Source organism: Pseudoalteromonas sp. QJM3NY_22, assembly GCF_056173065.1.
Genome location: NZ_CM149655.1, coordinates 2,764,784 through 2,880,126, shown reverse-complemented (window position 1 = coordinate 2,880,126; position 115,343 = coordinate 2,764,784). Strand labels below are relative to the sequence as shown.

94 protein-coding genes, 2 tRNA genes and 8 pseudogenes (2 of these 104 running past the window's edge) are annotated in these 115,343 nt (G+C 38.9%); 62 read left to right on the top strand and 42 right to left on the bottom strand.

Annotated features, from left to right (window positions below):
- On the bottom strand, positions 1-474 hold the 5' portion of the coding sequence (gene bcp / locus AC0VZ4_RS13000) for a thioredoxin-dependent thiol peroxidase (protein ID WP_033031315.1). Its footprint begins 6 nt before the window's first position; the window shows 474 of its 480 coding nt (coding positions 1-474); the start codon lies at positions 472-474; its stop codon lies beyond the left edge, outside the window.
- 11 nt (positions 475-485) lie between these two features.
- Entirely contained in the window at positions 486-1,019 is a 534-nt protein-coding gene (locus tag AC0VZ4_RS12995) for a glycine cleavage system transcriptional repressor (protein ID WP_007375924.1), read from the bottom strand.
- A 360-nt stretch (positions 1,020-1,379) separates the two neighbouring features.
- Here AC0VZ4_RS12995 and bamC point away from each other — a divergent pair, with 360 nt between their 5' ends.
- Together bamC and AC0VZ4_RS12985 are read left to right on the top strand one after the other, a co-directional pair.
- Entirely contained in the window at positions 1,380-2,438 is a 1,059-nt protein-coding gene (bamC, locus tag AC0VZ4_RS12990) for an outer membrane protein assembly factor BamC (protein WP_475439869.1), read from the top strand.
- Between the two features lie 66 nt (positions 2,439-2,504).
- Complete coding sequence (locus AC0VZ4_RS12985) at positions 2,505-3,875, top strand: YjiH family protein (RefSeq protein WP_475439868.1); 1,371 nt, start codon at positions 2,505-2,507, stop codon at positions 3,873-3,875.
- A 36-nt stretch (positions 3,876-3,911) separates the two neighbouring features.
- Here the strand turns inward: AC0VZ4_RS12985 and AC0VZ4_RS12980 are convergent, their stop codons facing one another.
- The gene (locus AC0VZ4_RS12980) at positions 3,912-4,058 is read right to left on the bottom strand and encodes a DUF2897 family protein (protein WP_475439867.1); all 147 of its coding nucleotides are present in this window, start codon (positions 4,056-4,058) and stop codon (positions 3,912-3,914) included.
- A gap of 94 nt (positions 4,059-4,152) precedes the next feature.
- Positions 4,153-4,669 (bottom strand): annotated as a pseudogene (locus AC0VZ4_RS12975) (acyloxyacyl hydrolase).
- Between the two features lie 243 nt (positions 4,670-4,912).
- Here AC0VZ4_RS12975 and AC0VZ4_RS12970 point away from each other — a divergent pair.
- Together AC0VZ4_RS12970 and AC0VZ4_RS12965 are read left to right on the top strand one after the other, a co-directional pair.
- A complete protein-coding gene (locus AC0VZ4_RS12970; RefSeq protein WP_007375919.1) occupies positions 4,913-5,506 on the top strand; it encodes an MlaC/ttg2D family ABC transporter substrate-binding protein in 594 nt (197 codons plus the stop codon).
- Positions 5,507-5,724: 218 nt separating this feature from the next.
- Positions 5,725-7,062 (top strand): ankyrin repeat domain-containing protein, encoded by a 1,338-nt coding sequence (locus tag AC0VZ4_RS12965; RefSeq protein ID WP_007375918.1) that lies wholly within the window; start codon positions 5,725-5,727, stop codon positions 7,060-7,062.
- A gap of 138 nt (positions 7,063-7,200) precedes the next feature.
- Here AC0VZ4_RS12965 and AC0VZ4_RS12960 read toward each other — a convergent pair whose 3' ends face one another.
- Genes AC0VZ4_RS12960 through AC0VZ4_RS12940 form a run of 5 tightly spaced genes read right to left on the bottom strand, consistent with a single transcriptional unit; the run spans position 7,201 to position 10,720 of the window.
- Complete coding sequence (locus AC0VZ4_RS12960; protein WP_007375917.1) at positions 7,201-7,644, bottom strand: DUF2069 domain-containing protein; 444 nt, start codon at positions 7,642-7,644, stop codon at positions 7,201-7,203.
- Positions 7,641-8,195, bottom strand: a complete 555-nt coding sequence (wrbA, locus tag AC0VZ4_RS12955; protein ID WP_033031320.1) for an NAD(P)H:quinone oxidoreductase — start codon at positions 8,193-8,195, stop codon at positions 7,641-7,643. Before wrbA ends, AC0VZ4_RS12960 begins: the two co-directional genes overlap by 4 nt.
- Positions 8,195-8,542, bottom strand: coding sequence for an arsenate reductase (glutaredoxin) (arsC, locus tag AC0VZ4_RS12950; RefSeq protein WP_475439866.1), 348 nt, complete (start codon positions 8,540-8,542; stop codon positions 8,195-8,197). Before arsC ends, wrbA begins: the two co-directional genes overlap by 1 nt.
- A gap of 53 nt (positions 8,543-8,595) precedes the next feature.
- Positions 8,596-10,053, bottom strand: coding sequence for a beta-barrel assembly-enhancing protease (gene bepA / locus AC0VZ4_RS12945; protein ID WP_475439865.1), 1,458 nt, complete (start codon positions 10,051-10,053; stop codon positions 8,596-8,598).
- A 1-nt stretch (position 10,054) separates the two neighbouring features.
- Positions 10,055-10,720 (bottom strand): hypothetical protein, encoded by a 666-nt coding sequence (locus AC0VZ4_RS12940; protein ID WP_033031327.1) that lies wholly within the window; start codon positions 10,718-10,720, stop codon positions 10,055-10,057.
- Between the two features lie 147 nt (positions 10,721-10,867).
- Here AC0VZ4_RS12940 and AC0VZ4_RS12935 point away from each other — a divergent pair, with 147 nt between their 5' ends.
- From AC0VZ4_RS12935 to AC0VZ4_RS12885, 11 genes are all read left to right on the top strand, one after another.
- Positions 10,868-11,086 (top strand): hypothetical protein, encoded by a 219-nt coding sequence (locus AC0VZ4_RS12935; RefSeq protein ID WP_007375912.1) that lies wholly within the window; start codon positions 10,868-10,870, stop codon positions 11,084-11,086.
- Entirely contained in the window at positions 11,079-12,149 is a 1,071-nt protein-coding gene (locus AC0VZ4_RS12930) for an AI-2E family transporter (RefSeq protein WP_007375911.1), read from the top strand. The genes AC0VZ4_RS12935 and AC0VZ4_RS12930 overlap by 8 nt, the downstream gene beginning before the upstream one ends.
- 137 nt (positions 12,150-12,286) lie before the next feature.
- On the top strand, positions 12,287-14,542 hold the full coding sequence (locus AC0VZ4_RS12925; protein WP_475439864.1) for an aminotransferase class V-fold PLP-dependent enzyme: 2,256 nt from the start codon (positions 12,287-12,289) through the stop codon (positions 14,540-14,542).
- A gap of 400 nt (positions 14,543-14,942) precedes the next feature.
- Complete coding sequence (gene pgi / locus AC0VZ4_RS12920; RefSeq protein WP_475439863.1) at positions 14,943-16,589, top strand: glucose-6-phosphate isomerase; 1,647 nt, start codon at positions 14,943-14,945, stop codon at positions 16,587-16,589.
- 272 nt (positions 16,590-16,861) lie between these two features.
- Positions 16,862-18,334, top strand: a complete 1,473-nt coding sequence (gene zwf / locus AC0VZ4_RS12915; protein ID WP_475439862.1) for a glucose-6-phosphate dehydrogenase — start codon at positions 16,862-16,864, stop codon at positions 18,332-18,334.
- Positions 18,335-18,336: 2 nt separating this feature from the next.
- Positions 18,337-19,047, top strand: coding sequence for a 6-phosphogluconolactonase (gene pgl, locus AC0VZ4_RS12910; protein WP_475439861.1), 711 nt, complete (start codon positions 18,337-18,339; stop codon positions 19,045-19,047).
- Between the two features lie 338 nt (positions 19,048-19,385).
- Positions 19,386-20,090 (top strand): SapC family protein, encoded by a 705-nt coding sequence (locus AC0VZ4_RS12905; RefSeq protein WP_007375906.1) that lies wholly within the window; start codon positions 19,386-19,388, stop codon positions 20,088-20,090.
- A 291-nt stretch (positions 20,091-20,381) separates the two neighbouring features.
- Complete coding sequence (locus tag AC0VZ4_RS12900; RefSeq protein WP_475441658.1) at positions 20,382-21,413, top strand: isoaspartyl peptidase/L-asparaginase family protein; 1,032 nt, start codon at positions 20,382-20,384, stop codon at positions 21,411-21,413.
- Positions 21,414-21,607: 194 nt separating this feature from the next.
- Positions 21,608-25,495: an ATP-dependent RNA helicase HrpA gene (gene hrpA / locus AC0VZ4_RS12895; RefSeq protein ID WP_475439860.1), complete on the top strand. Its 3,888-nt coding sequence runs from the start codon at positions 21,608-21,610 to the stop codon at positions 25,493-25,495.
- 75 nt (positions 25,496-25,570) lie between these two features.
- Positions 25,571-25,951, top strand: coding sequence for a response regulator (locus tag AC0VZ4_RS12890; protein ID WP_475439859.1), 381 nt, complete (start codon positions 25,571-25,573; stop codon positions 25,949-25,951).
- Positions 25,952-25,959: 8 nt separating this feature from the next.
- Entirely contained in the window at positions 25,960-26,256 is a 297-nt protein-coding gene (locus AC0VZ4_RS12885) for a PilZ domain-containing protein (protein ID WP_008135574.1), read from the top strand.
- A gap of 20 nt (positions 26,257-26,276) precedes the next feature.
- Here AC0VZ4_RS12885 and AC0VZ4_RS12880 read toward each other — a convergent pair whose 3' ends face one another.
- Positions 26,277-27,467 (bottom strand): class I SAM-dependent methyltransferase, encoded by a 1,191-nt coding sequence (locus tag AC0VZ4_RS12880; protein WP_475439858.1) that lies wholly within the window; start codon positions 27,465-27,467, stop codon positions 26,277-26,279.
- Positions 27,468-27,531: 64 nt separating this feature from the next.
- On the opposite strand from AC0VZ4_RS12880, the gene AC0VZ4_RS12875 reads away from it, so the two are divergent.
- The 3 genes from AC0VZ4_RS12875 (at position 27,532) to AC0VZ4_RS12865 (ending at position 29,945) form a co-directional block, all read left to right on the top strand.
- A complete protein-coding gene (locus AC0VZ4_RS12875) occupies positions 27,532-28,263 on the top strand; it encodes an HD domain-containing protein (RefSeq protein WP_475439857.1) in 732 nt (243 codons plus the stop codon).
- Positions 28,264-28,279: 16 nt separating this feature from the next.
- Positions 28,280-28,705 carry a VOC family protein gene (locus tag AC0VZ4_RS12870; RefSeq protein ID WP_475441657.1) on the top strand — a complete coding sequence of 142 codons (426 nt, stop codon included), beginning with the start codon at positions 28,280-28,282 and terminating at the stop codon, positions 28,703-28,705.
- Between the two features lie 541 nt (positions 28,706-29,246).
- Positions 29,247-29,945 carry a M48 family metallopeptidase gene (locus tag AC0VZ4_RS12865; RefSeq protein ID WP_007375898.1) on the top strand — a complete coding sequence of 233 codons (699 nt, stop codon included), beginning with the start codon at positions 29,247-29,249 and terminating at the stop codon, positions 29,943-29,945.
- A gap of 43 nt (positions 29,946-29,988) precedes the next feature.
- On the opposite strand, the gene AC0VZ4_RS12860 is transcribed toward AC0VZ4_RS12865, so the two are convergent.
- Both AC0VZ4_RS12860 and AC0VZ4_RS12855 read right to left on the bottom strand, forming a co-directional pair.
- Positions 29,989-30,073: transfer RNA gene (locus AC0VZ4_RS12860), tRNA-Tyr, on the bottom strand.
- A 49-nt stretch (positions 30,074-30,122) separates the two neighbouring features.
- A tRNA-Tyr gene (locus AC0VZ4_RS12855) sits at positions 30,123-30,207 on the bottom strand.
- Positions 30,208-30,319: 112 nt separating this feature from the next.
- Here AC0VZ4_RS12855 and AC0VZ4_RS12850 point away from each other — a divergent pair.
- The gene (locus AC0VZ4_RS12850) at positions 30,320-30,847 is read left to right on the top strand and encodes a VC2046/SO_2500 family protein (RefSeq protein WP_475439856.1); all 528 of its coding nucleotides are present in this window, start codon (positions 30,320-30,322) and stop codon (positions 30,845-30,847) included.
- A 258-nt stretch (positions 30,848-31,105) separates the two neighbouring features.
- Positions 31,106-31,408, top strand: coding sequence for a DUF6172 family protein (locus AC0VZ4_RS12845; RefSeq protein ID WP_007375896.1), 303 nt, complete (start codon positions 31,106-31,108; stop codon positions 31,406-31,408).
- Positions 31,409-32,014: 606 nt separating this feature from the next.
- Here the strand turns inward: AC0VZ4_RS12845 and AC0VZ4_RS12840 are convergent.
- From AC0VZ4_RS12840 to AC0VZ4_RS12830, 3 genes are all read right to left on the bottom strand, one after another.
- A complete protein-coding gene (locus AC0VZ4_RS12840) occupies positions 32,015-32,494 on the bottom strand; it encodes a YchJ family protein (protein WP_149605166.1) in 480 nt (159 codons plus the stop codon).
- 37 nt (positions 32,495-32,531) lie between these two features.
- Positions 32,532-32,966, bottom strand: coding sequence for a SulA-like leucine-rich domain-containing protein (locus AC0VZ4_RS12835; RefSeq protein WP_337120149.1), 435 nt, complete (start codon positions 32,964-32,966; stop codon positions 32,532-32,534).
- A gap of 290 nt (positions 32,967-33,256) precedes the next feature.
- Entirely contained in the window at positions 33,257-33,721 is a 465-nt protein-coding gene (locus AC0VZ4_RS12830; protein ID WP_007375893.1) for a tetratricopeptide repeat protein, read from the bottom strand.
- A 117-nt stretch (positions 33,722-33,838) separates the two neighbouring features.
- On the opposite strand from AC0VZ4_RS12830, the pseudogene AC0VZ4_RS12825 reads away from it, so the two are divergent.
- Positions 33,839-35,131 (top strand): annotated as a pseudogene (locus AC0VZ4_RS12825) (NCS2 family permease).
- A gap of 58 nt (positions 35,132-35,189) precedes the next feature.
- On the opposite strand, the gene AC0VZ4_RS12820 reads toward AC0VZ4_RS12825, so the two are convergent.
- From AC0VZ4_RS12820 to pabB, 3 genes are all read right to left on the bottom strand, one after another.
- Positions 35,190-36,566 carry an L-serine ammonia-lyase gene (locus tag AC0VZ4_RS12820; RefSeq protein ID WP_182720091.1) on the bottom strand — a complete coding sequence of 459 codons (1,377 nt, stop codon included), beginning with the start codon at positions 36,564-36,566 and terminating at the stop codon, positions 35,190-35,192.
- Positions 36,567-36,667: 101 nt separating this feature from the next.
- The gene (locus tag AC0VZ4_RS12815; RefSeq protein WP_182696425.1) at positions 36,668-37,243 is read right to left on the bottom strand and encodes an NUDIX hydrolase; all 576 of its coding nucleotides are present in this window, start codon (positions 37,241-37,243) and stop codon (positions 36,668-36,670) included.
- 6 nt (positions 37,244-37,249) lie between these two features.
- Positions 37,250-38,608 (bottom strand): aminodeoxychorismate synthase component I, encoded by a 1,359-nt coding sequence (gene pabB / locus AC0VZ4_RS12810; protein ID WP_475439855.1) that lies wholly within the window; start codon positions 38,606-38,608, stop codon positions 37,250-37,252.
- A 155-nt stretch (positions 38,609-38,763) separates the two neighbouring features.
- On the opposite strand from pabB, the gene AC0VZ4_RS12805 reads away from it, so the two are divergent.
- On the top strand, positions 38,764-40,290 hold the full coding sequence (locus tag AC0VZ4_RS12805) for a fumarate hydratase (RefSeq protein ID WP_007375888.1): 1,527 nt from the start codon (positions 38,764-38,766) through the stop codon (positions 40,288-40,290).
- A gap of 46 nt (positions 40,291-40,336) precedes the next feature.
- Here AC0VZ4_RS12805 and AC0VZ4_RS12800 read toward each other — a convergent pair whose 3' ends face one another.
- The gene (locus AC0VZ4_RS12800) at positions 40,337-41,662 is read right to left on the bottom strand and encodes an IS4 family transposase (protein WP_475439854.1); all 1,326 of its coding nucleotides are present in this window, start codon (positions 41,660-41,662) and stop codon (positions 40,337-40,339) included.
- A 224-nt stretch (positions 41,663-41,886) separates the two neighbouring features.
- On the opposite strand from AC0VZ4_RS12800, the gene AC0VZ4_RS12795 reads away from it, so the two are divergent.
- From AC0VZ4_RS12795 to AC0VZ4_RS12775, 5 genes and pseudogenes are all read left to right on the top strand, one after another.
- The gene (locus tag AC0VZ4_RS12795; protein WP_475439610.1) at positions 41,887-42,648 is read left to right on the top strand and encodes an IS5 family transposase; all 762 of its coding nucleotides are present in this window, start codon (positions 41,887-41,889) and stop codon (positions 42,646-42,648) included.
- Between the two features lie 392 nt (positions 42,649-43,040).
- Entirely contained in the window at positions 43,041-44,081 is a 1,041-nt protein-coding gene (locus AC0VZ4_RS12790) for a Leu/Phe/Val dehydrogenase (RefSeq protein ID WP_337120151.1), read from the top strand.
- 185 nt (positions 44,082-44,266) lie between these two features.
- Positions 44,267-44,905: pseudogene (locus AC0VZ4_RS12785) on the top strand (chloramphenicol acetyltransferase).
- Between the two features lie 177 nt (positions 44,906-45,082).
- A complete protein-coding gene (locus AC0VZ4_RS12780; RefSeq protein ID WP_008138451.1) occupies positions 45,083-45,907 on the top strand; it encodes a M90 family metallopeptidase in 825 nt (274 codons plus the stop codon).
- A gap of 104 nt (positions 45,908-46,011) precedes the next feature.
- A complete protein-coding gene (locus AC0VZ4_RS12775; protein WP_475439853.1) occupies positions 46,012-49,191 on the top strand; it encodes an amidohydrolase family protein in 3,180 nt (1,059 codons plus the stop codon).
- A 40-nt stretch (positions 49,192-49,231) separates the two neighbouring features.
- On the opposite strand, the gene AC0VZ4_RS12770 is transcribed toward AC0VZ4_RS12775, so the two are convergent.
- Positions 49,232-49,804, bottom strand: coding sequence for a TetR/AcrR family transcriptional regulator (locus AC0VZ4_RS12770; RefSeq protein WP_475439852.1), 573 nt, complete (start codon positions 49,802-49,804; stop codon positions 49,232-49,234).
- Between the two features lie 96 nt (positions 49,805-49,900).
- Between AC0VZ4_RS12770 and AC0VZ4_RS12765 the strand changes: the two genes are divergently transcribed.
- Complete coding sequence (locus AC0VZ4_RS12765) at positions 49,901-50,377, top strand: HPP family protein (RefSeq protein WP_007375881.1); 477 nt, start codon at positions 49,901-49,903, stop codon at positions 50,375-50,377.
- Between the two features lie 31 nt (positions 50,378-50,408).
- Here the strand turns inward: AC0VZ4_RS12765 and AC0VZ4_RS12760 are convergent, their stop codons facing one another.
- Positions 50,409-50,765: a hypothetical protein gene (locus AC0VZ4_RS12760; RefSeq protein WP_007375880.1), complete on the bottom strand. Its 357-nt coding sequence runs from the start codon at positions 50,763-50,765 to the stop codon at positions 50,409-50,411.
- Positions 50,766-50,915: 150 nt separating this feature from the next.
- Between AC0VZ4_RS12760 and AC0VZ4_RS12755 the strand changes: the two genes are divergently transcribed.
- Entirely contained in the window at positions 50,916-51,668 is a 753-nt protein-coding gene (locus AC0VZ4_RS12755) for a Nif3-like dinuclear metal center hexameric protein (protein ID WP_475439851.1), read from the top strand.
- A gap of 78 nt (positions 51,669-51,746) precedes the next feature.
- On the opposite strand, the gene AC0VZ4_RS12750 is transcribed toward AC0VZ4_RS12755, so the two are convergent.
- The 3 genes from AC0VZ4_RS12750 to AC0VZ4_RS12740 form a co-directional block, all read right to left on the bottom strand.
- Positions 51,747-52,511: a YdcF family protein gene (locus AC0VZ4_RS12750; RefSeq protein ID WP_475439850.1), complete on the bottom strand. Its 765-nt coding sequence runs from the start codon at positions 52,509-52,511 to the stop codon at positions 51,747-51,749.
- A 54-nt stretch (positions 52,512-52,565) separates the two neighbouring features.
- Complete coding sequence (locus AC0VZ4_RS12745) at positions 52,566-53,453, bottom strand: LysR family transcriptional regulator (protein ID WP_007375877.1); 888 nt, start codon at positions 53,451-53,453, stop codon at positions 52,566-52,568.
- A gap of 422 nt (positions 53,454-53,875) precedes the next feature.
- Complete coding sequence (locus AC0VZ4_RS12740; RefSeq protein ID WP_096792837.1) at positions 53,876-56,245, bottom strand: bifunctional diguanylate cyclase/phosphodiesterase; 2,370 nt, start codon at positions 56,243-56,245, stop codon at positions 53,876-53,878.
- A 127-nt stretch (positions 56,246-56,372) separates the two neighbouring features.
- Between AC0VZ4_RS12740 and AC0VZ4_RS12735 the strand changes: the two genes are divergently transcribed.
- From AC0VZ4_RS12735 to AC0VZ4_RS12725, 3 genes are all read left to right on the top strand, one after another.
- A complete protein-coding gene (locus AC0VZ4_RS12735; RefSeq protein ID WP_475439728.1) occupies positions 56,373-57,992 on the top strand; it encodes an IS1634 family transposase in 1,620 nt (539 codons plus the stop codon).
- A 200-nt stretch (positions 57,993-58,192) separates the two neighbouring features.
- On the top strand, positions 58,193-59,245 hold the full coding sequence (gene pyrC / locus AC0VZ4_RS12730; RefSeq protein ID WP_007375875.1) for a dihydroorotase: 1,053 nt from the start codon (positions 58,193-58,195) through the stop codon (positions 59,243-59,245).
- Positions 59,246-59,668: 423 nt separating this feature from the next.
- Positions 59,669-59,872, top strand: a complete 204-nt coding sequence (locus AC0VZ4_RS12725) for a cold-shock protein (RefSeq protein ID WP_002961702.1) — start codon at positions 59,669-59,671, stop codon at positions 59,870-59,872.
- Positions 59,873-60,374: 502 nt separating this feature from the next.
- On the opposite strand, the gene AC0VZ4_RS12720 is transcribed toward AC0VZ4_RS12725, so the two are convergent.
- Both AC0VZ4_RS12720 and AC0VZ4_RS12715 read right to left on the bottom strand, forming a co-directional pair.
- A complete protein-coding gene (locus AC0VZ4_RS12720) occupies positions 60,375-61,343 on the bottom strand; it encodes an IS30 family transposase (protein WP_475441656.1) in 969 nt (322 codons plus the stop codon).
- Positions 61,344-61,527: 184 nt separating this feature from the next.
- A complete protein-coding gene (locus AC0VZ4_RS12715) occupies positions 61,528-62,787 on the bottom strand; it encodes an IS4 family transposase (protein WP_475439645.1) in 1,260 nt (419 codons plus the stop codon).
- A 1,176-nt stretch (positions 62,788-63,963) separates the two neighbouring features.
- Here AC0VZ4_RS12715 and AC0VZ4_RS12710 point away from each other — a divergent pair.
- The 8 genes from AC0VZ4_RS12710 to AC0VZ4_RS12675 all read left to right on the top strand — a co-directional run bounded on the left by AC0VZ4_RS12710 (position 63,964) and on the right by AC0VZ4_RS12675 (position 71,388).
- Complete coding sequence (locus AC0VZ4_RS12710; protein WP_475439849.1) at positions 63,964-64,734, top strand: DUF3450 domain-containing protein; 771 nt, start codon at positions 63,964-63,966, stop codon at positions 64,732-64,734.
- A gap of 122 nt (positions 64,735-64,856) precedes the next feature.
- Complete coding sequence (locus AC0VZ4_RS12705) at positions 64,857-66,074, top strand: IS4 family transposase (RefSeq protein WP_475439682.1); 1,218 nt, start codon at positions 64,857-64,859, stop codon at positions 66,072-66,074.
- Positions 66,064-67,452, top strand: coding sequence for a MotA/TolQ/ExbB proton channel family protein (locus tag AC0VZ4_RS12700; RefSeq protein WP_475439848.1), 1,389 nt, complete (start codon positions 66,064-66,066; stop codon positions 67,450-67,452). Before AC0VZ4_RS12705 ends, AC0VZ4_RS12700 begins: the two co-directional genes overlap by 11 nt.
- Positions 67,452-67,976, top strand: coding sequence for a MotA/TolQ/ExbB proton channel family protein (locus AC0VZ4_RS12695; protein ID WP_002961709.1), 525 nt, complete (start codon positions 67,452-67,454; stop codon positions 67,974-67,976). The genes AC0VZ4_RS12700 and AC0VZ4_RS12695 overlap by 1 nt, the downstream gene beginning before the upstream one ends.
- Before the next feature lie 14 nt (positions 67,977-67,990).
- Complete coding sequence (locus tag AC0VZ4_RS12690; RefSeq protein WP_475439847.1) at positions 67,991-68,395, top strand: ExbD/TolR family protein; 405 nt, start codon at positions 67,991-67,993, stop codon at positions 68,393-68,395.
- The gene (locus AC0VZ4_RS12685; RefSeq protein ID WP_033016273.1) at positions 68,395-69,012 is read left to right on the top strand and encodes an energy transducer TonB; all 618 of its coding nucleotides are present in this window, start codon (positions 68,395-68,397) and stop codon (positions 69,010-69,012) included. The genes AC0VZ4_RS12690 and AC0VZ4_RS12685 overlap by 1 nt, the downstream gene beginning before the upstream one ends.
- An 11-nt stretch (positions 69,013-69,023) precedes the next feature.
- Positions 69,024-70,283 (top strand): tetratricopeptide repeat protein, encoded by a 1,260-nt coding sequence (locus AC0VZ4_RS12680; protein ID WP_475439846.1) that lies wholly within the window; start codon positions 69,024-69,026, stop codon positions 70,281-70,283.
- Positions 70,284-70,344: 61 nt separating this feature from the next.
- On the top strand, positions 70,345-71,388 hold the full coding sequence (locus tag AC0VZ4_RS12675; RefSeq protein ID WP_475439845.1) for a hypothetical protein: 1,044 nt from the start codon (positions 70,345-70,347) through the stop codon (positions 71,386-71,388).
- A 16-nt stretch (positions 71,389-71,404) separates the two neighbouring features.
- Here AC0VZ4_RS12675 and AC0VZ4_RS12670 read toward each other — a convergent pair whose 3' ends face one another.
- The gene (locus AC0VZ4_RS12670) at positions 71,405-71,731 is read right to left on the bottom strand and encodes a TraR/DksA family transcriptional regulator (RefSeq protein ID WP_007375867.1); all 327 of its coding nucleotides are present in this window, start codon (positions 71,729-71,731) and stop codon (positions 71,405-71,407) included.
- 61 nt (positions 71,732-71,792) lie between these two features.
- On the bottom strand, positions 71,793-72,773 hold the full coding sequence (locus AC0VZ4_RS12665; protein ID WP_475439844.1) for a tRNA-dihydrouridine synthase: 981 nt from the start codon (positions 72,771-72,773) through the stop codon (positions 71,793-71,795).
- A gap of 225 nt (positions 72,774-72,998) precedes the next feature.
- Here AC0VZ4_RS12665 and AC0VZ4_RS12660 point away from each other — a divergent pair.
- From AC0VZ4_RS12660 to adk, 18 genes and pseudogenes are all read left to right on the top strand, one after another.
- Positions 72,999-73,274: pseudogene (locus AC0VZ4_RS12660) on the top strand (HvfA family oxazolone/thioamide-modified RiPP metallophore); the annotation flags it as partial.
- A gap of 73 nt (positions 73,275-73,347) precedes the next feature.
- Entirely contained in the window at positions 73,348-74,205 is an 858-nt protein-coding gene (locus tag AC0VZ4_RS12655) for an HvfB family MNIO-type RiPP peptide maturase (RefSeq protein WP_475439843.1), read from the top strand.
- A 36-nt stretch (positions 74,206-74,241) separates the two neighbouring features.
- Complete coding sequence (locus AC0VZ4_RS12650; RefSeq protein WP_475441655.1) at positions 74,242-74,994, top strand: HvfC family RiPP maturation protein; 753 nt, start codon at positions 74,242-74,244, stop codon at positions 74,992-74,994.
- A gap of 72 nt (positions 74,995-75,066) precedes the next feature.
- Complete coding sequence (locus AC0VZ4_RS12645; protein ID WP_475439842.1) at positions 75,067-75,189, top strand: hypothetical protein; 123 nt, start codon at positions 75,067-75,069, stop codon at positions 75,187-75,189.
- A 159-nt stretch (positions 75,190-75,348) separates the two neighbouring features.
- On the top strand, positions 75,349-75,894 hold the full coding sequence (apt, locus tag AC0VZ4_RS12640; protein ID WP_077537678.1) for an adenine phosphoribosyltransferase: 546 nt from the start codon (positions 75,349-75,351) through the stop codon (positions 75,892-75,894).
- 3 nt (positions 75,895-75,897) lie between these two features.
- Positions 75,898-78,486, top strand: coding sequence for a DNA polymerase III subunit gamma/tau (dnaX, locus tag AC0VZ4_RS12635; protein WP_475439841.1), 2,589 nt, complete (start codon positions 75,898-75,900; stop codon positions 78,484-78,486).
- A gap of 60 nt (positions 78,487-78,546) precedes the next feature.
- Positions 78,547-78,873, top strand: coding sequence for a YbaB/EbfC family nucleoid-associated protein (locus AC0VZ4_RS12630; protein ID WP_002962306.1), 327 nt, complete (start codon positions 78,547-78,549; stop codon positions 78,871-78,873).
- Between the two features lie 7 nt (positions 78,874-78,880).
- Positions 78,881-79,489 (top strand): recombination mediator RecR, encoded by a 609-nt coding sequence (gene recR, locus AC0VZ4_RS12625; RefSeq protein WP_007375859.1) that lies wholly within the window; start codon positions 78,881-78,883, stop codon positions 79,487-79,489.
- 204 nt (positions 79,490-79,693) lie between these two features.
- The gene (locus AC0VZ4_RS12620; protein ID WP_475441595.1) at positions 79,694-80,578 is read left to right on the top strand and encodes an IS982 family transposase; all 885 of its coding nucleotides are present in this window, start codon (positions 79,694-79,696) and stop codon (positions 80,576-80,578) included.
- 198 nt (positions 80,579-80,776) lie between these two features.
- Entirely contained in the window at positions 80,777-82,678 is a 1,902-nt protein-coding gene (locus AC0VZ4_RS12615; protein ID WP_475439840.1) for an MFS transporter, read from the top strand.
- Positions 82,679-82,682: 4 nt separating this feature from the next.
- On the top strand, positions 82,683-83,408 hold the full coding sequence (locus tag AC0VZ4_RS12610; RefSeq protein ID WP_475439839.1) for an RluA family pseudouridine synthase: 726 nt from the start codon (positions 82,683-82,685) through the stop codon (positions 83,406-83,408).
- A 189-nt stretch (positions 83,409-83,597) separates the two neighbouring features.
- Complete coding sequence (locus tag AC0VZ4_RS12605) at positions 83,598-86,660, top strand: type I restriction endonuclease subunit R (RefSeq protein WP_475439838.1); 3,063 nt, start codon at positions 83,598-83,600, stop codon at positions 86,658-86,660.
- Positions 86,653-87,750 (top strand): PDDEXK nuclease domain-containing protein, encoded by a 1,098-nt coding sequence (locus AC0VZ4_RS12600; protein ID WP_475439837.1) that lies wholly within the window; start codon positions 86,653-86,655, stop codon positions 87,748-87,750. Before AC0VZ4_RS12605 ends, AC0VZ4_RS12600 begins: the two co-directional genes overlap by 8 nt.
- Positions 87,743-89,047 (top strand): restriction endonuclease subunit S, encoded by a 1,305-nt coding sequence (locus AC0VZ4_RS12595; protein WP_475439836.1) that lies wholly within the window; start codon positions 87,743-87,745, stop codon positions 89,045-89,047. The genes AC0VZ4_RS12600 and AC0VZ4_RS12595 overlap by 8 nt, the downstream gene beginning before the upstream one ends.
- Positions 89,044-90,177, top strand: a complete 1,134-nt coding sequence (locus AC0VZ4_RS12590) for an AAA family ATPase (protein WP_077537686.1) — start codon at positions 89,044-89,046, stop codon at positions 90,175-90,177. Before AC0VZ4_RS12595 ends, AC0VZ4_RS12590 begins: the two co-directional genes overlap by 4 nt.
- Positions 90,178-90,197: 20 nt before the next feature.
- On the top strand, positions 90,198-91,832 hold the full coding sequence (locus AC0VZ4_RS12585; protein WP_475439835.1) for a type I restriction-modification system subunit M: 1,635 nt from the start codon (positions 90,198-90,200) through the stop codon (positions 91,830-91,832).
- 259 nt (positions 91,833-92,091) lie between these two features.
- Complete coding sequence (gene htpG / locus AC0VZ4_RS12580) at positions 92,092-94,005, top strand: molecular chaperone HtpG (protein WP_475439834.1); 1,914 nt, start codon at positions 92,092-92,094, stop codon at positions 94,003-94,005.
- Positions 94,006-94,196: 191 nt separating this feature from the next.
- On the top strand, positions 94,197-94,841 hold the full coding sequence (gene adk, locus AC0VZ4_RS12575; RefSeq protein ID WP_007584076.1) for an adenylate kinase: 645 nt from the start codon (positions 94,197-94,199) through the stop codon (positions 94,839-94,841).
- Positions 94,842-95,096: 255 nt separating this feature from the next.
- Here the strand turns inward: adk and tpx are convergent, their stop codons facing one another.
- On the bottom strand, positions 95,097-95,678 hold the full coding sequence (gene tpx / locus AC0VZ4_RS12570; protein ID WP_007375854.1) for a thiol peroxidase: 582 nt from the start codon (positions 95,676-95,678) through the stop codon (positions 95,097-95,099).
- A gap of 226 nt (positions 95,679-95,904) precedes the next feature.
- On the opposite strand from tpx, the gene AC0VZ4_RS12565 reads away from it, so the two are divergent.
- Positions 95,905-96,909, top strand: coding sequence for a response regulator (locus AC0VZ4_RS12565; protein WP_007375853.1), 1,005 nt, complete (start codon positions 95,905-95,907; stop codon positions 96,907-96,909).
- A 3-nt stretch (positions 96,910-96,912) separates the two neighbouring features.
- Positions 96,913-97,884, top strand: a complete 972-nt coding sequence (locus tag AC0VZ4_RS12560; RefSeq protein ID WP_007375852.1) for a sensor domain-containing diguanylate cyclase — start codon at positions 96,913-96,915, stop codon at positions 97,882-97,884.
- Between the two features lie 232 nt (positions 97,885-98,116).
- Here AC0VZ4_RS12560 and AC0VZ4_RS12555 read toward each other — a convergent pair whose 3' ends face one another.
- From AC0VZ4_RS12555 to AC0VZ4_RS12535, 5 genes are all read right to left on the bottom strand, one after another.
- Positions 98,117-99,004 (bottom strand): universal stress protein, encoded by an 888-nt coding sequence (locus tag AC0VZ4_RS12555; RefSeq protein ID WP_475439833.1) that lies wholly within the window; start codon positions 99,002-99,004, stop codon positions 98,117-98,119.
- A gap of 5 nt (positions 99,005-99,009) precedes the next feature.
- Complete coding sequence (locus AC0VZ4_RS12550) at positions 99,010-100,524, bottom strand: SpoVR family protein (RefSeq protein WP_008138409.1); 1,515 nt, start codon at positions 100,522-100,524, stop codon at positions 99,010-99,012.
- Between the two features lie 19 nt (positions 100,525-100,543).
- The gene (locus tag AC0VZ4_RS12545) at positions 100,544-101,827 is read right to left on the bottom strand and encodes a YeaH/YhbH family protein (RefSeq protein WP_475439832.1); all 1,284 of its coding nucleotides are present in this window, start codon (positions 101,825-101,827) and stop codon (positions 100,544-100,546) included.
- Between the two features lie 31 nt (positions 101,828-101,858).
- Entirely contained in the window at positions 101,859-103,781 is a 1,923-nt protein-coding gene (locus AC0VZ4_RS12540; RefSeq protein WP_008138405.1) for a PrkA family serine protein kinase, read from the bottom strand.
- A 211-nt stretch (positions 103,782-103,992) separates the two neighbouring features.
- Positions 103,993-104,574 carry a superoxide dismutase gene (locus tag AC0VZ4_RS12535; RefSeq protein ID WP_024611616.1) on the bottom strand — a complete coding sequence of 194 codons (582 nt, stop codon included), beginning with the start codon at positions 104,572-104,574 and terminating at the stop codon, positions 103,993-103,995.
- Positions 104,575-104,839: 265 nt separating this feature from the next.
- On the opposite strand from AC0VZ4_RS12535, the gene AC0VZ4_RS12530 reads away from it, so the two are divergent.
- The gene (locus tag AC0VZ4_RS12530) at positions 104,840-105,178 is read left to right on the top strand and encodes a Grx4 family monothiol glutaredoxin (RefSeq protein ID WP_004335359.1); all 339 of its coding nucleotides are present in this window, start codon (positions 104,840-104,842) and stop codon (positions 105,176-105,178) included.
- An 89-nt stretch (positions 105,179-105,267) separates the two neighbouring features.
- Here AC0VZ4_RS12530 and AC0VZ4_RS12525 read toward each other — a convergent pair.
- From AC0VZ4_RS12525 to AC0VZ4_RS12490, 8 genes and pseudogenes are all read right to left on the bottom strand, one after another.
- Positions 105,268-106,585 (bottom strand): annotated as a pseudogene (locus tag AC0VZ4_RS12525) (sensor histidine kinase).
- Positions 106,585-107,910 carry a sigma-54-dependent transcriptional regulator gene (locus AC0VZ4_RS12520; RefSeq protein WP_475439831.1) on the bottom strand — a complete coding sequence of 442 codons (1,326 nt, stop codon included), beginning with the start codon at positions 107,908-107,910 and terminating at the stop codon, positions 106,585-106,587. Before AC0VZ4_RS12520 ends, AC0VZ4_RS12525 begins: the two are co-directional and overlap by 1 nt.
- Positions 107,911-107,981: 71 nt before the next feature.
- Positions 107,982-109,190, bottom strand: a complete 1,209-nt coding sequence (locus tag AC0VZ4_RS12515) for an ABC transporter permease (RefSeq protein WP_475439830.1) — start codon at positions 109,188-109,190, stop codon at positions 107,982-107,984.
- Positions 109,191-109,201: 11 nt separating this feature from the next.
- Positions 109,202-109,885: pseudogene (locus AC0VZ4_RS12510) on the bottom strand (ABC transporter permease); the annotation flags it as partial.
- 25 nt (positions 109,886-109,910) lie between these two features.
- On the bottom strand, positions 109,911-111,128 hold the full coding sequence (locus tag AC0VZ4_RS12505) for an IS4 family transposase (RefSeq protein ID WP_475439829.1): 1,218 nt from the start codon (positions 111,126-111,128) through the stop codon (positions 109,911-109,913).
- A gap of 95 nt (positions 111,129-111,223) precedes the next feature.
- Positions 111,224-111,862 (bottom strand): annotated as a pseudogene (locus tag AC0VZ4_RS12500) (ABC transporter permease); the annotation flags it as partial.
- 3 nt (positions 111,863-111,865) lie between these two features.
- Complete coding sequence (locus AC0VZ4_RS12495) at positions 111,866-112,576, bottom strand: ABC transporter ATP-binding protein (RefSeq protein WP_475439828.1); 711 nt, start codon at positions 112,574-112,576, stop codon at positions 111,866-111,868.
- A 42-nt stretch (positions 112,577-112,618) separates the two neighbouring features.
- Positions 112,619-113,819: pseudogene (locus tag AC0VZ4_RS12490) on the bottom strand (efflux RND transporter periplasmic adaptor subunit).
- A 697-nt stretch (positions 113,820-114,516) separates the two neighbouring features.
- Between AC0VZ4_RS12490 and gltB the strand changes: the two are divergent.
- Positions 114,517-115,343: the beginning of a glutamate synthase large subunit gene (gene gltB / locus AC0VZ4_RS12485; protein ID WP_475439827.1), read on the top strand. Its footprint extends 3,631 nt past the window's final position; the window shows 827 of its 4,458 coding nt (coding positions 1-827); the start codon lies at positions 114,517-114,519; its stop codon lies off the right edge, out of view.

The window sequence follows — 115,343 nt, the reverse complement described above, 5'->3', positions numbered from 1 at the left end:
TGCTGCAAGATAATCCAACACTACTTGATGGTGATCTTTGGTTTTAAACTTATCAAATAGGTGTTTTATTTTACCGTCTTGGCCTACTAAAAACGTCAGGCGGTGAATACCATCGTACTCTTTACCCATAAATTTTTTGTAGCCCCATACACCAAACGCTTCAGCAATGGCGTGGTCTTCATCGGCTAATAGGTCAAAATTAAGCTCTTTTTTAGTTTCAAAGTTTTTAAGGCGCTTAATTGGATCTGGGCTAATACCTACAACGCGGGTATTAAATTTAGCAAGCTCTGCTTGTTGGTCACGTAAGTTCTCGGCTTGAACCGTACAACCCGGTGTAGAGGCTTTAGGGTAAAAGTACACAAGCACTTGTTGCTCTTTTAACAGCTTGCTTAATGTTACTGTTTCGTCGTTTTGGTTTTGTAGGCTAAAAGCGGGTGCCGTATCGCCAGCTTGTAATGGACTAATTGTGTTCATGTTTAGCATCCTTAACGAATTCGTTTAAAAATATAATCTACGTTTAGCGTGTGAGAAAGGCTCTCAAAACTAATTTTAAATTGATCTATATCTACATCAACCGGTATGTTGAATTCAAGTTCACAACGCATTTTAATGTCGTCCTCTTGAGAGTAGGTATCTGATTTTAGTGAGCAAATGCTAATGTTGCTGTCGGCAAAAAAGCGCGTTACTTTACTTAGTGTCCCCGGTGTGTCGATCCCTGTGTATTCGAGGGTATAACCGGCACAAAATTCACTGGGTGTATGACTGGCGGTGCGCTTCATCATGGTAAGCAGGCCAAGTTCCATGGCTTTAGTAGGGAGTACGTGTTCAATACGGCTAATAGCTGACATGTCGCCATTGAGTAACATTATAAAGGTAAATTCGCAGCCTAAAATAGCGATACGGCTATCTATAATATTACAGTGGCAGTCGCTAACTAATTGTGTAAGTTCGCTCACAATACCCGGCCTATCTTCGCCAATAGCAGTTAACACAATTTGATGATTTGAAAATGCAGTCATGGGTTAAAATACCTAAGTTACTTGGATTATAACAACGCAATGGGCAACGCAACTAAATACACTTGAGAAGTTGCACGGCGGCGAAGTTTAACACAAAACACTCTATAAACTACAATGCGGGCTAATTAAGCGCTTTTAAAGTGCGGTGTTTCTTGTTTTTACTGGCACAGGAAAGTACCATAGCTAAAATTTGCTTATTTGCACTTAGATTTTTTCTAAGTTGAAGTGCTGAACTTTATTGCAATTAGGCAGCCAAATAATAAATGTAAAGTTAATATTGATTTTACACTGAACCAAATCGGCATAACCCACTCATATACTTGTTAAAACAATTAAAGGGTATGCTAAGGAGAAATATCTGTGCAGTATTGGATCCCAAAAGCACTTGCTGTAAGTGTATTGGTAAGTTTATCAGGGTGTAGTGTATTTACTAACGATGCACATAATGAGCGTAATTACCGCACGCATGAGCCAGTTAAAGCGCCAGCGTCTCTATCGCAACCAGCCCAAGATCCCGTTTATAAAATGGATATAGGTCAATACGATAATAACCCTGTGGCTACAAACTATCGTCCACCTGCTCAGGTTCTTACGGTAGCTAAGGGCAGCTGGGTTGAAGAAACAGATAAATTGGCCCGTGTTTATTTTGATAAAAATGATGGCATTGACGATTTAGATGAATTTGTTTGGGATTCAATTAAAGCCGTTTTAGCTGACAATAACGTAAGTGCAACCAAAGAAGATAAACTGTTAGGTGTTATTGAAACTGATTGGTATTCAATTATTAAAACAGAAGAAAGCTGGCTTTGGGGCAGTGACGAGAATGCTGATTTAGAAAAATTCAAGTTTACTATTGAAGAAAAATCACATCAGCGAACTGCGTCTTTGCGTGTTGATTTAATTGATTTTAAAGGTGATAACGCATTAACCGATTTACTTAAGCAGCAATTAGAAGTGCGCGCGCTTAACCAAGTAGTGAGTGAATTTGATTACCGTTACCGTCAGTTAGAAGTCGATTTACGTAAACGCCAAGGTATTATTTCACTTGAAATGGGCTTTGATAATAAAGGCAATGCGGCACTGGTTACTGAGCAATTTTACGATGCAGTATTTGACCGTTTCTCTGGCTTTTTAGAGCGTTTGTCATTCACTATTGTTGAAATTAACCAAGATACAGGTTTAATCACAGCTGATTATAAAAAACCAGAGAGCAGCGTTTGGGATTCTATTTGGGGCGACGAAGTTACTCAATTACCTATTGATGAAGGGCAATACCAAATTTTAGTGAGTAAAACTAAAGAAGGTGGTACAAGCTTAACGTGGATGGATGATAAAGGCGAAACGCTTGAACCAGGTACTATGAACGGTTTACAACAAGCATTAGAAGCGGCACTCATTCAGCGCGGCATTAAAATTTAAATAAGAATAAATTTTTACTACAAAAAGAGCGCTAAGCTCTTTTTGTAGTTTTTATAGGTTAAAAATATGTCTCAATTACCTCATCGTTCGCATTATACGTGGCGCACATGGTTTACTTTTTTAGTACCGTCGTTAGTTGGTGTATTTTTATTTATGACTCCCATAACTAACTCCCAAGGGATGACTATTCCTATTGCTGTTATGGCAAAGGCTGTTCAAACAATGATGCTAGGATCGGCTCAAGCAATTATCACATTAATTATTTGTATTACTGGAGTTATTTCTGTAATCACTAAAGCTTTTAAACCGGCAGCTATACGTAATTCACCTTTGCTAAAGCATTTATTCGATGTGAGCTGGACTTGGCTGGTGGTGCGTTTATTTGGTATGGCGTTTGGTTTAATGACATACTTAAGCCTAGGTAGCGAGATGATTACCTCGGCCAATACTGGCGCGCTGGTATTAAATGACTTATTGCCAGTGTTGTTTTCGGTATTTATTTTAGCGGGCTTATTACTACCGCTATTAATTAACTTTGGTCTACTAGAGCTTGCTGGTACGTTAATGACCAAAGTAATGCGCCCTGTATTTGGCGTACCGGGTAGAAGCGCGGTTGACTGTACTGCATCGTGGTTAGGTGATGGTAGTGTAGGTATTTTGATGACGGCAAAGCAGTTCGATCAAAAACACTATACACAACGCGAAGCGGCTATTATTGGTACTACTTTTTCAGCAGTTTCAATCACCTTTAGTTTAGTGGTGCTTGGGCAAGTTAAACTTGAGTACTTATTTGCACCGTTTTACGCAACGGTATGTTTAGCGGGTATTGTTGCCGCTATTATTGTGCCGCGATTACCGCCACTACGCTTTAAAAAAGATTTACTGATTGATGGCACTAAGCCAGATAGAGACGGTGAAACAATCCCAGGTTATAAAACCTTATTTGGTCATTCGTTAGATGTTGCACTTGCGAAAGCAGACAACTCAACTGGTGTTAAAGGTACAATAAAAGAGGGCGTACATAACGCGCTTGATATGGTGTTTGGTGTATTGCCTGTGATTATGGCTGTGGGTACTTTTGCGTTAATTATTGCTGAATACACGCCAATTTTTCAATATTTGGGGATGCCATTTATTCCGTTTTTAGAATTACTGCAAGTACCAGAGGCTGAAGCAGCTGCACAAACTATTATGGTTGGTTTTGCTGATATGTTTATTCCGTCAATATTGGCAGCCGGTACTATTGAGAGCGATGTAACGCGTTTTATTATTGCCGCTATGAGTGTTACTCAACTTATTTATATGTCTGAAGTAGGTGCGTTGCTGTTAGGCAGCAAAATACCGGTTAATATATTTGAATTGTTTGTGATATTTATTTTGAGAACGTTAATTACTCTACCAATTATTGCTGTTATGGCACATTGGTTAGTTGGTTAAATAGAACGATTTAATGAATTAAAAAGCCCTGATTAATCAGGGCTTTTTTGTGTCTGTTGTATTGTCGGTATTTGTGTCGGGCTTTTTAAACTCCATTTTTGCAGAGTGCCTAACCAGTGCGATATTACCAATAATAATGGCAAAAACAACCACGACAATAGCAACAATATGCCAAGTTTGCATAACTGTACCACTTAACCTTTAATACGTTTAAGTGTGACCGCTTTGTGCAATGACATCAATAAAATAACTAAAAAATACGACCAATAAATTGTTTTTAAAAACGCCTAGCGACCGAAAGCGTTAAAAAATTAAGGCCTGGATTTGGCTCTTTAAATCCTGCGTTTGAATAGTGAATAACTCTAAGTGCCACGTTGGTTTTTCCAAGGTCGGCAACAAGGTCAATACGGTCTTCAAGCTGGTAGTGAGTGCTGATGTTTTTACCCGCAAATTGAGTTTCAGCAATCAATGACACACCAATACCAGCTTCAACGTAAAATGGTGTGTTATTGAAACTAAACGCCGGAAACTGTAATACAGGCGACATGGTTAAAACCGCCGTGCCGATACTCCCACATATTTACACTTGTCTCAAAATAAAATCGCGCATCACCAATGAGGCTTTGCATACTAGGCGCATGGTATTGGTACGCTAGTTTTACGCTATTGACATTACCTTCGCCTTTAAGAAAGTCTACAGCGTAACCGTGATCCGATTGGGCAAAAGCAAGTTTGCCAAAAAACGAAATTATTAATAATAATGAGATAAAAAATATTTTAAGTGACGTTTTCATAGATGCCAATTCTGTTTAATTCAAAGTGATATCCAAATGATAAGGGCGAGCAACTAACAAATTCAATGAGGACAAAATGCCGGTTGTTTATGAGCTGTTAATAGAAAACAGTAACTACTTGAATTATATTTAGTTATTTTATTAGTGCTGTTTGGGCACTAATAAATTTCTTATTTGCTTCTTTTTTGTTGCGTATAGTTCGCGTAAATTACAAACCTCTTAATCACACAGACAAAACTTATTATGAAACTAATTAAACTATTACTGCTAGGCACTGCATTTTTAAGCAGTTCTCTTTTTGCACAAGAACAGCAATCCCCAGATCGACTTTTAGAATCAGTTGCTAATACGTTATTCGCCGATATAGGCAAAGTAAATGCAAAAGGGAATGCAAGTAAAGAAGCAATGTCTGAGATTGTTGAAAAGCGTTTAATGCCACATATTGATGTTAAGTTTGTGTCGTTTAAATTATTAGGTAAGCATATTAAAGGGATTGAGCGCGAGCAAGCAGTTCAATTTATAGATGCAGTAGAGCATTATTTAACTGGTACTTATGCTGGTGCATTAATGAAATACACGGGTCAAAAGGTTGTATTTGAACGTAATAATGCAATAAGCGATTCTGAGTATGCAACGGTTAATACACAAATTATAGAGCCTAATGCACCAACAATAGATTTAAGCTTTAAGCTTCGATTAGGTAAAAACAATGAGTGGAAAGTATACGATATTGTTGCTGAGGGTATTTCGTTATTAAGCGCTAAGCAAAAAGAGATTATTCAACGTATTTCAGATGTAGGTTTAGAGCAAGTTACTAAAGAGTTAAAAAATAAATAACGATTTTGTCTGGCTCTGATTAAGCCCAACTCCAACCTCAAAAACAGCCAAGTACTTATGTACTTGGTTGTTTTTATAATTTCATTTATTCATCGACTTTGCTCTAGCGTGGCGATCAAGGTGTGGTAGAATATCAGTTCTTTGATTAAGCGTGGTGTCAGCTAAAAACTGTTATAACTGACCACTTACCCGAGCTACACTGGAGTTGTGTTGTTTTAATGGAAAATGTACTGATTTGGCCAAAGGAATACCCGTTACTGATTAAAGGACTTGTAGAACAAAACGGTGCCTTTATTTTAGATGCGTTAGAAGCTTGGCCTGCTTGTCGTTCTACTAATGAAGATGATGGTGTTTGCACCACTGTTTTGCCGCCTATCTATTATTTGGCGTGGCTAACTCCACTTGAACCTTTTGAAGAGTGCTTTTTTCAACATATTTCTGAATATGACGAAGATGCGCAAGCGTATATTAGTGCAGTTAAAAGCCACTACTACGATAATGAATATACCCCTGAAAGTTTAGTGCTAATGCTTTGCGAGCGATTAGAGCAGTACGCAAGTATTGCCACGCAAAATGATATTAGTACGCCTCTGTCGTTACTCGGTTTGTTTTTTAGTAAGCGTTATTTTACGTTAATTGAACATGCCTTAAATAATGGCAGTAAACTTTCTGCTGTTGACACGCTATCACTCTGGAAAGAAGTTGATTTTAGAGAACGCTTAAGTGCATTTATTCCAGAGTCTATTGCTGATTTAGATGTGCTTTGTGAACTTGCTAGCGAAAAAGTGGCAACGGGTAAAGACTATTTTACGTTGCTTACGCAGGTATCCCCTGACGTTGATTCTGTTGTTCTTTTAGAGAAAGCTTTATTAACTCACTTGCGTAAAAAAACAGCCAAACAAACCATGGCTATGCGCTTTATTGAACAAGGCGCTACAGGTGTTCTTGCCGATGAAAATAATAAAACAGCATTTATGTGGGCAGCTGAAAAAGGCTTTGTAAATGTTGTGGAAACATTACTTTCAAAGCAAGATAAAAAAGCGGCTGACAATTTAGGGAATACAGCATTACATTATGCTGTACTTGCTAAAAATGAATCATTAATGGTGTTGTTACTTAAAAGTGGCTACGACTTTAGAGCGCGTAACAACGAAGGGTTAAGCTGCTACCGTTTGGCCGTTAATATTAAGGCTAATAACTTAGTTAAATGCTTAGAACGAGACTTTGGAATTAAAGAGTTGTCGCCTGAAGGTCAATTTGATCGTATTAAAAAGGTGCATGCTTTACATGCTATTGTGACGTTGTTTTTACCGTTACAATTGTTTTTCTTTTTTGATGAAACAATTACTATAAAAAGCGAACTAACGCTTACGTTAACCATGATTGCAGTGGTGTGTTTTTTCTTTGCAACCACTCTAAAGCGTTGTGCTTTATATCCTCATATAAAACACCCTTGGGGTTTGTTTATACTTAGGGTATTTTCTTTGGTTAGTTTAGTTGCTCAGCTGGGTTTAGCTGGTATTGTGACCCTCACTGCTTTGAGTGATTTAGTTTAGCTAATGCCAACCTATAAAATATTTGAATAAATTGACCTTATATAAGCAGGTTTTTGTAAGTGTAAAAACAGTCAAATTATTTATAAAAAAACCGTGTTTAATTAACTTTAAACACGGTTTTTTTGCTTATGGTTTACGCTATTTATTGTGCTCGTTTGCCGCTTTTTCTTCTGCAAGTTCTTCTTTAAGTTTACGGATTTTTAAACCAAGTTCTTGACCGCGATGCCGTGCATAATATGTACAACCAATAAACATGGCGGATGCAAATACAAGCTCCAATAATACCCATATCAGTTCAGCTGGCGCTGCCCAGAGCATGGTAAGCCCGTGAATAAAATACAGCATTACAATAAAGTTAGCCCACGCATAGGTGTAAGTGTTGTCTTTAATAATGCCTCTTAGTGGCAGCAGTAACGGAATGATGGGCAAAAATAAAGATACTAAGCTCGCATTACCGTTTAGAGGGGGTACAAAATACATCCACAATGGAATTAGAACAAGCAAACCTACATAGCCAAATAGTGCGGCACGTTGAAATTTTATTGTAATTGGCTTTTTAGCTGGGTTGTCAGCTGTATTCATTTAAGTTTTCTCGCAATGTGAGTAAGGCGTTTACCAACGCTTTGGCATATTTTAATTTCGTCTTTGCTTAGCTGTGCACTGTTAGCGCTGCCAGCGACGTGTGTTGCACCGTATGGTGTTCCACCGGTTTGTGTTGCAAGTAGTTCGGGCACATCGTATGGCACGCCCAGTAGCATCATGCCGTGGTGTAATAATGGCAGAGATAAGTTAAGTAAGGTTGCTTCATTTCCACCATGCATACTACTTGATGACGAAAATACACACGCTGGCTTATCGATTAGTTGGCCTTTTAGCCACAAGTCGCTGGTGGTTTCCCAAAAGCTTTTTGCTTGAGAGGCCATCATGCCAAATCGGGTTGGCGTGCCAAATGCAAGGCCATCGCAATTAATTAAATCATCTTTGGTTATTACGATATCGTGTGTGTTTTTAGCTACAAACGTGCGAAGCAGTGCAGTTGCGCCTTGTTGCTCTACTGACTCCGCTATTTCATGTGCCATAGCTTCAACTGAACCGTGGCTAGAGTGATAAAGTACCACTATGGTTGTGCTCATTATAAAACGCTTAATACGTTTTCGGGTGGACGACCAATAGCAGCTTTACCGTTGTTAACAACAATAGGGCGCTCAATCAGTTTAGGTTTTTTTACCATGGCATCAATAAGTGCATTTTCGCGCGTTTCATCTTTTAGGTTAAGCGCTTTGTAGTCATCTTCTTTGGTACGCATTAGTTCACGTGCCGATGAAAAACCAAGTTGGCTTACAAAGGTTGAAATTTGCTCGTGAGTCAGTGGTGTTTTTAGGTATTCGACAATAGTTGGCTCTACAGATTTACTTTGTAATAAGGCAAGTGTTTCGCGTGATTTAGAACAGCGCGAATTATGGTAAAGAGTAACAGACATAAAATGTATCCAAATATTAAGTTTCGCCTATTTTAGGGCAAGCGCTTGCAGACTTAAAGCCTTGCAAGCTCTTTTTGTAAACGACGATATTGGGTAAGCAAGGCTTTTAATCGTTGCTGCTTTACAAGTTCTGTTGATTCTACGAAGTTAAGTGCTTTTTGGATTTCGTCAGCGGCTTTTAAATAAGCACCATATTGCGATAATACATCGGCATTAGCCTCGTGGTAGGCTGCTAGTTTATCTTGTTTTTTATAAGTGTCGGCAAGTAATTGTTTACCTAGGCTATGATCTGGCTTTTCAAGTAAAAAACTCTTAAGTATGGTCTCTGCTAATTCATATTGTTTAGCTTCCAGTGCCGAATTAGCATAATTAAGGGTAATTACTTGGTTATTAGGGCGGTAATTGTTTAACTCGGCTAAAAATTTAACCGCTTCATCGGCTTTTTCTTGCGCGATGAGTAAGTCGGTCTTTGTATCTATGTAAAATAGGTTTTTAGGATCACTTTGTAACAGTTCATCTAATATAGGTTGTGCTTCATCAAGTTTTTTCTGATCGAGCAAACTTATAGCTAGGCCATATTTTAATGCTGTATTATCGTAATTTTTTTCACGCATTAATTTTCTAAACAGTGCTTCAGCGTTTTCAGGCTTATTGTCGTAGCGAGCTAGTACTCTGCTTTTTGCTAAGTTAAAATTAAGACTCGGTGCTAGGTAACGCACCGGAAATTGCTCAGCACGCAAGCGCACATCAGATACTCGACTTTCAGGTAATGGGTGAGTTAATAAAAATGCAGGTGGCTTATATTTGTAACGAATTTGCGCGGCTAGCTTGGTTAAAAATTCACTTGATGCACGGGCATCAAAGCCTGCATTGTTTAGTGTTTGCATGCCTATACGATCAGCTTCTTGTTCGGCTGAGCGGCTATGGGTTAGCTGGCTAAAAGCTGATTGTGTTTGGCTCGCTGAAATAATAGCAATACCTGCATCAGGTGCAACAACCGTTGCCAATATACCGGCAATCATACCAGCAATGGTCAAGGCACTGTTATCTTGTTGCTGCTGTATTCTACGTGCTAAGTGGCGCTGTGTTACGTGAGCAATTTCGTGCCCGAGTACCGAGGCAAACTGGCTCTCGTTATCGGCTTGAGCAATTAAGCCTGTGTGTACGCCAACGTGTCCGCCATAAAATGCAAACGCATTAATTTCAGGGTTGTTTATCCAAAAAAATGAAAATGGAAAGCGTACGCCATTAGCATTTGCTACAAGTTTGCGGCCAATCGTAGTTAGGTACTCATCAAGTACAGGATCGTTAATTACTGGCGATGAGCCTCTTATTTGCATCATCATTACTTCGCCAATCGCTTGTTCTTTTTCGAGTGGAAGTGCTTGTAATGCTGACGTTCCTAAATCAGGAAGTGTAAAGTTGGTTTGCGCCTTTAAAGGCTCACCTACTAATAGGCCAAATGTAAGTGCGGCACTGCATAAAGTCATAAAGGCTGATTTTAGCTGCATTTTATTCCTTGTTTATTGGTTCACCAATAGCAATTTTGGCAATGTCTATTTCGTCACTACTTGCACGGCTGTCTTTTTCGCACAATTGGTATAGTTCTTTTATTGTGACTCCATCAAGCTTTACAACGTTCAATTCGCGCTGCAAAAAAGTAATAATTTTATGAACTACTTTGTGTGCATGTAATATAAGTGCTTTATCAGCTTTGTCGCCACTTTCAAAATAAAAGCCAACAAATTTATGTAATTGGTTTATTCTGATCAGGCTTTTCATTGAAATAGGATCCCATACTTTAAATTCAACAAAGCGGTTTCCTTTTATATACTGATCTATGACTACGTCTTTTGCATAAGGTTGCGCCCAAAGTTCAAAACCGCGGTCGGTAAACACTTGATGAAGTGCTATTCGAGGCTTATTTTTGGTGTGGATTTCACCTAAGTTATCTTCATAGCCTTCTAATAAGTCTAAATTCCAGTTGCGTTTATTAATAAGCTGTTTAACAGCGTTGTCAAAACCATGCTCTAATATCCCCTCAGATTCGCTGACTGAGGAAGCAACTAAATGATAAAAAGGAGGTAACTCCCCCCAATTTATTTGCTTTTTAAACCAATTAATCTCTTTGAGTGTTGGATTACTTGGTAGTTGCGCTTTATTATGCGTGCCAGACATTAACTTATCCTTACTACTAACTATGGTATACAGGATAAACCATTGCAGGGGTTGTTTTAAGAAAAAGTTACATTTGTTCACGTGTTATAAAAATAAGACCGTGATTATGTGACTTATTATTCATTTTAATAAATTGGTAAAGCGAGTATGTTACAACAAGATTTGCGAATTTATAGGTGTCCTCAACAGTTTATTCAGTTTAAATTGGGCTTGCGTAAAGCATCATCATTACAACAAAGTATCACTTTTAGTTTAAATAACGATGAAAACGTTGATGATATAGAACGATTTTTGAAAAAATATGCTTATAGTTACAATTTAAATAAACAACAAGGGTTGTTATTAGTGGAGCCATTACGTGTTTGAATATGTAAAAACATGGTACGAAAGAAAGTTTTCGGATCCTCATTCGGTTACCTTATTATTTTTATTATTGGCATCGGTTGCCTTACTTTATTTTTTTGGCTCTTTAATAGTGCCAGTACTGGTTGCTCTTGTAATCGCTTATTTACTTGACTGGCCTGTACTTCATTTAGAGCGCTTTGGTTTAAAGCGTTTTACAGCAACGGTTATTGTGATGTTGGTATTTACCGGCATTATGCTGACGCTTATTTTAGTTATAGGTCCGGTACTTTGGCAACAAACAAGTAATTTAGTACAAGAAACCCCACACATGGTAGAGCAGGGGAAGTCTTACTTGTTGGCTTTACCCGAACAATACCCTAGTTTGATTAATACTGAGCAAGTACAAGCAATTGTTGCAACAGTAGAGGCTAAAGTTATTGAGTTTGGCCAAGTGGTGTTGTCGTTTTCGCTTACTTCTTTAAAAGATGTGGTTGCTTGGTTAATTTATTTGGTACTTGTACCGTTACTTGTATTTTTTATGCTTAAAGATAAGTTAGAGCTTACAGGAAGCGTAGCTAAACTCATTCCTCAACAACGACGCTTAATTTTGCAAGTATGGAACGAAATGAATCAGCAAATCATGAATTATATTCGCGGTAAAGTGTTTGAAATTTTGATTGTTGGTGGTGTGTCGTTTATTGCATTTACCGTTTTAGATTTGCGTTATGCGGCGTTACTAGGTGTGTTAGTTGGTTTTTCTGTGTTAATTCCGTTTGTGGGTGCTGCTCTTGTGACTATACCCGTAGCGGCCGTGGCGCTATTTCAATTTGGCCTAGAAACGCAGTTTTGGACTATTTTAATTATTTACGGAATTATTCAGGCGCTTGATGGCAACGTACTTGTGCCACTGTTATTTTCTGAGGCGGTTGATTTGAATCCGGTGTTTATAATTGTCGCAGTATTATTTTTTGGTGGCTTATGGGGATTTTGGGGGGTGTTTTTTGCCATCCCATTGGCTTCATTAGTAAAAGCGCTAATAACAGCCTGGTCGTCAACCCATGAAGAGTTAAGTAACCAGGGTTAAGGTTAGGTAAACAGACTTTTAGTTTAAAAAAGAATAGTAAACGCACCTCTAGTGCTAATTGATTATTACTCATTACCTGTAAAGTTATGTACTATTGGTAATAAGATATATTTTTTAGTAATAAGGTGCGTTTTTTAATGTCTGATTTTTTATTGCACGATGAGCCAGTAAAACAAGTTTACCTTGATGCAAACGCAACCACTCCTGTGTTGCCTTGTATTGCTGATGTTGTTTCTCATACTATGCAAATTTGTTTTGGTAATCCTTCAAGTCCCCATATTACAGGCATTCAAGCCAAGCATTTATTAGAACAAACACGTCAAAAAGCACGCACTGTTATCGGCGCAAGTAATGGCGATATTTTATTTACGTCTGGCGCGACAGAAGGCATTCAAACAGCAGTAGTTTCTACGCTTATTAATGCTAAAAAATACCCAGTTAAAAACCCAGTATTATTATATGGCGCAACTGAGCATAAAGCGGTGCCAAATACACTTAAACATTGGAATAGCGTACTTGACATTAACGCTGAAGTGCTTGCTATTCCAGTGGATAGTAACGGTATTTTAGACTTAGATTTTATTGCAGAGCATATTAATAATGCATTGATGATTTGCACCATGGCCGTTAATAACGAGACCGGTGTATATCAAGATTTACCCGCTATTGAGCAGGTAATTCGTAGCCGCAATAAAAATGTATCGTGGATGGTGGATTGCGTGCAAGCGCTTGGTAAACAGGCACTCGCGCTGAGTGACACAACAATAGATTACGCCCCTTTTTCTGGGCATAAGCTTTATGCGCCCAAGGGTATTGGCTTTTTATATATTCGTAGTGGCAGTGCGTATACACCTTTTATAGCGGGTGGCGGTCAAGAGAGTGGAATGCGTTCAGGCACCGAAAATCTACCCGGTATTGCAGGGCTAAATAAGCTATTTAGTCTGTTGCTCGATAAATCAGACAGCACATTTAAATCAGTTGATGTACTTAATTCCTATCGCAGTCAATTACAAAGTGCAATTGTAGATGCCTTTGGCAATATTACATTTAATCACGACTTTGCTTATAGCGTGCCCACTACACTTAATTTTGCTGTTAACGATTTAACAAGCAAAGAGGTGATTGATTTATTTGATGCGGCGGGCATACGCGTAAGTGGAGGCTCGGCTTGTAGTACGGGGGCATCAACAAGTTTTGTTTTAGATGCAATGGGTGCAAGCAAATGGCAAAGCGAAAACGCAATTAGACTTTCGTTTGGACCTGCGGCAACACAGCAAGATATTGATAATGCTTGTGGTCGTATTCGCGCTCTAAGAACAATATTACAAGCAAACTGTTTAATCGTGTCTGACAGTACGACACCACAGCAAGAAGTGTGCGCACTGGGCCTTACTCAATTTAGGCACCAAGGTGCATGTAGTTGGCTTTATGTGAGCGATGATAAACACGCAGTTATAATAGACCCGATTATTGAGCTTATTCCGCGTTTTGAAAAAATAGCCAATACACAAGATCTAACTATTTCAGCGGTGCTTAATACTCATCTTCATCAAGAGCGAGAGTCAGCGACTAATTTGTTAACCAGCGTTCTTGCATCAAGAGTTGTAAAAGGTGAGGTTGATTCGCTAGGTTGGCCCGTAGGCGCAGCAAATATTAGCTTAGCAAATGACGCACTTGAAAAAGTTGCTACACCTGGGCATAGCAAAGATAGCGTAAGTTATTTATTAAAAAACAGTAGTGGCGAAACGCGTTATTGTTTTTGTGGTGATTTAATTCTGCCTGCAGGACTTGGCAATACTTCCCTTATGGGTGGGGATGCAAAAGCTATGGCTCGCTCTATTTTAGCAATAAGCGAGCAACTAAATAACATTAGTATTATTTGCTCAGGGCACGACTACCAACAATGTTTTGCTATGAACTGGGCCGTTCAGCAAAGCCAAACGCCATTACTCAATGCGTTAGTGAGCGGCAGTATTTCAGTTGATGAATTTGTAATTGAAAAGCAGCAGTACGATGCTTCAAAACAAGTGAATAACACACAACTGTGCGGTTATGTAAATGCGCTACCTGAAGTAGATACACTGCAATTAAATTTTGATGACGCTAAAGCAATGTTAAACACCAGCGATGCATATTTAATTGATACACGCGAGCCATACGAACACGGCGCAAATAATGTTGCTCAGTTATTTAATACACTTGATGAAAAAACATTAAATATACCGCTTAGCAGAATGGCAAATGCGGTATTTGAAGGACAGTTGAACAAAAATAACAAATACATTTTATTATGCCGCAGTGGTAACCGCTCAAAAATTGCTGCGAGTAATTTAATGCAGCTAGGTTATAAAGCTGTTTATAATTTAAATGGTGGGTTAGCGCTTAGCAATTAAACAAAGATTGTAATTTATACTAAATCGGCTTTAGGGCCGATTTTTTGTTTTTAAGGTCGATTTGATCGCAAGGCAAACAAGTACAGTAATTAGTGAATAACTATATAAAGTAATTATTGTGCTTATGAAAATTCATCAATATTTCATTTTAATCAATTAAGCTATGGCAGGTGCCTTTAAAATTACAGGTAAATTAATTTATAAAATCTTTATGATACCGGTGTCAAAAGCTAAAAATTGCGTTATCATCTGCATCTAAAATTATAAAAACAGCACCTTTTTTGCATTTTTAGTTATACTATCGGCGTTTTATTTTAGTGTGAATAAGCAAATTTTATCGTTTTTATTTTATAAAAAACATTTTTAAATCAATTGGTTGAAAAATTTAGAGGGTATTCTCATGTCTAACCGAACGCAACTAGCAAGTTGGCAAGCACTCGAACAAAGTGCAGCTAAGATGAAACAAACACATCTGAAAACGTTATTTGCACAAGATGACACGCGTTTTTCTCAGTTTTCTACTCAAGTACCTGGCGTATTATTCGACTATTCTAAGCAACTTATTGATAACGATGTTTTTGCTAACTTAATGTCGCTTGCTAAAGATTGCGATATTGCATCGTGGCGCGATAAAATGTTCAGTGGTGAAAAAATTAATATCACTGAAAATCGCTCAGTACTGCATACGGCACTTCGCAATCGTGCTCATACACCACTCATTGTTGATGGTGAAAACGTGACACAAGAAGTAGATAACGAATTAGCTAAAATTAAAGTGTTTGTTGAAAAAGTTCGTAGCGGAAAATGGCTAGGCTATACCGGCAAAGCGGTAAAAGATGTTGTAAGTATTGGTGTTGGTGGCTCTAACCTTGGTCCGCAAATGGCAACCGAGGCATTAAAAGCACTGGCAGATGATACATTGAATGTTCATTACGTATCTAATGCTGACGGTGTACAAATTTCGTCTGTTTTAAAAGCCATTGATCCTGAAACAACATTATTTGTTATTTCGTCAAAAACATTTACTACGTCAGAAACCATGACAAACGCTAAAACAGCCGTTGATTGGTTTTTACAAACAGCAAAAGATGAAAGTACAATTGCAAAGCATTTTGTTGCAGTAAGTACAAATTTAGAAAAAACGGCAGCCTTTGGTATCAGCGACGAAAACGTATTCACTATGTGGGATTGGGTTGGCGGTCGCTTTTCACTTTGGAGTGCGATAGGCTTACCCATTGCTTTATATTTAGGCTACGACGCCTTTGAAGCAATTTTAGAAGGTGCGTTTGAAATAGATGAACATTTTAAGTTTGCGCCGTTTGAGCAAAATATACCATTAATTATGGCATTACTTAGTGTATGGAATACCAGCTTTTTGGGCTACACAGCGCAAGCTATATTACCGTACGACCAAGCTCTGCATATGTTGCCAGCTTATTTACAGCAAGGCGAAATGGAAAGTAATGGTAAGCACGTTAACTTTGCGGGCGAAACGGTACCTTACACCACGGTTCCAATTATTTGGGGCATGACGGGTATTAATGGTCAGCATGCCTTTTATCAGTGCTTACACCAAGGTAATGTAATTGTACCTGCAGATTTTATTGCATCAGTTAAACCACAAGTGAATGTTGATAAACATCACGATATTTTATTATCGAACTTCTTTGCACAAACAGAAGCGATGATGAGTGGTGTAGATGCAGCGCAAGTTACAGCTGATTTAACCGCTAAGGGTAAATCGCAAGCAGAGATTGATGAGTTATTAAATCATAAAATTCATCAAGGCAATCGTCCTACAACATCTATGTTATTAGATACTGTAGATGCTAAAACAGTGGGTCGTTTAATTGCACTGTATGAACATAAGATATTTTGCCAAGGCATTATTTTAGAAATATGCTCGTTTGATCAATGGGGTGTAGAGCTAGGTAAAGGGTTAGCATCTAAAATTGAAAGTGAACTCACTGATGAAAGCGTAAAAAACGCCCATGATAGTTCGACAAACGGCTTAATGGCGTACTACAAGCAAAACCGTACGCAGTAAAAAATTCGCTTACGTAAGTAAGTAAACCGAGTACCTTTGAACGGGTAGCGCTGGAGTGCTTAGGGTCTGTATTTTTGTGAGAGGAGATACAGGGCCCCTAAGGCTCATTTAATAAGCGCAAATGATAAAATAAATAATAATAAATCATCAATACAGAACAATTCAGCAGGCTTTTATTTAAATACAGTTATAAAAGCCATCTAATCTAGCAATAAATAGGCATACCCGCGCATTTATAAAATGTACTGGGTATCACAACGTAGAGAGTAACTATGCTTAATCCTTTTGATATTATAATTTTTGGGGGCGGTGGTGATCTTGCGTTACGCAAATTACTACCTGCAATGTACAGAGCATATCAAGAAGGTAATTTACCTGAAGGCTCACGTATCCTACCAACAGTGCGCGAAGAATCTAAACGTGCTGAATACGTAGAAACAGCGCATAAAGCATTACAAGAATTTTTAAGCAAAGGTGAGTTTAACGCTAAAGATTGGAAAGCGTTTTCTACTTTTTTAGTGCCAGTAGTAAGTAATGTTACAGAAGCGGATGATAATTGGGATGTGCTAAAAGGCATTCTAGATGAGCACGAAAGCACTAAATCGCGTGTGTTTTATTTATCTCTTCCGCCAGCTGTATACGGCACTTGCTGTGAAATACTTTCTACGAAAGGTTTAATTACCCCTACCTCACGTGTTGTTGTTGAAAAACCAATTGGCTATTGCGGTGATTCTGCTGAAGCAATTAACGGAAAAATTGCAGAGTTTTTTAATGAAGAGCAAATTTTCCGAATTGATCATTACTTAGGTAAAGAAACAGTACAAAACTTAATGGCGCTGCGTTTTTCAAACTCATTGTTTGAAAATATGTGGGATGCTAAGTCTATTGATAACATTCAAATTAGCTTATCAGAAACGGTTGGCCTTGAAAGCCGCGCTGGTTTTTATGATAAAGCCGGTGCACTTCGTGACATGGTTCAAAACCACTTGTTACAGCTACTGTGTTTAGTTGCAATGGAAGCGCCCAATAAACTTAACGCCAGCAGTATCCGAAATGAAAAGCTAAAGGTATTAGAAGCACTTCGCCCACTGAATGGTAGCGATGTTGATGAAAATATTGTGCGCGGTCAATATGTGCCTGGTGACTTAAATGGTAAAATTGTACCCGGTTATCTTGAAGAACTAAAAGAAGGCTCTAGCAAAACAGAAACCTTTGTTGCGATTCGTGCACACATTGATAACTGGCGTTGGGCTGGTGTTCCGTTTTATCTTCGTACAGGTAAACGTATGGCTAAGCGCTGTGCAGAAATTGTGTTTGAATACAAAAAAGTATCTCATAATATTTACGAAGATAACGTAGGTAATATTGAGCCAAATCGCCTTGTTATTCGCTTGCAGCCAGAGGAAACAATTCAACTAACGCTTATGTCTAAGCGCCTCGATAATTTGGAAATGCAACTTGAACCAGTAACAATGAATATTGAGCTTTCACAAGCTTACAGTAACGGTTTTCACTCAGATGCATACAAGCGTTTAATGCTTGATGCGGCTGCCGATAACCCATCGTTATTTATTCATCGTGATGAAGTACGTCAAGCGTGGAAATGGATTGATCCAATTATTGACAGATGGCAAGAAAAAGGCAAACCGGCACTTTATCGTGCAGGTAGCTGGGGTCCTGATGATGCCGATGAGTTATTGGCAGAGAAGAGCCATGTATGGTTTAACGCGGGCGATAAGGCATAAATATGGCAACATTAGTTGAGAAATTTTTTGATAATAAAGATGCGTTGACGAAAGAGCTTTCAGCAACGCTTGAGCAATCACTGCGTGATGGTATTAAAAATGATGGACGTGCTGTATTGATGGTATCAGGCGGTTCATCACCAGCACCTGCTTATAAGCATTTATCAACCCTTGATCTAGATTGGCAACATGTTGATGTTGCTATGGTTGATGAGCGTTGGGTAGACTCAAGCCATGAAAAAAGTAATGAAGTATTTATTAAAAGTACATTATTACAAAATCATGGTAGTGCTGCTAACTTTATTACTATGAAGAACACTGCTGCAACGGCCCAACAGGGCACACAAAAGTGTGAAACGGCTTATAGCGAACTAAAAATACCATATGATGTGACTATTTTAGGTATGGGCCCTGATGGCCATACAGCGTCGTTATTCCCAAATGCAAACGGTTTAGAGCATGGTTTAACAACCACACAATCAGTGTGTGCTATTAACGCGATTGAAAGTGAAGTAACCGGCAGTATTACTGAGAGAATGACACTAACTTTAAATGCCATTGCGCAATCTAAAGTAGTTAAGCTTTTAATTAGCGGTGAAGAAAAACTCGCTGTTTATAAGCAAGCAAAAGCGGGGGGCGATGTTAATGATATGCCACTTCGCGCTGTACTTAACCACCCAAGCATAAATATTGAAGTGTATTGGGCGCCTTAAATTAAAGTACCAATGTGATTTTTAAAGGCAGCTTATATAAGCTGCCTTTTTTATTTGCTCAAATTTAAGTCTAAACACTATAAATAAACGCACTCTGACTGTTAATCAATGTGAATGAGTATCCGTAACTTGTATTAAAAACAATCATTAAGTGTATTGTTTTTAATCTGATTTTATGTGTTTTGGTTGTGTGTTTTTTAGCAACGCTTGGATTTAGTTAAATTTTATTTTTTGATCACGACTGTCATAAAAGTTTCCCTTCCTTTTTGGTTTCAAAAGCATTAGCCTTAAGGTATTAAAAATGAAACACATAAACTAAAAATAAACGGAGCAGTAACATGGCGGAGCAACAAGTACAGCCTTTACACAACGAAAAACATGCCAACATTAAAATTAAAAATGGCATCAATGTAGAATTCATGAAAACTCAACATTTAGTGCCAGTAGTTGCACATGAGTTTGCACGTGTAGCAAACGAGTTTCCAATGTCATTCGTTAAAAATAACGAAAATGACACTTACCAAGCTGTCGCTATGTTTGGTCTTGAGCCAGGCGAAAACCTTTTTGTAGAAGATGGTAAATGGACAGCAGCATTTGCACCAATGGCATCTACTCGTTACCCACTGGGTCTAGTTAAGCACCCAGAGCAAGATCAATTCGGCATTGTAATTGATGAAGCAAGTGCGCTTGTTGGTGAAGATGAAGGCAACGCATTATTCGAAAATGGCGAAGAGACTGATTACCTAAAACGTCGTAAAGAAGCGCTTGTATCTTTTATTGAGTTTTCTCAAGTAACTGAAGCGTTCACTAAATTCCTTGCTGATAAAGAGCTACTAATTGCGCAAACGCTTACAGTAGACATTAAAGGCGAGAAAAAAGACATAAACGGTATTTACCTTATCGATGAGAAAAAGCTAAACGAGCTAAGCGATGCTGATTTCCTAGAGCTTCGTAAACGTGGTTACTTAGCACCAATTTATTCTTTCTTAACGTCTACTCATCAAGTAGCACGTTTAGCGCGTTTAAAAGCTCAACAAGCTTAATTATACCAATTGCATTAAATTAGTGTTCTATTATAGCGATAAGAAAATAGCTCAATAACAAGGCTAAAATTATGATACATAGTTGTTCTATATAAATAATTTTCAACGTAGTTAGTGAGCTATTTAATACGCTAGAATAATCATGTTTTTAATAAAATTGGTATTACAAACACGTTAAATTTTGAAAAAGCGCCTTAAGGCGCTTTTTTTATGTCATTAAACTCACTTTGGTTGAAATTAAGCCCGCAACCATTCACATTGGTTTATAACTTCCCCATAAAAGAATTCATTATGAAAACACCATTATTAGCATTTTTTGCGAGCAGCTTTTTTGCTTTAAGTAATAGCGTAGTAGCTGCAGAGACTCCTTTTGCCATTGCGATTCATGGTGGGGCAGGGACAATAGAAAAAGCACGATTTACACCCGCTCAAGAAAAAGAGTATCGGGCAAAATTAACGCAAGCAGTAGAGACAGGTTATAAAGTATTACATCAAGGCGGCGAAAGCTTAGATGCGGTGACTGCAGCAATTGCAGTATTAGAGCAATCCCCTTATTTTAATGCAGGGCGTGGAGCGGTATACACTTACGATGGCGGACATGAGCTTGATGCATCAATAATGGATGGTCGAAACCGTGAAGCAGGCGCAGTTGCGGGTGTAAAGCATATTGAGAGCCCAATTAATTTAGCGCGCTTGGTAATGGATAACTCTGTACACGTAATGCTCAGTGGGCAAGGCGCTGAGGAGTTTGCTAAAGAGCAAGGTGTTGAGCTTATCGAAAATAACTTGTTTGATACCGAATCTCGTTACAAAGCACTTTTAAAAGCAAAACAAAAATTAGATAAAGCCAAAGCAACCAGTAAAGAGTACCAAGCCGCGCACAAAGCATTACCTAACTCTTACAAAATGGGCACGGTTGGCGCAGTGGCGCTTGATAAAAATGGTAATTTAGCAGCTGGTACATCAACCGGTGGTATGACGGCAAAACGTTATGGCCGCGTGGGGGATGCGCCGGTAATTGGGGCCGGAACATTTGCTGAAAATGAATCGTGCGCGGTATCAGCAACAGGACACGGTGAATACTTTATTCGCTATAACGTAGCAAGCGATATATGTGCGCGCGTTAAGTACCAAGGTAAAACCATTGCGCAAGCAGGGGATGAAGTTATAAACGGTGTGCTTAAGCCCATTGGTGGCACTGGCGGCGTCATTATTATTGATACTAAGGGTAATATTAGCTTGCCGTTTAATACCTCTGGCATGTATCGAGCTAGTAAATCGAATACGCAAGCGACCTACGTGGGCATTTTTAACGACGAATAAGCCAACGTCATTTAATTTATTCAATGTAGTTAGCGCTGAAAATAACTGCTTAAAATAAATTTATTATTCACCGTTTAGTTCAATAACAGCGTTTATATAACAAACAACCTCGCGTTATGCATTTTGTAGGATTAACCCCAGCCGTTTAATTTGATACAATTACGGCTCTATAACTAATTTTATAAGGTATGCGGGTGGTAAACCTAGGTCAGTTGTTTGGCGAGCTAAAAACGTGCTTAAAAAAAGATCAATTCATTTTCAAAAAACGCTTACATGGCGTAAAAAAAATAACCGATGAAAACAAGCATGCCAACGCGCTTGAAAAAATAGCGGCTGATATAACCCGTAGCCAAGAATTACGCGATAAGCGCCTAGCTGGCCTCCCTAAAGTGACTTACCCTGAGCAATTGCCAGTAAGTCAAAAAAAGGAATTAATTAAAGACGCCATTGCAAATAACCAAGTGGTTATTATTGCCGGTGAGACGGGCTCAGGCAAAACAACGCAAATACCTAAAATGTGTTTAGAGCTTGGTCGTGGTGTTGATGGTTTAATAGGGCATACGCAACCACGCCGATTAGCAGCGCGTACCGTGGCTAATCGTATTGCTGAAGAAATGAAGTGTGAGCTTGGTCAGCAAGTTGGCTTTAAAATACGTTTTAGCGATCAGGTTTCTAATAATACGTATGTAAAACTGATGACTGACGGTATTTTACTGGCAGAAATTCAGCAAGACCGCTTTTTAAATCAATACGACACGATTATTATCGATGAAGCGCATGAGCGTAGTTTAAACATCGACTTTATTCTAGGTTACTTAAAAAATCTACTTCCAAAACGCCCTGATTTAAAAATAATAATTACCTCAGCGACTATTGATCCTGAGCGCTTTTCAAAGCACTTTGATGATGCGCCTATTATAGAAGTATCGGGTCGTACTTTCCCAGTTGATGTGCGCTACAACCCTATTACTGATATTAATAAAGATGATATGGAAGCGGAGGGCGATCAGCTACAAGGTATTTTTGATGCCGTTGATGAGCTGTGCGCTGAAGGCCCTGGCGATATTCTCATATTTTTAAATGGTGAGCGTGAAATACGCGATACCGCTGATGCATTTAGCAAGCGTAATTTAAAACACACCGATGTATTGCCACTTTATTCGCGCTTATCTAACGCAGAGCAAAACCGTATATTTGCGCCGCATTCTCGTCGTCATATTATTTTATCGACTAACGTAGCCGAAACATCGCTCACTGTGCCGGGTATTCGTTATGTAATAGACCCAGGTACTGCGCGTATAAGTCGCTACAACTATCGTACAAAAGTACAGCGCTTGCCAATAGAGCCTATATCACAAGCAAGTGCTAATCAGCGTATGGGACGTTGTGGACGTGTTGAAGCGGGTATTTGTATTCGCTTGTACTCTGAGGATGATTTTTTATCGCGCCCAGAGTTTACCGACCCTGAAATACTGCGTACTAATCTTGCTTCAGTTATTTTACAAATGTTGGCACTCGGGCTTGGTGATATGGCGCAATTTCCGTTTGTGCAAGCGCCAGATAGCCGCAATATTAATGATGGCCTAACATTGCTTGAAGAGCTACAAGCGGTAAAACCAGACAAACGTGATAACAAAACGAGTTTAACCGCTTCAGGTAGAGAGCTTAGCCGATTACCGGTTGACCCTCGTTTAGCTAAAATGGTACTTACGGCCCATAAACTTGGCGCATTGCGTGAAGTGATTATTATTGTGGCAGCATTATCTATTCAAGACCCACGTGAACGCCCACAAGAAAAACGTGCTGCGGCCAATGAAAAGCACGGTCGTTTTGACGACCCAGATTCAGATTTTATTGCTTTTTTAAACTTATGGAATTACCTAGAAGAGCAGCAAAGCGAGCTGACTAACGGGCAATTTAGAAAGCTGTGTCAAAAAGACTTTTTGGCCTATATGCGTCTGCGTGAATGGCAAGATATTGTTTATCAAATAAGTACTGTGTGTAACGAAATGGGCATGAAAGCAACCAGCCAAGCGGCTGATGGCGAGCTTGTGCACAAGGCGTTATTAAGCGGGATGCTAAGCCACATTGGCTTTAAAGATGAAAAACAAATATACAAAGGCGCACGTAATAGTCAGTTTCATATTTTTCCGGGTTCAGGTTTATTTAAAAAGAGCCCTAAATGGATCATGTCAGCAGAGCTGGTAGAAACCAGTAAATTATATGCCCGCACAAATGCAAAAATAGACATTAACTGGGTAGAGCCATTAGCACAACACCTAGTAAAACGTAGTTACACAGAACCTCATTGGGAGAAAAAGCCAGGTGCGGTAATTGCGTTTGAGCAGCAAACTTTGTACGGCCTACTCGTTGTAAACAAACGCCGCTGTGTTTATAGCAATATTGACCCTAAAGTGAGTCGAGAGCTTTTTGTACGCACTGCATTAGTTGAGCAAGAACTGGGCTTAAACGAGCGCTTTTTAGCATTTAACAGTGAGCTAATTGAAGATATTCAAGTTCTGGAAAATAAGTCACGTCGTCGTGATATTTTAGTTGATGAGCAAACGTTATTTGAATTTTACGATAAAAAAATACCCAAAGAAATTAATAACCGCGCTGCATTTTTAAAATGGTATAAAACACAAAAACAACAAAATAAGCATTACTTACACATGACTCGTGAAGAGTTAATGCAGCATGGTGCAAGTAATATAACCGAGTTTGACTACCCTGATACATGGCAGCAAGACAATATTATATTGCCGCTTGCTTATCATTTTGATCCAGGCCAAGCAGTTGATGGCGTTGCGGTACAAATACCAGTAGCGCTGTTGAATCAAGTACAAGAAAGTGGTTTTGACTGGCACATACCAGCATTTAGGCATGAGCTAATAAGTGGACTTATAAAGTCATTGCCTAAATCGCTTCGTCGTAATTTTGTGCCAGCACCAAACTATGCTGATGCAGTGCTGGCAGCTATTGAGCCAATGCAAGGGAGCTTAATTGATGCATTAACGACGCGTTTATTGAGAATGACAGGTGTAAAAGTTGATCCAGAGGCATGGGATTTAACCGCGCTTGCACCGCATTTAAGATTGCAGTTTGAAGTACGTGATGAACACGATAAGTTACTTGCTCGTGGACTTGATTTAGCCAAACTTAAAGCAGAGCTGCAAGGTGAAGTAACCGAAACACTCTCTAAAGTAGCCGATAAAGGCATTGAAAAATCAGACCTAACACAATGGGATTTTGGTGAGCTGCCATCTTCATATGTTAAAAAACAAGGCCAATATGAGATAAAAGCATACCCTGCGCTGGTGGATAAAAAATCAGCCGCTGCAGTGGAGCTGTTTGATAACGAAGCAAAAGCGCAGCAAGCACATCAACAAGGTTTGCGCCGTTTAGTGTTATTAAATGTGCCATCGCCAATTAAGTATTTACAACAAAACTTACCGAATAAAGCAAAGCTGGGTTTGTACTTTAATCCATTTGGTAAAATAGCTGATTTAATTGATGACTGTATAGCCGCAGGTGTCGATAGCTTATTAGTTAAACACGGTGATATACGTGACGAAAAAGCATTTGAAACAGTAAAAGAGCAAATACGCGGTGAGCTCGGTGATGCTGTTGTGTCGATTGCAACGCAGGTTGAGCAAGTATTAAGTATTGCTCACGCGCTGCATAAAAAAATGAAAGGGCGCGTTGATTTAACCATGATAACGGCGCACGGCGATATAAAATCACAGCTTGAGTCACTTATATTTAAAGGTTTTGTGAGCGCGCATGGCGCAGATAAAATAACGGATTTAATCCGTTACCTAAAAGCTATTCAAAAACGCTTAGAAAAATTACCAGTTGATCCAAACAGAGATAGGTTATGCGTACTTGAACTTGATAAAGTGGCAATTGAATATAAGAAATTAACTAATAAAACACCTAAAGGGTTGCCAATTCCCCAAGAAGTAACCGCTATTTTTTGGATGCAGCAAGAACTAAGAGTCTCTTTGTTTGCCCAAACATTAGGAACTCCTTATCCTATTTCATCAAAACGCATTTTAAATGCAATAAAAGAAATAGAATAAAACTTGCATTTTCCATTAAGCTTAGTACCTTAATGGGAGGACTTATTTTTGCTTTGAGAAGGAAACGGCATACCCATGTCCTCATTGATCGAACCTAAAACACGACGGCTGCTAGTCGTCAACGACGAGTATTTTAATTATGAAATTCTTAAAGCAGCACTCACTGCTAAATTTGATGTGAGCTATGCTGATTCAGGTAAAAGTTGTTTAGCATCAGCGGTTGCTAATCCACCTGATATAATTTTACTTGATGTGTGCATGCCAGGACTTGATGGTTACGATACATGTCGTATGCTAAAACATACCCCGGAGACAAAAAATATACCTATTGTTATGGTATCTGGCCTTGAGTCGGAGTTGGAGAAAAAAGCCGGATTTGACGCAGGATGCGACGCTTATGTAGTAAAACCATTTTCAATGAGTGTATTGTTAGAGCAAATTAATACAATAGTGTAGAGGGATTTATGTTCACAGATGACAAACGAAACTTTAGACGTATGCAGGTAAATGCGACTGCAAATTTAACAACAGTGGAGCCAGTAGCTGGCTTGAATTATACGGCAGAGTGTGTTGATTTGAGCGCGACAGGGTTATCATTGCATTTGGATGATTTACTTGAGCCAGATACTATTTTAACAGTTGATATAGCGTCTACTCACCCTAGCATTGCACCGTTAAAAGCAACGGCTAAGGTAATACGTGCCAGCAAAGAAGATGATGGCACAATAACAGCAGGCCTTGAAATCATTCAGTTTAACTAATTAAATTGAATGATTAGATATTAAAAAACCTTACAAATTAAGCCTTTTAAGTAAAAGCCTTCAGGGTAGCTACCCGCAATTGGGTGATCGGCTGCTTGATTTAATCGTTCCATTATAAGTAGATCTTTGCCCGCATCAAGAGCCGCATCAGCAACAACTTTTTGAAATAGGTTTTGCTCCATTAAGCCAGAGCAAGAGAATGTCAGTAATGTTCCACCTGGTTTTAGTATTTGTATGGCAATCATGTTGATGTCTTTATAACCACGACACGCGCCCGTTAGCTGCGCTTTATTATCAGCAAACTTTGGTGGATCCATTACGATGGTATCAAACTGTCTGCCTTCGTCGCGGTATTGACGCAGTAACTTAAAGACATCTTGCTTCACAAAATCAACTTTATTTAAGTCTAAGTTATTATGCTCAACATTACGTTTAGCAGTATCTAACGCTGGTTGCGATACATCAACGTTAGTGACATGCTCACACCCGCCACGCAAAGCGTACAACGAAAATGTACCTGTGTAACTAAAACAGTTAAGTACCGTTTTGTCTTTTGAAAAACGCTCAAGTGCAGCACGGCTATCGCGTTGATCTAAGTAAAATCCGGTTTTATGACCTTCAATTATATCGACTTCAATTTTTAAGCCGTTTTCTTCAATAAGTACAGGTTGTGTTGGCTCATTACCCCAAAGAACACCTTTAATTGGCTCCAAACCTTCTTTTGTACGTACTTCTACGTCTGAGCGCTCGTATATGCTAGAACCTGGAAAAATAGCCATTAACGCGCCAACAATCTCGCCTTTATGACGCTCGGCACCCGCACTTAGTAACTGACAAACTAGTACATTATCAAATTTATCGATTGTAACGCCTGGTAAGTAATCAGACTCAGCTGCACATAATCTAAAGCCTGTTAATCCGCCTTCTTCTATTACTTGGCTCCGTGCTTCTAATGAGCGACGTAAACGGCGTTCAAAAAAGTTTTGATCGATGATTTCTTTTTCGTCAAAGCTCCAAACACGTGCACGAATTTGCGAATGAGGGCTATAAGCAGCAGTTGCTAAAAACTTACCTTCGCTATCGTGAATCGTTACTGTGTCGCCTAATCCAGGTTTACCTTTAATTTTTTTGATGGCTTTTGAAAATAACCAAGGGTGTTTTCTTTTTAATGATTTATCGCGACCAGCTTGTAGGTAAACGGCAGATGACATAAGGCTTCTCAGTAGTAATAAATAAGCGCTGTATTTTAGTCAAGCAGCGGGCAACATACAATGAATGTTTTGCAAGAGGGCTATAAAGCACGGTAAAGTACTAATAATTCACTTATTAATTAGCTTTTGGAACCTGAAAGTGCCTGACGCCGTTTTAAGCCCCGATTTACAAATACTTAATTCACAATGCAGAGAATTTATAACCTCTTTAGTGCATGCCGATGTGGCTCACGATATTACGCATATAGAGCGAGTGGTGCGCGTTGCAATAAAACTATGTAATGCAGAGCAGGCTAATATGTCAGTTGTATTACCTGCAGCGTGGATGCATGACTGTGTGGCGGTGGCTAAAAACCACCCTGATCGTGCAAAAGCCTCTACTAGGGCAGCAGATAAGGCACTGGAATTTTTAAAATCGATTGATTATGACGAGTCACTTTTTGATGATATTCATCATGCTATTGCGGCTCATAGCTTTAGCGCAAATATAGAAATTAAAACAGTTGAGGCGCAAATAGTACAAGATGCTGACAGAATGGATGCACTAGGTGCGATTGGAGTGAGTCGATGTATGAAAGTTGGCGGCTCAATTTCTCGGTTATTGTATAACCCAGAAGACCCTTTTTGTATTGAACGAGAAGCTGATGATAAAAAATATACACTTGATCATTTTTTTATAAAACTATTACATATTGCTGAAAGCATGAATACCCCATCAGCTAAAGCAGAAGCGAATAGGCGTACAGTTTACATGCATGAGTTTTTAGAGCAATTAAAGTCAGAAATTGGTGAGTAACGTGGATAATAAAAATATGCCTAAATTGTCAGGTATTGATCATTGCCATTTGAATGTTGAAAATTTATCGAATGCAGTTAAATGGTATGAGCGCGTTTTAGGTTTTAGTATAGTACCCGAACTTGCTTTTTGGAATGAGGACGAACGAGGACCTTTAACGCTCGAGGATGCTAGTTCAAAGACTCGTTTAGCACTTTTTGAAGGTGAGGGGCGCAGTAAAGGAATTGCATTTTTGGCAACAGGGGAGCAATTTATACAGTGGCTTAGTCATCTTGAAAGTTTAAATATAAAAGCGGTTCTTGCTGATCATGGTGTAACGTTTTCAATGTATTTTAAAGATGACAGTGGTAATAGCCATGAGATCACATCTCATGATTACTCGTATATAAAACTTTACTATCCATCGGTCAACTTAGGTTCGCATTCATCTAAAAAAAGCTAATGCAGTTAATCCTATAATTCCCATTATATGAATTTATGTGTAAGTTTTTATCATATTGCTATCACTTTGAATAATATCTAATTGGGGTTTATTCGCTGCTTTTTTGTTTCAAGTGAAACTGTATTTTTTAGCAATTATTTGTGCTTGTACAGTTAACATAAGTGCCAGACATGCGCTGTTTTTAGGATTCAACCTAAAGGCAATTTACGTTTTGTCGCTGCACAAATATAGGTGAAAATCGTGATCAGGACGCAGAAGCTTTGCTAGGTTTTTACTTGTTTTCACATGGATGTAAGTCAGTAAGGTAACGCATGAAAAGTTACCGACCCCACTAGGTGACACACCTCACGCAGCGATTAAATCGCTCTTAGATAAAATGAACTTTAATATTGTAAGGTCAGCAGGGCTTGGTCTTCTATTATCGTTTGAAGCAGTTAGATATAAAGTTTTCACTTAGTTATAGACCAGTTTTTTATTATTAATTAGATCCCATACTTAAGCCTATTGGTATAAAATATTAGAAATTTCGTGTTGGTTAAATGTGGTAGAACTGTTGTTTGAGTATCAATTAAAGCGAAGTGCCCGACGTAAGACTGTTGCTATTAAAGTGCACCAACGGTCAATAACCGTTTATGCGCCTCATTATGTTCCTAAAAAACAGTTGGATTTATGGTTGGTTGAGAAACGAGATTGGGTAAATAGCCAACTTGATAAACAGATTAATATTGCAGACTCAAAGCAATATCCACTCGAAACACATAAAATTCTAATTTTCTCAAATCTTATAGACATAACGTTTGAACACGCTTTGCATTCTCAAGTTATAGAGCATGAGAATACATTAAGCGTATTGTGTTCTTCTCGAGTGAGCCATAAAAAATTGAAGTATAAAACATTACTTGAGGCGTATTTAACTGAAAAATTAGGATTATATATTGATATGCGTCTTGCCCACTTTTGTAAACTAATGGAGGAACCTTTACCGAATGATTTACGAATACGTATCTATAAACGTAAATGGGGGAGTTGTAATAGTAAACGTGAGCTTACGTTTAACTTACTCTTGATTGGAGCCAAAAAATCAATTATAGACTACGTCATAGTCCACGAGTTGGCGCATTTACGTCACTTAGACCACAGTCGTGTATTTTGGCAACGTGTAGCTAAGTTTTATCCGGATCATAAGATAGCATCAGATTGGTTAAAGAATAATGGACAAAGTTTACAGTGGGAATTTTAAAAAATTATTGAAGTTCAAAATATAAGGTATTTTAGAAGAAAAGTGGTGGAGGGAGCTGGATTCGAACCAGCGAAGGCTGAGCCGTCAGATTTACAGTCTGATCCCTTTGGCCGCTCGGGAACCCCTCCACACTAATTTTGTTACACTTGGCCCCACTTAACTTAGCGGTAAGAAAAGTGGTGGAGGGAGCTGGATTCGAACCAGCGAAGGCTGAGCCGTCAGATTTACAGTCTGATCCCTTTGGCCGCTCGGGAACCCCTCCAGTGCAACGGCGCTGATAATAGCAAAACTTATATTTAAGTAAAGAAAAAAGCTAAAGAAAAATGAAATAAAGCCGATAAATATCTATTACCTACAATAATCGGCTAAAGTCTATGCAAATCGACGATTTGTTAATCACAGAGAGTCAACTAAGTACACGGTTGAATAAAAGTGTACACGAACAACGTCGAGGAGAGTTTTCTCTTTTATTGGCAATGTTATCCCACGATGCGCTTGATTTTAGTCAGTTCCATTTTCCAAAAACAGATATTGAAAACCCTATTGTTGAAGAAGAGACACTTCGTAAGCAATTTGGTTCGGGTCCGAAGCAGCCTTTAGCACCTGATGAATTTAATATGTTGATTGGGCAACACAACGCCGCTTTATTATCAAATGTGGGAGAGCATGCAGGTATGAGCGATATTAAGTTACGACACTGCTTAAACCCTGAACCACTTTCAATAAGAAATGATTTAGCTCATATTCCACTCAATGTGCTTGATAATTGTGAGCTAGCTGTGCGCAGACGTATTAAGAACAAAGAGACTCAGCTATCGCATCCGCAAATGGACGTAGCTTCATTCTATGATGGTCTTAATGATGAATCATTATATCAACCGCTTCACTTAGCTACAGCATAATATTGACCTACAAAATAATTTATCTATCTACGATTTCAAATCAGCTTATGTCAGGCCCAGTAAAACAAGCTTTAAATGGTCATTTTTATAATAATGATGGCTAAAAAGAGAGGCTTTGTAGCTATTTATAATGTTAATTGCCTAAAAATTGATTTAGTTTAAAAAAACCATCCAAAAATTTAATGCAATTGCTATAATGATGTCAAATGGTATGACATGAAATGCCGTTATCATTAAACCAAGGTAATTAGGAACGTAATGAAGAAAACATTCACGCTGAATCACGAGAAAATCAAATACCCTCGTATGGTCGATGCTGCAAAGCACGAAGTGAAAAAATATTTGAAAAGAGAACGTAATAAAACGCTACCTGAAGATGCTGATTACTGGGCATTTGACTGTAAGTTTGGTAATACAGCTGAAGATGCTCAAGTAGTGCACGTTGCAGAGATTAGCAATCATATCAGCGACATCGAAAAGCAAGATTTAAAGTCTTTCTACGTAGAGATTTTAGCAAAGCCGGCACAGCGTCAACAAGCTGATTTAGATGACGACGAGTAACTCTTAAATTTTAAGTACTCGTAAAGTAGAGATGGACCCAAGTGGTCCATTTTTGTTATGTGGGTTTTAATATCAATCTGAATAATACTAACCAACCAATCCGCAATCATGCTTAATCAGTTTGAGGGATTAAATCTGACGCTAACGGCGTTAAAAATTTCTGATATAGGACAATTAAATAACGATTTTTTGTCTTGTTATCGACACGATTCTGTTATCTAAAAATAGATCACTTAATTAAAAGAGTTGGTATAAGTATTTGAACAATATAAATTATCTCATAACCCTATAATACCAACCTGCATAAATCTTTGATCAATTTAACGAATTAAATTGCACTATAACGTAGTTAAAATTTTTTATTTAGAACAACTAGATACAAAAACTTTTGCCTAGTTCTAGCGTAATTTTCTTAACGTTAAATAGACCCCATACATAAGCAGATTGGTATAAAAATTTTATTTAGAGACGCTGAGTTTTTTGGAAATAAATAACTTTTCGTGCGTATGCGCCACATTAAGTTAAATAATATGTACAAAACTAGAGTACATATTATTTAACTAATTAGTGTGTTTCAAAATACCTGATGCCTGGGTAAGTTGAGGTTTATAGGCTGTGGCACTTTTTATACTTTTTAGCACTGCCACATGGGCAATCATCGTTCCTGCCAATTTTTATATCTGCAACAGGTAATATAACGCCGTCAGAATATTTCCACTGATTTTTTTCTTTAATGAATTTTGATTGTTCGTGCAATTCACAGTATAAATTATCATAAAAGTAGTGCGCTTTAAATTCTACAAAACCCTGACTATCATCGTGGCCTGAATCTATAATTGTCAGTTTTATAAAGCGGCAACCATCTGCAAATTCTTTAATTTCTTTAACGGGGTTTTCGGGCTGTTTATCTGTTGTATATGTTTGATAAATATACTTAGCATTTTTGAGTGCATAAGCACTATAACGAGAGCGCATAAGTAGCTCTGGTGTTTGAGGATGCTGTATTGCCAAATGAAAAGGTTCGCAGCAGTCAACATAATTTTGTTGGCTGCCACAAAGACATAATGTTTTATTCAGTGAGGTCATAATTTTGGTGTAAAGCTAAAATGTTAGTTTAACAAGATTATTGAGCTAGTAATATCTCTGTGGTTTGTTTGTTTTTCGTGAAGCAATATAACTTTGTATTTGTTTTACTCATATCCAGAGATAAGCTAGTTAATAGCTGGTTATTAACTATATCAGTCCAAGTAATTACAGCTGCAAAATTACCGTTGTGTAAAGCCGAATTTAATACGTACTCTAGATTCACTAAGTGTTTTTGTCTAATAACGAGTAATTTACTCGTATCGATAGAGCACGAATCAAGTAGCGCTTTACTAGGGACGTGATCGGGTGCGATTAATAATGTCCAAGCATTTAAGCTATTGTATTGATGTAATACTTTTAATAGCTCAAATGTTGCCGAAATTTCATCTTCAATTTCAATTAAATTAACACAATCGCTTTTATTGTCTTGTTGGTAGCTTTTAACTGTTCGTATGGTAATTGGTTGTAACATATCGCTTCACTCACTGGGTTTTTATACAGTATTTACATACAGTAGTTTACACAGTGTTTGTGTGCAAGTGTTTTTTGCTATTTTTTTGTACGATAATTTAAGATTTAGACTTTTTTTAAATTGTCATTTTTTTAAGTTATTAATATTTAATGATTTAAATTTACCTTTATGTTGTTGTTTCCAACTGTGCATTATTGTGTTGAATACTGTATACACCTGTTGAAGGTTGATATGGCAGCTTTAAATAATGATTTCATGTGTAAATTACAGCATAGTTTCGTATGTGTAATTTACTCTTCGTTAGCGTTATTTGGTATTAGGTGAGAAAACTGCAATTGGTGAATTTGTTCATATAAACTTGCAGCGTAGCATTGGGCATCTTTAAAGCGTTTAGTTTCAATGTGTTTACGCAAGTCAGTTAATGCAGTAGTTGCTGGCTCGTGACCTTGACTACTTGATAAGCTTAGCCATGCAACAGCATGAAATACACTTTGCGGAACACCTTGGCCTTTTACAAAAAATAGTCCTAAGTAAAATTGTGCTCGAAGTTCTCCAGACATCGCAGCTAAACGCATCCACTTCGCAGCAAGTGCATTTTGATTGTTTTTTAAATAATACAGTGCTTTGTTCAGTGTATTTTGCTGACTATTTTCGTTAGTTGGCGTTGAGTTAGTGTCGCTAGGTTGCGTGACAAAGGACAGTATATTGTCTAACTGCTGCTCTAAATCTTGGCCTGTCGGTGTTGTTTTTATCATGCTCACTCATTCGTTATGTAACTAAGTCAATAGTTTAGTATATCGCAAGGTAAAATGTCCTGTAAAAGATGATTTTTATGTTAAAATATTGCCACTTTTTACAACCATAAGTCTATTATGCTCGAAGCTTTATTTAAAATTAGTGAGAATGGCTCATCAGTCCGCCGTGAATGCATTGCGGGTATTACTACATTTATCACAATGGTTTAGATTGTATTTGTTAACCCTGCCATGTTAGCAGAGGCTGGAATGGATCAGGGAGCTGCTTTTGTAGCAACTTGTATTGCAGCTGCTATTGGTTGTTTTATTATGGGGTTGTGGGCTAATTATCCTTTAGCATTAGCGCCTGGAATGGGGTTAAATGCATTTTTTACATATGGTGTTGTATTAGGGATGGGTTACACATGGCAGGCGGCATTAGGTGCTGTTTTTATGTCTGGGTGTATATTTTTACTTCTAAGCCTGTTTAAAGTTCGTGAGTGGATTATTAATGCCATTCCTTTGGTTTTAAAGCGGGCCATTGCAACGGGTATTGGCGCATTTTTAGCTTTAATTGCTCTTAAAAATGCGGGGATCATCGTTGCCAGCCCTGCAACGTTAGTACAATTAGGTGATATAACTTCAGCTGGCCCATTATTAGCTATTTTCAGCTTTTTTATTATTGCTGCGCTTTTATATCGTAACTTTAAAAGTGGTGTGTTAATTAGTATTTTATTAGTGACCTGTATCGCACTGGCTTTAGGGCTTGTTGAATACCATGGAATTGTTGCTACGCCTCCTTCTATTTTACCTACTTTTATGCAGCTTGATTTTGGTGCTGCACTTGAATTGTCTATGTTGAGCGTTATTTTCGCATTTTTGTTTGTGGATTTATTTGATACCTCGGGTACTTTAGTTGCAGTTACTCAAAAAGCAGGGCTTGCTGATGAAAAAGGAAATATGCCTCGGTTAGGCAGAGCGCTAAGTGCTGACAGTACAGCAACAATTGCAGGCGCTATGTTAGGTACTTCTACTACAACATCTTATATAGAGTCTGTTGCAGGTGTATCTGTAGGTGGGCGTACTGGTTTAACAGCAGTTGTGGTAGGTATTTGCTTTTTACTTATGATGTTTTTTGCACCACTTGCGCAAATGGTACCAGCTTACGCAACCGCTGGAGCCATTTTATATGTTGCAGTTTTAATGCTACAAAATCTGAAGTTTGTTAATTGGGATGATATGACCGATGCCATTCCCGTTACAGTCGTGTTACTGATGACGCCATTAACGTTTTCAATTGCTCATGGTATAGCACTTGGTTTTATATCTTATACGGTAGTAAAAGTGTTGTGTGGTAAGCAAGACGAAGTCACAATTAGCGTATGGATTTTAACGGCACTGTTTATTATTAAATTTGCATTTTTATCTTAAATTTATACAGCTAGATAAAAAAGGCCATACAAATTTGTATGGCCTTTTTTAGTTATTTTTAACATTCAATAATATTAACAGCCAATCCACCGCGAGCGGTTTCTTTGTATTTGGTTTTCATATCGTTGCCGGTTTCAAGCATGGTTTTAATCACTTTATCAAGTGATACCTTTTGCTCGCCACTGCCACGAATAGCTAAACGTGAGGCATTAATTGCTTTAATCGCGCCCATTGCATTACGTTCAATACACGGTACTTGTACTAAGCCACCAACAGGGTCGCACGTGAGGCCTAAATTATGTTCCATACCAATTTCTGCTGCGTTCTCTACTTGCACAACATTGCCACCAACAATTTCTGTTAATGCGCCTGCAGCCATAGAGCACGCAACGCCGACTTCACCTTGGCAACCTACTTCGGCACCCGATATAGAGGCATTCTTTTTATATAAAATACCAATAGCAGCAGCCGTTAATAAATAACGTGTGGCTATATCGCGGTCTACTTCTTTCACAAATGTGTGATAGTACATAAGCACAGCCGGTAAAATACCCGCAGCACCATTAGTTGGTGCGGTAACTACACGGCCACCTGCCGCATTTTCTTCGTTTACGGCAAGGGCAAATAAATCAACCCAGTCCATTGCACGAAGTGGGTCGTTACTGACCTCTATATTTAGTTTTAAGTATAGGCTTGGCGCACGGCGCTTTACTTTTAAGCCGCCAGGTAGGATACCTTCGGTACGCATACCACGCTCAATACAGGCCATCATTACTTTCCAGATATGAAACAGCGTGTCTTTTATTTCATCTTCAGTGCGCAGTGTTTTTTCGTTCTTCATCATCAAGCTTGAAACACTAAGCCCTGACTCTTTACACATCTCTAGTAGCTCTTTTGCGCTACTGAAAGGAAAAGGAGCTGGGTTTTCTTCTCTAATATCGAGGGCTGCTTGTTTTTCGTTTTCAAACTCTTCATCAGTAACAATAAAGCCGCCGCCAATAGAGTAATATACTTTGCTGTAAACTTTTTCGCCGTTGTTTGAGGCGATAATTTCCATTGCATTAGAGTGCTTAGGCAGCGTTTTGCGACGATGAAAAACAATAGCGCCTTGTTTTGGAAACTTAGCTTTGTGTGTTTTGTTTAGATAAATAACCTGATCTTTTTCGATGGTCGCTAAAATGTCGTCGACTAAATCGGCATCTATAGTTTCAGGGTCATAACCGGCTAAACCAAGAATTACGGCTTTACCCGAACCATGGCCTACACCTGTTTGACCCAAAGAGCCATAAAGCTCTACTTTAATATCGGTAACATTTGCTAATAATTGTTGTTCTTGTAGGTCATTAACAAATAAGCGTGATGCGCGCATTGGGCCAACGGTGTGTGATGACGAAGGGCCAATACCAATGCTAAACATATCAAATGCACTGATCATAATGTGTGTCTCTACTTTGTTTTATCAGCACGAAGCTGCTCTTTGAACGGTCGAGCATGATAACGTGGAATTGTGATTGTGTAACTACTAATAACGAAGATTTAAACTGGTAAGGCGAGTTGTTTTGTAAAGTTTTTTATAATGCTTGCAGTCGCACCCCAAAGTAAACCATGTGGCGTTTTAAAACCTTGCAAAATAACCGTTTTCCCAAATCGTTGAAAAGGTAAGGGTTGCCAGTTAGCTTCGTTATTTAGCTCAGTGACCGAGAGCAAAAAGCTCGCTTGTACTTCATTATAGTCATTTTCCCAGGTGGTGCCTTTATTAAGTAAACCCACATAGGGGCTAATACTAAAACCCGTTAAGGTTGAATACTCAGGTAAGTGACCTAATACATTAACGTTGTTTTGGGCAATATTTAGCTCTTCTTTTAGTTCGCGAAGGGCTGTGGTGCGAAGGGTAATGTCGCTTACTTCAAACTTACCTCCGGGCAAACAAATCTCCCCAGGGTGATGGTGTAAATAAGTAGGGCGTTTACATAGTAAAATATGTGCATGATTATCTATATCAATAATTGGCAGCATAACAGCGCTGGCACGTTTTTTACGCGTGTCTTTTAACTGGTTTGGCGCAGCTGTCGGGCTTAAAAGAAACCGCGCCATAATGTGTTCACTATTCAAAGCGACCTACTGTTTTAATAAAGGGAGGATTTTATTTACTTTATCGTAAGTTTCTTGATATTCCAATTCGACTTTAGAATCAGCTACTATTCCGCCACCTGCCCAGCAGTAAATTTGCGCTTTGTGGCACACCAAGGTGCGAATAGTGATACTCGTATCCATATTTCCACATGCACTTAAATAACCAATTGAACCACAATAAATGCTGCGGCGATGCGGCTCTAGCTCTTCAATTATTTCCATCGCTCTAATTTTGGGCGCACCGGTGATTGAGCCACCCGGAAAAGCCGCTTTTAGCTGATCGACGGCTGTTTTGCCTTCATCAAGTTCTGAGGTTACCGTGCTTACTAAATGATGCACTGCCGGAAAGCTTTCAATAGTAAAAAGGGAAGGGACGTGAACGCTGCCAGGTTTTGCCACTTTGCCTAAGTCGTTACGCAGTAAATCAACAATCATGACATTTTCAGCGCGATCTTTAGCTGATGCTGCGAGTATTTGGGCTTGGCGTTGATCCTCCAGCGCATCCGCTTTTCGCGGCAGTGTGCCTTTAATAGGTTTGGTTTCTACAACGTTATTATTTACAGATATAAAGCGCTCAGGGGAAATTGATAAAATTGCCCCTTGAGGGTGATTTATAAAGCTCGAAAATGGCGCTTTATTTGCCTCACGCAGTTTAATATAAGCTGCCCAAGGGGAGCCTTCAAACTGAGCGTTAAAGCGCTGCGCTAAATTAATTTGGTAACAATCGCCACTTTTTAGATACTCCTCAATTTGGGCAAACTTTGCAGCGTATTCCGTTTCGGTCATATTTGATTGCCAGTCGCTGTTTAGGGCAAAGGACTGCGTATTAACTTGGGAGTTAGCGTGTGTATTTAAGTATTGCTCATAAAGCTCTAATCGATCGGTGTTTGGCTGCGATACATAAAACCAGCTTTGTTGCTGCTTGTCGTAAATAAGGGCATCTAAGTAAAGGCCAATAGCCATTTGGGGAAGATTAATATCTTCAATAGCACGAGTGGGGATGTTTTCAATTGTACGCCCTAAGTCGTAGCCAAAGTAGCCAAGCCAGCCGCCGTTAAAGGGTAAATCGTAATCGGCTTTTGTTTTAGCAAGATGCGAAAGCTCATTATTCATAATTTCAAAGCAGTTATCACTACTTTCTATATTATTTAAAAAGCTTTTATTATTTTTTACTTCAAGGGTACTTTGCGGCTCAATAGCAACAATATCAAAACGACTGTTTATATGATTACTATTTGCAGAATCTAATAGAATTGCATAAGGCAAATGTGAAAAATGCGCAAAAACGTCAATGCAGTTTTGTGTTATGCCTAATTTAATACAATTTTTTTTATTGTTTAGCATTTACTGCCCCTTTAAGAACTGGCTCGAAACGGGCTGGGAGGGTATCATAAGTCAAATTTTTTGGCAGCACTAAGCTGCAAAAAACAGTGCAAACCACCGTCACCGGTTTGATTTAGATTACGCGACAACGCGTAACGGTAACTTAAGGAACCACTATGAGTACAATTTGTCAGCAAGACTTTATTGATAGCATTGAAGATGCATTGCAATATATTTCGTTCTATCACCCACTTGATTTTGTTCAAGCACTCGAAAAAGCGTACAACAAAGAACAAAGTAAAGCGGCTAAAGACGCCATTGCACAAATTTTAATTAACTCACGCATGTCGGCTGAAGGCAAGCGTCCACTTTGCCAAGACACCGGTATTATTACCTGTTTTGTTAAAGTAGGTATGGATGTTAAGTGGGATAAAACAGATTTAACCGTTCAACAAATGGTTGATGAAGGTACTCGTCGTGCATATTTAAATCCAGATAACCCTTTACGTGCATCTATTGTTGCAGACCCTGCTGGCACACGTAAAAACACTAAAGATAATACGCCTTCGGTTGTGCATATTGATTTAGTAGCGGGTGGAAAAGTAGAAGTAATGGTTGCGGCTAAAGGCGGCGGCTCTGAAAACAAAAGTAAAATGGTTATGTTAAACCCGTCAGATGATGTTGCTGCATGGGTAGAAAAAACACTACCAACAATGGGTGCTGGTTGGTGTCCGCCAGGCATGCTAGGTATAGGTATTGGTGGTACGGCTGAAAAAGCAGCAGTAATGGCTAAAGAGTCGTTAATGGATCCGGTTGATATCCATGAACTAATGGAACGCGGCGCAGAGACAACTGAAGAAAAACTGCGTTTAGAAATTTTTGATCGTGCTAATAAATTAGGTATTGGCGCACAAGGCTTAGGCGGTTTAACAACGGTTGTTGATGTTAAAATTAAAACAGCACCAACGCATGCAGCTTCAAAACCTGTAGTAATGATCCCAAATTGTGCGGCAACTCGCCATGTACATTTTACGCTTGACGGTTCTGGCCCTGCTAATTTAAAAGCACCTAAACTAGAAGATTGGCCACAAGTAACATTTGAAGTAGGCGAAGGCACACGTCGTGTTGATTTAAATACACTGACTAAAAAAGATGTTCAAGAATGGAAAATGGGTGAAACAGTTTTACTTTCGGGCACTATTTTAACAGGTCGTGATGCAGCGCATAAACGTTTGCAAGATATGATCAACTCAGGTGAAGGTTTACCTGAGGGCGTAGACTTTGATAATAAATTTATTTATTACGTAGGCCCTGTGGATGCGGTACGCGATGAAGCAGTAGGTCCTGCTGGCCCTACAACAGCTACTCGCATGGATAAATTCACCGATATGATGCTAGAAAAAACAGGCATTGTAGGCATGATTGGTAAAGCTGAACGTGGACCTGCAACGGTTGAGTCTATTAAAGAGCATAAATCTGTTTATTTGATGGCTGTAGGCGGCGCAGCTTACTTAGTATCTAAAGCGATTAAAAAAGCGCGTGTTGTAGCTTTTGAAGATTTAGGTATGGAAGCTATTTACGAATTTGAAGTAGAAGATATGCCAGTGACTGTTGCAGTAGACAGTGAAGGCGCCAATGCGCATACACAAGGCCCTGCTATCTGGAAAGCTAAAATTGAAGAACTTGATAGCAAGCTAAAATAACGTACGTTTTGTATTTTTAAAAAGCGAGCCTAGTGCTTAATGCCAGTCAGTTAACAGCTGACTGGCGTTTTTTATTGGGGTATTTACTGGGTTTTGGTTTCACACATCTCGGATACGCCCGCTCCTGTTTTATCGATAATATGTGATGTTCAACTTGAGCTTGTAATTGCTCTATTGATTTAGGTATCCGTCCTGCATTTTCTATAAACATTGTATGAATAAGGTTAATAATACTAATAGCACACGTCGTAAAACTCAGGTGTTTTGCATATATTCCAGACTTTTTCTGCGCCATTTTCACCATCTGGTATCGGAGCAAGTTATAGCTCAACATTACGCCCCATAATTCTTGCGCTATCATCTCAGGTTTCTTGCTGCGTAGCGTGAAGTGACTATTCAGTAACGTTTGTTTCATTTCTCGATAACCAAGTTCAATTTCCCATCGTTCACTATAGAGGTCAACAATGTCAGCCTTAGGGAAACGCATTGGATCAGTCAGTGAAGTGAGTATATTCACTTCTTTCCCCTTAACCGTTTTTGTGACTAGCCTGACTTCAATACTCTGTGGTAAATCGTCGAACTTTTTTCTCGCTTGTGCTGTTGCTTTTAGCTTGATAAGTTTGTCTTGACGACCTAAAGAGCGAACAATTTCATATTGCGTGCCTTTTCTCATCGGTTGAAGCCAATGCCTATTTCCCCCAGCATGATGCCAACGATTGAGTAAGCCTAGAGAATAGAAGCCTCTATCAAATAACGTCAGTGAGTTATCGGGTGTTGCCTCGATTAAGTCTTCAGCCAACACCATTTCACTAGTACGACAACTATCAAAGGCGCTCCCCATTAATAAATGGCTAGTTAACTCCATCAAACACACCATGCGAACCTGAGGGAAAGCCGTGTCACCATGCTGATTTTTCCACACGGAGAATGCATGTTGATTTTCAGCAGTATCCGGTGTGCGCCAAATAACACCATCAACACCCAGTAGTGATAGCCCGCACCATGTGGGATGGTTCGCATCAGCATTCCACATTTGCTGACTTTTCTCAAAAACCTGTTTAACGGCATCAGCCCCAAGCCGCTGCCTAGCCTGTACAACCGCACTGGGTGCAACGAGTTCTTTTTTACCTGGTAAAGCGAGCCCTAATTTACTGACAATACTCCACAGTGGGTCTTCACGATAAAACGACATACAAATGACTGTCCAAACGGCCATCTCAACAGGAAGCCTTCTTTTCCTTATCGTCGCGACACCAGCGGTTTCAGCGCATTGTTTGATAAAGTCAGGACATAAAAAATCACTCAGTTGACCTAAGCCTTCTGAATTGGGTGCGTAGCTATTGGCAAGAGAAAGTGCGGTAGTGAGTTGCAAAATAAAAGGCTCCTGAATAAATTCAGAAGCCTTTATAAACTAACCAGAAGATCGGTCAATGGATCGTCAAATATTTCTTAACTGATCGGCATTAAGCCTAGTGCTCGCTTTTTTGTTTTTTTAAATAGAGTTATTAGGGCGTGTTGATCTTTGCGGTATAAAAAACAAACAGTATAAGGATAAGGTATAATTGAATTCGCTAAAAAACGTTACACCGAACCCTCATGCCAAGATTAATGTTAACAGACGCGACATGGAATGTCTTATCAAAAGTAATGCACTTAAGTGGTCGAATTTATAATAAGCCTGAGCATAGAAAAACGCTCGAAGGCATACTCTATAAGATGCGTACCGGTATTCCTTGGCGAGATTTACCGTCTTATTTCGGCTCGTGGAGTGCTATTTATAGACGATTTAATTTATGGTCCAAAAAAGATATTTTGAATGAATTATTTCGAGTGTTATCCCACTATGCTGATATGGATTGGATCTTTATTGATGGCAGTATTGTCAGGGCTCACCAGCATAGTTGCGGTGCAAGAACCGCTGACAATGAATCAATCGGTAAGAGTCGAGGTGGTAATTCGACTAAAATTCATCTTGCAGTAGATAGCGGAGGATTGCCTGTTTATTATGAATTATCCTGTGGAAATACGCATGATATCGTCCATGCAGAGTCACTTGTAGCCAATTGCCCAACGAGTAATGTTGTTGTCGCAGATAAAGGCTACGATAGTGAAAAACTAAGAGAGTTTATTCGTGACAATAGCGCTACACCCGTTATTCCACGCAAGGATAACAGTTTAGTGGGTAATGAAGATATTGACTGGTGCATGTACAAATATAGGCACTTAGTTGAGAATGCCTTTGGTCGGATCAAACAATATAGAGGGATAGCCACACGGTATGAAAAGCTTGAGCGGAATTATCATTCCATGCTCGCTTTAGCATTCACTATGATGTGGCTACCAATATGGGCTGATTAATATATATACTACAAAGATCAACAGCCCCTAGTAAGTTTACAGCTCTGACCAGTTTGCGAAAAAGCTCACTTTTTACTGAAAACCTATAGGCAGCAGTACGTGTCGGGCAAGTAGCACTTGTATATTAAACTTTACATGCAATCGCTGTATTACGTGTACGTAAACGTAAGTTAGTGAGATTCTTATATTCATAGTATTTAAAACTTACAAATGACGGTTTTGTGAATTTTTTATCTATATAAAAGTTTTAATTTGGTTATTTAATTTAAGCTTGATGTTTTCATTGGTTTTATCATCTGTGAGTATAGCGAACACGTATATGAAGTGATAAAGTCTCGGCAATTTCCAGCGCGCATACCCTCTCACGGGTTAACTATTTCGGAGTATTTTAAGTGGCTGTGTTTAATCGAGTTGAATTTGATAACCATGAACAAGTGGTTTTTTGTTCTGATGAAGAGTCGGGTTTAAAAGCAATTATTGCTGTACATAATACCAACCTAGGTCCTGCTGTTGGCGGATGTAGAATGTGGGATTATGCGAACGACGAAGATGCTGTTTACGACGTGCTACGTTTATCAAAGGGCATGACTTATAAAAATGCAGTTGCGCGCTTACCCTTTGGTGGCGGTAAATCTGTAATTATAGGTAATGCGAAAAAAATTAAATCTGAGCAATTATTCCGTGCATTTGGCCGCCAGTTAGAGCGATTAAATGGCAGCTATTACTCAGCAGAAGATGTAAACATCACATGTGCTGATGTAGCTATCATGAATAAAGAAACTAATTACGTACTGGGTCTTGAAGGTAAAAGCGGTAACCCATCGCCATTTACAGCATACGGTACATTTTTAGGAATTAAAGCAGCGCTACAGCATCAACGCGGTCATCAAAATTTTGCAGGTGTGAAAGTGGCTGTTCAAGGTTTAGGTGCTGTTGCTTATGGTTTATGTAAACATTTACATGATGCGGGCGCTGAGTTGTTTGTAACTGATATTAACCAAGCTGCCATTGACCGTGTAGTAAGTGATTTTGGTGCAACTGCGGTTGGCATTGATGACATTTACGACTTAGATGTTGATGTTTATGCACCTTGTGCATTAGGTGCAACCGTTAACGATTTAACGATACCGCGTTTAAAAGCGACTATTATTGCAGGCTGTGCTAACAATCAGCTGGCAGAATCTCGCCACGGTGAAGTTATTCGTGAAAAAGGCATTTTATATGCACCAGATTACGTAATTAACGCCGGTGGTATTATTAATGTTTATTATGAAACAGCGCCAGATGGTTACAGTGCAGCAGCGTCTAATAAACATGTTGAAGGTATTTTTAATACGTTAACTGAAATTTTTGCTCGCAGCGAAAAAGAGCAAAAATCAACGCATTTAATTGCTGACGAATTAGCCCAAGAGATCATTAAAAACGGTCTATAAATTTAAGCTAAAATGCAATAAAGGTGTGCAATTGCACACCTTTTGTTTATCTGTAAGTTAAGGGGTGTTGATCTTTGCGGATTTAACCTTGAAAGATCAACAGACCCTAATGCAATTATTACTGAACAGCGGTACACTTCATTTTTAATTTTGTGCGGCAAATTATGACTCCCTCAACTTCTCTCATGCAGCCCATCGATTTAGATAATTGGCCTAGAAAGCAACACTTTGAATTATTTAAACACTTTTCTCAGCCTTATTTTAATGTGTGTGTGCGTTTAGATGCTCAAGCGCTGTATGACTATTGCAAAACCAATCAATTTTCTTTTTTTCAAGCATATGTATATTGCACCTTAAAAGCGTGCCATGAGTACGATTCAATAATGCTACGTATAATAGATAAGTAACCATGGTTACTTAATAGTGTTCGCGCAAGTGTGATTGAGTTGTCTGAAAACGATACGTTTGTTTTTAGTTATTTTAACAGCGCAAGCGATTTTAAAGAGTTTGCAAATCATGCAAGTGACGTAAGCAAAAAAGCGAAATTACAGCCGTTATTTTCTGATGCATTTGCTCAAACAGAAGGGCAGGCAGATTTAATTCATATATCTGTTTTGCCGTGGCTGAATTTTAGTGCGTTTTCGCATGCATTTAGTGAAGGGCAGAGTTTAGGCATTCCTAAATTTGTATTTGGTCAGTTTGATAAACACACCGGTACAATGCCTTTAGCTATCGATGTACACCACTCATTAATGGATGGTTTGCACGTAGCGAAATTTATAAACACATTGCAGGGTACATTTGACTCCTTTTGCAAAGGTTAACTTTAAACACGTCATTTAACGGCAGTGCAAAGCAGTAAACAATTTATAAGTAATCTATAAGTAATCTATAAGTAATGCGATGTGAATTACTTTATATTCAAATACATAACCTTATATGCTTGAAAAGCACGTGCGCTGGACATATTTATATACCATACCTTAGCTCAGGAAATCCCCATGATAAATGGACTGTTAATTGTTGTTTTAATTCTTTTTGTGGTGATTTTCTGGCGCTGGCCATCAATTCAAAACCGATTATGGCGCAGTAAATATAAAGACTTTGCTTTAAATTCACAGCAAAAAGATATTTTACTGCGTTGTATGCCCATCTATAAAAAAATGACCGACGCTGACAGAGAAAAATTAGAGCGACATATTACGTGGTTTTTAAACGAAAAACGCTTTGTTGGTTGTGATGGTTTAAAATTGACACCCGCAATGAAGTTAATTGTAGCCGCTGATGCGTGTGTATTAGTACTTAATAAACCGTGGCCGTTATATAAAAATGTAAAAGAAATTTTATTATACCCAAGTGCTTATTACGCCCCGCAATCAACACGCGATAGTGCAGGGCTTGTGAGTTACCATAATGCAGTAAGGCTTGGTGAGTCTTGGCCTGGCGGCACACTAGTACTCAGTTGGCATGACGTGCTTGAAGGTAACCGCTTGCCAAGTGATGGACATAATTTAGTTTTTCATGAATTTGCGCATCAACTCGATCAAGAAACAGGAAAAACAACAGGCACGCCACTTTTAAAAAGCTCAGCAGATTACAAAGAGTGGGGCCGAGTATTTAGCCGCGCGTTTACGCAGTTGAAAAGTCATGTTGCTTATAGCATGCCACACGTTATTCACAGCTATGGTGCAACTAATGAAGCCGAATTTTTTGCTGTTATCACCGAAACCTTCCTCGAAAAACCCGCAGAGCTGCGCCGATACGATCCTGAAATTTATAGTATGCTCGTTAATTACTATCAATTTGACCCTATAGTTTGGCATTAAACTTATATAAACCGCGCTTTATCATATAACACTGGCAAGTTGTGCTTGTTTTTGTTGCAATTGTGTAAAATAGTTTTACAGCAACAAAAACAAGCGAGAAACGCATGAAAAAAATGCTTCATACAGTATTGGCATTGTCGGTGTCATTAGCGATAGGGCAAGTGAATGCCGCCGAAAAAGACGAACAAAAATGGCAAGTAGATTCACCTAAGGGGCAATTTGTTGACGCTGCAATTAGCGTTGAGCAAGGCACATGGATGAATATAGATATTAGCCCTGATGGTAAAACCGTGGTGTTTGACTTACTTGGCGATATTTACACTATGCCAATGAGTGGTGGTACAGCTACAAAGCTCACCTCTGATATTGCATGGCAAATGCAACCACGCTTTAGTCCTAACGGCAAAAGTATTGCGTTTACCTCCGACCAAGGTGGTGGCGATAACATTTGGATAATGGACTTAAATGGCGAAAATCAACACGCTGTTACCGATGAAACCTTTAGATTACTAAATAGCCCTGCATGGAGTCCTGATGGCGACTACTTAGTTGCGCGTAAACACTTTACAGCTAGCCGCTCATTAGGTGCCGGTGAAGTGTGGTTGTATCATAAAGCGGGTGGCAAGGGTGTGCAGCTTACAAAACGCGAGAACGATCAAAAAGATTTAGGTGAGCCAATGTTTTCACCTGATGGTCGTTATGTATACTTTTCGCATGATGCAACACCCGGTAAAACCTTTCATTATTCAAAGGATTCTGTAGCGGGCATTTATAAAATTAAGCGCTACGACCGTGAAACGGGTGAAATTGAAACCATAATCGATACGATGGGCGGTGCTATTAGGCCTACACCGTCACCTGATGGTAAAAAACTGGCGTATATAAAGCGTGATGATTTTCAAACTAGTCTTTATTTATATGACTTAACCAGCGGTGAGCACACTAAGCTTTACGATAAGCTTGAGCGAGATATGCAAGAAACCTGGGCTATTCATGGTGTATACCCAACCATTGCATGGACACCCGATAATGAAGAACTGGTATTTTGGGCTGGTGGCACAATTCACAAGCTAGATGTTGCAGACAAATCTGTTAAAACCATACCTTTTAAAGTGCAAACAAGTAAAAAAATTCAAAAAGCAGTGCGCTTTACACAAAACTTAGATACTGATGAGTTTGATGTAAAAATGCTGCGTAATGTGCAAGTAAGCCCAGATGGCGAAACTGCAATTTTTGAAGCGCTTGGGCATATTTATAAACGTGATTTAGAGTCAGGTAAAATTAAGCGTTTAACAAAGCAAACTGATCATTACGAATTATTTCCACAGTACTCTCGCGATGGTAAAAAAATAGTTTACATCACATGGGATGATAACAAACAAGGGTCTGTAAGGGTTGTGTCTGCGCGCAGTGGTCGTGGCGATACAATTACTAAAGAGCCTGGGAAATATGTAGAGCCTACGTTTAGCCCAGATGGAAAGACGGTTGTTTATCGAAAAGCTACTGGCGGCAGTATTTTAAACCCTAAATGGTCACTTAATCCGGGGGTTTATAGCGTAAGCGCTAAAGGCGGTAAAAGTGAGCTTATTTCAAAAAGTGGTTATCAGCCTCAATTTGGAGATGCAAACGATCGTGTTTTCATTATGAGTCCTTGGCCAAAACCAACGTTAAGTGTAGTAGAGCTTGAAAGTAAAAAAGTTAGCAAACTATACGAGTCAGAGCATGCGACAGAATTTAGAGTATCACCAGATGGCAAATATTTAGCGTTTGCAGAGCGATTTAAAGTATTTGTAACCCCGTTTGTACAAAGTGGTAAAACAATTAATATTGGGCCTAAAGACAGTCAATTTCCAATAGAGCAGTTATCGGTACGTGCTGGTGAAAACATTAGCTGGAGTGCTAAGAGCAACAAACTTTATTGGACATTAGGGCCTGAGCTTTATCATGCAAGCCTTGAGGGGATGTTTGCCATTAACAAAGCCGAAGATGCCGACTTTAAAGTGAAAAGTGGCGATAATATTGGTTTCAGTAAAAAAATGGCAGAGCCTAAAGGCATGATTGCGCTCACTGGTGCAAAAATTATAACGATGGACGGCGAAAAGGTTATTGAAAATGGTGTGATTATCACTGATGGCAAGCATATTAAAGCAATTGGTACAGCCAGTGAGATAAGCATCCCTAAAGGTGCTGAGGTTATTGATGTAACAGGCAAAACAATTATGCCTGGTATTGTTGATGCTCATGCACATGGCTCGCAAGCAAGTGACGAAATTATACCTGAGCAAAACTGGAAAAACTTTGCAGGTTTAGCGCTGGGTGTAACTACAATTCACGATCCATCAAACGATACCTCTGAAATATTTACCGCAAGCGAAATGCAAAAGGCAGGCATGATTGTTGGCCCGCGTATTTTCTCAACGGGTACTATTTTATATGGCGCAAATATGCCAGGTTATACGTCGCATATTGACTCGTTAGACGATGCAAAGTTTCATTTAGAGCGCCTTAAAAAAGTAGGGGCGTTTAGTGTTAAATCGTATAACCAGCCTCGCCGTGAGCAGCGCCAACAAGTTATTGAAGCAGGCCGGATGCTTGAAATGATGGTTGTCCCTGAAGGCGGCTCATTATTACAACATAACTTAAGTATGATTGTAGATGGACACACAGGTATTGAGCATTCAATCCCTGTAGAGCACATATACGACGATATAAAGCAGTTATGGTCGCAAAGTGATGTTGGTTATACACCAACACTTGTAGTGGCTTATGGTGGCATTTGGGGTGAAAATTACTGGTATGATAAAACTGATGTGTGGAATCATCCACGTTTAAGTAAATTTGTGCCTAAAAATCAATTATTACCACGCTCTATGCGCCGCATTAAAGCGCCCGATCATCACTATAATCACTTTAATAACGCACGCGTTGCTGCTGAGCTGCAAGACCTAGGTGTATTAGTTAACTTAGGTGCTCACGGTCAGCGTGAAGGCTTAGGTGCACACTGGGAGATGTGGATGTTTGCACAAGGCGGAATGACACCGCTTGAGGCAATACGTGCATCGACACTCGATCCGGCTAAGTATTTAGGGCTTGATAAAAACGTAGGCTCGCTTGAAGTGGGTAAACTGGCTGATTTAATGGTTATAGATGGCGATCCGCTTAAAAATATTCGAGATTCGGATAAAGTAGATTACACAATGATCAATGGTCGATTATTCAATGCAGAGACAATGAATGAAGTGGGTAAAAAAGAGCGCGAACCACTTTATTTTGAAAAACTGTAATTTATTTTGATCTTTTGGAAGCGGCTATTAGCCGCTTTTTTTAGCTTTGTGTTATGTGTTTTAGCAAAGTAATACTTGGCATAACGAGAGATTGGTTATGCATTACACGTGCTTGGCATATTAATCCCTCTTTGAGAGTAAGTAAGGTATGTGCAATTTCTAGCGCTTTAACTTTATTATTTTTGAGTTCGGGTGTAGCAAGTAATGCAGTTAAAATGATGTCAAATATGGTTTGTTTATGTTGCATACATTGCTTTGCTATAGGGTGTTGAGCATTAGGATACTCTGCTGCAGCATTTATAAAAAAACAGCCATTGAAATGCCCAAGCTTTGGTACTTGGTTGGCAAACCATAGTTTTAACCCAGTAAATAACGAAATAGCGACTTCAATAGCTAGTGGTTTATTACAGATCTCTTCAAACCAGCTATTAAACTGTGTATCTCTTTTGGCTAAGCACGCGCAAATTAACTCATCTTTACTGGCAAAGTGATTATAAAGTGTTTTTTTTGCCACGTTAGATTCTGCTAGAATTTCATTAATGCCAACAGCATGTAAGCCTTTGGTGTAAAACAAAGTAAGTGCAGTATTTACAATATGTTCTTGTTTAGTCATTTAGTCTCCTCAAAAACAAAGGTTGACACAAGTAGACTGAGTTGTCTACTCTACGTGTGTAGACAAGTCAGTCTACTTTTAATGTAAGAGATTAAAATGAATTTAAGTGATATCAAATTAGCCTGTGTTGCCGGTGTTTTTTCAGCGCTTGTGCTTGGATTTCTAGCGTGGTTGAACAACATGGGTGATTATGGGATATGGTTAATGGCACCCTTTGGTGCAACAGCAGTACTTGTATTTGGTATTCCAAATAGCCCATTAGCACAGCCAAAAAATGTGATTTTTGGTCATCTTTTAACTGCATTTGTGGGTATCGTTTTTGTAACTTATGTTGGCGATGGCAGTGCATCAATTGCATTGGCCGTTGGCATTGCAATTACACTAATGATGCTCACTAAAACAGTACATCCGGCGGCAGGTGCTAATCCTATTCTGATTATTGCATCAGGGCAGAGTTGGGACTTTTTGATTATGCCTGTATTAGCCGGGACGATGTTTATTGTTATTTGTGGCTTTGCTGCAAAATGGTTACTGGCTTTCTCGGTAAATAGTAGGCATAAAAAAACCGCTTAACGCGGTTTCTTTTAAAAATCATAAATGTTGATTAAACAACACCGCGCGGTAAGCGACAATCATGATCTTTACGAGCTAAAATTACAATCCAAAGCTCTTCCGCTGTGTAGCCTTCTTCATTTTCGGTAACAACAGTGAATGGGGCTTTTTTCTGTGCTTTTACAGGCGCAGCCGCTTTGGTTTTAGTTTTTTTAGCAGGCGCTTTGGGTGTCGTTTTACCAGAGCTTAATTCTTCAGTTAGCTCTACTAAATCAGCTAGGCGTAAGTTTTTACCGCCATCGATGCTGTACCAGCCAGGTTTAGTTGTGATTTCAGGTTTTTTACCATTGGCAGCTTCGTACGCTGATTCAAAGGCAGATAACACTTCTGTTTTGTCTAGTTTGCTCATCAGAGACCCTATACGTTGTGAACACAGATAAAGAAGACGTATTTATACCTATTTTAAAACAGTTTTTCAATTTTTTGCGATTTTCCTTCCATTTTAAGCCTATAAACGCCAAAATTTGCACAAAATTCAGTGCAAAGTAAGGTAAGTTATATGCAACGTAGAGAATTTAACCAACTCCTAAATGACATTTTAAAGCCTCATTTAATTAAAGACTTTTGCCCAAATGGTTTACAAGTTGAAGGTAAAAATGAAATTAAAAAAATTGTGACGGGTGTAACCGCGAGTCAAGCATTAATAGATTCTGCTATTGAGCAACAAGCAGATGCTATTTTGGTTCACCATGGTTTTTTTTGGAAGGGGGAATCCCAACCTATAACGGGAATGAAAAAGCGTCGTATAGGCGCGCTACTAGCTAATGATATTAATTTATTTTGCTATCACTTACCACTCGATATTCACCCGGCAATAGGCAATAACGCGCAACTGGCAAAGTTATTAGATATTGAAATAGAGGCTGGGCTTGAGCCAGTTACAAATAGCGTAGCAATGAAAGGACGTTTAAAAACGCCTCTAAATGGTGAAGATTTTGCAAATAAAATAGCAAAAGTACTTAATCGGGCCCCACTCACAAGCTTAGTACGCTCAGCTAAAATTGAAACTATTGCACTGTGCACCGGTGGAGGGCAAGGGTATATTGATTTAGCTGCAGAGCAAGGTATTGACGCGTATTTAACCGGTGAGGCATCAGAGCAAACAATTCATAGCTCTCGTGAGCAAAATATTGATTTTTTTGCAGCAGGGCATCATGCAACAGAGCGCTATGGTGTAAAAGCTTTGGGTGAGTTATTAGCGCAAGAGCATGGTTTTGAGGTGATATTTATAGATATAGATAACCCAGTTTAACTAGGCTATCTATTAGCTAACCTGAACTTTGGTTGAAATAGATTTTATTGTCCAGAGTTCAGGTTAGGACTATATAAGTTACAGCGCCTCTGGATCTATCCAGCGGCGCAAACTTATCCATGTATTTCCTACTACTTCGTGACTATATTGCGTAACCACAAGTAAGGCTTGAGCATTTGGAATAAACTGCTTGCTCCACGGCAGCGCTGCAAAATTATGGTAATCAGTGGCTGCGGTTATGACTTTAATGCCTTGAGCATTAAATAAGTCTTTGGCACGGGGCATGTGCAGTACAGATGTTACTAGTGCAACTTTAAAGTCAACTAATTTTGATGCGAGTAACTTAGCTTCTTCACCGGTATCCATTGCTTTTGGGTTTTGGAATATACGGCTTTTATTAATTCCTAAACTCACCGCTGTTTGATACATAAGCCCGCTATTAGTGGTATTTTGATAGCCCCCGCCTGAAACTATAAGCTCTGCATTAGGGTAGTACTTGGCAAGTTTTACACCTTCGACTAAGCGCGTTAGCGCACAATTACCTAATTGATTATTTGAACTTAAAGCCGAATTTGGGTTTATGTCGCAACCTAGCACGACTATTTTGTCTATTTTAGAGTGCTTTAGGGCATTAAATGCAAGCGACGCAGGTTCATTATTTTGGATAATTAAATTGGCGATAAAGGGTGTACTCAATGCAAGTAATACAACTAAGCTTAAAGTAGATAAGAAGAGAGCTGGTTTGCGGCCTTTAAATGCGAGTAGGAGCATTAGACACGCAAATAAACCAAATAGAGGTAGTGGCATAAGTAAACCACCAATCATTTTTTTAATAACAAACATAATAAGCAACATAAAAACAAGAGTATTGCTTTATGTTACTCATTAGATTGCGATTTATCGACCGTTATTTAGCTTACAGGTATTTAAAAAATGGCGATAAACAGGGTTATCTTTCATATCTTTTTTCATTGCTAAGTACATCGGTCGAGTAAGCCCAAGCGCACCTAGCGGGATGGACTTTATTAAACCTTGGCTTTCATAAGGGGTAACTAGCCAATCAGGTAATGCAGCAACACCCATACCAGCACTCACTAATTGAAAAATAAGGAGTCCTTGATCAACTGTTTTTAAGGTGCCATCGAAACGTGCATTTTGAATAAAGTATTTAAAAATATCTTGGCGTTCGCGCGGGATAGGGTATGAAATAATGGTTTCGTTTTTCAAATCAAGTGCTGTTACATATGCTTTTTTAGCAAGTTCATGATCAGGCGCCACAATAAGCTTCAGTTTAAAATCAAACAAGTGCGCGTATTCTAATGTGTCGGGTTCACGTATATCAGACGTCAAAACTAAGTCGAGTTCATCGTTTAGTAGGTCAGGAATAGCGTCATAACTAAAACCACGCTCGTAATCAATTTTTATATCAGGCCAAAAGTTATTAAATTCTTTGATCGTAGGCAATAACCAATGAAAACATGCATGGCATTCCACACTTAAACGCAGTTGAGAAATAGGCTGGTTTAAGCTTTCTTTTAAACGGCATTTAGTCGCTTCCATTTTTGGTAATATTTCGTGAGCTAACTCAAGTAATAACATTCCTTGGGGCGTAAAGCGGACTGGCTGAGTTTTACGTTCGAATAATTGGCAATCTAATTTATTCTCTAAATCTTTGATTTGATGAGATAAAGCAGACTGTGTTAAAAATAATTCTCGTGCTGTATTAACCAAAGATCCTGTTTCTTTTAGGGTTGCTATGGTTTTTAAATGTTTAATACCAATCATCTTTAAAAATTCTCATGGAAAAAGTGAGTTTAGCTCAGATTAATTACATACTACGCCTATATAAAAAACGTTTCAACGTCTAGATGGCTAAAGTTTTGCTGTTTATTGTCATAAATTTATTAAAAATTTAAATTTCTAATGATAGAAGTCATTTAATACTGACTTTACAAGTTTTATATGAGTTTGCTTCATGTTGAATCAAAGGAAGGAAAAATAATATATATTTTAACTGGACGTAATTTTTAGCGTCGAAAATAACTGCTCGAGATAGATTTATTATCCATAGTTCAGGTTATCTAAGGATGATTTAATCGTGGTGTGAATTGTGTAGTGAGCTCGATAACTACTTCTGCGTTACTTTAGAGGCTTACATCCATGTAAGAATAAGTAAAACCGATTAACAAAGAGTAAAATCGGCTATATTATAGGGGGTTATTTATTAATAATATGGCTTCGTTTGCGCTGACAGGTTTTGATTTCAAAAATCCTTGCCCAAAATCGCATTGCGTCGATTGTAATATAGTTAGTTGTTCTACAGTCTCTATCCCTTCAGCTACGACAGCAAATTTTAATGATTGCGCCAGAGATAAAATAGCCTCAACCAACGGGTTAGTTGAATCTTGAAGGTGGTCAATAAAACTCTTATCAATTTTTAAAACATGAATCGGAAGTTGATGTAAATAGCCTAATGCAGAGTATCCAGTGCCAAAATCATCTAAACAGAGCTTAACTTTTAGAGGGGATAGGCCTTCTATAATTTGCGTTGCTAGATCTAAATTCTCTATTAAACCTGATTCTGTAATTTCTAGGCATAAAGAACCCAAAGGCAATTGATATTTGTTGTAAATAGCATGAATTTGCGCAACAAAATCAAGACTAGCAAAATGCCGAGATGATACATTAACTGTAATTTTTAAGAATCGATGACCTTGCTGGTGCCAGTCTGAAATTTGTTGGGCAGCTAAATCGAGCAAGTGCAAATCAAGGTTTATAATCTGCCCAGTGGTTTCAGCAATAGGAATAAAGTCATTCGGTGAAACAAAGCCTTTTTTAGGGTGATGCCAACGAACTAAGGCTTCAAAACCAATGACTTCACTTTCAGCGATGGTAAAAATTGGTTGAAAATAGAGTTCAAATTCGTTGTGCTCAATACCGTGTTGCAAATCGTTTTCGATATCAGCATGAGTCTTAAGCTTTTTACGCATGGTATTATTAAAAAACTTAACTTGCCCACGACCTGTCGATTTAGCCTCGTACATAGCGGCGTCAGCTTGTTGAAGTAATATATAAGCTTTATCATTTATATTATCACTATATGCAATACCGATACTGGTTGAAGCTTGTAATAAATGACCATCAACATCGATTGGTTTTGAAAGTACAGTTTGAATCCGTTTAAGCGCTTCGTTGACTTGGTTTCGATGCGTAATATTTTCCATGAAAATAGCAAACTCATCGCCACCTAAACGGGCAAAGGTATCGGTATTACGAACGGTGGCTTTAATTAAGTCACATATTCGAATTAAGAAGTGGTCACCAACTTCATGGCCTAGAGAATCATTAATACTCTTAAATCGGTCAAAATCTAAATATAACAACGCATGGCTGGTGCCTTTTTTGGCACGTGTTAGTCTTAATATAGCGTGCTTCGCACGTTCTATTAATAGTGAACGATTAGCTAGCCCAGTCAATTCATCGTGTAAAGCACGGTGTTCAAGCTCCTGGCGAGCAAGTTGCCTATCTATTGCCATGCTAATTTGACGGCTCACATACGTTAATAATGAGCTGTCATGCTCACTGTAATGTAAAGACTTATCATAACTTTGAACAACAATAACACCACTGATACGTTCATTTGCTTTAAATGGTACGCCCAACCAAGACTCGGATTGTCGGCCTATCATTTTGAAGTGGCCATCTGCTATTTGTTGTTTGTAATCTTTTTTTGTAAAAAGTAATGGTTGATCTTTTTGTAGTAAATAATATGAGGCAGTGTCTTTAAGTTGCTCTTTTGAAAATTTTTGATGGGTGCTTGTTTGAATACCCTCTTCAACAATGTAGACAATGTCGAGTATATCTACTTGTTTATCGTAAAGTGCAATAAAAAAATTATCTGCACGTAACAAGCTATTAATTATACCGTGAAGAGATTCAAAAAAAGTATCTAGGTCACTGGCTTTATAAGTTAAGTTAGCTATTTGTAAAAGACTATTTTCAAGTTTTTGCGCATTATTTAATTGCTCAACAGTTTGTTGTAAATTGTTGACAGTATTAACTTGGTTTATTTTGGCACTAAGTAAATGTGCGACAGTGGTGAGTATTTCAAGATGGGCATTAGTAAAATAGTTCTTAATGGGATGTTCACAATCAATTACCCCTAAAATTTGCTCTTTATATATAAGAGGAACACATAATTCTGACTGAGCAGGGCGTTCATCTGCTATATAGCGGCTATCAGTACTTACATCACCAAGCATCACTGCTTCACCGGTGCGTGCAACAAAGCCCGAAATTCCTTCACTAAACTGTATTACCTTTCGTTGCGCTCTATACTTGTAGCGTTGATGGGGGATCCCCATAGATGCAACTTGGTTTAATATAGAAGCTGAGTCATCGGCAAGGTAGATAACACAATCAACAAAGCCAAGTCTATTAACGACTTGAGTTGTTACGTATTCTAGTAACTCTTCTAGAGTATCAAGCTGTAATAAACTAGATGAAAACTGATTAATGATACTAAGCTGTTCAGTTTTTATTTCCAGAGCTTCATTGGTATCGACTTTGTTCGACATAGGCAGCTAATTTTATTCTTTATATTTATAACAGACATTGATCAGACCAATTTCAAAAATTTCGATTTAATTTAAACGCTTAATTCTCTTTAATTTGATAAAATAACATCTCAACTTTGAGGTGTATATGAATCTAAAAATCAAACGGTTAGACCATCACGGTATTGTTTCAGGTGTTATAGAAGACTTAAAAATTGTCAGCCTTTTAGATCAATACTTACCTCAAGACGATAAACAAGAAATCACCCCCGGTGAAGCTGTAAAAGGCATGATCATGAATGGACTCGGTTTTGCCAATCGACCTTTATCACTCAGCCCTCAATTTTTTACTAACTTGCCTCTTGAACATTTATTTCGTGAAGGGGTTCAAGCATCACATTTTAATCGTCACAAACTTGGTAGAACTCTCGATCAATGCTTCGAGTTTGGCTGTGAAAGCTTATTTTCATTAGTCTCCGGACAAGCATGTGAAATAGAACAAGTTGATAAAACCTTTGAATCACTTGATACAACGAGTCACTCACTGACAGGTGAATATGCTTTTGATGATGGAGATAGTGATGAAAACGTCATTAAAATTACTCATGGCTATAGCAAGGCTCACCGTCCTGATTTAAAACAAGTCGTACAAGAAATCATTGTTAGCCAAGATGGTGGGATCCCGCTTGCATGTAAAAACTGGGATGGTAACAGCGCAGACACCGCTATTTTTAAAGCGCGAAGTAAGGCGCTTGTTGACGAGTTCAAAAAAAGCCAAGCTCCTAAATACCTTGTGGCAGACTGTAAACTTTATCATAAAAGTAATGCTGAGTTTTTAACCAAAATTCAATTTCTCACGCTAGTACCTTCAACAATTTCTCTTGAAAAATCCTCTATAAGTACAGCCATAGCAGCCAACCAATGGGTTAATATTGATGATAACTATCAATATGTTGTTGAAGAGATTGAGCATATGGGGATAAAGCAAAGATGGATGATTATTTATTCAAAAGCAGCTAATAGCCGAGCACAAAAAAGCATTGTTCGACAAGTTGAGCGAGCACACACAGGCATCAAAAAAGACCTCTTCCATTTACAAGCTCAACGTTTCGCTTGTCAAACTGACGCACAACGCGCATTAGATAAATTAGCGAAAAAGATGAAGCATCATCAAATAGCGACTCAGCAATTTATTAAGCATAAAGTCTATGAAGGTAAAGGGCGACCTAAAAAAGATGCGCCAGTAAAAAATATTGAATGGCAAATCACGGCAGAAATTGAAGAAAACGAAAGCGCAATAAAACAGATTGTAGAACAAAAGTCATGCTTCGTATTAGCAACGAATATTGATAAAGAAGCCCTTTCACCAGTAGGTTTACTTAAGCATTACAAAGCACAATCTGAAGTAGAAAAAGGGTTTAGGTTTTTAAAAGACCCCTTGTTTTTTGTTTCATCATTATTTATCAAAAAGCCAAGTAGAATAGATGCTCTGTTGATGGTGATGACACTTTCATTGTTAGTTTATTCAATCGCGCAAAGACGAATGAGAGCGAATATGAAAAAAGAAAAAGCCACGATAGCGAATCAAATCAATAAAGAAATATCTAACCCAACATTACGTTGGGTCTTTCAGTGTTTTGAGGGAATTAATCTACTCCAGCAAGGCGACAAAATCAGCTTGGATGGTTTTGATGAGTTCAGGGAAAAGATAATAAGGCTCATTGGTGGACATGCGTTGCATTTATATAAAATCCAAAAAGTTGCCTAGGGGTCTGATCAATGCCTGTTATAAACACAGCGACTAAGTTAACGTAAATTTTATCTTTCTACAAAATAAAACGATGAATGCTTTTTATGAGCTGTAAAGTTTTATTTAATAGTGGAGCTGAGTCCATTATTTTTAATAAGGTCTTTACTCGAAAACCTCCTATGCCTATGATCGGATAAATTCAGCCGTGGAATAAAAAAATGATTAGTAAAACTAAAGATGCAATCACAACACTCACTATAACTCGACCAGATGACTGGCATGTACACTTACGTGATGGCGATCAGCTAAAAGATACCGTTCGCGATATTAGTCGTTATATGGGTCGTGCGATTATTATGCCTAACTTGGTTCCTCCGGCAACATGTACTGATACAGCACTTGAATACCGTGCACGTATTATGGCGGCAGGTCCTCAAGGTGATTTTGAGCCATTAATGGTTTTGTATCTTACTGATAAAACAACACCTGAAGAAATTAAAAAAGCTAAAGAAACAGGTAAAATAGTTGCGGCTAAACTTTACCCGGCAGGCGCTACAACAAATTCTGACTCCGGTGTGACTTCCGTTAAAAATATTTACTCAGTACTAAAAGCAATGCAAGAAGTGGGGATGCTTTTATTGGTTCACGGTGAAGTTACTGATTCGTCGATAGATATTTTTGATCGAGAAAAGGTATTTTTAGATACAATTTTAGGTGATGTTGTTAGCGATTTCCCTGAACTTAAAATTGTACTAGAGCATATTACGACGAAAGATGCAGTAGAGTTCGTAGTAAATGCACCGGATAATGTAGCGGCTACTATTACAGCTCATCATTTACTTTATAATCGTAATCATATGTTAGCAGGGGGGATACGTCCCCATTATTACTGTTTACCAATATTAAAACGTAATACACACCAACAAGCATTAATGGCTGCAGCAATAAGTGGCAATAAAAAATTCTTTTTAGGAACTGATTCGGCTCCGCATTATAAAGACAAAAAAGAAGCTGCTTGCGGTTGTGCTGGGGCATACACTGCTCACGCTGCGATTGAATTATACGCCGAGGCATTTGAAGAAGCTGGTGCACTGGATAAATTAGAAGGTTTTGCTAGCCACTTTGGCCCTGATTTTTATGGTGTTATGCGTAATCAAGATACAATAACACTACAAAGAAATCCTTGGAGAGTTCCCGCTAGCTACTCGCTAGGTGATTCGCATGTTGTTCCCATTAAAGCCGAAGACATGATTGAATGGGAAGTGAGTTAATCATTCAGTAAATCAGCTTAAACTTTATAAATTATTATGTGATTTTTACTTGCGCTGATCATTGTACAATTTTTGTTTTGATCAAATATTTCGCATTTAAAATACGCGACTGATTTTAAAAAGAGTAACCGAATAGTATTTTTTTGTATTAAAATTAGCCGTTTAGACATTATTTAATAAAAAAATATATTTTTAATAAATAATGTCTAATTAATAGAGCGAAATAAAAAATAATGTGTTAATCTTAACTTGCTTTGAGTTTTTGCGTATTGAATTTACGGATATTGTGCTGCGTTTAAGGTTACCGGTTAGGTTATTACTTCTTCCTGTACTATACCTCCATTTTGTGGGCATTGACTCGGGGAGGATATTGCCATAATAATATGGCTGAATTTTAATTATTGACTTACAGGAAAATTTAGTATGTCGGTTACTGGTAAAGTAAAGTTTTTCAACGAAGCTAAAGGCTTTGGTTTCATTGAACAAGAAAATGGTCCTGACGTGTTTGTACATTTCAGCGCAATCACTGGTTCTGGTTTTCGCACTCTTAGCGAAGGTCAAGCAGTGACATTCAGCATCAAGCAAGGTCAAAAAGGCCCTGAAGCTGAGAACGTAGAAGCAGCATAATTTATTATGTGAACCTTCGTTCAACGTGGTGAAACAGTCTATCTGTTTCACCATAATTCCTTTGTTAATACTATTAAATCTTCCTCATTATCTCCTATAAAGCTATCAATTATTACACTGCATACTTAAATTAATTAATTTTAAAGCGCTGATATTTGTTAAATGCATCTTTATTGTTCAAGTAGCAATATTCTTTGAGCATTTGGTTGATCAAGTCGTCAAGCGAAATACCACGTGTATTAAATGACAGGATTATCTTTTTGCTATTAAAGTTTATTATTTTTCTGAGTTAAATTTTATTTTTAGAGATTTTTTTTGCGACACGATTTTTTATCTAGTGCTCTCGTTAGCGGCTAAAGCCTTACATTCCTTATAGTCATATCGATCTACATAAGCACTTTATCAATTCAACGAATAAAATAACCATTTAACCTATTTGAAGTTTATTCTTTTTGTCGACACGATTTTCTTATATCTTGAATTCAAGTATTAAGTGCAATCATTATGCAGCCACCAGAACTTCTGATTGCCCCGTAAATAACTCATGAGGGGTTTTATACCCTCTTGTTTTTCTTGGCCGATGGTTGAGCTTATCAACTGCCGCCTGTATTTCTGCTTCACTTAGCGACATAAAGTCAGTTCCCTTGGGGAAGAAGCGTCTAAGTAAGCCGTTGGTATTCTCATTTATGCCCCGCTCCCATGATGAATATGTGTGAGCGAAATACACATCCGCTTCTAATTTTTGTGCAATATGCTCATGGTGAGCAAACTCTTTTCCATTATCTAAAGTCACGGTAATAACCTTACCTTTATAGGGTGTCATACACTTGATCAGCGCATCGGCTGTTATTTTCGCATGCTTGCTTTCAATTCTGTGAACGACTGTATATAACGTTTTACGTTCAACCATTGTAACAAGGGCATTTTTACGCCCTTTGCCTATCACTGTATCGCCCTCCCAATCACCAATCCTAGACTTTGAATCCACAATACTTGGGCGTTCATCAATACTGACTCGATTAACTATCTGTCCACGTTTATCGTAGCTTCCATAGCGTTTTTTATACTTTTTACATGCACGAGTGAGTGTCTTATGTAGTTCACCACCACGAGCCTTGTCTCTGTAAATATATTGATAAATCGTTTCATGATGCAAAACGACCTTTTTCTCTAAAGCTAAGCGGCCTGCCACCTGCTCTGGCGAAAGTCCGTCAACCAACAATTTATTAATCCAGTCAGTAACATCATCTGTTAACTTACTTGCTTTGAAAGATGACTTGCGTCTTTGCTCTGCAAAATTATTGGCTTGGTTAGGTCGATAGCCTTTAAGCCCTTTATTGCGTTTTAACTCTCTAGAGATAGATGACGGTGAACGAGTGAGTTCATCAGCTATCTGTTTTTGGTTATTTCCTGCTTTTATTAACGCGTAAATCTGGTATCTTTCTGCTTGTGTCAGCTGTTTATATTTCATTAAAGCAATTTCCTTTGGCGAGAGAATGGCCGAATTATAACAGCTGGCCATCTAATCTGAGAAATTGCACTTATTATCCGAATTTAGGTATCAAAATAGAACACTTAATTAAGCGAATTGCTATTATGCAATTTTCTTGGCGTTAAATTGACCCCATTTCTAAGCAGACTTCATAGCTTAGTTCTTAAGGAACACAGACCGTGTGACTTCCTATCTTAAAACGGCAAATATCATTGTTTTTCTCAATGCTTTGCCGCTTACAATTTACCGCTAGTAGCTCAAATACACGATGTATCTTATGGCTGCACCGTGTTTGTTCTATGCAATCCAGAATATCATCCAACCAAAGATAACTGCACTTACTCGCTCTAAATGTCGAGATCGCACACTTAAACATACCCGCTGCACTATGGCAGATAAAACGCTTGATAAGTGTTTGCAGTATACTCAGCCAAACCAATGATTCGGCAATATGAGGATCTCGTGTGATGAACCCTTTAAGGTTATTCCATGACTTTAGTTCTTTGAAAAACAACTCAATTTGCCAACGAGTTGCATATATATCGAGTAGCTCGTCAAAGCTAAACTGTGCCTCTTTTAAATTAGTAACAAGGAAAACGGGGCGCTTTTCATTCGGTAAATAGATAAGCCTGTACTCGGGCCCATTTTTCTTCCAACGTACTGTTAATTCAAGTGGTTGGCTTGCGAATTTATCGAGTAACGTTTTGAGTTTAATGTTCTTTTCTTTAAGTTCTATACCCGCGCAATAGGCTGATGTAACGATTGGGTTAATGTTTTTATTTGCTCTGATCAAAAAATATCCGCCATCTTGAGCTACTTGCTCAAAGTAATCTAAGTCAAAATACCCAGCATCAGCAAGTAATAACGTATCTTCAAGTGTGTGGCTACCTGGTAAAAAGGCGCGCTCAGTTTCAACATCAGGACGAATATCTATTTCGCAGGGTTGTTCATTAAATAGGTCATAGGTAACGTGCAACTCAATTGCGGCAGGACTTACAGCAGTAAAACGACCAGCAAAAACCTGCGCTAATTCATCATGTAGAGCAAATGAAGAACCATCTTGCAATAACACTCGCTGTATTCCTCGCTGGGTAAAAAAGGTTTTATCCAGCGTGTTTACAGTCAATTTAGACATCGCTTGAATAACGAGCTCACGGACAAGCTCAGTCAAGGCTGGTTTTCGAATTTGATTATGAAAGGGTTTATAACTTATCGTGCAATCAGCCTGCGTTCGCAAGTTTTGATGGATATCTGACAAGTTAGCGTCTTGCAGGCAAGATAAGCTTTTAAATACGGCTTTGAGCAGAGAAACGATCGACAGGCAACGGTGTCGAACTTGAAATCCAGAGGTTTTTGCAAGCTCAATGAGGTGTTTTTCTGAGATAAGGGCTTTTAATTGGTTTGAAACTTGGTTAATCTGCATGTGAACTCTGTTTTTAGTCATGTTTTTATTGGCGTAACTATTTGATCATTAACAGAGTTCAACTTCAAGCTTTCTTAAGATCCAACCTATGAAGCAGACTTTAATCATAAATCGAACAAGTAAAGCTTCATGTCCTACTTTCAGCCCTTATTTATGCATACAACAAAGAGTCAATTACCTCTAGCAAGACCCTTTAATAAAATGTATTTGGCATTTATGCATTGTTATCTCCTTTATGAGCATAACGGCACTTCAGTAAGCATTGCTGTGTGTGATTGAGCTACGGTATTAAAATTAAAAAACTAAACTTCAACTGCTTTTAGTTATTATAAGACTACCTTTAAAGCATAGTAGCGAGCTATGTAACGAGGTGAAATGATATAATTTCACAGAGAGCCTACCATAAAAATTGTAATTGAATTAAATAGATCATATTCAAGATAGGTGACTAAAGTTGATTGTAGTAACAACTTCAAGCTGCTCAGATTGGAGTATGGTATTTCATTGAAAGCTTGTTCCTAAAATTAGCCATCCCTAATACATGCCCAGCAAAAGATAAATTCAAATATTTGGACAACTTCTGAGAGTAATAAATTAATAACTAATTGTACACTGTGCATCATTTGATTTGTAACCAACCACTTTACTCTCCATTAATATTGGGTAATGGAAATATTAATATGCGATATTCGAAGTGAATATTAATTCAATATAAAGGTATTTTGTGATGTTTTCTTGTGCGATAAACGGTTTGTTTTTTCAGATGAAGCGTTTAAAACCAGTTAAAAAGGCATGAAGTTGGCCAAAAAAAAACTTATATGAGAAATAAGTATATTTTTTTTTGTTTTTTTTCAGGGCGAATTCATTTTCAATTGAATGTTGCATTTTTGTTTTTTTTATAAGGGCGACACCCAATAAACATACCCCTTAAAAGGCTTTGATAGAAATATTAAGAATAAGACTGGTTACAATATTGTTAACATTTGGTATGCAGTCCTTTAGTGTAAGCTTTGAACTGGCTATTTATTTACTGAGATAAGCAAACATCAAGTTGACAGCGCTTATTGCATTTAGCATTATTGGAAGGTTGATATCTATTAAAAGATATCAGGGTTGTCTTCCTTATGGGTTGATAATTAAATTATAAAAGTAACATTACTTAATTGGTTGGGAACTATGTCTGTTAAAATCAGAAAGAGTCTTGTAGCAACTGCGTTGGTTGGCGCATTTGCATTTGCAAGCAGCAATGTGATTGCAGATCCTTTGAATGACGTGCAAAAAGCAGGTCAACAAATTCAAAAGGCTGCTGTTAAGTCTCAAACTAAAATTGACAATGTATATGGTCAAACTCAAGAGCTAATCGCTGAGTACCGTAGCATCGTTGATGAGACTGAACTTATGAAAGTGTATAACGATCATGTATCACGCTTGGTTGATAGCCAAAATGCGTCTATTGAATCGTTTGATCGTCAAATCGCTACTATTGATAACACTAAACAAAACGTTGTGCCTTTGATGTATCGCATGATCGATACGCTTGAGCAATTCATCAAAGCGGACGTTCCATTTAATCTTGAAACGCGTTTAGGACGTGTTGAAAGACTACGTGAAATCATGATTTCTGCGTCTGTAACGACGTCTGAAAAATTCCGTCAAGTACTTGAAGCTTACACTATTGAAACAGCATACAGTTCACTTGTATCTGCTTCACAAGGTACATTAGAAGTTGATGGTAAGAGCATTAACGTTGATATCGGTCAATTAGGTCGTATCACGTACGTTGCTCAATCTTTTGACTTGAAACATGCTTGGGTGTGGGATAACAACACTAAACAGTGGAAAGAATTAGGTGAAGAATACCTAAAGCCTGTTAAAGAAGTTATTCGTATGGCGCGTAAGCAAGCGACATTAGAACTTGTTAAACTACCTATCTTTGGCGCGGAGTAATCAATAATGAAGAAACTATTTAAAGGCTAAAGTATCCCCAGAATTAGCCTTTATATATCAATAAACTAACAGTATTAAAAAATGTGGGAAGCGAGGGAACATTCATGGTGTTTTGTGATCTTATGAATCACTTACAAACAACAGAGCTAAACACCATGAATGCTTTTACTATTTTGCACAATATGCTCCGCGCTGTCACCCCTAAATCAATTCATAAAGCCAGATTTAATACTCTAGTCGCTGCCGTTAAATCTCTTTTGCACTGTCAGCAATGCACCTTGACGTCTATCGGTCGCAATTTGAATTCAAAAACCACTGAAAAACATGATATTAAACGTATTGATCGACTGCTCAGTAACCACGAGCTTTTACGTGAATCAACAACGGTTTATGTTCACTTAAGCCGTTTTGTGGTCACTGAAAAGCATCCCGTCATTTTGGTTGATTGGAGTCATGCCGATACACAAACCAAATATTGTATTCTGCGTGCCAGCATTGTCAGTGAAGGTCGCTCTTTAACCCTGTATCAGGAAAGTGCACTCAGCTTTCAATATCATTGCCCAAAAGTACAAAAACGGTTCTTGAAGATGCTCAAACTGATCTTGCCGAGTGATTGCCGGCCCGTCATTGTGACGGATGCGGGCTTTAAAGTTCCTTGGCTCAAAGCCGTGCGAAACAATGGCTGGCATTATATTAGCCGAGTTCGAGGTACGGCACACTTGAAAACGCAGGGCAGCGATGAGTTTGTTCCATGCCAGTCACTATTCAAGAGCAATCAACGTAAGAGCCAGTATCTTGGCGCGACCGAGTTGACCAAAAGTGCAAAATATCAAACGCATGCAGTGCTGGTTGGCAAGGGGCATAAGTTATTAAAAAGAGATAAAAAACGTGGTTATAAGGAGCCTTGGCTACTCGTTTCTTCACTTCCAAAAAGGCACCACTTTCTCGAAAAAGTGCTCAAATTATATGGTATGAGAATGCAAATAGAAGCCGGATTTCGAGATCAAAAAAGTGTTAGGTTCGGCTTAGGCTCAGATCTACACAGAACGAACAAACTCTACCGATTAGACATACTTTTACTGCTCGCAACACTGGCGCATTGGTTCTCAATGATGCTGGGTGCAGTGATAGACAAAGCAGGAAAGACAGGATCTTTTCAAGCTAACTCAACCAAAAGCAGGCGAGTAGTGTCATGGGCATTTGTTGGGTTGCGATACTTCAAAAAACAGTCCATTAAACTGCGACGGCGAGATTATTTAGAAGGGCTCGCCTATTTCGCACAAGTGGTAGTGCAACTCAATTGGAAAAATATGGATGTGAGTGATGTAATTGAAACTTAATGATTATTTTTGGGGATCCCTTAGATTTAAAGGTTTTGCTGTTGCAGCAGTACTAACTGTTTCTGCAGGTACCGCGCTTAATGCACATGCAAATACTGGAGCTCTAGATAAAATCCTTGAGCAAGTAAAGCAAGAGCGTATCTCTGAAGGTAAAATTAATAAGCAACGTGAGCAAGAGTTCTTATCTGAACGTGCTGACAAGCAATCATTACTTAACAAAGCTAAAAGCCAACTTGCTTCTGAAAAAGCACGTGGCGTTAGTTTAGCTAAGCAATATGCACAAAATGAAAATACTTTAGCAGAGAAAGAGCAAGCTCTTCAAAGCGCACAAGGTACTTTAGGTGAAATGTTTGGTGTTGTACGTCGTGCAGCTCAAGACGCTATCGGTTCGATCGAAGCATCACTTGTTAGTGCTGAAAAGCCAGGTCGTGCTGAAATATTACGTTCATTAGCTGCTGCTAAAGAACTTCCAACTGTTCGCGAACTAGAAGAACTTTGGATTTCACTACAAACAGAAATGACTGAATCAGCTAAAGTTTCAACATTCGAAACTGAAGTTGCTGGCCTTGATGGTAACCCGTCAATGAAGAAAGTAACGCGTATCGGTAACTTTAACTTAGTTACAGACGATGGTTACTTAATTTATTCACCAGAGACTAAGTCTATCCAGCCTCTAGGTAAGCAACCAGATGGTTACATTTTAGACGGTATCACAGCGCTTGAAAATACATCTCCAGATAACTACGCTGGTGTTTATATTGACCCGACTCGTGGTGCTATCTTACGTATCAATACTCAAAAAGCGACCCTTATGGAATACTTCCATCAAGGTGGCGTAGTTGGTTATATCATCACAGCCTTACTAGGCCTAGGTATGCTAATTACTCTAATTCGCTTTGTTGACCTTACACTTACTACTAGTAAGATTAAGAGCCAACTTAAAAATGTTGCTACACCGAATACAAATAACCCACTGGGTCGTATTCTTAAAGTGTACCATGACAACAAGAACCAAGATGTTGAAAACCTTGAGCTTAAACTTGATGAAGCGATTCTACGTGAAACGCCACGCATCGAAGCTGGTATCAATATAATCAAGATTCTTGCTGCAATCGCACCATTACTAGGTCTACTAGGTACTGTAATCGGTATGATCTTAACGTTCCAAACAATCACATTGTTCGGTACGGGTGATCCGAAGATCATGGCAGGTAACATCTCTCTAGCACTTGTAACTACAGCGCTAGGTCTAATTGCTGCATTACCACTAATTCTACTTCATGCTCTAGTAGCTGGTCGTAGTAAGTCGGTATTACACATCCTTGATGAGCAAAGCGCGGGTATCGTTGCTACTCACGCGGAGAAGGAGAAAGCCTAATGCTAGTCCTGATGGAGATATGGGAATCTATCAGGGATTTTGTTGGCACAGGCGGCCAGGTTTTATACGTGGTCGCGATAGCACTCTTTCTGATGTGGGTTTTAATGATTGAGCGCTATTGGTTCTTACTTGCAGAGTTTCCTCGCACAGCGAAAGAAATTGTAGCAAAGTGGGATGCCCGCCAAGACACTACGTCTTGGTACGCACACAGAATCCGTGAAGCATGGATTTCTGAAGCGTCTGAAAAATTAGATCAGCGTATGTTGTTGATTAAGACATTAGTAGCTGTTTGTCCTTTAATAGGCTTACTTGGTACTGTTACTGGTATGATCTCGGTTTTCGAAACCATGGCCAACCAGGGTACAGGTAACGCACGATTAATGGCATCAGGTATTTCAATGGCAACAATCCCGACAATGGCTGGAATGGTTGCGGCACTATCTGGAGTATTTTTTAGCTCACGTCTTGAGACAAAAGCTAAAATGGTGAAAGCCAAACTTATTGATAGTATGCCTCATCACTAGAGAGAGAATTAAATATGGCACGTAAACAACGTTTTCGTGAAGAAGAAGAAGCAGCGGTTGATATGACGCCAATGCTTGACATCGTATTTATCATGCTTATTTTCTTTATCGTAACTACATCGTTCGTTAAAGAGGCTGGTATCGAGGTCAATAAACCTAAAGCGGCCCAAGCTACTAATCAAAAAAATGCTAACATTTTTATTGCTATCCGTAGTAACGGCGAAATCTGGATTGATAAACAGCAGGTTGATGTTGAACGTATTTCAGCAAAAATCGAAAGTTTATTAGCAGAACAACCTACTGAAGTTGTAATTTTGCAAGCTGATAAAGAAGCAAAACATGGCGTAGTGGTTAAAGTTATGGACCAGATTAAAGCGACGGGTGATAACCTGAGAATTTCAATAGCTGGAGATCAGTAATGATTCGTTTTCTGTTTTCACTGATTGCAGGTGGGGCAGTTACTTTCGGCTTGTTCTACTTCATGGCATTCCTCATCTCTGGTGGGGCTGACCGTAATACGGAACAAAAAGAGCAGATCATAGTCGAAATAATGACGAATCCGCCTGAATCTAAGGTGCAGGAGAGGAAGCGTGTACCGCCTCCGCCTCCTCCGCCACCAAAGCAGCCGCCTAAACCGCAGCCGCCGCAGCCGGAAAATAACAGTCCAACACCTGGTGCTATGTCATTTAATATGGGAAGCATTGATGTTGGTAGTTCGGCAGGTGGACTAAGTGGTCCTGGTGCATTTGGACGTGATGGTGATGCGACACCTATCGTTCGTATAGAACCAAAATATCCAACGCAAGCAGCACGTGATGGTAAAGAAGGTTGGGTTCAACTTTCGTTCACAATTGATGAGTTAGGTGGAGTGACTGACGTTGAAGTAATTGACGCCGATCCAAAACGTATCTTTGACCGTGAAGCTAAGCGTGCATTGCGTAAGTGGAAGTACCGTCCTAAGATCATTGACGGAAAACCTCAAATACAACCGGGTTTACAAGTTCAATTAGACTTTAAACTTAACCAAGGCAATTAAGGAGGCGAGTAATGAGAAATTTTTCTAAAGTAACTGCTCTTGCGATTCTTATGTCTGTGTCGGGTGCTACATTAACAGCATCTGTTTTAGCGGCGCCAGACTACGCAAAGATTGAAGAGCGTAAGAAAGCAAAAACTAAAATCATGGGCGAGCGTACTGGTAAAAAGGTAATTAAAGCGTTTGATTTGTACGGTGAAGAAAAAGTTGAAGAAGCAATTGTTCTGCTTAAAGATATTGATCCATCTAATGACTTTGATAAGGCGACTGTAAATCGTTACTTAGGTAGCATGTACGCGCAGGTAGAAAAGTATGATGAAGCGATTAAATATACTAAGCAGGCGGTTGCGCCAGATGTTTTAAACTTTGCTGATCAGGAACAATCCCTTAAGTTATTAGGCGATTTACTTATTGGTACTCAAAAGTATCAAGAAGCTAAAAAAGCATATTTAGCATGGATTGATTTTACGGGCGATGAAGATCCGAAAGTTTACACACGTATTGCGCAAGCTAACTACGAGTTGAAACAATTTCGTGATGTTTTCGGTCCAGCAGACAAAGCAATTTCGCTTCAAAAGGAGCCGAACAAAGCTCCTTACCAATTAAAGTTAGGCTCTTATTTCGAGCTTAAAGACTATAGTAATATGGTCAAAGTTGGTGAAGAAATTGTTCGTGTTTGGCCTGATGATAAAAAAGCTTGGGTTAGTTTAGGTAAATATTACCTACAAACTGAAAACTACAAAAAAGGTCTTTCGACCATGGAAGTAGCATTTAACCAAGGGTTTTTTGAAGCTGAAGTTGATTACAAAGTATTGTCTAACTTCTATTCTTTAAATGAAATTCCTTTTAAAGCGGCTGTTACGCTTGAGAAGGCTATTAAAGAAAAGAATGTTAAACGTACTAAGCAAAACGTTAGCGCGATTGCTAGTAATTACCATCGTTCTAAAGATCTCGTTAAAGCTGCTAAGTATTATGAAGAAGCTGCTAAATTTGATGAAGACGCTGAGCTTTACCGCAAAGCAGGTTCATTACTTTTACAGTCTGAAAAATTTAGTGCTGCTGTTGTTCGTTTGAACAAAGCATTAGAGCTAGGCTCTGATAAAAAGGGCACTATTTACTCAGATTTAGCTGAAGCATATTATTACCAAGGCAAGTACAAGCAAGCTCATGCTGCTATTACTAAAGCCATGGATGACCCACGCACTCGCAAGTTTGCAAAGGGTTGGGCTACATACATTAAAGATAAAGCCGCTCGCAACGGTGTTAAAATTTAACTTTAATTTATTTTAGTAATCTATAAAAAGCCCCTTTGGGGCTTTTTTTATTGGAATTATTATGTATAAAACATTCTTTTTGTCTTTTTTATTATGCTTGTTTTTAGTTGCATGCTCAAAGCAGTCTCATCCTTATGAGTCGTTTGAGGACGCACAAGTCGCTTTAAAAGCTTTAAACATGGCGCTTGTACAAACAGGTGCTACTAAAGGCAATAACATTGAAAAAGATCAATTGGTTTTCTCTGATGCTTACTTAACAAAACGCCACACTATTTATCAGAACTTAATGGGCATGGAGCTTAATCTCAATCAAATAGCGCAAGTAAATTACTTGGTTATTGCAGAGCGTTTTCCTGAGCGCTATTTTAATTGGCCGGCTCAAGTAGATGTATTAAAGAACATGCTTGCTTTTGAAGGCACAAAAAACACACCGGATAATGTTATTACCTGGCTTAAGTTAACCCAAGAAACGTTAGACAGTGCTAAACAAAGCAATTTAAAATTGAATAAAGTTGAACTTGCATTGTTACAAAGTTATGTATTGAGTGCGATAGGCACTAACGACGTTCAACCAGCGCTTAAGAGCCATATAAGGGCTTTTAGCGATTATTTAGCTAGTTACAGGCCAAGGGGGAGTGTTGGTCTAAGAGGTCTGCCAAATGGAACCCAGTGGTATCAGAGCAAACTTAATTACTTTAGTGGCGAAGTACATTCACCATTAGAATGGGTTACTCTTTTAAATGAAAAAATAAAAGTATTAGATCGTGTTGCATTCGACAGTAAACAGCCAACTTCTCACCAGAAATCGTTTTTAGTTCAGTATTTATCTAATGAAAAATTAATAGAAGGCTTGGATTGGCAGGCTAACTATCAAGATTTACCTGCAATGGCGAGCAATATGGACATGTCTGATAAAGATAAAGCATTGATGCTTGCGATGATGGAATCAGATATAGGTATTCACTATCATGCGTGGACTTTGCCTCAAGCAAAGGTGAACCTTGTAAAGCGCCTAAAAATGAGTCCAGAAGAGGCTCAGTATTTAGTTGAAGATATAATTCTCTACCCTGGGCAATCATTTAGTTTTATAAAGCAAATGATGTAATGATGTGAAAGTGCGCTTATGGTGCGCACTTTATACATCGTTGAGTTGCAGGGTCTTGCTCAAGTAACTTTGCTGATATTTTTTCTTCGCAGTCACAACAGTAACCATATTGGCCAATCTCTATTTGGCTAACGGCAGCTTCTAATTTAGTCATACGACTAATTAAAATAGCATACTCCGGACCTAACTTTTCTGCTGCACAGTCTAACCATTCATTGTTGGCTTTATTATCTAAAATTTGTATTAAATGGTGATGTGCAGGGTAGGCTGATTTAGAAAGCATAGTTAATATATTTAATTTAACTTGCGCTATTTCATCGTTCAGTCTTTGTTGATGATGCATTATCAGTACAACCTTATTAAATTGGCTTTACGTTATACTGATATTATCTATAAGCTTTAAGTTAGCTGTTATGATTTGAATCAAGTTGCGGTGCTTTGGCGTATTTATTTAATACGCTTGCCACATCTTCTTTACTTTTTAAACGTCTGATTTCATCAAATAAATCGATAGCTTGTGGGTATTGGCGTTTTAGGTAACCAAGCCATTGTTTAGTACGTGACGCAAAATATTTTTCATTCTTTGCAGGGTCTTGATGGATAGCAGAGTGGATTAAGTGATAAATAATATGCTCCCACTCAAGTCCATCGTATTGTTCATTATTTACATGAGCTTTAATTTTTTTTGCTAAATCAGGGTGCGAAAGGGCGCCACGACCAAGCATTAAATCAGTACATCCACTTCGTTTTTTGCAAAGCATTGCGTCTTCTACTTGCCAAATTTCACCATTGGCAACAACGGCAATATTTTTATCTTTTATTATTGGTGGAATTTTTTCCCAATAAGCAGGCGGATTATAGCCATCACGTTTGGTGCGAGCATGTATTGCAATAGTATTTGCTCCAGCACTGACAACCGCATCTACAATTTCTTGGCTGTTACTATCATCATCAAATCCTAAGCGGATTTTTGCACTAACTTCATGCTGATCATCTACAGCGTCTCGGACTGCTTTAATAATCGTATACATGTGGTCAGGATCTTTAAGCAGCACAGCCCCGCCTCGACTACGGTTAACCGTTTTTGCTGGACAGCCAAAATTAAGATCAACACCATGAGAACCTAATGCTATAGCTCTAATCGCATTTTCTGCTAAAGGGTTCGCTTCTTGTCCGAGTAGTTGGATACGCACAGGCGTTCCTGCTCGCGTAAAACCATTATTATGTAATTCAGGGCAATAGCGGTGAAAAACTTTATCGGGTAAACATGTTTCAACCACTCTTACAAACTCGGTAACGCATAAATCGAACCCACCGATGTCGGTGAGTAATTGACGCATTTTAAAATCGACAACACCTTCCATAGGCGCTAAAACAAGTTTCATAAGGTGATTATTTCTGAGAAAAACAGGACGCATAGTTTACCTGTAAATCTTACATTGATAAATCTGTAATTACCGACCATATTTAATGAAGTAAGTGCAAAAGCAAATATTATGAAAATAATTGAAAGTTTTTATTTTTGTTCGGGTCTACTTAAGCATACAAGCAATTTAAAAATACATTTATATTGCTGAGATTTACAATCCTTGATTAAAGAGAGTCATAAAATGAATACAGTTAGAAAAAATACAATCGCGTTAACTTTAGGTGCAGTAGTTGTTGGCTCTGCAAGTTTTGTATCTGCTGATGTACAAGCTAACCCATTTGAGTTTCAACAATTAGTGACAGGTTATCAACTAGATGCTGCTGAAGGTAAATGTGGTGAAGGTAAATGTGGCGGCGATGCAAAAGGTAAAAAAGAAGGCAAGTGCGGCGAAGGCAAATGTGGCGGCGATGCCAAAGGTAAAAAAGAAGGCAAGTGCGGCGAAGGTAAATGTGGTGGCCGTTAATATCTTACTTTAAATAAGGTATGCTAAAAGGGCCTTAAGGCCCTTTTTTGTTAAGTTAGAGGTAGTTATGACAAAAACTAAAAGTATAGATTTCGGAATGGTTGGTCTTGGCCTCCGACGAGAAATGCTTAATGAACTGCTTGAACACGTACCTAATCAAGTAGATTTTTTAGAAGTTGCACCAGAAAATTGGCTAAAACTAGGTGGGCGCTTTAAGAAACAGTTTAAAACATTAACAGATGCAAATAATTTTGTGTGCCATGGATTGTCACTTTCTATCGGCTCGCCCGAGCCACTGGATGTTGAATTTGTTAAATCTTTAAAAGTTTTTTTTAAAGAGCACAATATAAAATTTTTTAGTGAGCACTTAAGTTACTGCTCTGGCGTGGGCCATATGTATGACTTAATGCCTATTCCGTTTACTCAAGATGCGATAGCACACGTTGTACCACGTATTAAGCAAGTTCAAGATATACTTGAGCAACAAATTGCGATAGAAAATGTTTCTTATTATGGTGCTCCTGGGCAGCAATTATCAGAGCTTGAATTTACGAATACTATTTTAGAGCAAGCTGACTGTAAGCTTTTACTCGATGTGAATAACATTTACGTTAATTCGATAAATCATGGCTATAACGCGCAAGCATTTTTAACAGGGTTACCTTCTGAGCGTATTGCTTATGGACACGTTGCAGGGCACTACAATGAGGCTGATGACTTAATAGTTGATACACATGGCGCAGATGTCATTGATCCTGTGTGGAAGCTACTTGATAAGGCGTACGAAGTACATGGTGTGTTTCCAACTTTGCTTGAGCGTGACTTTAATATCCCTACTATGAATGTGTTAACCAAAGAGTTGGATATAATTCATGGGCTGCAAGCTAAATACCTTAATTCAAGTGTTTCAAAACAACGAGCTTAATATAAGCCTTTATAAACATTAAAAGAGTGCCTAGTGATGAGCTTTATTGAAATACAAAACGAATTTATGGCGCATATTCGCGAGCCTAAAAAAAATAAACGGCCCAGCGGTATTGAAGATAGACGTATGGCCATTTATCGCGATTTATTTTTTAATAATATTGAAGGTTTTGTATCATCAGGTTTTCCGGTGTTAAAAACCTTATACACAGACAAACAATGGCATTCCCTCGTACGTCAGTTCTTTAGCGAATATGATTGTCATTCGCCGTATTTTTTAGATATAGCAGGGGAGTTTATTAATTACTTATCAAGTGATTATAAAATGAAAAAACACGACCCCGTGTTTATGCTAGAGCTTGCTCATTACGAATGGGTAGAGCTAGATGTATCGATTGCACATGAAGATGAGCAAGCGCAAAAATTACAAACAACAGCACTCACTAGTTCTGCTTTGTATTTATCTAACGCTGCAAGAAATTTAAGTTATCAATTTCCGGTTCAAAATATCAGCACAGAGTTTATACCTAAAGAGCCATCAACTCAGCCGAACTACTTTGTTGTATACAGAGATGAAGATGATGATGTTCAATTTTTAGCTACGAATGCGATGACAGCTTTGCTATTGTCAATCATAGAGGTAAGTGAAGGTGCGACATTTGCCAACGTTTGCCAACAGGTATTAGCTCACGCTCCACAATTTAATGCAGAGCAAATTGCTCAAGGTGCGTTGGTTACCCTTAATGCAATGGTTGAACGCGGTGTCATTGTGACAAAAAATCAAGATTAAGGTCTTTATTGATAATTTTACATCGTCTATTATGACAGCCTTATTTGCCGTGCTTAATAAAAGGTTGTACCAATGTCAGATGATAAAGACTTTAAAGATCCGTTCAACGCTACTTACTTTCTTGCATTTTTAGCTATATTTGTAGGAATTGGTTGTTTAAATGCAATTTTAGGTTGGATCACTAGCTTAACCTAAAATGCATAGCGTTGATTAAGGCTGTTGTTTACTTCAGCCTTGAACCTCTTTATTTTTAATTACCCCGCTTAAACTATAATAACGTCAAACTCGCATTTAAAGGTCAGTTAAGGTTATAATCACCTGCTTTGTAATATAAATAATTGAGCAGTTAAAATTATGACTCAAGTAACACCAGCAATTATCAAAAACAGCATCACTACAATTGCTGATTATCCAAAAGCGGGCATTATGTTTCGCGATGTAACTACTTTAATGGCAAATCCAGAAGCCTTTAAAGCCACAATTGACGCTTTTATCGCTGAATATAAAGATCAAGGTTTTACTAAAATAATTGGCACAGAATCGCGTGGCTTTATTTTTGGTGCGCCGTTATCTTACGCGTTAGGCATTCCCTTTATTCCAGTACGTAAACCAGGTAAGTTGCCGCGCGAAGTTATTCGTCAAGATTACTTGCTAGAATACGGTGAAGATACATTAGAGCTGCATGTAGATGCAATTGTACCTGGCGATAAAGTATTGTTAGTGGATGATTTATTAGCTACTGGCGGTACAATTGAAGCCACCGCTAAATTAGTTCAAAAACTAGGTGGCGAAGCTACAGATGCAGCATTTGTTGTGTCATTACCAGAACTAGGTGGCGAGCAGCGCATCAAGAAAATGGGTATTAAAATCCTAAAATTGGTTGAATTCGAAGGCGAGTAATCGATGAGTTATCAGGTTCTAGCGAGAAAATGGCGTCCTCAAACCTTTCATGAATTGGTTGGGCAGTCTCATGTTAAGCAAGCGCTTGTAAATGCGCTTACACAAAATAGACTGCATCACGCTTATTTATTCACTGGAACCCGCGGTGTGGGTAAAACGACCATTGCGCGTATTTTTGCTAAAAGCTTAAATTGCGACGAAGGTATATCTGCAAATCCGTGTGGTCAATGTAGCAGCTGTTTAGATATAGAAGCAGGACGCTATATTGACTTACTCGAAATAGATGCGGCTTCTCGAACTAAAGTAGAGGACACCCGCGAAATACTCGATAACGTTCAATATGCGCCAACGCGTGGACGTTATAAAGTATATCTAATCGATGAAGTTCACATGCTCTCAAAGCACAGTTTTAATGCACTTTTAAAAACGCTTGAAGAACCACCAGAGCATGTGAAATTTTTATTAGCGACGACCGATCCGCAAAAGTTACCAGTTACTATTTTATCTCGTTGTTTACAATTTAACTTAAATGCCTTGTCGCAAAGTGAAATTAAAGCACAGCTTGAACACGTACTTACTCAAGAACAGCTCAGCTATGACAATGATGCACTTAGTATTATTGCAAAAGCCGCTGATGGCAGTATGCGTGACGCACTGAGCTTAACCGATCAAGCTATAGCACAAACAAATGGCGATATTAATAATCAAGCAGTACAAACAATGCTTGGTTTGATGGATACACATTATAGCCAAAGCCTATTAGCTGCACTATTTGCCCAAGATGGCACAGCTTTAATGAGCGAAATAGCACACGTTGCGAGCAGAAACCCAAACTATATTGCCTTACTTGATGATTTAATTGCGTTAACACATTTAACTCAACTGACTCAATTAGTACCACAAGCAGCAGGGCTTGATGAAACGAACGCTGATTACATAACGCACGTTGCACAGCATACGAGTCCGCAACAAATACAAATTTATTACCAGTTACTTTTAAACGGTAAAAAAGATTTACAATGGGCACCAGAGCCTCGATTAGGTTTTGAAATGCTTATGCTAAGATTATTAGCATTTAAGCCTACAGATGCCCAACAAGGTGTACACACAGCCAACGAAGAGCCCGTCCAAAATAAACAAGGCCGAGCAAATGCACTGCGAGATATATTAAATAAAAACAAAACATCGCAAGACACCGTAGCTAGCCAAAGCAGTGCTCCAGTAAATAATACTAAGCCAGTTAGCAATACAGAGCAGCCTAGATCCGTTGAGATAGAGCCTTTACCTAATGCTGCCGCTCAGACATCAAATAATGACGTCGTGCAAAGTAATAATGAGCCAGCCCAAGTTGCAGTAGTTCAACCAGTTCAACAAAGTGAAAACGCTTCAAAGCAACAGGCTTCAGCTAATGAGCTACCGCAAACCAATGTTGTTTCGGATGCTCAAACACAGCGTCAAAGTGAAGATGAAGCTTACATGCAACACAGTGATGTAGAGCAAACATTGGCCGCGCAGTTTGATGATGTGATGAGTAGCGCTGTTGATCAGGGGTTTAATCCACAAAAAGATATAAGTGCTAATCAGCAAAATCATTTGCCGGAACACTCAACAAGTATTGAAAAAAATAGTTTTGACCCGCAATCAGACTTGCAAAACCAGCAACAACACGATGAAAATGCTTCGATAGTTGAACGCGAGGCAAAAGCGCAATCGGCTATTGCGCGAATATTGCGTGATCGTAATATATCAGGCTCAGGAAAGCTTTCTGGGACAAACTTAAATACGGCAAAGGCTAGTTCATCAAACGTATCTAACAGCACTGTTACTAGCCGTACTCATAATGTCGGTGAAGTCCCAAAAAATGAAAATACAGTGGCTCAGTCAGCTGAGCGGCCAAATAGCGCTGTATCACAAAACCATAAGTCAGTACCTACACAGTCAGACAACCCGCCTTGGGCTACTGATACAGTAGGTGAAAGTGAAAAAAAGCCACCGCTCCCAGTAACGGGGAGCCAAACACCGGCTAATAATCAAGGTTTTGACAAACCTGAAAAAATAGATTTTAAAGCAAAGCACCAAACAATTACTGAAAATCTAGCGCCAGAGCTGCTTGAGCAAATAAACCCTCAAAAAGTACCTGAAGCAGCGCCCGAGGAAATTAGCATTCCCGTGCCTGATGATTTTCAAAGTCCAATTAGTGAAATTAGGTTTGCACACCAACAAGATGAGTGGGCTTATTTAATTAAACGTATGGGACTGGGCGGTCGTATGCGCCAATTTGCGTTGCATTCAATATTTACCAAGCAAGGCAACAGTTTACATATAGACGTTGATGAATCACAAAAGCATTTAGATACACCGATGCTTCGCCAAAGGTTAGATGCCGCATTGTCGAGTATTTATGAGCATAACGTGTCGTTAAGTATTAATTTTGCTAAGGGAGTTATTGATTCTCCTTATCTTATTCAGCAAAAAATTGATGCAGGTCGTCATCAACAAGCAATCGATGTGATCACATCGGATGAAAACATAGTACAATTTCAGCAAGTATTTAGCGCCGAAATTGACGAAAACAGTATTCAGGCATTGTAATTACTTACAATCGCCCTTATGTTCATGTTAATTAATGTATTAAAAGAAAGAGAGAAAGTTATGTTTAAAGGTGGAATGGGCAACATGATGAAGCAAGCGCAGCAAATGCAAGATCGCATGCAAAAAGCCCAAGACGAAATCGCAACTCTTGAAGTTGTTGGTGAAGCCGGTGCAGGTTTAGTTAAAGTAACTATGCTTGGTAACCACAATGTACGTCGTGTTCAGCTTGATGAGAGCTTAATGGAAGACGACAAAGACATGATTGAAGACTTACTTGCAGCAGCATGTAACGATGCTGTACGCCGTGTTGCAGAAGAAACACAAGAGCGCATGGGTAAAGTAACTGGCGGTATGCAATTACCACCAGGTATGAAAATGCCGTTTTAAGTAAATAATGCAACTTTCAGATAGTTTAAATCAGCTTATAGAAGCACTGCGCTGTCAACCGGGCATTGGTCCAAAGTCAGCGCAACGTATTGCCTTTCATTTATTAGAGCGTGACCGAAAGGGAGGCACTCAGCTGGGCAATGCATTGACTAAAGCAATGACCGCCATAGGGCATTGCCAGTCTTGTCGCACCTTTTGCGAACAAACGCAATGTGATATTTGTTTAAGTACAAAGCGCCAAGACAGCGGCATATTATGTGTTGTTGAATCGCCTACTGACGTGCTTGCTATTGAGCAAACGGGTCAGTACTTAGGGCTATATTTTGTTTTAATGGGTCATTTATCGCCAATTGACGGTATCGGCCCTAAAGAAATTGGCTTAGACGTTTTAGAGCAAAAACTTGCTCAAGGCGGTATTAATGAGGTCATTTTAGCGACTAACCCTACCGTTGAAGGTGAAACTACTGCTCATTATATTGCGCAGCTTTGTCATAAATATAAAGTAGATGCCTCGCGTATTGCTCACGGTATTCCTGTGGGGGGCGAGCTTGATTTGGTTGATGGTAGAACGCTGATGCATGCCTTTAGTGGCAGACGCGCTGTTACTCAAGACTAACTTAAAGTCACTATTTGAAAACATATTGTAAAAGCCTACATGATTAACTTATGTAGGCTTTTTGTTTTTAAGGTAAGCTTAGAAGCAGTCTAATACCAATCCGCAATAATACTTAACCTGAATCTCGTTTAAGAAATTGAACTAAATGCCTGTTCCGAGATCCGATCTTTCGACCAAAAACGATTGGATAAGCAAGGAACAGGCATGATTAAATTAGTTGAATTATTTTGCGATGTCGATGATTTTTGCAAAGTATTTATACCCCAATGGGAAAAACAATTACTCGAAGATGGCACCCAAAAACGTCAGCGTTCAGGACGTATGACGACCAGTGAAATTATGACTATTGTTATTAGTTTTCATATGTCACATCACCGAGATTTCAAAAATTACTACCTTGGCTATGTATCACTTATGTACAAAAGTGAATTTCCCAACTTGCTCAGTTACACACGATTTTTAGCCGTTATGCCGAGGGTAATTGTGCCGATGTGTGCCTATTTTACTTCACTTAAAGGTAAACCCACAGGCGTTGAATTCATTGACTCCACATGTATTAAAGTGTGCCATAATATTCGTATTCCAAGACACAAAACCTTTGATGGAATAGCCCAGCGTGGCAAAGGAACAATGGGATGGTTTTATGGCTTCAAGCTACATTTAATCGTTAATCACCATGGTGAAATTGTTGCTGCGAAAGTGACAACAGGAAATGTACATGATACTCAACCAGTGCGTGAGTTAGCGAGCTGCCTGACGGATAAATTATATGGTGACAAAGGGTATTTAAGTAAAGCTTTAGAAGCCGATTTACTCGATAAAGGGGTAAAGCTCATTACGACGGTTCGCAAAAATATGAAGGCAAAAGCGATGTCATTATGGGATAGAGCAATGCTTTCAAAACGCTTTATAATCGAAACAATTAATGACCAGCTCAAGAACATATCCTTCATTGAACATTCAAGACATCGGAGTATGAACGGCTTTATGTTGAATTTAGTCGCTGGATTGGTGGCTTATTGCTTGAAAGAAAAGAAGCCACACCTTAATTTAACTGACGTAGAGCTTAACGCATTAGTTATCGCTTAAGCAGAACTCAGGTTACTTAATCATTTTGCGGGGCTAAATGTGTCGCTACCTGCGTTAAAAAGTTCTCATTTAGAACAACTCAATAGCGAATTTTTGCCTAGCTATCAACACGTTTTTCAGCCCTAAAAATAGATCATTTAATTAAACGAATTGGTATAATATATTTTGGGGCTATGTCTCTAATTAGTAAGGAATACAATGAAAGATAATCAACCCTACCAAGGTACATTACTGGGTAGTAAGCGTTTTTTACCGCTTTTTATTACGCAGTTTTTCTCAGCAATAAACGATAATGTGTATAAGCAATCAGTGCTTATTCTATTGATATTTCAGGCTGCAACGCTTGCAGATGGCGCACTTTATTCTAATATTGCTGCGGGATTATTTATTCTACCTTTCTTTTTATTTTCAGGGATGGCGGGGCAGCTTGCTGAAAAAACAGAAAAATCCAAACTAATCAGAATCGTAAAACTATGTGAAATCCCTATTATGGTTGTAGGGGCAGTCTCTATTTTAACTCAGTACGTTTGGCTGATGTTAGCCACCGTATTTTTAATGGGCGTACAAAGTACGTTTTTTGGGCCATTAAAATACTCTATTTTACCCCAGCACGTAGCACCTAGCGAATTAACAAAAGCGAATGCCTTGGTTGAATCGGGCACGTTTGTAGCAATACTGATTGGTACAATTTTTGGCACTTACTATATTACTCAATCGGTAGGTCCTACGCTTATAAGTATAGCAGTATTAGTACTGGCCGTTATGGGTTACGTAAGCAGTCGCTTTATACCCGTTAGTGAGGCGAACGAGCCAAACTTAAAATTTACCTATAATATATTTTCATCCACAAAAAACGTATTTACAGCACTTAATTCGCAAACAGAATCGGTTGGTAAGTCAGTGCTCGGGATCAGCTGGTTTTGGTTAATTGGCGCCATCGTTTTAACGTCCCTACCAAATTATGTAAAACATGTAATGGGCGGCGATGAATTGGTGGTAACCAGTGCACTGGTTGTGTTTTCATTGAGTATTGCTATTGGTTCATTACTGTGTGAAAAGTTATCTCGCTCTCGTATTGAGCTAGGCATTGTGCCCTTTGGCGCTATTTTAATTACCTTGTTTTTATATTTACTGAGCCAAGAGCCCGCTATCAGTACCTATACACCTCAACATACTGAATTATTAACGCTCGCACAGGTATTAAAAACAGGCGATATGGTGTGGCATTTCATATGGATGGCAGGCATAGGCATTGGCGCCGGTTTTTATACTGTACCGCTATATGCGCTTATTCAACAACGGACTGAAGAAGCGAGTCGATCACGAGTTATAGCGGCTAACAATGTATTAAATGCCTTGTTTATGGTGGGCAGTGCTGTTTTAAGTATTGTCACGTTGTCTGTTTTTCAGTGGAGTATTTCAGAGCTATTGCTGTTACTTGCGGGGCTAAATTTACTTATTTCTGTTTATATTTATACCAAAGTACCTGAATTCTTTTTACGCTTTGTTATTTATATTTTGGCCATTTGTATGTACCGCGTAAGAACAAAAGGCGAAGCTAACATTCCTAATGAAGGTGCCGCTGTTATTGTGTGCAACCACGTCAGTTTTGTTGATTGGATGTTTATTTTGGCAGCGTCACCAAGGCCTATTCGGTTTATGGTATTTGCGCCTATTTATTATTCGCCAGCGCTACATTGGTTATTTAAAATGGCTAAAGCTATTCCCATTGATAGTGAAAAAACCAATCCGGAAGCGTTTAAAAAAGCGTTTGACGAAGTGGCTGCTGCGCTTGAAAAAGGCGAGCTTGTTGGTATTTTCCCCGAAGGGAAGCTGACTAGTGACGGCTCAATCGATATTTTCCGTCGTGGAATAGAGCGTATTATTGCACGCTCTCCTGTGCCCGTTGTCCCTGTGCATTTAGGGGGCTTGTGGGGGAGTATGTTTAGCCGTAAAGCTAAGAGGCAATTACCGCGATTAAAATGGTCTTTGGTGTTGGTTGCAGTGGGTGGCCCGATTGCAGCTGACAAAGTAGTAGCAGACGATTTACGTGAGCATGTTTTAGCTTTGAAAGCGCTTCACTCTAAAGGTGTTGATTAATTTAATGACTAGCCCAATATTAGATACACCTTCAGAACCACATATTATTGTTGATGATTTTGTAGCGCCTAAATGCGCTGGGTTTATTGAAATATTATATCAAGATGACGATATTTTACTGATCAATAAACCCAGTGGGTTATTGAGTTTGTCGGGCAAAAATCCGCTTAATTGGGATTCAGTGCATTATCGTTTAGTGAATGGCCAAAAAGGGTTAACAGCCGCTTTTGCTGAGGCTAAGTTACCGCATCGGTTAGATTTGGGTACATCGGGCATTATGATTGTTGGATTAAACACCGAAGCATCAAAGCATCTTAATAAACAGTTTCAGGCACGTACTATTCAAAAGCGTTATGTAGCCATGCTAGAGGGTAGCTTGGCTGTTAGTGAGGGACAAATAACTGCGTCAATAGCAAAAGATAAGCTGCTTTTTCCACGAGTTAAAATTTGCCAAGCAACAGGTAAAACAGCAATAAGTGAATATAAAGTGCTTGAGCGGCTTAAACAACCGCGCAGAACCTTAGTGCAATTTACGCCCGTTACTGGGCGTACTCATCAGTTACGAATACACAGCCAGTTTATAGGTCATCCTATTTTAGGTTGCGATTTATATAAAAGTGCGCAAAGTGAAAATATGGCTGGGCGCTTACAATTACATGCAAGCGATTTATATTTTGAGCACCCCGTCAGCGGCGAGAAAATTCATATTAATTGCCCGCACTCGTTTTGATCCTGCACTATTTTTGAACCACATCTGATTATGGCTGAATTTAAAACAACTTTAATGTAGTTGTTTTAATTTTTAACATTTTAAACCCTTGTTTATTCAATTTTTATCTCATAAGATCACTTTTACATTAGAGTGGTAAAAGTTCTGATATAAGCCTCAATATACTTAGTTGTAAACTGGAAGAACACAATGAAAAAAGAACAACAAATTGAAAATGAGTTAATAACTAAGCTTACAGATCTCAAATACACCTACCGAGCTGACATTCGCAGTCAGAGTGCACTCGAGCAAAATTTTCGTGAAAAATTCGAAGCCCTAAATCGTGTTAATTTAACCGATAAAGAATTCAAGCGTTTACTACAAGAAATAATCACCAATGATGTGTTTAGTGCCGCTAAAACCTTGCGAGAGCGCGGTTATTTCCAACGTGAAGATGGCACGCCTCTGCACTACACCTTAGTGAACATAAAAGACTGGTGTAAAAACGAATTTGAAGTAATCAATCAGCTACGCATTAACCACGATGACAGCCACCATCGCTACGACGTGATCTTGCTGATCAACGGCGTGCCGGTGGTTCAAATAGAGCTAAAAAATCATCAAATTGTGACTCGTCGCGCTATGGAGCAAATCGTTAACTATAAAAACGATGCAGGTAACGGCTACGGCAGTACTCTAATGTGCTTTATGCAGCTGTTTATTGTCAGTAATGAAAACCAAACCTATTATTTTGCCAACAACCGTAACGAACACTTTAGCTTTAATGCCGATGAGCGCTTTTTGCCGATTTATCAATTAGCTAATGATAACAACAGAAAAATTGCCCATCTACACGACTTTTCTGACTATTTTTTAGCTAAATGCACGTTAGGAGAAATGATCAGCCGCTACATGGTCTTAGTGCAATCAGAGCAAAAACTGCTGATGATGCGCCCATATCAAATTTATGCCGTGCAAGCGATTGTCAACTGCATACATGAAAACCGTGGCAATGGTTATATTTGGCACACCACAGGCTCAGGTAAAACTTTAACTTCGTTTAAAGCTTCTACATTATTAAAAGACAACCCAGATGTAGATAAATGCCTGTTTGTGGTTGACCGTAAAGATCTCGACCGTCAAACTCGTGAAGAATTTAACAAATTTCAAGACGGCTGCGTAGAAGAAAACACCAATACAGAAACCCTAGTACGACGCATGTTGTCAGAAGACTATGCCGACAAAGTAATCGTCACCACTATCCAAAAGCTTGGCCTCGCGCTGGATGAAAACAGCAAACGCAATCAAAGCAAACTCAAAGATGGCCAACAAACCTTTAAAGAACGCCTAGAACCACTGCGCGATAAGCGTGTGGTGTTTATTTTTGACGAATGTCATCGCTCACAATTTGGCGAAAATCATAAAGCCATTAAAAACTTTTTTCCAAATTCACAGTTATTTGGCTTTACAGGCACGCCCATTTTTGACGACAACTCAAATTACACTCAAATCGACGGCACGGTAGGCTCTTTTAAAACCACCAAAGATATTTTCGAAAACGAACTGCATGCGTACACTATCACCAACGCCATTGATGATAAAAACGTACTGAGTTTTCACATTGATTTTTTTGGCAAAAACAGCATAAGTCCAGACAATACCGGTAAAGTAGACACGGTAACACCACCGCCAGAAGCCGTCGTAAAAGAAATTTTAGTCAAGCACAACGCAGCAACTAACAACCGGTTATTTAATGCCGTGCTCGCTACAGCCAAAATTAACGACGCCATTGAATACGTTGAGCAATTCAAAATTCAACAAGCGCAAAAACAAGCCGAAGACGAAAGTTTTATTCCACTTAATATTGCCTGTGTATTTTCGCCACCTGCACAGCCACCTAAAAATACCGATGACGGCCAAGCGCACAATGCCGACAAAAATGTTAAAGACATAAAACAGCTGCAAGAAGACCTGCCGCAAGAAAAGCTCGACAACCAACAAGAGCCTGAACAAAAAAAAGCCGCGCTGATTGCCATAATCGAAAGCTACAACCAACAATTTGGCACTAACCACAGCATTAATGAATTTGACTTGTACTATCAAGATGTACAGCAGCGTATTAAAGACCAAAAATACAACAACGCCGACTACCCCCATAAAAATAAAATAGACATCGTTATTGTGGTCGATATGCTACTCACAGGGTTTGACTCCAAATACCTCAATACCCTGTATGTTGACAAAAACCTTAAATATCACGGTTTAATTCAAGCATTTTCGCGTACCAACCGCGTACTTAACGACAGTAAACCGTGGGGCAATATTCTTGATTTTCGCGGCCAAGAAAAACAAGTAAACCAAGCTATAGAGCTGTTCTCTGGTGCTGCAAAAGATCGCGCTAAAGAAATTTGGCTAGTTGAGCCCGCGCCCGTCGTGGTTGAAAAATACCAACAAGCCATCACCAAACTGCAAACCTTTATGCAAAGCAAAGGGCTTGATTGCACACCATCAGAAGCAGCAAACCTCAATGGTGACACCGCCAAAGCCGAATTTATTAACCACTTTAAAGAAGTGCAAAAGCTCAAAACACAAATAGATCAATACACCGAGCTCGACCAAGCACAACAGCAAAGCATTGAAGCAGCCATGCCAATCGACAACCTCAGAAGCTTTAAAGGGGTTTACCTCGAAACAGCCAAAGGCTTAAAGCGTAAGCAAGACAAAAATAACGGCGAACTCGACGAAACCATAGAGCAGCTCGAATTTGAATTTGTTTTGTTTGCCTCAGCCTTAATTGATTACGACTACATCATGGGCTTAATTGCGCAATCGACCCAAACCGCAGGCCAAGGTACTAGCAAACACAAAATGACTCGCCAAGAGTTGATTGATTTGATCAGCGCACAAGCTAATTTAATGGACGACCGCGACGACATTATTGCCTACATCGAAAACCTGCCAACGGGTGTGGCCTTGAATGTAGAACAAATTAAAATCGGCTTTCAAAAATTTAAGGCCGCTAAAGCCGCTAACGAATTAAAGCAACTGGCTATAAACCATGAGCTCGCACCACAAAGCTTACAAGACTTTGTTGATGGCATAATGCAGCACATGATTTTTGATGGCGAACAACTCAGCGACTTACTTGCCCCGCTTGATTTAGGCTGGAAAGCCCGCACCCAAAAAGAGCTCGCGCTAATGGAAGACTTAATTCCTTATTTACATAAACTTGCCCAAGGGCGTGAAATATCAGGGCTTGCAGCGTATGAATAAGTCTATTAACCAGCCTACAAATAAGCAAAATAAACAGCTGCAAGAGCTAGACGAGCAAACCTTTGCACACTTGCTCGCGCATATTCAGCAAACCCGCCAGCAGGTATTTGCTCAAGTAAATACCGCGTTAATTGAGTTGTATTGGTCAGTCGGGCAAATCATTAGCGAAAAAGTCGCATCACAAAGTTGGGGCAAAGGCGTGGTCAAGCAACTCGCCGCCTATATTGCCAACCAAGACCCCGACATAAAAGGCTTTAGCGATAAAAATCTCTGGCGTATGAAGCAGTTTCACGAAACCTATCAACACGATACAGCACTCTCACCACGGGTGAGAGCATTACCGTGGACCCACAACACCATTATATTTTCGCGCTGTAAAAGCGGTGCTGAGCGCGAATATTATTTAACCCTAGTGCAAAATGAAAAGCTCAGTAGCCGTGAGCTAGAGCGCCAGATAAACGCCGCCCATTTTGAGCGCAGCCTAAGCGAGCAACCAAAACTCTCAGCAGTGCTGAGACAATCGCACCCAAGTAGCCCAAGCATCTTTAAAGACAGCTACACTTTAGAGTTTTTAGGCTTGCCCAGCAGCCACAGCGAAAGCGACCTGCAACGCGCCATTATAAAAAACCTAAAAACTTTTATTTTAGAGCTCGGAAAAGACTTTATTTTTATTGGCGAAGAATACCGCTTACAAGTGGGCAACCAAGATTTTTATATCGACTTATTATTTTTTCACCGTGGCCTTGCCGCACTGGTCGCCTTTGAGCTAAAAATTGGTAAATTTAGCCCACAGCATTTAGGCCAGCTCGACTTTTATCTCGAAGCACTCGACCGCGATGTCAAAAAGCCCCACGAAAACCCCAGTATAGGTGTGTTACTGTGCCGCGATAAAGACGACGAAGTGGTCGAATACGCCCTTTCGCGTAACCTATCACCCACACTGGTTGCGCAATACCAGTGCCAATTGCCCGATAAACAGCTGCTGCAGGCTAAACTGCATCAGCTATTACAAGACCTGCCAGCGCAAGACGAATTAGATATTGAGCAAATGGCTGAACCCGCGCCAAGGCAAGGAGAAAACAATGAATAAACCCACGGAAAAAGGCCTAGTACCAGAGTTGAGGTTTCCTGAGTTTAAAAATGAGAAAAGGTGGCAAGTTGTTCTTTTATCAGATATATGTGATGTTAAAGGAGGAAAAAGAATTCCCAAAGGTCACTCGTTAGTACAAGATGGCACTGGTGGCCACCCATACATAAGAGTTACAGACATGTATATGGGAGGAGTTGATCCATCTTCTGTTTTATTTATCACGAAAGAAATAGAGCAACTAATCAAAAATTATAAAATATCAAAAAATGATTTATTTATAACTGTTGCTGGAACAATAGGAATTGTTGGTGAAATTCCTGATGAGTTAGATAATGCAAACTTGACAGAAAACGCTAACAAAATTATCGTAAAAGATGTAAATAAGAAATACTTATTGCAATATTTGTCCAGTGATAAGCTACAAAATAAAATAAAATCTTCGATTACGAATAATGCTCAACCTAAACTTTCATTAGAGCGTATTCGAGGATTTTGCATTCCATTGCCAACACCAGTTGAACAACAAAAAATTGCTGATTGCCTCTCGTCTCTCGATGAGCTGGTGAATGCGCATACTCAAAAACTAACTGCTTTAAAAGCCCATAAAAAAGGCTTATTGCAACAACTCTTCCCCGCCGAAGGTGAAACCGTCCCCAAACTCAGATTTCCTGCATTTAGAGGTGATGGTGATTGGTGTTTTGATGACCTAGGTAGTAAAGCTAAAAAAGTGGGAAGTGGTATCACACCCAGAGGTGGGGATAAGAACTATAAATCAGCCGGAGTGCCATTTGTCCGAAGTCAAAATATTGGATGGGGCAGTTTGCTCCTTGACAATATTGCTTACATTGAGGAAGAGGTGCATCAATCTTTTTCAGGTACAGAAATTAAAGAAAGTGACGTACTTCTGAATATTACAGGTGCATCAATAGGCCGAACTGCTATTGCGGATCAGCGCGTCACCGGTGGTAACGTAAATCAGCATGTCTGTATTATCAGAACAAAACTCAAAGAACTTCACCCAGTTTATCTCTGCCAATTTATTCTATCTTCAAATGGACAGTTACAAATTGATAGCTTTCAGGCAGGAGGGAATAGGGAAGGGCTTAATTTTGCTCAGATTCGCTCGTTTTCAATCCCGATCCCGCCAAACGTTGAAGAGCAGAAAAAAATTGCCGACGGCTTATCATCTATTGATGAATTAATCACTGCGCAAAGCCAAAAAATCGACGCACTTAAAACACACAAACAAGGCTTAATGCAGCAACTGTTTCCTGTGGTTAATGAGGTCAGTGTATGAGCAATAAACCCAAAATCAATAAATATAAATCACTGCGTAATGCTGTTACTCGTCTTCGCGATGATCTTCGTGATTCTGATAATGGCGGGAGTGATTTTGTTTTACTTTATGCCTACAACGGCACAGGTAAAACCCGCCTTTCTATGGAATTTAAAGACGTTGGCAAACGTAAAAAAGGCATAGCTAGAGACACTCTTTACTTTAATGCTTTTACTGAAGATTTGTTCATTTGGGATAATGACTTAATAGGTGACTCAGATAGAGCATTAATGTTTAATGAAAATTCAGAATTTTTTAAAGGATTAGACAACCTAGCATTAGAGGTAAGAATTGAGAAATACCTTTCACGTTATACGACATTCTCTTTTGATATTAACTATCAAAAATGGAAAATCACATTCAAAAAAGAAGTTGCAAACCCTAAATTTAGAGTCGGTTCGGATGAACCTGAAAAGATAGTTCAAGATAATATTAAAATTTCTCGTGGCGAAGAAAATATATTTATTTGGTGCTTTTTTCTTTCTATTTGCGAAGTAACACTGGATGGGGCAGAAACTTATAATTGGGTTAAATTTTTCTACATTGATGACCCTGTTTCATCATTAGATGACAATAACACTATAAAAGTCGCAACCGATTTGGCTAAATTGTTAAGAAGAGCAAAAGGTGAAGATGAGAAATATACAATCAAAACGGTTATTTCTTCACATCACGGTCTCTTTTTTAATATTATGTGCAATGAATTAAAAAAGACCAAACACAAAACCTATCTTCTTAACAAGGCTGACAATAGCTATACCCTGCAAGCTACTGATGATACTCCTTTTTATCATCATATTGCGACTTTAAGCGAGTTAAATAAAGCTGCTGAAACAGGCGATTTATTTACCTATCACTTTAATGCTTTAAGAACCATATTTGAAAAAACATCGAATTTTTTTGGAAATGGCGACATCTCATATTGTTTAGATACTGAGGACGAAGCGCTGCATGCGCGCGCCCTCAATATTTTCAGTCATAGAGACGCCTATTCTATTTGGCAACCAAGACCCATGCTCGATGATAATAAGCGGCTCTTTGAAACAATATTAAAGAATTATTTAGAACGATTTGAAATCGAACTTCCATAACTTATAAGAATTTAGATACTATGACCCAAGAACAACTTAAAGATTTAGGCAAAACCCTGTGGGATATTGCCGATAGCCTGCGCGGGGCGATGAACGCCGATGACTTTCGTGACTATATGTTATCATTTTTGTTTTTACGTTATTTATCAGATAACTACGAAACGGCGGCGCAAAAAGAGCTTGGTCGTGATTACCCAAGCCTAACAGCAGACGACAAAACCGCGCCATTGAGCCTGTGGTATACAGACAATAGCGATGATGTCAGCGAGTTTGAAAAACAGATGCGCCGTAAACTGCATTATGTGATTGAACCGCGCCATTTGTGGACCAACATCGCCGAACTGGCGCGCACTCAAAACAGTGAGTTACTGCAAACCTTAGAGGCCGGCTTTAAATACATTGAAGAGCAAAGCTTTAACAGTAATTTTAAAGGCTTGTTCTCTGAGATTAATTTAAACTCGGAAAAGTTAGGCAAAACCCCCAGCGAACGCAATAAAAAACTCTGTAGTATTATTCAAAAAATCTCTGAAGGCATTGCTGGGTTTTCTACCGACAGCGATATTTTGGGCGACGCTTATGAATATTTAATTGGGGAATTTGCCGCAGGCTCAGGTAAAAAAGCCGGTGAGTTTTACACCCCACAGCCTATCTCGACAATTTTGTCGGAAATTGTCACCCTCGACAGCCAAGAGCCCAAAACCGGTAAAAAGAAAAAGCTCAACAAAGTATTAGACTTTGCCTGTGGTTCAGGCTCGTTATTGCTCAATGTGCGCAAGATCATTGTTAAAGAAGGCGGTAGTGTCGGTAAAATTTACGGCCAAGAAAAAAACATCACCACCTTTAACCTTGCGCGCATGAACATGCTACTACACGGCGTAAAAGACACCGAATTTGATATTCACCACGGGGATACTTTATTAAATGACTGGGATATGCTCAGTGAGATGAACCCCGCTAAAAAGCTAAAATTCGATGCTATAGTGGCTAATCCGCCATTTAGTTACCGCTGGGATCCAAGTGAAGCACAGGGCGAAGATTTTCGCTTTAAAAGCCACGGCCTAGCGCCAAAATCCGCCGCTGATTTTGCTTTTTTACTGCACGGCTTTCACTTTTTAAGTGACGAGGGCACCATGGCAATTATTTTGCCCCACGGTGTGCTGTTTAGAGGCGGCGCAGAGCAACGTATTCGTACTAAACTGCTCAACGATGGTCACATAGATACGGTAATTGGCTTACCTGCGAACTTGTTTTTTTCAACGGGTATTCCGGTGTGTATTATCGTGCTGAAAAAATGCAAAAAGTATGATGATGTATTGTTTATTAACGCCAGTGAGCATTATGAAAAGGGCAAGCGCCAGAACACTTTACGTGAAGGCAAAGGCGATGAGCCTAACGACATTAAAAAAATTGTTAATACGTATAAAGAACGCAGTGAAGAAGAGCGTTATTCACGCCGCGTATCGATGGCAGAGATTGAGAAAAACGACTTTAACCTGAATATTTCGCGTTATGTGAGTACTGCAAAGGCTGAGATAAAAGTTAATATCGCTGAAGTAAATAAAGACTTACATAATATTGAAAAAGATATTGTAAGTGCATTAAACAAACATAATGAATTTTTAGAACAGCTTGGTTTGGCTAAACTGCCTAAGTAAAAGTTGATGAAGTAGAGCCATAATAACACCTCAGTGAGTGAGTCAGTATACTGAGGTGTTTAATAAATACGAGCCCGTATGACTTTACTTTAAAGTGGTTTAATTGTTTATTTTGTTTTTTAAGTCTTTAATAATAATTTTTGAATTTAAGCATTAAGTCCTTTCGTTTTACCTTTTTTAAATTTTTCCCTTGAAGTTTTATCACCTCACCCCATATTAAGTGCATAACGCAGACACTTTGCAAATTGGAGATATATAAATGACTGCAGCTCAAAAAGAAACATTAGGCTTTCAAACAGAAGTAAAACAATTATTAAACTTAATGATTCATTCTCTTTATTCTAATAAAGAAATATTTTTACGCGAACTTGTGTCAAACGCATCAGATGCGGCAGACAAGTTACGTTTTTTAGCGCTATCTCAAGGCGATCTATACCAAGGCGACGCTGATTTACGTGTGCGTATTAGCGCAGATAAAGAAGCAAATACAATTACCATTTCTGATAATGGTATTGGTATGACGCGCGATGAAGTAATTAGCTCATTAGGGACTATTGCAAAGTCAGGTACTGCTGAGTTTTTCAAAAACTTAACGGGTGATCAAAGTAAAGATTCACAGCTGATTGGTCAATTTGGTGTTGGTTTTTACTCAGCATTTATTGTTGCCGATTTAGTAACTGTTCGTACACGTAAAGCGGGTGAAACAACGGCGTACGAGTGGGAATCTCAAGGTGAAGGCGAATATACACTTCAAGAAATTGAAAAAGAAGGCCGTGGTACTGACATTATTTTACATCTTCGTGATGAAGAAAAAGAATTTGCTGACGATTACCGCTTACGTGGCATTGTTACTAAATACTCAGACCATATTTCAACACCTGTACAAATGTTTAAAGCAGAAGTACCAGAGTCTGAAGGCGAAGACGGCGAAAAAATTCCAGCAGTACCAGGTGAGTGGGAAAGCATTAACCGTGCAACTGCATTGTGGACGCGTGATAAGTCAGAGCTGTCTGATGAAGAATATAAAGAATTTTACAAACATGTGAGCCACGACTGGGAAGATCCTCTTAGCTGGGCACATAATAAGGTTGAAGGTAAAACTGAATACACTAGCCTTTTATATATTCCTAAAAAAGCACCTTTCGACTTATGGAACCGTGAGCGTCAAAGTGGTTTAAAACTTTACGTACAACGCGTATTTGTAATGGATGATGCTGAGCAGTTTATGCCAAGCTACCTTCGCTTTGTAAAAGGTTTATTAGATTCAAACGATTTACCACTAAACGTATCGCGTGAAATTCTACAAGATAACAAAGTAACGCAGGCTATTCGTAAAGGGTGTACATCGCGCATTATTAAAATGCTTGAGCGTATGGCTAAAAACAAAGCTGACGATTACCAAGTATTTTGGAATGAATTTGGCCAAGTAATGAAAGAAGGCCCAGCTGAAGATGCGGCAAATAAAGAAGCTGTATGTAAGCTACTACGTTTTTCGTCTACGCATACTGATTCAGAAACGCAAGATGTGTCGCTTGAGCAATATGTTGAGCGCATGAACGAAGGCCAAGACAAAATTTACTACGTAGTGGCTGATACATTTACCTCTGCGAAAAATTCTCCTCATTTAGAGATTTTCCGCAAAAAAGGCATTGAAGTATTGCTACTAAGTGACCGTGTTGATGAGTGGATGATGAGTCACTTAACTGAATTTGCTGATAAGCAGCTACAGTCAATCACACGTGGTGATTTAGATTTAGGTAAGCTTGACGACGAAGAAACTAAAAAAGCACAAGAAGAGTCTGAAAAAGAAATGGCAGGCCTTGTTGAACGTATTAAAACAGCACTTGGTGATGACGTTAAAGAAGTGCGCTTTACGCACCGCTTAACAGACTCTCCAGCATGTGTTGTAAGCGACGATAACGACATGAGTTCACAAATGCAAAAGCTAATGGAGTCTGTTGGTCAAGCAGCACCAGAAGCAAAGCCAGTGTTTGAGCTAAACCCAGAGCATCAACTTGTTAAGCACTTAAATGACGAACAAGATGAAGATAAGTTCGCACAATGGTCACATGTTTTACTAGACCAAGCATTACTTGCAGAGCGCGGTACACTTAAAGATCCAACAGGGTTTGTTACTCGCTTAAATAAACTAATGCTTGAACTAAGCAAATAAGCAAATAGCTATTTACTCAGTCGATAAAGTATAAATTATGTACTTTAAATAAAAGGGAACGTGTGTTCCCTTTTTTAATGCGCTGTAAATACATCAACAACTCATCAATTAGTATAAGTTGCTTGAGTATCGGCGGCGCTTGTGGAAGAATTCAGGCTTTAAAATAAATATCCATACTAGGGGACAATAATATGCGCATTATTCTTTTGGGCGCGCCGGGTGCAGGTAAAGGTACTCAAGCTCAGTTTTTAATGGACAAATACGGTATTCCACAAATCTCTACTGGCGATATGTTACGTGCAGCAATTAAAGAAGGTACGCCATTAGGCCTAGAAGCAAAAAAAGTAATGGATGCTGGTCAACTAATTTCTGACGATATTATTATTGGTTTAGTAAAAGAGCGTATTACTAAAGCGGATTGTGAGAAAGGCTTTTTACTTGATGGCTTCCCGCGCACAATTCCTCAAGCCGATGCAATGAAAGAAAATGGCGTAGTGGTTGATCACGTTATTGAATTTGACGTGGCTGACGAAGTGATTGTTGAACGTATGGGCGGACGTCGTGTTCATCCTGGTTCTGGTCGTGTTTACCACATTGTTTATAATCCACCAAAAGTGGAAGGTAAAGACAATGAAACTGGGGATGACTTAATTGTTCGCGCGGACGATACTGAAGAAACAGTACGTAAACGTTTAGGTATTTACCACGAGCAAACGATGCCATTAGTTGATTACTACCAAGCAGAAGCGGCGGCTGGTAACACTCAATACCACAAACTAGATGGTACACAAGCTGTTGAAGCTGTAAGTTCACAACTTGGTGAGCTTTTAGGTTAAATTTAAAAGCCTATTAAAAAAACCGCCAATTGGCGGTTTTTTGTTTTAAGTCTAGAATACTTAATCAATTTGAGAGATTAAATCTGACGTTAACAGCGTTAAAAATTCTGATATACGACTGCATGGATGCCGAAAGTAGAGCAATGCAGGAGCAATTAGTGATAACAACTCAATAACGAATTTTTTGCCTTGTTATGGATAAGATTTTCTTATCTAAAAATAGATCACTTAATTAAGCGAATGGGTATATTAACTTTACAGCGTTTTAAGCTTCTCAATTACGCTGTTGTATTCTGGTTCAGTTGAAAGGCTACTAACGAGTTGTTTATAAATAATGCTGTGGTTTTCGTCTAATATTATTACTGAGCGAGTTAGTAACCCCATATCTTTAATAATTAACCCATATTTTTGGCCAAAATCGCGCCAAACAGAATCAGATAATGTAGTTATTTTGTCTATGTTCTCAGCTTTGCAAAATCTTTTTTGAGCGAATGGCAAATCGGCACTGATAGTAAGCATGACAACTGCAGGAAATTGCGTCGCAACTTTTTCGTTAAAGTGTTTTGTTTGTAGACTACAAATACCTGTGTCTAAACTTGGTACTACACTAATTAAAATAGCTCGGCCCTTATAATTATCCAGTGTGACAGGTGTAAAGTTTCCATCGACAACTTTAAAATTAGGTGCGTTATCACCAACTGATACACCTTTACCGAGTAAAGTAACCGTCTTACCCTGTGCAGAGACTTTACCTATATCGAGAGTGTTTTCTGGGATATCAGAAGCGAAAGCCATAGAACAAAAAATACTTAAGGCAAAAGTTAATGAGCGGAGCATAGGAGTTTCCTTTTTAAATTAACGCAATAGGCGTCAGTGTATTATACTGCGTTGGAGTAACCAAGGTATTATCTGTGCCTCTATAAAATTGGTAATGATTCAATCATATAAAAAAACTGTAAATAGGCTATACTTTGGTTAACATGCAGTTACAAAAATATCTTCTATAATAAAAATGTGTGTATCACTTTTGGTTTGTATAACTGGTTTAAAATAGAGAGATAGTATGTCAACATCTGTATTAATATGTGATGATTCAAAATTAGCGAGGCGTCAATTAGCCCGTTCTCTACCTGATGATTGGGATATTAAAGTTGAATTTGCGATAGATGGTGTTGATTGCATCAAACAAATAAAGTCAACTGAACCTGAAATCCTTTTCCTTGATTTAAACATGCCAGAAATGGATGGCTATGAAGTTTTAATGGCCATGAAAGAGCTTGGGCTCAATATACTTACAGTTGTAGTTTCAGGTGACATACAGCCTAATGCTCATCAAAGAGTGCTTGAACTGGGGGCTATCGATTTCATCCAAAAGCCATGTTCCCCTCAAAAATTAGCCGATATTATTGAACACCATGGCATTAAAGATAAAGCCATGCGTGAACGTCTTTCTCATTCTCTAGGTGAGCAAGTAGACCCAGATGTGCGAGATATATACCAAGAGCTAACTAATGTTGCTATGGGTCAAGCCGGTGATTTACTTGCGCGATTACTTAATGTGTTTGTTGAGCTGCCAATCCCAAATGTGAATATCTTAGAGGTTAGTGAACTCGATATGGCGCTACGCTCTATTGATAATAATGCAACCACTTCTGGAGTTTGTCAGGGATTTATTGGAGGAGGTGTATCTGGAGAAGCATTATTATTACTTAATGACTCTAGCTTTAAAGAGATAGCCTCACTGATGAATTACGATGGTGAGCTTAACGACAAAGTGGAACTTGAGTTACTTATGGATATAAGTAATATTTTAATCGGGGCTATTTTGACTGGTCTTTCAAAACAACTCGATATGTCGTTTAGCCAAGGTCATCCTATCGTACTTGGCCAGCACAGAGATGTATCTGAATTAGTGAAAGCGAATAAGTCGCGCTGGCAGCGTACGCTTGCTATAGAAATTAGCTATGGTATTGAAAATCACGATATTAACTGTGACCTTATGCTGTTATTTACTGAAGATTCACTTAAAACTTTGAAATACAAAGTTGCTTACCTATTAGAAGACTAAGTTATGGCTGCTGATTTAGATATGAATGAAATCCATTGGTTAATGGATATGTTTAACACCGTTGATGTAGGTTTAGTTGTACTCGACAGGGAGTATAAGGTGTGTGTGTGGAATGGTTTTATGGAAAACCATTCGGGGTTATTACCAAGTGCTGTAAAAAATAAAGATTTATTTGATTTATTTCCTGCTATAGATGAAAAGTGGTTTAGAAGTAAATCAGAGCCAGTATTTGTACTAAAAAATCGTTCGTTTACCATTTGGGAACAACAACCCTATATATTTCGCTTTAAAAACTATCGCCCAATTACTGGCAAAGCTGAGTATATGTATCAAAATGCGACATTTATACCGCTTACTAATATACGAGCAGAAGTTAGCCATATTTGTATCATTCTTTATGATGTAACTGATATTGCAGTTAACAAAAAAGAGTTAGAAGAGCTAAATAAAAGACTTGAGCAAGTAAGTCAAACCGATGCCTTAACGACGTTATACAATCGTGGTTATTGGGAAAGTATGCTTAAGCAAGAGTATTTACGAACAAAACGTAATGCAGGGTGTAGCTCTCTGTTAATGTTTGATATTGATCACTTTAAAAAGGTGAATGATAAGCATGGTCATAGTTGTGGTGATGAGGCGTTACGCCATATTGCAAAGTTATTACGTACCACATTACGTGAAACAGATATTGCTGGACGTTACGGTGGTGAAGAGTTTGTATTAACTCTACTTGATACCGATAAGCAAGGGGCTGAAATATTTGCTGAGCGCTTAAGGGTGTTGATTGAATCAAGCCCTGCCTTTTATAAAAATGTTGAAATCAAGATGACAATAAGTATCGGAGTTGCGTGCTTTAGTAATGAATTTAAAGATCATGAACGTTGGATTGAAGCCGCTGACAGGGCTCTTTACTTTTCTAAAAATAATGGACGCAATAAAGTCACTGTTTTTGATGATATAAAAAATGACGCTTAAGCATCATTCTTATTAATCACTCTTTATACCAATGCGCAATAATATTTAATTAATTTGAGTGATTAAATCTGACGTTAACTGCGTTAAAAACTTCTGATATACGACTGCATGGATGCAGAAGGTAGAGCAATGTAAGAGTAATTAGCGATAACAACTAAATAACGAATTTTTGCCTTGTTATTGATACGATTTTATTACCTCAAAATAAAGCACTTAATTAAGAAAATTGGTATTAGATTGAGTGGGGGGGTAAAATAAGTAAATCGGTTTTAAGTAAGCGCATTATTTTTTCTGCTGTGTTGCCAATAAGCTTTCCCTTAATACCCACGTTGCCTACTGAGCCAATAATCACTAACTCAGCATCAAGTTTTGCTGCCAAGCTTGGTATGACTTGTTCCGCTAAGCCCGCTTTAATGTGTAATTTATCACGCAAGTTGTATTCATTAATCAGATCACGTTGTAGTTCCGGTAATTTTTCGAATGCATTGAGTACTTGTTCATCTGAAAATACAATACCTAAGTCTCTCAAAATAGGTGAGACGTGCACGGTATAACATGCATAAAATTCGCAGCCCTCTGAGTTAGCATAATCTATGCCACAGTTAATAATAGCTTTATTTAACTGATGCTTAGATGCCTTTTCGCTGCCTAAATCAAGAGCAGCTAACACATTACAGTTATTTCTCCATTTATTATCTGCGGCCAAATAAAGTGGTATTGGTGAAAATCGAATAAGCTGCCAGTCAAGTTCGCTAAATTGAGTTTGAGCATCAATATGCCTAGTTTTTATTGCCATATCATAATTAGTTGCGTTTATTTCGTTATTTAACCATTGCTCTGGTGATTCATGCCAAACCGTTTGAAATGTATACTCACAATCAGTTAGCTCTTTTTTTAATAGAGGTTCTAATGTTGCTCTGAGTAATGAAAGTTGTTTGTCTTGAATCGCAAGTACTTGCTCTGGTGATAATGAAAATAATATATTACCAGTGTCTTCATAGCTAAACGCAACAATATCAATATGTTTACTGTCTTGTAGTGCTTTTTGTTTTGCGTGTATTAATGCTGTTTTTGCACAATTTACTGAGTCGATCAGTACGAGAAGCTTTTTCTTATCCATTATATTCACTCTGTTGTATGACGAGTGTCATCTGTTGGACATTGACCAATAGTTGAAATCTCACCAGAATTAGACTCTTCTTCCAGTTTTACCTTAAAGCCCCATAGCCTGTAAAGGTGTTTTAGCACTTCTTCATGTGAGTTTGCCAATGGAATGCAATTATGAGGTACATAGCGAAGTGTAAGTGCTCTATCACCTCTAATATCAACATCATATACTTGAATGTTAGGTTCATGATTACTTAAATTATATTGCGCGGAGAGCACTTCTCTAACTGTTTTATAGCCGCTATCATCGTGTATCGCACCAATCTCTAAATGGGGATTATTAGTATGGTCAATAATAGTAAATAATTTGAAATCACGAATTAACTTCGGCGATAAAAACTGGCTAATAAAGCTTTCATCTTTAAAGTTTTCCATGGCAAAGTGCAATGTATCTAGCCAATTACTGCCTGCATACTCAGGAAACCATTTTTTATCTTCTTCAGTTGGATGTTCACATATTCTGCGAATATCAACCATCATATTAAAGCCTAAAGCATATGGGTTAATGCCTGAATAATACTTACTGTTATAAGGTGGCTGATAAACTACGTTGGTATGACTTTGTAAAAACTCTAACATGAATGAGTCGGTGAGCTTCCCTTCATCATATAAGTGATTAAGGATGGTGTAGTGCCAAAATGTAGCCCAACCTTCGTTCATTACTTGAGTTTGCTTTTGTGGGTAAAAGTATTGCGAAATTTTACGGACAATACGAATCACTTCACGTTGCCAAGAGTCGAGTAATGGGGCATTTTTTTCAATAAAATACAAAATATTTTCTTGAGGCTCAGTAGGGAAATGGCGTTCTTTCTTTTTAGTTTCCTGTTGCTGTTCGGGAATCGTACGCCACAATTCGTTTACTTGTGATTGTAAGTATTCTTCACGTTCTTGTTGGCGTTTTTGCTCTTCAAAGAGTGATATTTGCTGTGGACGTTTATAGCGATCGACCCCATAATTCATTAATGCATGACATGAGTCGAGTAGGGCTTCTACTTGTGTAATACCGTGTTTTTCTTCACAGCGGCTTATGTAATTTTTAGCAAATACCAAGTAATCAATAATTGAGCCTGCATCGGTCCAGGTTTTAAATAAGTAATTACCTTTAAAAAATGAGTTATGTCCGTAACATGCATGCGCCATTACAAGCGCTTGCATAGGTAGGGTATTTTCTTCCATTAAGTACGCAATACAAGGGTCTGAATTTATCACTATTTCGTAAGCGAGGCCCATTTGCCCGCGCTTATAATTTTGCTCTGTTTGGATAAACTTCTTACCGTAAGACCAATGACTGTAGCCAATAGGCATGCCAACGCTTGAATAAGCATCCATCATTTGCTCAGCCGTTATCACTTCAATTTGATTCGGGTAGGTGTCTAATCTGTAATGAGCAGCAACGCGAGCAATTTCACCTTGGTACTCATCTAATAAATCAAAGGTCCAATCTGGGCCATCACTCAATCGTTTATCATTCATAATGCTACCTCGCTTTTGGCTATGCAGAGTTTTGCTGTTGACGACCTTTTTTAAATAGCTCCCTAAAAATTGGGTAAATATCTTCAACGCTTTGAATATGCTGTATGGCAAAATTATTATGGCTGTGTGTTATAGATTCATATTCGCGCCATAGGCTTTGATGAGCACGAGTGGTTATTTCAATATAAGCAAAATAACGCACTGCGCTTAAGAGCTTATTACGCAAAATTTCACCACATTGCGGTGTGTCGTCCGCCCAGTTATCGCCATCGGATGCTTGTGCAGCGTACACATTCCATTCATCTGCGTGATAACGCTCTTTTATTATTTCATTCATTAATTTAAGAGCACTCGAAACAATAGTGCCGCCAGTTTCTTGGGAATAAAAAAACTCTTGTTCGTCTACTTCTTTAGCTTGTGTGTGGTGGCGAATATAAACAACTTCTATGTCTTTATAGCTGCGCGTTAAAAACTGATAAAGTAAAATATAAAAACGCTTTGCCATGTCTTTTGTTGGCTGATCCATTGAGCCTGACACATCCATAATACAAAACATCACTGCTTTGCTGGTGGGATGAGGGCGCTTTTCGTAATTACGAAAACGTAAATCGTAGTTATCAATAAACGGGACCGATTTAATTTGTACTTTTAATGCTGCAATTTCTTTTTGTAATAAAGCAATTGCTGATTTATCGCTATGAGGTTCATCAAGCAACGCATCAAGTTGCTTTTCAAGCTCAACTAAGCGACGTTTTTTTCCTGCACTCATTGCCACGCGGCGCGCAAGCGAGCCTTGAAGTGAGCGGACAATGTCAATATTACTTGGCATGCCGTCGCTACAAAATCCTGCGCGGTGGGTTTTCATTTGCACTAACTTATCAAGTTGGTTTTCTTGTAAGTTAGGAAGTTCTAAATCTTCAAACAGTAAATCAAGGTATTCGTCTTTTGATATTGAAAATACAAACTCATCTTGTCCCTCGCCTGAATCGCTGGCGTCACCTTCACCGGCACCACCGCCTGGTCCGCCTTTAGGGCGCTCAATTTTATCACCTGTAGAAAACTGATCGTTACCAGGGTGAATTTGTTCTCTATTCCCGCCTTTTCCCTGATGAAATGTAGGTTCGCTGATATCGCGTTGTGGAATAGAAATACTCTCACCAGAGCTAGAATCAGTGACGCTGCGTTTGTTAATCGCATCTGAAACCGCTTCTTTAATTTGTTTTTTATAGCGCCTAATAAAGCGCTGGCGATTAAGCGTACTTTTATTTTTTCCGTTTAAACGCCTATCTATAAAATGCGCCATATTGACCTCCTATATACTACGACTATGAAGGTTATTGCGATTTTCTAACCCGTAAATACCACTCAGAAAGCAAGCGAACTTGTTTTTGTGTATAGCCTTTTTCGACCATACGGTTCACAAAGTCTTCGTGCTTTTGCTGATCCTCTGCAGACGTTTTAGTATTAAACGAAATAACGGGGAGTAAATCTTCGGTATTAGAGAACATTTTTTTCTCAATTACCGTGCGTAGTTTTTCGTAGCTTGTCCATAGTGGATTTTTACCGTTGTTATGCGCACGGGCACGCAGTACAAAGTTCACTATTTCATTACGAAAATCTTTAGGGTTAGAAATACCCGCTGGTTTTTCTATTTTTTCAAGCTCGGCATTAAGCGCGGCTCGGTCAAATAGTTGTCCCGTATCTGGGTCGCGATACTCTTGGTCTTGTATCCAAAAGTCAGCATAAATAACATAGCGGTCAAAAATGTTTTGTCCGTATTCTGAATACGATTCTAAATAGGCGGTTTGCAGTTCTTTACCTATAAAATCTACATATTGAGGAATTAAATAGCCTTTCAAAAAGCTTAAATAACGCTCTTCTATTTCACTTGAAAATTGCTCGCGCTCTATCTGTTGCTCAAGTACATAGAACAAATGTACCGGATTTGCAGCAACCTCAGTGGTATCAAAGTTAAACACTCGGGACAAAATTTTAAACGCAAAGCGGGTAGAGAGCCCCGTCATGCCTTCATCAACACCTGCGTAATCACGATACTCTTGATACGATTTAGCTTTAGGGTCTGTGTCTTTAAGGGTTTCGCCATCGTATACCCGCATCTTTGAATAAATACTGGAATTTTCTGGCTCTTTTAAACGTGATAATGTTGTAAATTGCGCTAATGTTTTAAGTGTCCCAGGCGCACATGGCGCATTGTATAGCTCGCTGTGCTCAAGTAATTTGTCGTAAATTTTAACTTCTTCAGTTACACGTAAACAGTAAGGCACTTTAACAATATAAACACGGTCTAAAAATGCTTCATTGTTTTTATTGTTTTTAAAAGTTTGCCACTCAGATTCATTAGAATGTGCGAGGATCATGCCATTAAATGGAAGAGCACTAATACCTTCTGTGCCGTTATAGTTACCTTCTTGGGTGGCGGTAAGTAAAGGATGCAGCACTTTAATCGGTGCTTTAAACATTTCTACAAACTCCATCAGCCCTTGGTTAGCTAAACATAAAGAGCCAGAGTAGGCGTATGCATCAGGATCATTTTGGGCAAAGTGCTCAAGCTGGCGAATATCGACTTTACCTACTAGCGCTGAAATATCTTGGTTGTTTTCATCCCCAGGCTCAGTTTTAGCAATGCCTATTTGGTTTAAAATAGAAGGGTAGCGTTTGACCACTCTAAACTGGCTAATATCACCATTGAACTCTTTTAAGCGTTTTCCAGCCCAAGGCGACATAATGGTTTTTAAGTAGCGCGGTTTAATACCATATTCTTTGCTGAGTACGTCTGCATCTTCGATAGGATCAAACAAGGAGAGAGGATGGTCGTTTACAGGAGAGCCTTTAATTGAATAAATAGGCACTTGTTGCATTAAATACTTTAGTTTTTCAGCAATGGATGATTTACCCCCACCTACAGGCCCGAGTAAATAGAGTACTTGTTTGCATTCTTCAAGCCCTTGGGCTGCGTGTTTTAAATAAGAGACTATTTGCTCAATGGCGTCTTCCATACCATAAAAGTCAGCAAAGGCAGGGTAGCGCGCAACCACTCTATTAGAAAATAACCGGCTTAGTCTTGCATCGGTTGCGGTGTCTACCATGTTTGGTTCGCCAATTGCCATAAGTAGACGTTCTGGTGCGCTGGCATAGGCAGACTTATCTGTTTTACAAATTTCAAGAAATTCAGCGATACTGTATTCTTCTTCCTGTGCCGCTTCGTATCGTGCTTGGTAATGCTCAAAAATCGTCATAATAACCTCCGAAACCCGCTGTAAAAAGGTGCTTACCTTTTAAAGTCTAGTCACGAATTGGTATTTTTGTGCAATAAAATTAAAAATTTAAGTGAAAAAAGATCATGTTGAACTAATGAACACAACAACACGTATAAACGAAAAAAGTACAAGAATAACATACAAAAAAAGACGCCTAAGCGTCTTTTTTACATTAGCGTTTAAAGGCTAATTAAGCGAAGTTAGCGTTCGCGAATTCCCAGTTAACAAGCGACCAAAAACCTTTAAGGTAATCTGGACGAACGTTACGGTAATCGATGTAGTAAGCGTGTTCCCATAAATCCACTGTAAGGATTGGAGTAACGCCATCATCAGTTAATGGTGTAGCAGCGTTAGATGTATTAACGATGTCTAGTGAACCATCAGCAAGCTTAACTAACCACGTCCAGCTTGAACCAAAGTTATTTACTGCTTTATCGTTTAATGCCGCTTTAAACGCATCAAAAGAACCCCATTTAGCGTTGATTGCATCAGCAACTGCGCCAGTAGGCTCGCCGCCGCCGTTTGGAGATAAGCTGTTCCAGTAAAAAGTATGGTTCCAGATTTGTGCTGCGTTGTTAAATACGCCGCCTTCTGATGAACATACGATCTCTTCTAGAGATTTGTTTTCAAACTCAGTACCAGGGATTAAACCATTAAGCTTAACCACGTAAGTGTTGTGGTGTTTGCCATGGTGAAACTCTAGTGTTTCTTTTGAAATATGTGGCTCAAGTGCGTCGATTGCATATGGTAGTGACGGTAGTTCAAATGCCATTTTTTATCTCCATCTTCTTTGGTTGATAGTCCATTTGGTAATACGTAATGCCTGTTGAAACAGACCAGTTACCTATACCAAGCGGTAATATAGTGTTACTATAATTGTTGAGTATTTTACTCAAGTTTAAGCAAACAGCAATGCTATTGCGAAAGACTATTTCAATTGCGGCTTTATTTGCCCATTTTAAGTTATATATTTGTGGTCACGATGAGTTATTTTCAAGACCAAAATATATTTAGCTATCGTTACTTTGAGGTTGTAGATGGAAACCATTGATAAAATTAAACAGCAAATTTCAGAAAACCCAATAATCCTTTTCATGAAAGGGTCACCAAAATTACCAAATTGTGGTTTTTCTTCACAAGCATCGCAAGCGTTAATGTCATGTGGTGAACCATTTGCATACGTTGATATTTTACTTAATCCAGACATTCGTGCTGAGCTTCCAGCATATGCTAATTGGCCAACATTCCCACAACTTTGGGTAGATGGCGAATTAGTTGGTGGTTGTGACATTATTATCGAAATGTTCCAACGCGGTGAATTACAGCCGTTAATTACAGAAACTGCTGCTAAATACAAAGAAGCTGACGCAGAGTAATTTATTACTCAACCTGAACTCAGGTTATTAAGCTCTTTAAACACAAAGCTACTTTAAAAGTGGCTTTGTTGTTTTTAATTTGTGTGAATTTATAAATAAGGAAGGCTCACTTGCACGTTTAAGCCGCCCTCTATTTTGTTATGTAAACTTATATGCCCTTGGTGCGCTTCTGCTATTTCTCTGCATAAGGCTAACCCTAAACCACTCCCCGTACTTTTTGTAGAATAGAAGGGCACTAAAGCATTTGCCATTACTTGCTCGCTCATTCCTTTGCCGCAGTCGCTCACATTTATAACACATGCTTGGTTGGGGTACAAACTCGACCTGAATATGTATTTCATTGGCGTTGGAGCCTGACTCGTGTGAATTTTTTAATAAGTTTATCAGCAGCTGCTCGAGTTGTGTTTGATCAGCTTGTAATTCATTGTGCGAATTTTTTATTTCGTAGCTAAATTGCCAGTGGTTTTTTAAATTATTGAGTGTGTTTTGCCAGTTAACCCGCGTTTTTTGTGGCTGAGGTAGCTTAGCAAACTTGCCATAGCCTTGTACAAATTCAGTTAAATGACTAATTCGCTCATCAATAGTTGCAAATACATGGGCAAGGCGAGGCTCATCAACTTTATTTGCGAGCAATTGTGCGCTGTGTAGCATGGATGACATGGGGCCGAGTGAATTATTTAATTCGTGGCTAATAATGCGTATTACTTTTTTCCACACGGCAACTTCTTGGCGACTAAGTTCACGGGTTAACTGTTTAAATATATATAAATGATGCTTTTGATTATTGAGTAAAAACTCCCCAGTGGCTAAATGCCAGGTTTGTGAGTCTTGATTCTCTATTTCTATATTAAAGAGGCCATCAATACCGTGCTCTATAGCTGCTACTAATTGCAGAGGCGAATTTTCGAGTAACTTACTTAGTTGCATACCTTCAAGGCGAGTTGCGCTATTAAATAAACTACGGCTAATTAAATTACTAAATACCACCGTATTATTATCATTGACCAGCAGTAGCGCTTGCGGCGAGCTTTGCAATACTTTATCAAGCATTAACTCGCGCTGGTAAATCCATTGTTTTTCTTGGCGAAGCTGTTTTGCGGTTTGATTATAAAGTTGGCATAGCTTTCCAAGTTCATCATTATTTTTATACGCAAGCAGACTGGAGAGCTCACCATCTTTAAAATTAAGTAATCCGGTTTCGAGCGATTGCATGCCAAGCTTTATTGGCTTGGTGATGGCTCTTGAAAGCAAGGTGCTAAATGTAAGCGTTAGTAATATTAAAAGCAGGGTGTAGTAAATATCAAAGCCACTTAGCGCGGCAATAATAACAACAGGCAGCGCGCTACAAAGCCCGCAAATTAATACAATCTTTTGGCTTAGGGTAAAGTTGCTAATAATGTTTGGCATTAATAATCAATACCCATTTTTTGTAACCGCCTGTAAAGTGCTTGTCGGCTTAAACCAAATTCACGGGCCACTTTGGCTATAACACCTTGATGAGCGCGCATTGCGTGTTCTATTTCCTGTTTGGTCGGCTCTGCTTTTTGTTGTGAAGAGACCGGTGACGAAAGAGCAAAGTCATCGACTGTAAGCGCACCTGCAGGTTTTAGTACCGCTACACGCTTACAAGCGTTTTCTAGCTCTCGAACGTTACCTGGCCATTTGTAGTGTTGAAGTGCTTGCTCTGTGTTTATAGTCAGCTCTCGGTGAGGTAAAAAGTGGCTAATAAGCGCTAAAACATCATCTTGTCTTTCGCACAGGGCAGGCACATTGAGCTCAATTACGTTAAGGCGATAATATAAGTCTTCCCTAAATCGACCTTGTTCAATTGCTTGTAGTAAGTTTTCGTTAGTGGCCGATATAACGCGCACATTTACTTTTCGTGTTTGTGTTGAGCCTAAACGCTCAAACTCGCCGGTTTGTAGTACGCGTAGTAATTTTATTTGTCCTGAAAGTGGTAAATTACCAATTTCATCTAAAAATAACGTACCGCCATCAGCTGCTTCAAATCGACCAATACGTTGTTTAGTTATCCCCGTGTATGCGCCAGCTTCAGCGCCAAAAAGTTCGGCCTCTATAAGTTCTTGCGGTAATGCACCTGCGTTTACCTTAATAAAAGGTTGCGATACAAGTGGGGAGTTTTTTTGAATAATATGCGCAATACACTCTTTGCCACTCCCATTAGGGCCTGTAATTAATGCAGATATATCAGATTTAGCCACTTGTAGCGCCATAGTAACCAGTCGTTCCATCGCAGTACTTTTAAATATTAGCCCAGCAAGGTCTGCATTTTTAAATGTACCTTCACGTTCTTGTTGATGGCGATTATGTGTCGCCACTATTTTTTTAGCACTGCCTAGCTCTATTAAGTTACCGATACAAACTAGTAGTTTTGCATCATCCCAGGGTTTTGGTAAGTAATCAGCAGCACCGGCTTTTACAAGCTCAATGGCGGTGGCAAGTTCGGTCCAGGCTGTAATAAGTATAATAGGTAAGTGTGGGTTTATTTCTCGTAGTTCATAAAACAACGCTTTACCTTCTTCGCCAGAGGTCGTGTCACTGGTAAAGTTCATGTCTTGAATTACAAGCTCAATGCGTTGATAGCGAACTATTTGCAGAGCATCAAACGGATTTGTTGCAGTGACTACCGAAAAGTCGTGGATCTCGAGCAACAATGAAAGTGCGTCGAGTACTGCTTGGTTATCATCAACAATGAGTATTTTATGAGTCATAGGTTATTTTTATAATTTTTTGATGGCTACACTGCCTTACTAAGCAGTGTAGCATAGTGATTTACATATAATTAAATAGTGCGAGTTGCGATACTGGGCGAAACATTGGCAGCGCGTTTAGCTGGCGCTAATACTGCAAGTAAACTCATTAAAAATACGGCAATGGCGGTAACGGCTATATAACTTGGCGGTAGTGCGGCTACAGAAAAATACTGCATTAACATTTTCCCAAGTAGTATTGCTGTTACTACACCTAAGGCTAAACCTAGGCTACAAATTAATGCATTTTCTACTAAAAAGTAGCTAACAATAGCTGACTTTCTTGCGCCAAGTGCTCTGCGTGTACCAATTTGCTTAGTACGTTTGCTAATATTAAATAAGGTTAAGCCAAAAATACCGAGAGCGGTTATAAGCACTAAAATAGTGATTAATACTATGAGCATGCGCATCATAAGGCGATCTTGAGCGGTATACTCATTTTTTAATTCATCAAGCCCTTTAATGTTATTTATAACGCGTTTGCTGTAATTTGCAAGCATAGCATTTTCTATTTCTTTCATTACAGTTGCTCGCTGACCTGGCTTAGTACGAACGGCAACTTGTGTATAACTTTCTGCTTTAATATAAGGAATAAACGCAAAATTATCTGGTTTACTGTCTTTGAGCCACGGGCCTTTCATTTTTCCGATCACGCCAATAACTTTAAGTGGTAGGTCACCAAAATAAACTATTTTCCCTAAACCATCTCCATCAGGATAGAGCTCATCAAGTAGGGCTTTAGTGACTATAGTGACGTTGGTGCGCTTTTGTGTAATTTCGTTTGTAACGAGCACTTCATCTTCGGTAAAGTTTCGCCCTGCAATTAAGTTAACGCCGTAGGTATTAATAGCATGATCGTCTATAAAAATATAAGCGGCCCTGACACTTAGGCCTTCTTGTGGGGCAGGTTTTAAATTAAAGCTCGAAGCGCTGCCACTCCCTGATAGTGGAATACTACTGCTTAATGCGGCATCGACCACGCCTGGCATTTTTCTAAGCATGCTTTCATCAAGCTCAAACTGCTGACTTAAGTTAATATCAGTACCAAAGGTCATTACATTAAACTTAAATATATCTTGTTCAGGGTAGCCCGTTTCTTGGTTTAAATAACTAATTCTATCTTGAATGATAAATGCAGCATTACTGACTATGGCTGTGGTAATTGCAATTTGAATTAGCAGTAATACAGCGCCCACCTTTGAGCGGCATAAGGCGTTAAATATAGGTTTTATTTCTAACATTGTGACATTCCTTATTGGCTCTTAAGATAAATAGCAGGGTTGGTTTTACACACTAGCCAAGCAGGGTACAAACCAGCCAAAATGCAGGTTGTAATTGCAATCAATGGGGCGCTCAATAGCATGGTTAAATCCATTGTCGCTAAATTTTCATAGTAGTCATAGCTTTGCCCTACGCCCATTAAGCCAAGTTGTGCTAGTACAATTCCTAGCATGCCACCTATAAAGCCAAGCATGGCGACCTCAACTAAGTGCTGTAAAAATATTTGCCTTTTACTCGCACCTAATGCGCGTCTTACACCTACTTCTGGCGCCCTGCGTAAAAACTTGGCTAAAAGTAAACCTAAAATATTGGCTAAGCAGACACCTAAAAACATAAAGCTCAGGCCCACTAAAATTTTATTGTCTTCGGTGACGACGTTATTGTATTGCATCCATTGGTTTACATCGCGAAGTTTATACTCAAGTTCTTTACGATTAAATCGCCCACGTTTTTGTTGTTCCTGCATATAGGCTAATAAGTAATTTTGATAGGCTTGTTTTTGTTCAAGCGTATTTAGCTCTGCCCAAAACTGGATCCATACTTGCTCAGATTGCAGTTTATCTGCAAAGGTTGGTGTGTTTTCGTGCTTCCATCCATTGCTATTGCCCCAACTTACGAGCTCTTTTGCCTTTATTAAGCTAAAGGGCATAAATAACCTAAGGGATCCCCAAAAATAATCATTAAGTTTCAATTACATCACTCACATCCATATTTTTCCAATTGAGTTGCACTACCACTTGTGCGAAATAGGCGAGCCCTTCTAAATAATCTCGCCGTCGCAGTTTAATGGACTGTTTTTTGAAGTATCGCAACCCAACAAATGCCCATGACACTACTCGCCTGCTTTTGGTTGAGTTAGCTTGAAAAGATCCTGTCTTTCCTGCTTTGTCTATCACTGCACCCAGCATCATTGAGAACCAATGCGCCAGTGTTGCGAGCAGTAAAAGTATGTCTAATCGGTAGAGTTTGTTCGTTCTGTGTAGATCTGAGCCTAAGCCGAACCTAACACTTTTTTGATCTCGAAATCCGGCTTCTATTTGCATTCTCATACCATATAATTTGAGCACTTTTTCGAGAAAGTGGTGCTTTTTTGGAAGTGAAGAAACGAGTAGCCAAGGCTCCTTATAACCACGTTTTTTATCTCTTTTTAATAACTTATGCCCCTTGCCAACCAGCACTGCATGCGTTTGATATTTTGCACTTTTGGTCAACTCGGTCGCGCCAAGATACTGGCTCTTACGTTGATTGCTCTTGAATAGTGACTGGCATGGAACAAACTCATCGCTGCCCTGCGTTTTCAAGTGTGCCGTACCTCGAACTCGGCTAATATAATGCCAGCCATTGTTTCGCACGGCTTTGAGCCAAGGAACTTTAAAGCCCGCATCCGTCACAATGACGGGCCGGCAATCACTCGGCAAGATCAGTTTGAGCATCTTCAAGAACCGTTTTTGTACTTTTGGGCAATGATATTGAAAGCTGAGTGCACTTTCCTGATACAGGGTTAAAGAGCGACCTTCACTGACAATGCTGGCACGCAGAATACAATATTTGGTTTGTGTATCGGCATGACTCCAATCAACCAAAATGACGGGATGCTTTTCAGTGACCACAAAACGGCTTAAGTGAACATAAACCGTTGTTGATTCACGTAAAAGCTCGTGGTTACTGAGCAGTCGATCAATACGTTTAATATCATGTTTTTCAGTGGTTTTTGAATTCAAATTGCGACCGATAGACGTCAAGGTGCATTGCTGACAGTGCAAAAGAGATTTAACGGCAGCGACTAGAGTATTAAATCTGGCTTTATGAATTGATTTAGGGGTGACAGCGCGGAGCATATTGTGCAAAATAGTAAAAGCATTCATGGTGTTTAGCTCTGTTGTTTGTAAGTGATTCATAAGATCACAAAACACCATGAATGTTCCCTCGCTTCCCACATTTTTTAATACTGTTAGTTTATTGATATATAAAGGCTAATTCTGGGGATACTTTAGATAAATAACTCTTCTACTTGATTAAATGCACCGTTATTTAAATCATAATATTTAATATTGAGAGGCCAATGGTTAATAACACCAGCTACTTGGTAGCTTGCATCATCTAAGTAAATCAGTTCTCCGACAGAGTTTTTTCCTGCAAATAGTTTATCGTTTATCTCTTGGGTAATAACAACCACAGGTGCAGCTGAGTTTTCTTGCTCTTTGCTCCAAGCCCCACCGTACAAAAATGACAAATCAAACATGCTAAAAAAGTCAGGCGTTGTCATCCGTGCACTGCCAATAAAGGGTTTTATTTTATCTGAATCTAAATAAACTGAAAAGCCGGTACGCATCATAGCCACTTTTTTCTCTGACGTGGGCGCGTTTAATAAGTTCTCAGCATCTTGATAGGTCAGTTGCAGTGGCATGTTATCTTCTGTCCACCACGTACTACCATCGTCCATTGTTTGTAATTGCACACTGTAAAGTTGGCTGCTTTTTTCTGGGATAGGATCGGCCGACATCATATGATAAACACTAAGGCTGGTCATTGTTATGCCTATACCTATCGCAATGGCAAGTACCATTAAAAAGCTAACCAGTGGGGTGCGCTTGAAGCTGCGCCAACTTAAATCTAAATAATGAATAAACATTAGTTAAACCCCCGATGCTGTTTTTATAGTTTGCGCGCCCTGATAAAGCGTAAAGTCGGCAAGCTGCCCATCAACTACTTGAATATTACGCGGAGCACGGCGGGCTAATTCGCTATCATGCGTTACCATTACAATAGTGGCACCGTCGCGATTGATTTGTTCAAGTAACTCCATAACTTGGCGAGCCATTAAGCTGTCAAGGTTACCTGTTGGCTCATCGGCTAGTAAAAAACGAGGTTCACCAGCAAGCGCACGGGCTATTGCCACACGTTGTTGCTGGCCACCAGAGAGTTGTTGAGGTAAGTGTTTAGCGCGAGATGCTAAACCAACTTGTTCAAGGCATTGCTCAATTCGACGTTTTCGCTCATTTACTTTAATCCCTCTATAGCGAAGAGGAACTTCTATGTTTTCATATAAATTTAAATCAGGGATTAAATTAAAGCCTTGGAATATAAAGCCAATTTTTTGATTACGTAAATCAGCACGTTGGTTGTCGTTTAAGCTGCCAACATTAACACCATCCAACAGGTACTCACCTTCGTTAAAAGGCTCGAGCATACCTGCAATATTTAAAAAGGTTGTTTTTCCTGAGCCGCTAGGACCGGTAACAGCAATAAATTCGCCTTCGTTTACTTGCAGGTTAAAGTCTCGAAGTGCATGGGTTTGTACCATTTCTGTTTGATATACTTTACTTACATTGTTCATTTGTAACATGGGTGTTCCTAATTATTTTTAGCGTTGGTTGAGAACGTCTGTTTAATTTAATAAAATCGTATCGGCTTGCTTAAAGTCGCTGTAGCTTGAAATAATAATTTCATCGTTTTCTTTAACACCGCTTAAAAGTTCTACCGCGTTAATGCTTGTGGCGCCTATTGTAATAGGTATACGCTTTGCGATATTGCCATCGACTTTATAAGCTACAATTCCGCCTTGCTGCATAAAAGCGCCGCGTTTTACTTGCATTATGTCTTGGCGGTTATCGAGTAAAATACGTGCAGTTAAGCGTTGGTTTTGACGAATGTTATTACTAACTCCATCAAAGCGAACGCGCGCTGTTACTTCACGATTATTAACTTCTGGTGATATGGCGGATAAATTCCCCATCACTGTTTCATTGCCTAACTTAAGCTCTACTTCCATACCGAGTCCTAATTCGTTTGCATAACTTTCAGGTACTTGAAGCTCCGCTTCGAAATTACTTAAGTTGACGAGTGTCATAAGAGGTTGGCTTTGCGTCACTGCGGCTTTTTGTTGCACAAGAAGGTTACCCACGATCCCAGTAACGGTAGCTTTAATAGATAGGTTGCTTACTTTTCTGATTAAATCATCAACAATAAGTTGCTGGCGGGTTACATCACTTTTAGCTGCTTGTAGTTCAAAGGCGAGCGTGTCTTTGGCAAGCAATACCTCTTGTTGTGCATGCTTATATGTGAGCTTTGCACGTGATAAATCATCAACTGCTTTTTCAAGATCAATTTGGCTAATTAAGTGCTTTTGTATTGATAACTGCGCCCGGCGATTTTCGCGCTCAGCGGCGTCTTGCTTGCAAATGCTGCCTTTGCTGCTCGCCTTGTAGTCGTTTAAGTACAGACTCCTGTTGCTTTAATTCGTTAGTTAACTCAGGGCTTTGCAGCAGAGCAAGTGTGTCCCCTTGCTTTACTGTATCGCCAGCCTTTACTTTTAAATCTATAAAACCACGTTCTGGGCTGTAGATTTTAGGAGCATTAGCAGCAACAATTTTACCACTGGCGGCAATGTCTCGAATGAGCGCTTTAACGTGTACTTTGGCAACCTGTACTTTTGAGCGGCTAATAGAGCTTTTAGCGCTATGACTCGTTAAAAAAATATAAGCAATTGTCGAGGCTACAATGAAAATAACCGCAGTGATGACCGCGTATTTTTTATAGTTCATAGGTGCCTTTACTTGTACGTCTTGTGCGCTGGTATCTTTAATCATTAGGCTCTCCTACACGGCTTTTATATATTTTTCACACAGTAGAAAAAAAACTGCGGTGCAAATAGCGACAATAGGAGATATCAAAAATAAACTAAGCATAAACATAATTATTCCACTTAACGAATGTGTATAGCTCTATACTATTAGCATGCCAAAGCGTAACTCACTGTAATTAGTTAATTAAATTTTATTTTATGTGTTTTTTATATGTCCGCGGACATAAAAGTGTCCGCAGTGGACGCATTAGTAAATAAAAATTCACTATTAAGAGGTTAAAAATGCCACAAATATTAATAACTATACTAATGACCAGTAAAAAGAAGAGAGGTTAAGCCTCAAAATTACGGAAATAGCACAAAACTATCTAAATGTTAACTAACTTTATCGGTGTATGTTGAATATTTATTCACTGAATGAGGGCTTTACGTTTACGTAAGCTGTAGCTTTTTACTTGGTTGTTTTTACAAAATGTTAAACTTGACACCAGTGTCATGAAAAAATAACGCCTAATATACGACTAAATGTTAAAAATAATGATGAAAAAGAAATCTTGCTATGAAGTGAGAAATATTCAAGAATGTGAATATGTATTCAAAATGCTATTGACTCTATTTACGATAGAGGCTAGTTTTGTCCGTCTGTTAGCAAATCGTCGAGCAGTTCATCCACGCTAACAGTGCAGCAAGGGGAGGGGTCTATGTTATACGACTCAAAATTAGAAAAAGAAAATTGTGGCTTTGGCTTAATAGCCCAAGTTAATGGTCAAGCTAGTCATAGGCTTATTCGTACTGCTATTACGGGGCTTGATCGCATGCAGCATCGTGGCGGTATATCTGCCGATGGTAAAACAGGTGATGGCTGTGGTTTATTATTACAAAAACCAGATAGCTTTTTTCGTGCTATTGCGGCTGAGAACAATTGGCACTTAGGTAAAAATTATGCCGTAGGTATGATTTTTTTAAATTCAGACCCTGTTTTAGCACAAGCTGCAAAACAAATACTTAGCGAAGAATTAGAAAAAGAAACGCTAAATATTTTAGGTTGGCGCGTAGTGCCAACCGACCCATCAATGTTAGGCCCTATAGCAGTACAACAATTACCTGGGTTTGAACAAATTTTTGTTAGTGCGCCAGAAGGTTGGCGCTCTAAAGATTTAGAGCGACGCTTATATGTAGCGCGTCGTCGTGCTGAAAAGCGTATTGTTGATGATGAAGCTTTTTATATTGCAAGCTTGTCTGGATTAGTTACTATCTATAAAGGCCTTATGATGCCTGCAGATTTACCTAATTTTTACCTAGATTTAGCTGATATTCGTATGACCAGTGCGATTTGTGTTTTTCATCAACGATTTTCTACTAATACTCAACCGCGTTGGCCTCTTGCTCAACCTTTTCGTTATTTAGCACACAATGGTGAAATTAATACCATTGAAGGTAACCGCCAATGGGCACGTGCGCGTTCTTATAAGTTTGCGTCACCACTTATTCCTGATTTACAAACAGCGGCACCGTTTGTAAACGAAAC

Excerpts from the sequence above, each read along its gene's own strand:
- AC0VZ4_RS12995 (WP_007375924.1), bottom strand. The coding sequence starts at position 1,019 with ATGACTGCATTTTCAAATCATCAAATTGTGTTAACTGCTATTGGCGAA.
- AC0VZ4_RS12985 (WP_475439868.1), top strand. The coding sequence starts at position 2,505 with ATGTCTCAATTACCTCATCGTTCGCATTATACGTGGCGCACATGGTTT.
- AC0VZ4_RS12980 (WP_475439867.1), bottom strand. The coding sequence starts at position 4,058 with ATGCAAACTTGGCATATTGTTGCTATTGTCGTGGTTGTTTTTGCCATT.
- AC0VZ4_RS12970 (WP_007375919.1), top strand. The coding sequence starts at position 4,913 with ATGAAACTAATTAAACTATTACTGCTAGGCACTGCATTTTTAAGCAGT.
- AC0VZ4_RS12965 (WP_007375918.1), top strand. The coding sequence starts at position 5,725 with ATGGAAAATGTACTGATTTGGCCAAAGGAATACCCGTTACTGATTAAA.
- AC0VZ4_RS12960 (WP_007375917.1), bottom strand. The coding sequence starts at position 7,644 with ATGAATACAGCTGACAACCCAGCTAAAAAGCCAATTACAATAAAATTT.
- wrbA (WP_033031320.1), bottom strand. The coding sequence starts at position 8,195 with ATGAGCACAACCATAGTGGTACTTTATCACTCTAGCCACGGTTCAGTT.
- arsC (WP_475439866.1), bottom strand. The coding sequence starts at position 8,542 with ATGTCTGTTACTCTTTACCATAATTCGCGCTGTTCTAAATCACGCGAA.
- bepA (WP_475439865.1), bottom strand. The coding sequence starts at position 10,053 with ATGCAGCTAAAATCAGCCTTTATGACTTTATGCAGTGCCGCACTTACA.
- AC0VZ4_RS12940 (WP_033031327.1), bottom strand. The coding sequence starts at position 10,720 with ATGTCTGGCACGCATAATAAAGCGCAACTACCAAGTAATCCAACACTC.
- AC0VZ4_RS12935 (WP_007375912.1), top strand. The coding sequence starts at position 10,868 with ATGTTACAACAAGATTTGCGAATTTATAGGTGTCCTCAACAGTTTATT.
- AC0VZ4_RS12925 (WP_475439864.1), top strand. The coding sequence starts at position 12,287 with ATGTCTGATTTTTTATTGCACGATGAGCCAGTAAAACAAGTTTACCTT.
- pgi (WP_475439863.1), top strand. The coding sequence starts at position 14,943 with ATGTCTAACCGAACGCAACTAGCAAGTTGGCAAGCACTCGAACAAAGT.
- zwf (WP_475439862.1), top strand. The coding sequence starts at position 16,862 with ATGCTTAATCCTTTTGATATTATAATTTTTGGGGGCGGTGGTGATCTT.
- pgl (WP_475439861.1), top strand. The coding sequence starts at position 18,337 with ATGGCAACATTAGTTGAGAAATTTTTTGATAATAAAGATGCGTTGACG.
- AC0VZ4_RS12905 (WP_007375906.1), top strand. The coding sequence starts at position 19,386 with ATGGCGGAGCAACAAGTACAGCCTTTACACAACGAAAAACATGCCAAC.
- AC0VZ4_RS12900 (WP_475441658.1), top strand. The coding sequence starts at position 20,382 with ATGAAAACACCATTATTAGCATTTTTTGCGAGCAGCTTTTTTGCTTTA.
- AC0VZ4_RS12890 (WP_475439859.1), top strand. The coding sequence starts at position 25,571 with ATGTCCTCATTGATCGAACCTAAAACACGACGGCTGCTAGTCGTCAAC.
- AC0VZ4_RS12885 (WP_008135574.1), top strand. The coding sequence starts at position 25,960 with ATGTTCACAGATGACAAACGAAACTTTAGACGTATGCAGGTAAATGCG.
- AC0VZ4_RS12880 (WP_475439858.1), bottom strand. The coding sequence starts at position 27,467 with ATGTCATCTGCCGTTTACCTACAAGCTGGTCGCGATAAATCATTAAAA.
- AC0VZ4_RS12875 (WP_475439857.1), top strand. The coding sequence starts at position 27,532 with ATGTTTTGCAAGAGGGCTATAAAGCACGGTAAAGTACTAATAATTCAC.
- AC0VZ4_RS12870 (WP_475441657.1), top strand. The coding sequence starts at position 28,280 with ATGCCTAAATTGTCAGGTATTGATCATTGCCATTTGAATGTTGAAAAT.
- AC0VZ4_RS12850 (WP_475439856.1), top strand. The coding sequence starts at position 30,320 with ATGCAAATCGACGATTTGTTAATCACAGAGAGTCAACTAAGTACACGG.
- AC0VZ4_RS12845 (WP_007375896.1), top strand. The coding sequence starts at position 31,106 with ATGAAGAAAACATTCACGCTGAATCACGAGAAAATCAAATACCCTCGT.
- AC0VZ4_RS12840 (WP_149605166.1), bottom strand. The coding sequence starts at position 32,494 with ATGACCTCACTGAATAAAACATTATGTCTTTGTGGCAGCCAACAAAAT.
- AC0VZ4_RS12835 (WP_337120149.1), bottom strand. The coding sequence starts at position 32,966 with ATGTTACAACCAATTACCATACGAACAGTTAAAAGCTACCAACAAGAC.
- AC0VZ4_RS12830 (WP_007375893.1), bottom strand. The coding sequence starts at position 33,721 with ATGATAAAAACAACACCGACAGGCCAAGATTTAGAGCAGCAGTTAGAC.
- AC0VZ4_RS12820 (WP_182720091.1), bottom strand. The coding sequence starts at position 36,566 with ATGATCAGTGCATTTGATATGTTTAGCATTGGTATTGGCCCTTCGTCA.
- pabB (WP_475439855.1), bottom strand. The coding sequence starts at position 38,608 with ATGCTAAACAATAAAAAAAATTGTATTAAATTAGGCATAACACAAAAC.
- AC0VZ4_RS12805 (WP_007375888.1), top strand. The coding sequence starts at position 38,764 with ATGAGTACAATTTGTCAGCAAGACTTTATTGATAGCATTGAAGATGCA.
- AC0VZ4_RS12795 (WP_475439610.1), top strand. The coding sequence starts at position 41,887 with ATGCCAAGATTAATGTTAACAGACGCGACATGGAATGTCTTATCAAAA.
- AC0VZ4_RS12780 (WP_008138451.1), top strand. The coding sequence starts at position 45,083 with ATGATAAATGGACTGTTAATTGTTGTTTTAATTCTTTTTGTGGTGATT.
- AC0VZ4_RS12775 (WP_475439853.1), top strand. The coding sequence starts at position 46,012 with ATGAAAAAAATGCTTCATACAGTATTGGCATTGTCGGTGTCATTAGCG.
- AC0VZ4_RS12770 (WP_475439852.1), bottom strand. The coding sequence starts at position 49,804 with ATGACTAAACAAGAACATATTGTAAATACTGCACTTACTTTGTTTTAC.
- AC0VZ4_RS12765 (WP_007375881.1), top strand. The coding sequence starts at position 49,901 with ATGAATTTAAGTGATATCAAATTAGCCTGTGTTGCCGGTGTTTTTTCA.
- AC0VZ4_RS12760 (WP_007375880.1), bottom strand. The coding sequence starts at position 50,765 with ATGAGCAAACTAGACAAAACAGAAGTGTTATCTGCCTTTGAATCAGCG.
- AC0VZ4_RS12755 (WP_475439851.1), top strand. The coding sequence starts at position 50,916 with ATGCAACGTAGAGAATTTAACCAACTCCTAAATGACATTTTAAAGCCT.
- AC0VZ4_RS12750 (WP_475439850.1), bottom strand. The coding sequence starts at position 52,511 with ATGTTTGTTATTAAAAAAATGATTGGTGGTTTACTTATGCCACTACCT.
- AC0VZ4_RS12745 (WP_007375877.1), bottom strand. The coding sequence starts at position 53,453 with ATGATTGGTATTAAACATTTAAAAACCATAGCAACCCTAAAAGAAACA.
- AC0VZ4_RS12740 (WP_096792837.1), bottom strand. The coding sequence starts at position 56,245 with ATGTCGAACAAAGTCGATACCAATGAAGCTCTGGAAATAAAAACTGAA.
- AC0VZ4_RS12735 (WP_475439728.1), top strand. The coding sequence starts at position 56,373 with ATGAATCTAAAAATCAAACGGTTAGACCATCACGGTATTGTTTCAGGT.
- pyrC (WP_007375875.1), top strand. The coding sequence starts at position 58,193 with ATGATTAGTAAAACTAAAGATGCAATCACAACACTCACTATAACTCGA.
- AC0VZ4_RS12725 (WP_002961702.1), top strand. The coding sequence starts at position 59,669 with ATGTCGGTTACTGGTAAAGTAAAGTTTTTCAACGAAGCTAAAGGCTTT.
- AC0VZ4_RS12720 (WP_475441656.1), bottom strand. The coding sequence starts at position 61,343 with ATGAAATATAAACAGCTGACACAAGCAGAAAGATACCAGATTTACGCG.
- AC0VZ4_RS12715 (WP_475439645.1), bottom strand. The coding sequence starts at position 62,787 with ATGCAGATTAACCAAGTTTCAAACCAATTAAAAGCCCTTATCTCAGAA.
- AC0VZ4_RS12710 (WP_475439849.1), top strand. The coding sequence starts at position 63,964 with ATGTCTGTTAAAATCAGAAAGAGTCTTGTAGCAACTGCGTTGGTTGGC.
- AC0VZ4_RS12705 (WP_475439682.1), top strand. The coding sequence starts at position 64,857 with ATGAATCACTTACAAACAACAGAGCTAAACACCATGAATGCTTTTACT.
- AC0VZ4_RS12695 (WP_002961709.1), top strand. The coding sequence starts at position 67,452 with ATGCTAGTCCTGATGGAGATATGGGAATCTATCAGGGATTTTGTTGGC.
- AC0VZ4_RS12690 (WP_475439847.1), top strand. The coding sequence starts at position 67,991 with ATGGCACGTAAACAACGTTTTCGTGAAGAAGAAGAAGCAGCGGTTGAT.
- AC0VZ4_RS12685 (WP_033016273.1), top strand. The coding sequence starts at position 68,395 with ATGATTCGTTTTCTGTTTTCACTGATTGCAGGTGGGGCAGTTACTTTC.
- AC0VZ4_RS12680 (WP_475439846.1), top strand. The coding sequence starts at position 69,024 with ATGAGAAATTTTTCTAAAGTAACTGCTCTTGCGATTCTTATGTCTGTG.
- AC0VZ4_RS12675 (WP_475439845.1), top strand. The coding sequence starts at position 70,345 with ATGTATAAAACATTCTTTTTGTCTTTTTTATTATGCTTGTTTTTAGTT.
- AC0VZ4_RS12670 (WP_007375867.1), bottom strand. The coding sequence starts at position 71,731 with ATGCATCATCAACAAAGACTGAACGATGAAATAGCGCAAGTTAAATTA.
- AC0VZ4_RS12665 (WP_475439844.1), bottom strand. The coding sequence starts at position 72,773 with ATGAAACTTGTTTTAGCGCCTATGGAAGGTGTTGTCGATTTTAAAATG.
- AC0VZ4_RS12655 (WP_475439843.1), top strand. The coding sequence starts at position 73,348 with ATGACAAAAACTAAAAGTATAGATTTCGGAATGGTTGGTCTTGGCCTC.
- AC0VZ4_RS12650 (WP_475441655.1), top strand. The coding sequence starts at position 74,242 with ATGAGCTTTATTGAAATACAAAACGAATTTATGGCGCATATTCGCGAG.
- AC0VZ4_RS12645 (WP_475439842.1), top strand. The coding sequence starts at position 75,067 with ATGTCAGATGATAAAGACTTTAAAGATCCGTTCAACGCTACTTACTTT.
- apt (WP_077537678.1), top strand. The coding sequence starts at position 75,349 with ATGACTCAAGTAACACCAGCAATTATCAAAAACAGCATCACTACAATT.
- dnaX (WP_475439841.1), top strand. The coding sequence starts at position 75,898 with ATGAGTTATCAGGTTCTAGCGAGAAAATGGCGTCCTCAAACCTTTCAT.
- AC0VZ4_RS12630 (WP_002962306.1), top strand. The coding sequence starts at position 78,547 with ATGTTTAAAGGTGGAATGGGCAACATGATGAAGCAAGCGCAGCAAATG.
- recR (WP_007375859.1), top strand. The coding sequence starts at position 78,881 with ATGCAACTTTCAGATAGTTTAAATCAGCTTATAGAAGCACTGCGCTGT.
- AC0VZ4_RS12620 (WP_475441595.1), top strand. The coding sequence starts at position 79,694 with ATGATTAAATTAGTTGAATTATTTTGCGATGTCGATGATTTTTGCAAA.
- AC0VZ4_RS12615 (WP_475439840.1), top strand. The coding sequence starts at position 80,777 with ATGAAAGATAATCAACCCTACCAAGGTACATTACTGGGTAGTAAGCGT.
- AC0VZ4_RS12610 (WP_475439839.1), top strand. The coding sequence starts at position 82,683 with ATGACTAGCCCAATATTAGATACACCTTCAGAACCACATATTATTGTT.
- AC0VZ4_RS12605 (WP_475439838.1), top strand. The coding sequence starts at position 83,598 with ATGAAAAAAGAACAACAAATTGAAAATGAGTTAATAACTAAGCTTACA.
- AC0VZ4_RS12600 (WP_475439837.1), top strand. The coding sequence starts at position 86,653 with ATGAATAAGTCTATTAACCAGCCTACAAATAAGCAAAATAAACAGCTG.
- AC0VZ4_RS12595 (WP_475439836.1), top strand. The coding sequence starts at position 87,743 with ATGAATAAACCCACGGAAAAAGGCCTAGTACCAGAGTTGAGGTTTCCT.
- AC0VZ4_RS12590 (WP_077537686.1), top strand. The coding sequence starts at position 89,044 with ATGAGCAATAAACCCAAAATCAATAAATATAAATCACTGCGTAATGCT.
- AC0VZ4_RS12585 (WP_475439835.1), top strand. The coding sequence starts at position 90,198 with ATGACCCAAGAACAACTTAAAGATTTAGGCAAAACCCTGTGGGATATT.
- htpG (WP_475439834.1), top strand. The coding sequence starts at position 92,092 with ATGACTGCAGCTCAAAAAGAAACATTAGGCTTTCAAACAGAAGTAAAA.
- adk (WP_007584076.1), top strand. The coding sequence starts at position 94,197 with ATGCGCATTATTCTTTTGGGCGCGCCGGGTGCAGGTAAAGGTACTCAA.
- tpx (WP_007375854.1), bottom strand. The coding sequence starts at position 95,678 with ATGCTCCGCTCATTAACTTTTGCCTTAAGTATTTTTTGTTCTATGGCT.
- AC0VZ4_RS12565 (WP_007375853.1), top strand. The coding sequence starts at position 95,905 with ATGTCAACATCTGTATTAATATGTGATGATTCAAAATTAGCGAGGCGT.
- AC0VZ4_RS12560 (WP_007375852.1), top strand. The coding sequence starts at position 96,913 with ATGGCTGCTGATTTAGATATGAATGAAATCCATTGGTTAATGGATATG.
- AC0VZ4_RS12555 (WP_475439833.1), bottom strand. The coding sequence starts at position 99,004 with ATGGATAAGAAAAAGCTTCTCGTACTGATCGACTCAGTAAATTGTGCA.
- AC0VZ4_RS12550 (WP_008138409.1), bottom strand. The coding sequence starts at position 100,524 with ATGAATGATAAACGATTGAGTGATGGCCCAGATTGGACCTTTGATTTA.
- AC0VZ4_RS12545 (WP_475439832.1), bottom strand. The coding sequence starts at position 101,827 with ATGGCGCATTTTATAGATAGGCGTTTAAACGGAAAAAATAAAAGTACG.
- AC0VZ4_RS12540 (WP_008138405.1), bottom strand. The coding sequence starts at position 103,781 with ATGACGATTTTTGAGCATTACCAAGCACGATACGAAGCGGCACAGGAA.
- AC0VZ4_RS12535 (WP_024611616.1), bottom strand. The coding sequence starts at position 104,574 with ATGGCATTTGAACTACCGTCACTACCATATGCAATCGACGCACTTGAG.
- AC0VZ4_RS12530 (WP_004335359.1), top strand. The coding sequence starts at position 104,840 with ATGGAAACCATTGATAAAATTAAACAGCAAATTTCAGAAAACCCAATA.
- AC0VZ4_RS12520 (WP_475439831.1), bottom strand. The coding sequence starts at position 107,910 with ATGACTCATAAAATACTCATTGTTGATGATAACCAAGCAGTACTCGAC.
- AC0VZ4_RS12515 (WP_475439830.1), bottom strand. The coding sequence starts at position 109,190 with ATGTTAGAAATAAAACCTATATTTAACGCCTTATGCCGCTCAAAGGTG.
- AC0VZ4_RS12505 (WP_475439829.1), bottom strand. The coding sequence starts at position 111,128 with ATGAATCACTTACAAACAACAGAGCTAAACACCATGAATGCTTTTACT.
- AC0VZ4_RS12495 (WP_475439828.1), bottom strand. The coding sequence starts at position 112,576 with ATGTTACAAATGAACAATGTAAGTAAAGTATATCAAACAGAAATGGTA.